Annotated in this window: 117 protein-coding genes, 2 tRNA genes and 1 other RNA gene (2 of these 120 running past the window's edge); 73 read left to right on the plus strand and 47 right to left on the minus strand. The window is 68.4% G+C overall.

Features of this window, described 5'->3' with window-relative positions:
- The 4 genes from AC2EWF_RS10265 to AC2EWF_RS10280 all read right to left on the minus strand — a co-directional run.
- Positions 1-103 carry the start of a cytochrome b gene (locus AC2EWF_RS10265; protein WP_483639278.1) on the minus strand. It extends 443 nt beyond the left edge of the window, so only the first 103 of its 546 coding nucleotides appear in the window; it begins with the start codon at positions 101-103; the stop codon falls past the left edge of the window.
- Entirely contained in the window at positions 100-1,197 is a 1,098-nt protein-coding gene (locus AC2EWF_RS10270) for a catalase family peroxidase (RefSeq protein WP_483639279.1), read from the minus strand. Before AC2EWF_RS10270 ends, AC2EWF_RS10265 begins: the two co-directional genes overlap by 4 nt.
- A gap of 79 nt (positions 1,198-1,276) precedes the next feature.
- Positions 1,277-2,479, minus strand: a complete 1,203-nt coding sequence (gene chrA, locus AC2EWF_RS10275; RefSeq protein WP_483639280.1) for a chromate efflux transporter — start codon at positions 2,477-2,479, stop codon at positions 1,277-1,279.
- Positions 2,476-3,960 carry a multicopper oxidase family protein gene (locus tag AC2EWF_RS10280; protein WP_483639281.1) on the minus strand — a complete coding sequence of 495 codons (1,485 nt, stop codon included), beginning with the start codon at positions 3,958-3,960 and terminating at the stop codon, positions 2,476-2,478. The genes chrA and AC2EWF_RS10280 overlap by 4 nt, the downstream gene beginning before the upstream one ends.
- 138 nt (positions 3,961-4,098) lie before the next feature.
- Here AC2EWF_RS10280 and hutU point away from each other — a divergent pair, with 138 nt between their 5' ends.
- From hutU to AC2EWF_RS10300, 4 genes are all read left to right on the plus strand, one after another.
- The gene (gene hutU, locus AC2EWF_RS10285) at positions 4,099-5,769 is read left to right on the plus strand and encodes a urocanate hydratase (RefSeq protein ID WP_483639282.1); all 1,671 of its coding nucleotides are present in this window, start codon (positions 4,099-4,101) and stop codon (positions 5,767-5,769) included.
- A 139-nt stretch (positions 5,770-5,908) separates the two neighbouring features.
- Positions 5,909-6,403, plus strand: coding sequence for a hypothetical protein (locus AC2EWF_RS10290; RefSeq protein ID WP_483639283.1), 495 nt, complete (start codon positions 5,909-5,911; stop codon positions 6,401-6,403).
- Position 6,404: 1 nt separating this feature from the next.
- Complete coding sequence (locus tag AC2EWF_RS10295; protein ID WP_483639284.1) at positions 6,405-7,115, plus strand: hypothetical protein; 711 nt, start codon at positions 6,405-6,407, stop codon at positions 7,113-7,115.
- 147 nt (positions 7,116-7,262) lie between these two features.
- A complete protein-coding gene (locus tag AC2EWF_RS10300) occupies positions 7,263-8,240 on the plus strand; it encodes a reverse transcriptase family protein (protein ID WP_483639285.1) in 978 nt (325 codons plus the stop codon).
- Between the two features lie 530 nt (positions 8,241-8,770).
- On the opposite strand, the gene AC2EWF_RS10305 is transcribed toward AC2EWF_RS10300, so the two are convergent.
- Positions 8,771-9,703, minus strand: a complete 933-nt coding sequence (locus AC2EWF_RS10305) for an AraC family transcriptional regulator (protein WP_483639286.1) — start codon at positions 9,701-9,703, stop codon at positions 8,771-8,773.
- A 133-nt stretch (positions 9,704-9,836) separates the two neighbouring features.
- Between AC2EWF_RS10305 and AC2EWF_RS10310 the strand changes: the two genes are divergently transcribed.
- On the plus strand, positions 9,837-10,373 hold the full coding sequence (locus AC2EWF_RS10310; RefSeq protein ID WP_483639287.1) for a carboxymuconolactone decarboxylase family protein: 537 nt from the start codon (positions 9,837-9,839) through the stop codon (positions 10,371-10,373).
- Between the two features lie 214 nt (positions 10,374-10,587).
- Here the strand turns inward: AC2EWF_RS10310 and AC2EWF_RS10315 are convergent, their stop codons facing one another.
- The 3 genes from AC2EWF_RS10315 to AC2EWF_RS10325 all read right to left on the minus strand — a co-directional run bounded on the left by AC2EWF_RS10315 (position 10,588) and on the right by AC2EWF_RS10325 (position 13,396).
- Positions 10,588-11,733, minus strand: coding sequence for a carbohydrate porin (locus AC2EWF_RS10315; protein WP_483639288.1), 1,146 nt, complete (start codon positions 11,731-11,733; stop codon positions 10,588-10,590).
- 8 nt (positions 11,734-11,741) lie between these two features.
- Positions 11,742-12,488 (minus strand): hypothetical protein, encoded by a 747-nt coding sequence (locus tag AC2EWF_RS10320; protein ID WP_483639289.1) that lies wholly within the window; start codon positions 12,486-12,488, stop codon positions 11,742-11,744.
- Positions 12,489-12,637: 149 nt separating this feature from the next.
- Positions 12,638-13,396: an SDR family oxidoreductase gene (locus tag AC2EWF_RS10325; protein WP_483639290.1), complete on the minus strand. Its 759-nt coding sequence runs from the start codon at positions 13,394-13,396 to the stop codon at positions 12,638-12,640.
- Positions 13,397-13,408: 12 nt separating this feature from the next.
- Between AC2EWF_RS10325 and AC2EWF_RS10330 the strand changes: the two genes are divergently transcribed.
- Positions 13,409-14,425: a LysR family transcriptional regulator gene (locus tag AC2EWF_RS10330; protein WP_483639291.1), complete on the plus strand. Its 1,017-nt coding sequence runs from the start codon at positions 13,409-13,411 to the stop codon at positions 14,423-14,425.
- A gap of 44 nt (positions 14,426-14,469) precedes the next feature.
- On the opposite strand, the gene AC2EWF_RS10335 is transcribed toward AC2EWF_RS10330, so the two are convergent.
- Positions 14,470-15,120 carry a transposase gene (locus AC2EWF_RS10335; protein WP_483639292.1) on the minus strand — a complete coding sequence of 217 codons (651 nt, stop codon included), beginning with the start codon at positions 15,118-15,120 and terminating at the stop codon, positions 14,470-14,472.
- 97 nt (positions 15,121-15,217) lie between these two features.
- Here AC2EWF_RS10335 and AC2EWF_RS10340 point away from each other — a divergent pair, with 97 nt between their 5' ends.
- On the plus strand, positions 15,218-15,751 hold the full coding sequence (locus tag AC2EWF_RS10340; RefSeq protein WP_483639293.1) for a hypothetical protein: 534 nt from the start codon (positions 15,218-15,220) through the stop codon (positions 15,749-15,751).
- A gap of 238 nt (positions 15,752-15,989) precedes the next feature.
- A complete protein-coding gene (locus tag AC2EWF_RS10345; RefSeq protein WP_483639294.1) occupies positions 15,990-16,775 on the plus strand; it encodes a lysozyme inhibitor LprI family protein in 786 nt (261 codons plus the stop codon).
- A 376-nt stretch (positions 16,776-17,151) separates the two neighbouring features.
- Here the strand turns inward: AC2EWF_RS10345 and AC2EWF_RS10350 are convergent, their stop codons facing one another.
- Entirely contained in the window at positions 17,152-17,547 is a 396-nt protein-coding gene (locus AC2EWF_RS10350; protein WP_483639295.1) for a Rid family detoxifying hydrolase, read from the minus strand.
- A gap of 100 nt (positions 17,548-17,647) precedes the next feature.
- Positions 17,648-18,148: a nuclear transport factor 2 family protein gene (locus AC2EWF_RS10355; protein WP_483639296.1), complete on the minus strand. Its 501-nt coding sequence runs from the start codon at positions 18,146-18,148 to the stop codon at positions 17,648-17,650.
- A 108-nt stretch (positions 18,149-18,256) separates the two neighbouring features.
- On the opposite strand from AC2EWF_RS10355, the gene AC2EWF_RS10360 reads away from it, so the two are divergent.
- Positions 18,257-19,174: a LysR family transcriptional regulator gene (locus AC2EWF_RS10360; protein WP_483639297.1), complete on the plus strand. Its 918-nt coding sequence runs from the start codon at positions 18,257-18,259 to the stop codon at positions 19,172-19,174.
- Between the two features lie 66 nt (positions 19,175-19,240).
- On the opposite strand, the gene AC2EWF_RS10365 is transcribed toward AC2EWF_RS10360, so the two are convergent.
- The 3 genes from AC2EWF_RS10365 to AC2EWF_RS10375 all read right to left on the minus strand — a co-directional run bounded on the left by AC2EWF_RS10365 (position 19,241) and on the right by AC2EWF_RS10375 (position 21,767).
- Positions 19,241-19,678: a putative toxin-antitoxin system toxin component, PIN family gene (locus tag AC2EWF_RS10365; RefSeq protein WP_483639298.1), complete on the minus strand. Its 438-nt coding sequence runs from the start codon at positions 19,676-19,678 to the stop codon at positions 19,241-19,243.
- The gene (locus AC2EWF_RS10370; protein ID WP_483639299.1) at positions 19,675-19,992 is read right to left on the minus strand and encodes a hypothetical protein; all 318 of its coding nucleotides are present in this window, start codon (positions 19,990-19,992) and stop codon (positions 19,675-19,677) included. The genes AC2EWF_RS10365 and AC2EWF_RS10370 overlap by 4 nt, the downstream gene beginning before the upstream one ends.
- A 134-nt stretch (positions 19,993-20,126) precedes the next feature.
- Complete coding sequence (locus tag AC2EWF_RS10375) at positions 20,127-21,767, minus strand: PAS domain-containing protein (protein WP_483639300.1); 1,641 nt, start codon at positions 21,765-21,767, stop codon at positions 20,127-20,129.
- A 199-nt stretch (positions 21,768-21,966) separates the two neighbouring features.
- Here AC2EWF_RS10375 and AC2EWF_RS10380 point away from each other — a divergent pair, with 199 nt between their 5' ends.
- The gene (locus AC2EWF_RS10380; RefSeq protein ID WP_483639301.1) at positions 21,967-23,127 is read left to right on the plus strand and encodes an AAA family ATPase; all 1,161 of its coding nucleotides are present in this window, start codon (positions 21,967-21,969) and stop codon (positions 23,125-23,127) included.
- A gap of 172 nt (positions 23,128-23,299) precedes the next feature.
- Here the strand turns inward: AC2EWF_RS10380 and AC2EWF_RS10385 are convergent, their stop codons facing one another.
- The 3 genes from AC2EWF_RS10385 to AC2EWF_RS10395 form a co-directional block, all read right to left on the minus strand.
- Positions 23,300-23,806, minus strand: a complete 507-nt coding sequence (locus tag AC2EWF_RS10385) for a hypothetical protein (protein ID WP_483639302.1) — start codon at positions 23,804-23,806, stop codon at positions 23,300-23,302.
- A 67-nt stretch (positions 23,807-23,873) separates the two neighbouring features.
- The gene (locus AC2EWF_RS10390; RefSeq protein ID WP_483639303.1) at positions 23,874-24,374 is read right to left on the minus strand and encodes a hypothetical protein; all 501 of its coding nucleotides are present in this window, start codon (positions 24,372-24,374) and stop codon (positions 23,874-23,876) included.
- A 302-nt stretch (positions 24,375-24,676) separates the two neighbouring features.
- Positions 24,677-25,381, minus strand: a complete 705-nt coding sequence (locus tag AC2EWF_RS10395) for a dienelactone hydrolase family protein (RefSeq protein ID WP_483639304.1) — start codon at positions 25,379-25,381, stop codon at positions 24,677-24,679.
- 428 nt (positions 25,382-25,809) lie between these two features.
- Between AC2EWF_RS10395 and AC2EWF_RS10400 the strand changes: the two genes are divergently transcribed.
- From AC2EWF_RS10400 to AC2EWF_RS10410, 3 genes are all read left to right on the plus strand, one after another.
- Positions 25,810-26,415 carry a YceI family protein gene (locus tag AC2EWF_RS10400; RefSeq protein ID WP_483639305.1) on the plus strand — a complete coding sequence of 202 codons (606 nt, stop codon included), beginning with the start codon at positions 25,810-25,812 and terminating at the stop codon, positions 26,413-26,415.
- Positions 26,412-26,894 carry a helix-turn-helix transcriptional regulator gene (locus AC2EWF_RS10405; protein WP_483639306.1) on the plus strand — a complete coding sequence of 161 codons (483 nt, stop codon included), beginning with the start codon at positions 26,412-26,414 and terminating at the stop codon, positions 26,892-26,894. The genes AC2EWF_RS10400 and AC2EWF_RS10405 overlap by 4 nt, the downstream gene beginning before the upstream one ends.
- 145 nt (positions 26,895-27,039) lie before the next feature.
- Complete coding sequence (locus AC2EWF_RS10410) at positions 27,040-27,585, plus strand: DUF4199 domain-containing protein (RefSeq protein ID WP_483639307.1); 546 nt, start codon at positions 27,040-27,042, stop codon at positions 27,583-27,585.
- A 124-nt stretch (positions 27,586-27,709) separates the two neighbouring features.
- On the opposite strand, the gene AC2EWF_RS10415 is transcribed toward AC2EWF_RS10410, so the two are convergent.
- The gene (locus AC2EWF_RS10415; RefSeq protein ID WP_483639308.1) at positions 27,710-28,114 is read right to left on the minus strand and encodes a GFA family protein; all 405 of its coding nucleotides are present in this window, start codon (positions 28,112-28,114) and stop codon (positions 27,710-27,712) included.
- Between the two features lie 225 nt (positions 28,115-28,339).
- On the opposite strand from AC2EWF_RS10415, the gene AC2EWF_RS10420 reads away from it, so the two are divergent.
- Positions 28,340-29,197 carry a PA4780 family RIO1-like protein kinase gene (locus AC2EWF_RS10420; protein ID WP_483639309.1) on the plus strand — a complete coding sequence of 286 codons (858 nt, stop codon included), beginning with the start codon at positions 28,340-28,342 and terminating at the stop codon, positions 29,195-29,197.
- Positions 29,198-29,210: 13 nt separating this feature from the next.
- On the opposite strand, the gene AC2EWF_RS10425 is transcribed toward AC2EWF_RS10420, so the two are convergent.
- The 3 genes from AC2EWF_RS10425 to AC2EWF_RS10435 form a co-directional block, all read right to left on the minus strand.
- Positions 29,211-29,438 carry a hypothetical protein gene (locus AC2EWF_RS10425; RefSeq protein ID WP_483639310.1) on the minus strand — a complete coding sequence of 76 codons (228 nt, stop codon included), beginning with the start codon at positions 29,436-29,438 and terminating at the stop codon, positions 29,211-29,213.
- Positions 29,439-29,481: 43 nt separating this feature from the next.
- The gene (locus tag AC2EWF_RS10430) at positions 29,482-30,036 is read right to left on the minus strand and encodes a YaeQ family protein (RefSeq protein ID WP_483639311.1); all 555 of its coding nucleotides are present in this window, start codon (positions 30,034-30,036) and stop codon (positions 29,482-29,484) included.
- 152 nt (positions 30,037-30,188) lie between these two features.
- Positions 30,189-31,109 (minus strand): LysR family transcriptional regulator, encoded by a 921-nt coding sequence (locus AC2EWF_RS10435; RefSeq protein WP_483639312.1) that lies wholly within the window; start codon positions 31,107-31,109, stop codon positions 30,189-30,191.
- Between the two features lie 111 nt (positions 31,110-31,220).
- On the opposite strand from AC2EWF_RS10435, the gene AC2EWF_RS10440 reads away from it, so the two are divergent.
- Entirely contained in the window at positions 31,221-32,093 is an 873-nt protein-coding gene (locus AC2EWF_RS10440) for an aldo/keto reductase family oxidoreductase (protein ID WP_483639313.1), read from the plus strand.
- 20 nt (positions 32,094-32,113) lie between these two features.
- Here the strand turns inward: AC2EWF_RS10440 and AC2EWF_RS10445 are convergent, their stop codons facing one another.
- Both AC2EWF_RS10445 and AC2EWF_RS10450 read right to left on the minus strand, forming a co-directional pair.
- On the minus strand, positions 32,114-32,833 hold the full coding sequence (locus AC2EWF_RS10445) for a hypothetical protein (protein ID WP_483639314.1): 720 nt from the start codon (positions 32,831-32,833) through the stop codon (positions 32,114-32,116).
- 211 nt (positions 32,834-33,044) lie between these two features.
- Positions 33,045-33,272, minus strand: a complete 228-nt coding sequence (locus AC2EWF_RS10450) for a hypothetical protein (protein ID WP_483639315.1) — start codon at positions 33,270-33,272, stop codon at positions 33,045-33,047.
- Positions 33,273-33,435: 163 nt separating this feature from the next.
- On the opposite strand from AC2EWF_RS10450, the gene AC2EWF_RS10455 reads away from it, so the two are divergent.
- Positions 33,436-34,572 carry an MBL fold metallo-hydrolase gene (locus AC2EWF_RS10455; protein WP_483639316.1) on the plus strand — a complete coding sequence of 379 codons (1,137 nt, stop codon included), beginning with the start codon at positions 33,436-33,438 and terminating at the stop codon, positions 34,570-34,572.
- Positions 34,573-34,611: 39 nt separating this feature from the next.
- Here the strand turns inward: AC2EWF_RS10455 and AC2EWF_RS10460 are convergent, their stop codons facing one another.
- From AC2EWF_RS10460 to AC2EWF_RS10475, 4 genes are all read right to left on the minus strand, one after another.
- On the minus strand, positions 34,612-35,265 hold the full coding sequence (locus tag AC2EWF_RS10460) for a glutathione S-transferase family protein (protein WP_483639317.1): 654 nt from the start codon (positions 35,263-35,265) through the stop codon (positions 34,612-34,614).
- A 138-nt stretch (positions 35,266-35,403) separates the two neighbouring features.
- Positions 35,404-35,760: a YciI family protein gene (locus AC2EWF_RS10465; protein WP_483639318.1), complete on the minus strand. Its 357-nt coding sequence runs from the start codon at positions 35,758-35,760 to the stop codon at positions 35,404-35,406.
- A gap of 186 nt (positions 35,761-35,946) precedes the next feature.
- Entirely contained in the window at positions 35,947-36,426 is a 480-nt protein-coding gene (locus AC2EWF_RS10470; protein WP_483639319.1) for a VOC family protein, read from the minus strand.
- A gap of 59 nt (positions 36,427-36,485) precedes the next feature.
- Positions 36,486-36,929, minus strand: coding sequence for an SRPBCC family protein (locus AC2EWF_RS10475; RefSeq protein WP_483639320.1), 444 nt, complete (start codon positions 36,927-36,929; stop codon positions 36,486-36,488).
- 727 nt (positions 36,930-37,656) lie between these two features.
- Between AC2EWF_RS10475 and AC2EWF_RS10480 the strand changes: the two genes are divergently transcribed.
- A complete protein-coding gene (locus AC2EWF_RS10480; RefSeq protein WP_483639321.1) occupies positions 37,657-38,043 on the plus strand; it encodes a carboxypeptidase-like regulatory domain-containing protein in 387 nt (128 codons plus the stop codon).
- A 75-nt stretch (positions 38,044-38,118) separates the two neighbouring features.
- Here AC2EWF_RS10480 and AC2EWF_RS10485 read toward each other — a convergent pair whose 3' ends face one another.
- Both AC2EWF_RS10485 and AC2EWF_RS10490 read right to left on the minus strand, forming a co-directional pair.
- Complete coding sequence (locus AC2EWF_RS10485) at positions 38,119-38,946, minus strand: NAD-dependent protein deacetylase (RefSeq protein WP_483639322.1); 828 nt, start codon at positions 38,944-38,946, stop codon at positions 38,119-38,121.
- Between the two features lie 107 nt (positions 38,947-39,053).
- Positions 39,054-40,103 carry an NAD(P)-dependent alcohol dehydrogenase gene (locus tag AC2EWF_RS10490; RefSeq protein WP_483639323.1) on the minus strand — a complete coding sequence of 350 codons (1,050 nt, stop codon included), beginning with the start codon at positions 40,101-40,103 and terminating at the stop codon, positions 39,054-39,056.
- A 141-nt stretch (positions 40,104-40,244) separates the two neighbouring features.
- On the opposite strand from AC2EWF_RS10490, the gene AC2EWF_RS10495 reads away from it, so the two are divergent.
- The 6 genes from AC2EWF_RS10495 (at position 40,245) to AC2EWF_RS10520 (ending at position 45,358) form a co-directional block, all read left to right on the plus strand.
- Positions 40,245-40,949, plus strand: a complete 705-nt coding sequence (locus tag AC2EWF_RS10495; protein WP_483639324.1) for a glutathione S-transferase N-terminal domain-containing protein — start codon at positions 40,245-40,247, stop codon at positions 40,947-40,949.
- Between the two features lie 39 nt (positions 40,950-40,988).
- Entirely contained in the window at positions 40,989-42,017 is a 1,029-nt protein-coding gene (locus tag AC2EWF_RS10500) for an SDR family oxidoreductase (protein ID WP_483639325.1), read from the plus strand.
- 52 nt (positions 42,018-42,069) lie between these two features.
- Positions 42,070-42,579 (plus strand): DUF1697 domain-containing protein, encoded by a 510-nt coding sequence (locus AC2EWF_RS10505; protein ID WP_483639326.1) that lies wholly within the window; start codon positions 42,070-42,072, stop codon positions 42,577-42,579.
- A 34-nt stretch (positions 42,580-42,613) separates the two neighbouring features.
- On the plus strand, positions 42,614-43,441 hold the full coding sequence (locus AC2EWF_RS10510; protein WP_483639327.1) for a hypothetical protein: 828 nt from the start codon (positions 42,614-42,616) through the stop codon (positions 43,439-43,441).
- A 107-nt stretch (positions 43,442-43,548) separates the two neighbouring features.
- On the plus strand, positions 43,549-44,421 hold the full coding sequence (bla, locus tag AC2EWF_RS10515) for a class A beta-lactamase (protein WP_483639328.1): 873 nt from the start codon (positions 43,549-43,551) through the stop codon (positions 44,419-44,421).
- A gap of 139 nt (positions 44,422-44,560) precedes the next feature.
- A complete protein-coding gene (locus AC2EWF_RS10520; protein WP_483639329.1) occupies positions 44,561-45,358 on the plus strand; it encodes a hypothetical protein in 798 nt (265 codons plus the stop codon).
- Positions 45,359-46,052: 694 nt separating this feature from the next.
- Here AC2EWF_RS10520 and AC2EWF_RS10525 read toward each other — a convergent pair.
- Together AC2EWF_RS10525 and AC2EWF_RS10530 are read right to left on the minus strand one after the other, a co-directional pair.
- Positions 46,053-48,254: a penicillin acylase family protein gene (locus tag AC2EWF_RS10525; RefSeq protein WP_483639330.1), complete on the minus strand. Its 2,202-nt coding sequence runs from the start codon at positions 48,252-48,254 to the stop codon at positions 46,053-46,055.
- A gap of 193 nt (positions 48,255-48,447) precedes the next feature.
- A complete protein-coding gene (locus AC2EWF_RS10530) occupies positions 48,448-49,611 on the minus strand; it encodes a YXWGXW repeat-containing protein (RefSeq protein ID WP_483639331.1) in 1,164 nt (387 codons plus the stop codon).
- Between the two features lie 421 nt (positions 49,612-50,032).
- Here AC2EWF_RS10530 and AC2EWF_RS10535 point away from each other — a divergent pair, with 421 nt between their 5' ends.
- The gene (locus AC2EWF_RS10535) at positions 50,033-50,809 is read left to right on the plus strand and encodes an iron-containing redox enzyme family protein (protein ID WP_483639332.1); all 777 of its coding nucleotides are present in this window, start codon (positions 50,033-50,035) and stop codon (positions 50,807-50,809) included.
- Positions 50,810-50,884: 75 nt separating this feature from the next.
- On the plus strand, positions 50,885-53,623 hold the full coding sequence (locus AC2EWF_RS10540) for a putative bifunctional diguanylate cyclase/phosphodiesterase (RefSeq protein ID WP_483639333.1): 2,739 nt from the start codon (positions 50,885-50,887) through the stop codon (positions 53,621-53,623).
- 12 nt (positions 53,624-53,635) lie between these two features.
- Here AC2EWF_RS10540 and msrA read toward each other — a convergent pair whose 3' ends face one another.
- The gene (msrA, locus tag AC2EWF_RS10545) at positions 53,636-54,316 is read right to left on the minus strand and encodes a peptide-methionine (S)-S-oxide reductase MsrA (protein ID WP_483639334.1); all 681 of its coding nucleotides are present in this window, start codon (positions 54,314-54,316) and stop codon (positions 53,636-53,638) included.
- Between the two features lie 106 nt (positions 54,317-54,422).
- Here msrA and AC2EWF_RS10550 point away from each other — a divergent pair, with 106 nt between their 5' ends.
- A complete protein-coding gene (locus AC2EWF_RS10550) occupies positions 54,423-55,238 on the plus strand; it encodes an arylamine N-acetyltransferase family protein (RefSeq protein ID WP_483639335.1) in 816 nt (271 codons plus the stop codon).
- A gap of 13 nt (positions 55,239-55,251) precedes the next feature.
- Here the strand turns inward: AC2EWF_RS10550 and AC2EWF_RS10555 are convergent, their stop codons facing one another.
- From AC2EWF_RS10555 to AC2EWF_RS10565, 3 genes are read right to left on the minus strand one after another with little or no spacing between them, the layout of a single operon-like run.
- Positions 55,252-55,476, minus strand: coding sequence for an RNA-binding S4 domain-containing protein (locus AC2EWF_RS10555; RefSeq protein ID WP_483639336.1), 225 nt, complete (start codon positions 55,474-55,476; stop codon positions 55,252-55,254).
- A 16-nt stretch (positions 55,477-55,492) separates the two neighbouring features.
- Positions 55,493-55,936: a barstar family protein gene (locus AC2EWF_RS10560; RefSeq protein ID WP_483639337.1), complete on the minus strand. Its 444-nt coding sequence runs from the start codon at positions 55,934-55,936 to the stop codon at positions 55,493-55,495.
- A complete protein-coding gene (locus AC2EWF_RS10565; protein ID WP_483639801.1) occupies positions 55,933-56,334 on the minus strand; it encodes a guanyl-specific ribonuclease in 402 nt (133 codons plus the stop codon). The genes AC2EWF_RS10560 and AC2EWF_RS10565 overlap by 4 nt, the downstream gene beginning before the upstream one ends.
- Before the next feature lie 107 nt (positions 56,335-56,441).
- Here AC2EWF_RS10565 and AC2EWF_RS10570 point away from each other — a divergent pair, with 107 nt between their 5' ends.
- A complete protein-coding gene (locus AC2EWF_RS10570) occupies positions 56,442-56,639 on the plus strand; it encodes a hypothetical protein (protein WP_483639338.1) in 198 nt (65 codons plus the stop codon).
- Here AC2EWF_RS10570 and AC2EWF_RS10575 read toward each other — a convergent pair.
- Positions 56,561-57,340, minus strand: a complete 780-nt coding sequence (locus AC2EWF_RS10575; RefSeq protein ID WP_483639339.1) for a phosphatase PAP2 family protein — start codon at positions 57,338-57,340, stop codon at positions 56,561-56,563. The genes AC2EWF_RS10570 and AC2EWF_RS10575 overlap by 79 nt on opposite strands.
- A 120-nt stretch (positions 57,341-57,460) precedes the next feature.
- Here AC2EWF_RS10575 and AC2EWF_RS10580 point away from each other — a divergent pair, with 120 nt between their 5' ends.
- The 4 genes from AC2EWF_RS10580 to AC2EWF_RS10595 all read left to right on the plus strand — a co-directional run bounded on the left by AC2EWF_RS10580 (position 57,461) and on the right by AC2EWF_RS10595 (position 62,102).
- Positions 57,461-59,116: a serine hydrolase gene (locus AC2EWF_RS10580; RefSeq protein ID WP_483639340.1), complete on the plus strand. Its 1,656-nt coding sequence runs from the start codon at positions 57,461-57,463 to the stop codon at positions 59,114-59,116.
- A 186-nt stretch (positions 59,117-59,302) separates the two neighbouring features.
- Complete coding sequence (locus AC2EWF_RS10585; RefSeq protein WP_483639341.1) at positions 59,303-60,967, plus strand: alpha/beta hydrolase; 1,665 nt, start codon at positions 59,303-59,305, stop codon at positions 60,965-60,967.
- 356 nt (positions 60,968-61,323) lie between these two features.
- Positions 61,324-61,803: a DUF3761 domain-containing protein gene (locus tag AC2EWF_RS10590; RefSeq protein ID WP_483639342.1), complete on the plus strand. Its 480-nt coding sequence runs from the start codon at positions 61,324-61,326 to the stop codon at positions 61,801-61,803.
- A 68-nt stretch (positions 61,804-61,871) separates the two neighbouring features.
- On the plus strand, positions 61,872-62,102 hold the full coding sequence (locus AC2EWF_RS10595; protein WP_483639343.1) for a hypothetical protein: 231 nt from the start codon (positions 61,872-61,874) through the stop codon (positions 62,100-62,102).
- Positions 62,103-62,133: 31 nt separating this feature from the next.
- Here the strand turns inward: AC2EWF_RS10595 and AC2EWF_RS10600 are convergent, their stop codons facing one another.
- On the minus strand, positions 62,134-64,581 hold the full coding sequence (locus tag AC2EWF_RS10600; protein ID WP_483639344.1) for a DUF3772 domain-containing protein: 2,448 nt from the start codon (positions 64,579-64,581) through the stop codon (positions 62,134-62,136).
- A gap of 137 nt (positions 64,582-64,718) precedes the next feature.
- Here AC2EWF_RS10600 and AC2EWF_RS10605 point away from each other — a divergent pair, with 137 nt between their 5' ends.
- From AC2EWF_RS10605 to AC2EWF_RS10615, 3 genes are all read left to right on the plus strand, one after another.
- Entirely contained in the window at positions 64,719-64,850 is a 132-nt protein-coding gene (locus AC2EWF_RS10605; protein ID WP_483639345.1) for a hypothetical protein, read from the plus strand.
- An 87-nt stretch (positions 64,851-64,937) separates the two neighbouring features.
- Positions 64,938-65,189: a transcriptional regulator gene (locus AC2EWF_RS10610; protein ID WP_483639346.1), complete on the plus strand. Its 252-nt coding sequence runs from the start codon at positions 64,938-64,940 to the stop codon at positions 65,187-65,189.
- A 195-nt stretch (positions 65,190-65,384) separates the two neighbouring features.
- A complete protein-coding gene (locus AC2EWF_RS10615) occupies positions 65,385-67,229 on the plus strand; it encodes an ABC transporter ATP-binding protein (protein ID WP_483639347.1) in 1,845 nt (614 codons plus the stop codon).
- Positions 67,230-67,317: 88 nt separating this feature from the next.
- Here AC2EWF_RS10615 and AC2EWF_RS10620 read toward each other — a convergent pair whose 3' ends face one another.
- Positions 67,318-68,373, minus strand: coding sequence for a twin-arginine translocation signal domain-containing protein (locus tag AC2EWF_RS10620; protein WP_483639348.1), 1,056 nt, complete (start codon positions 68,371-68,373; stop codon positions 67,318-67,320).
- Between the two features lie 71 nt (positions 68,374-68,444).
- On the opposite strand from AC2EWF_RS10620, the gene AC2EWF_RS10625 reads away from it, so the two are divergent.
- Positions 68,445-69,281: an AraC family transcriptional regulator gene (locus tag AC2EWF_RS10625; protein ID WP_483639349.1), complete on the plus strand. Its 837-nt coding sequence runs from the start codon at positions 68,445-68,447 to the stop codon at positions 69,279-69,281.
- 117 nt (positions 69,282-69,398) lie between these two features.
- Here AC2EWF_RS10625 and ald read toward each other — a convergent pair whose 3' ends face one another.
- On the minus strand, positions 69,399-70,517 hold the full coding sequence (gene ald, locus AC2EWF_RS10630; protein ID WP_483639350.1) for an alanine dehydrogenase: 1,119 nt from the start codon (positions 70,515-70,517) through the stop codon (positions 69,399-69,401).
- 166 nt (positions 70,518-70,683) lie between these two features.
- On the opposite strand from ald, the gene AC2EWF_RS10635 reads away from it, so the two are divergent.
- The 13 genes from AC2EWF_RS10635 (at position 70,684) to AC2EWF_RS10695 (ending at position 82,405) form a co-directional block, all read left to right on the plus strand.
- A complete protein-coding gene (locus tag AC2EWF_RS10635; RefSeq protein ID WP_483639351.1) occupies positions 70,684-71,157 on the plus strand; it encodes an Lrp/AsnC family transcriptional regulator in 474 nt (157 codons plus the stop codon).
- A 55-nt stretch (positions 71,158-71,212) separates the two neighbouring features.
- Positions 71,213-71,638 carry a MerR family DNA-binding protein gene (locus AC2EWF_RS10640; protein ID WP_483639352.1) on the plus strand — a complete coding sequence of 142 codons (426 nt, stop codon included), beginning with the start codon at positions 71,213-71,215 and terminating at the stop codon, positions 71,636-71,638.
- Entirely contained in the window at positions 71,635-74,247 is a 2,613-nt protein-coding gene (locus AC2EWF_RS10645) for a heavy metal translocating P-type ATPase (RefSeq protein ID WP_483639353.1), read from the plus strand. The genes AC2EWF_RS10640 and AC2EWF_RS10645 overlap by 4 nt, the downstream gene beginning before the upstream one ends.
- A gap of 99 nt (positions 74,248-74,346) precedes the next feature.
- On the plus strand, positions 74,347-74,481 hold the full coding sequence (locus tag AC2EWF_RS10650; protein ID WP_483639354.1) for a hypothetical protein: 135 nt from the start codon (positions 74,347-74,349) through the stop codon (positions 74,479-74,481).
- Between the two features lie 10 nt (positions 74,482-74,491).
- A complete protein-coding gene (locus AC2EWF_RS10655) occupies positions 74,492-74,656 on the plus strand; it encodes a hypothetical protein (RefSeq protein ID WP_483639355.1) in 165 nt (54 codons plus the stop codon).
- Positions 74,657-74,727: 71 nt separating this feature from the next.
- Complete coding sequence (gene folC / locus AC2EWF_RS10660; RefSeq protein ID WP_483639356.1) at positions 74,728-76,008, plus strand: bifunctional tetrahydrofolate synthase/dihydrofolate synthase; 1,281 nt, start codon at positions 74,728-74,730, stop codon at positions 76,006-76,008.
- 76 nt (positions 76,009-76,084) lie between these two features.
- Entirely contained in the window at positions 76,085-77,155 is a 1,071-nt protein-coding gene (locus AC2EWF_RS10665; protein WP_483639357.1) for an SPOR domain-containing protein, read from the plus strand.
- 25 nt (positions 77,156-77,180) lie between these two features.
- Positions 77,181-77,885 (plus strand): CvpA family protein, encoded by a 705-nt coding sequence (locus AC2EWF_RS10670; RefSeq protein WP_483639358.1) that lies wholly within the window; start codon positions 77,181-77,183, stop codon positions 77,883-77,885.
- A 13-nt stretch (positions 77,886-77,898) separates the two neighbouring features.
- A complete protein-coding gene (gene purF, locus AC2EWF_RS10675) occupies positions 77,899-79,374 on the plus strand; it encodes an amidophosphoribosyltransferase (RefSeq protein ID WP_483639359.1) in 1,476 nt (491 codons plus the stop codon).
- A gap of 96 nt (positions 79,375-79,470) precedes the next feature.
- Positions 79,471-80,280: a ferritin-like domain-containing protein gene (locus AC2EWF_RS10680; protein WP_483639360.1), complete on the plus strand. Its 810-nt coding sequence runs from the start codon at positions 79,471-79,473 to the stop codon at positions 80,278-80,280.
- 188 nt (positions 80,281-80,468) lie between these two features.
- A complete protein-coding gene (locus tag AC2EWF_RS10685) occupies positions 80,469-80,864 on the plus strand; it encodes a carboxypeptidase-like regulatory domain-containing protein (RefSeq protein ID WP_483639361.1) in 396 nt (131 codons plus the stop codon).
- A 119-nt stretch (positions 80,865-80,983) separates the two neighbouring features.
- Complete coding sequence (locus tag AC2EWF_RS10690; RefSeq protein ID WP_483639362.1) at positions 80,984-81,430, plus strand: peptidase associated/transthyretin-like domain-containing protein; 447 nt, start codon at positions 80,984-80,986, stop codon at positions 81,428-81,430.
- A 459-nt stretch (positions 81,431-81,889) separates the two neighbouring features.
- On the plus strand, positions 81,890-82,405 hold the full coding sequence (locus AC2EWF_RS10695) for a hypothetical protein (RefSeq protein WP_483639363.1): 516 nt from the start codon (positions 81,890-81,892) through the stop codon (positions 82,403-82,405).
- A gap of 111 nt (positions 82,406-82,516) precedes the next feature.
- Here the strand turns inward: AC2EWF_RS10695 and AC2EWF_RS10700 are convergent.
- Positions 82,517-82,593 (minus strand) — tRNA-Pro (locus tag AC2EWF_RS10700).
- A gap of 167 nt (positions 82,594-82,760) precedes the next feature.
- Here AC2EWF_RS10700 and hisS point away from each other — a divergent pair.
- From hisS to AC2EWF_RS10715, 3 genes are read left to right on the plus strand one after another with little or no spacing between them, the layout of a single operon-like run.
- Positions 82,761-84,134, plus strand: coding sequence for a histidine--tRNA ligase (hisS, locus tag AC2EWF_RS10705; protein WP_483639364.1), 1,374 nt, complete (start codon positions 82,761-82,763; stop codon positions 84,132-84,134).
- A gap of 34 nt (positions 84,135-84,168) precedes the next feature.
- Positions 84,169-86,121, plus strand: coding sequence for an HAL/PAL/TAL family ammonia-lyase (locus tag AC2EWF_RS10710; protein WP_483639365.1), 1,953 nt, complete (start codon positions 84,169-84,171; stop codon positions 86,119-86,121).
- Between the two features lie 15 nt (positions 86,122-86,136).
- Entirely contained in the window at positions 86,137-86,535 is a 399-nt protein-coding gene (locus AC2EWF_RS10715; protein ID WP_483639366.1) for a DUF6165 family protein, read from the plus strand.
- Positions 86,536-86,568: 33 nt separating this feature from the next.
- Here the strand turns inward: AC2EWF_RS10715 and AC2EWF_RS10720 are convergent, their stop codons facing one another.
- Positions 86,569-87,612 (minus strand): glycosyltransferase family 9 protein, encoded by a 1,044-nt coding sequence (locus AC2EWF_RS10720; RefSeq protein ID WP_483639367.1) that lies wholly within the window; start codon positions 87,610-87,612, stop codon positions 86,569-86,571.
- Between the two features lie 37 nt (positions 87,613-87,649).
- On the opposite strand from AC2EWF_RS10720, the gene AC2EWF_RS10725 reads away from it, so the two are divergent.
- From AC2EWF_RS10725 to AC2EWF_RS10765, 9 genes are all read left to right on the plus strand, one after another.
- A complete protein-coding gene (locus tag AC2EWF_RS10725) occupies positions 87,650-88,375 on the plus strand; it encodes a 3-deoxy-D-manno-octulosonic acid kinase (RefSeq protein WP_483639368.1) in 726 nt (241 codons plus the stop codon).
- A complete protein-coding gene (locus AC2EWF_RS10730) occupies positions 88,372-89,133 on the plus strand; it encodes an MBL fold metallo-hydrolase (RefSeq protein ID WP_483639369.1) in 762 nt (253 codons plus the stop codon). The genes AC2EWF_RS10725 and AC2EWF_RS10730 overlap by 4 nt, the downstream gene beginning before the upstream one ends.
- Positions 89,134-89,225: 92 nt before the next feature.
- Positions 89,226-89,318: transfer RNA gene (locus AC2EWF_RS10735), tRNA-Ser, on the plus strand.
- Positions 89,319-89,553: 235 nt separating this feature from the next.
- An RNA gene (gene ffs / locus AC2EWF_RS10740) (signal recognition particle sRNA small type) lies at positions 89,554-89,650 on the plus strand.
- An 82-nt stretch (positions 89,651-89,732) separates the two neighbouring features.
- Positions 89,733-91,391 (plus strand): DNA polymerase III subunit gamma/tau, encoded by a 1,659-nt coding sequence (gene dnaX / locus AC2EWF_RS10745; RefSeq protein ID WP_483639370.1) that lies wholly within the window; start codon positions 89,733-89,735, stop codon positions 91,389-91,391.
- A 16-nt stretch (positions 91,392-91,407) separates the two neighbouring features.
- Positions 91,408-91,731 carry a YbaB/EbfC family nucleoid-associated protein gene (locus AC2EWF_RS10750; protein ID WP_483639371.1) on the plus strand — a complete coding sequence of 108 codons (324 nt, stop codon included), beginning with the start codon at positions 91,408-91,410 and terminating at the stop codon, positions 91,729-91,731.
- A 97-nt stretch (positions 91,732-91,828) separates the two neighbouring features.
- Complete coding sequence (recR, locus tag AC2EWF_RS10755) at positions 91,829-92,425, plus strand: recombination mediator RecR (protein ID WP_483639372.1); 597 nt, start codon at positions 91,829-91,831, stop codon at positions 92,423-92,425.
- Positions 92,394-92,834 carry a GNAT family N-acetyltransferase gene (locus AC2EWF_RS10760; RefSeq protein ID WP_483639802.1) on the plus strand — a complete coding sequence of 147 codons (441 nt, stop codon included), beginning with the start codon at positions 92,394-92,396 and terminating at the stop codon, positions 92,832-92,834. Before recR ends, AC2EWF_RS10760 begins: the two co-directional genes overlap by 32 nt.
- 24 nt (positions 92,835-92,858) lie before the next feature.
- A complete protein-coding gene (locus AC2EWF_RS10765; protein ID WP_483639373.1) occupies positions 92,859-93,203 on the plus strand; it encodes a histidine triad nucleotide-binding protein in 345 nt (114 codons plus the stop codon).
- A gap of 64 nt (positions 93,204-93,267) precedes the next feature.
- Here AC2EWF_RS10765 and AC2EWF_RS10770 read toward each other — a convergent pair whose 3' ends face one another.
- From AC2EWF_RS10770 to AC2EWF_RS10795, 6 genes are all read right to left on the minus strand, one after another.
- Positions 93,268-93,855, minus strand: coding sequence for a Slp family lipoprotein (locus AC2EWF_RS10770; protein WP_483639374.1), 588 nt, complete (start codon positions 93,853-93,855; stop codon positions 93,268-93,270).
- A 47-nt stretch (positions 93,856-93,902) separates the two neighbouring features.
- Positions 93,903-95,852, minus strand: a complete 1,950-nt coding sequence (locus AC2EWF_RS10775; protein WP_483639375.1) for a transglutaminase TgpA family protein — start codon at positions 95,850-95,852, stop codon at positions 93,903-93,905.
- Positions 95,849-96,796, minus strand: coding sequence for a DUF58 domain-containing protein (locus tag AC2EWF_RS10780; protein ID WP_483639376.1), 948 nt, complete (start codon positions 96,794-96,796; stop codon positions 95,849-95,851). The genes AC2EWF_RS10775 and AC2EWF_RS10780 overlap by 4 nt, the downstream gene beginning before the upstream one ends.
- Positions 96,796-97,743 carry an AAA family ATPase gene (locus tag AC2EWF_RS10785; RefSeq protein WP_483639377.1) on the minus strand — a complete coding sequence of 316 codons (948 nt, stop codon included), beginning with the start codon at positions 97,741-97,743 and terminating at the stop codon, positions 96,796-96,798. Before AC2EWF_RS10785 ends, AC2EWF_RS10780 begins: the two co-directional genes overlap by 1 nt.
- 72 nt (positions 97,744-97,815) lie before the next feature.
- On the minus strand, positions 97,816-98,406 hold the full coding sequence (locus AC2EWF_RS10790) for a Maf family protein (protein ID WP_483639378.1): 591 nt from the start codon (positions 98,404-98,406) through the stop codon (positions 97,816-97,818).
- On the minus strand, positions 98,403-98,852 hold the full coding sequence (locus AC2EWF_RS10795; RefSeq protein WP_483639379.1) for a hypothetical protein: 450 nt from the start codon (positions 98,850-98,852) through the stop codon (positions 98,403-98,405). The genes AC2EWF_RS10790 and AC2EWF_RS10795 overlap by 4 nt, the downstream gene beginning before the upstream one ends.
- 135 nt (positions 98,853-98,987) lie before the next feature.
- On the opposite strand from AC2EWF_RS10795, the gene AC2EWF_RS10800 reads away from it, so the two are divergent.
- From AC2EWF_RS10800 to AC2EWF_RS10860, 13 genes are all read left to right on the plus strand, one after another.
- Positions 98,988-99,506, plus strand: a complete 519-nt coding sequence (locus tag AC2EWF_RS10800) for a YceD family protein (RefSeq protein ID WP_483639380.1) — start codon at positions 98,988-98,990, stop codon at positions 99,504-99,506.
- A gap of 66 nt (positions 99,507-99,572) precedes the next feature.
- Complete coding sequence (gene rpmF / locus AC2EWF_RS10805) at positions 99,573-99,767, plus strand: 50S ribosomal protein L32 (protein ID WP_077483694.1); 195 nt, start codon at positions 99,573-99,575, stop codon at positions 99,765-99,767.
- A 149-nt stretch (positions 99,768-99,916) separates the two neighbouring features.
- Complete coding sequence (locus tag AC2EWF_RS10810; protein WP_483639381.1) at positions 99,917-100,891, plus strand: beta-ketoacyl-ACP synthase III; 975 nt, start codon at positions 99,917-99,919, stop codon at positions 100,889-100,891.
- Between the two features lie 127 nt (positions 100,892-101,018).
- On the plus strand, positions 101,019-101,963 hold the full coding sequence (fabD, locus tag AC2EWF_RS10815; protein ID WP_483639382.1) for an ACP S-malonyltransferase: 945 nt from the start codon (positions 101,019-101,021) through the stop codon (positions 101,961-101,963).
- Between the two features lie 84 nt (positions 101,964-102,047).
- On the plus strand, positions 102,048-102,386 hold the full coding sequence (locus AC2EWF_RS10820; protein ID WP_483639383.1) for an ArsR/SmtB family transcription factor: 339 nt from the start codon (positions 102,048-102,050) through the stop codon (positions 102,384-102,386).
- On the plus strand, positions 102,370-102,804 hold the full coding sequence (locus tag AC2EWF_RS10825) for an SRPBCC family protein (protein ID WP_483639384.1): 435 nt from the start codon (positions 102,370-102,372) through the stop codon (positions 102,802-102,804). The genes AC2EWF_RS10820 and AC2EWF_RS10825 overlap by 17 nt, the downstream gene beginning before the upstream one ends.
- A 112-nt stretch (positions 102,805-102,916) precedes the next feature.
- Positions 102,917-103,492 (plus strand): dihydrofolate reductase family protein, encoded by a 576-nt coding sequence (locus AC2EWF_RS10830; RefSeq protein ID WP_483639385.1) that lies wholly within the window; start codon positions 102,917-102,919, stop codon positions 103,490-103,492.
- Positions 103,493-103,504: 12 nt separating this feature from the next.
- Positions 103,505-104,338, plus strand: a complete 834-nt coding sequence (locus AC2EWF_RS10835) for a DUF899 domain-containing protein (protein WP_483639386.1) — start codon at positions 103,505-103,507, stop codon at positions 104,336-104,338.
- Positions 104,335-105,159, plus strand: a complete 825-nt coding sequence (locus AC2EWF_RS10840; protein ID WP_483639387.1) for an alpha/beta fold hydrolase — start codon at positions 104,335-104,337, stop codon at positions 105,157-105,159. Before AC2EWF_RS10835 ends, AC2EWF_RS10840 begins: the two co-directional genes overlap by 4 nt.
- A 118-nt stretch (positions 105,160-105,277) precedes the next feature.
- Positions 105,278-106,021 (plus strand): 3-oxoacyl-ACP reductase FabG, encoded by a 744-nt coding sequence (gene fabG, locus AC2EWF_RS10845; RefSeq protein ID WP_483639388.1) that lies wholly within the window; start codon positions 105,278-105,280, stop codon positions 106,019-106,021.
- A gap of 240 nt (positions 106,022-106,261) precedes the next feature.
- Positions 106,262-106,501 carry an acyl carrier protein gene (acpP, locus tag AC2EWF_RS10850; protein WP_077483687.1) on the plus strand — a complete coding sequence of 80 codons (240 nt, stop codon included), beginning with the start codon at positions 106,262-106,264 and terminating at the stop codon, positions 106,499-106,501.
- A gap of 192 nt (positions 106,502-106,693) precedes the next feature.
- The gene (gene fabF, locus AC2EWF_RS10855; protein WP_483639389.1) at positions 106,694-107,932 is read left to right on the plus strand and encodes a beta-ketoacyl-ACP synthase II; all 1,239 of its coding nucleotides are present in this window, start codon (positions 106,694-106,696) and stop codon (positions 107,930-107,932) included.
- A gap of 19 nt (positions 107,933-107,951) precedes the next feature.
- Positions 107,952-108,397, plus strand: the start of a protein-coding gene (locus tag AC2EWF_RS10860; RefSeq protein ID WP_483639390.1) for an aminodeoxychorismate synthase component I. It continues 883 nt past the right edge of the window; the window shows 446 of its 1,329 coding nt (coding positions 1-446); the start codon lies at positions 107,952-107,954; its stop codon lies off the right edge, out of view.

A 108,397-nucleotide genomic window follows, 5' to 3' on the forward strand; every position in this document is an offset into this window, starting at 1 on the left:
CCACCATGCCGATGCCGATAAACAGCATTGCCAGGATCAGGATGGCCATCAGCCAGTGCAGCACGCGGGCGGGCAGGGAGAAAACGCCGGTGGTGTTCTTCATCGCCGTGCCTCCGCCGGGGCCGGCTCATGCGCGCGGGCGGTGCCGGGCAGGTGCGCTTCCTCGCTGGTGCGGCGCAGGTAGGAGTCGGCATACGCGGCCGAGCGCGCGGGCAGCAGCGGATCGTCAGAGATGGCGATGCCGTGCGGCAGCACCGTGGGGTCGTAGTTGATGTCGCGGCAGGGGCCGCTGTCCTGCGGCTGCTCGCTGTCGACCACCAGCGTGCCGGCGTCGACGGTGGTGCGGTCGGCCGGCCATGCCTTGGTGGCGTCGTCGGTGGGGTCGCCCGGATCGGCCAGGGTCACCTGCAACGTCCAGCGCAGCGGACCGTGCGAGAGGCGCTGGCGCAGGTCGGCATCCAGGTAGTTCGGATCGTCTGCCGGCGCGGCGGCGCCGTTGCCCGAGGACTGCGCCGCCATGCGCCAGCGCACCGCATGTTGCGCACCGCCTGCATCCACGAACTCGAACGCGTCCAGGCCCCAGTAACTCTCGGTGGCGAAGCTGGCCGAAGGCTTCGCGGTCTTCGCCCAGGCGCGGAACGCGGCGGTCTCCGGGTGTGCGGCGAAGAACGCCGCCAGTTTCGCCGGGTCGGGCTTGCCGGTGGCCGGGTCGGGCTGCCCCGCCTGCAACTGCGCGTAGAACGCCTGCGGCGTGGCCACCGGGAACACCGGCATGCTGTTCATGCCGGTGCGCCATTGCTGGCCGTTCGCCTGCGTGAAGCGCAGCGCCATGCTGCGGATCGGTATGCTGCTGTCCGGCGCATATGGGTTGCCGCCGGGGATCGCGAAGCGGCCTACCACCGGCGTGCGCTGCCCCGGCGCGAACACCTGCGCCACCGAGTAGCGTGCCGCCGCGCCGCTGCTCTGGAAATAGCCGGCCACGCACACGCCCTTGGCGTGGTTGCGGCGGTAGCCGGGATACACACCGGCGTTCCGCTGCAACTGGTCGATCAGGCGCGGCGGCGTCAGCCGCTGCGGCGACAGCCAGCCGCCCACATAGGCGAAGGCGAGTGCACACACCGCGGGAATGGCGATGATGAGGAACCAGGCACCCGTGCGGCGGTGCAGCGGCGTGGCGGATGCATGCGGATCGGGCATGGGGTTTCCAGGGTGGGGACGGGGGAGCGACGAGCCGGGACAGCCGCCACGACGTCCTTCGCCCCGCGCCGGCGTGCGGTTACATGCCTTGCGCGAAAAGCGCTTGCGCCAGCGTCGCCGCCACGCACCACGCCACCACTGCCAGCGCCGGCCAGCGGGCGAGCAGCATCAGCACGCCGACGGCGGCGACCAGTACGTCCAGCGGCGCGTGGATCGCGCTGGCCGCCACCGGGTTGATGAACGCCGCAGCCAGCAGGCCCACCACCACCGCGTTCACCCCGGCCAGCGCGCGCGCCGCGCCGGTGCGCTGCGCCAGCGCGCGCCAGAACGGCAGCGCGCCAGCCACCAGCAGCAGGCCCGGCGCGAAGATGGCCAGCACCGCCACTGTGGCGCCCGGCGCGCCGCCCATGCCGCCTGGCAGGCGCGCGCCGAGGAAGGACGCCAGCGTGAACATCGGCCCCGGCACCGCCTGCGCCGCCCCGTAGCCGGCGAGAAAGGTGTTGTTGTCCAGCCAGCCGGGATCGACCACCGAGGCCTTCAACAACGGCAACACCACGTGGCCGCCGCCGAACACCAGCGCGCCCGCGCGGTAGAACGCGGCCGCCGCCCTGCCCAGCGGCGGCAGGCCGGGCAGGAAGGCCGCGCCCAGCCCGAGCAGGAACAGTGCGATCAGCACCGCGCCGCTGCGCCGCCCCCACGCCAGCGCGAACCGCTCGCCCGTGCGCGCCGTCACGCCGCGGCACAGCCACCGCCCCGCCAGCGCGCCGCCGGCCACCAGCACCAGTTGCATCCACGGCGCGCCGCTGGCCAGCACCAGCAGCGCCGCCGCCAGCGCCATCGTGCGCCGCGTCCAGTCCGGCGCCAGCGTGCGCGCCATGCCCAGCACGCCGTGCAGCACCACCGCCACCGCCACCAGCTTCAGGCCGTGCACCAGCGCTATGCCCCACCCGCCGCCGTCCAGCGCGCGGCTGGCCAGCGCGAACGCGAACAGCAGCAGCGCCGAAGGCAGGGTGAAGCCCACGAACGCGGCCAGCCCGCCCAGCCAGCCCGCGCGCAGCAGGCCGATGGAAAAGCCCAGCTGGCTGCTCGCCGGCCCGGGCAGGAACTGGCACAACGCCAGCAACTGGCTGAAGTGTTCCTCGTCCAGCCAGCGCCGCCGCTGCACGAAGGCACGGCGGAAATAGCTGAGGTGCGCCACCGGCCCGCCGAACGAGGTGAGCCCCAGCCACAGGAAGGCGGCGGCCACCTCGCCCGCGCGGCCGCGCGTCGTCGATGTACTCATGCGCAATCGAACAAGGCCATGAAGCCGAAATCCATGTGCAGCTGCATGTGGCAGTGGAACAGCGACAGGCCCCGCTGGTCGGCGGTGAAATCCACTTCCATCGTCTGGTAGCCGCCCAGCATCGCCACGTCCTTGCGCACGCCCGCGGTGGGCTGGCCGGCGATGCTGGCAATCTCGAAGGTGTGGCGGTGCAGGTGCATGGGGTGGATGTCGTCGCTGGCGTTGTGCATGCGCAGGCGGTAACGCCGCCCGTGCACCAGGCGGAAGCGCGGCGTGCCCGCGCGCATGTCGAACGCCTGGCCGTTGATGGTCCAGCGGTTGAAGCCGCCGTCCGCCGCGTTCTGCTTGGCGAACGTCATCTCTATCGTCTCGTCCGGCGGCGCGGCCATGGCGCCGGGTTCGGCGAAGCGGCGGTAGTCCCAGCCGAACGGCGGCGGCGCCTCCCAGCGCGGCGCACCGCGTTGCCCGGCGTACTCCACCACGATGCCCATGCCGTGGCCGCGGTCGTCGTCGGCAAGGTCGCCCAGCACCCACACGCCGGGACGGCGCATCTCCACCACCGCGCTGATGCGCTCGGCCGTGCCCAGCCACAGCACCGGCACCTCGGCCGGGTGCGGCACCGGGTTGCCGTCCAGCGCCAGCACGGTGAACGTGTGGCCGGGCAGGGCGAGGCTGCGGATCTCCGTGGCGCTGCCGTTGAGCACGTGGAACAGCACGCGCTCGCCCGCCTTCACCCGGATCGGCTCGCCGTGGCCCAGCATGTGGCCGTTGATCGCGAACGCCTGGTAGCCCACCTCGTAGCCGCGCTGGTCGCCGCGCGCCAGCGAGGCCTGCATCGCCGCTTCGCCACGCGCCTTCAGCGCCGGGTCCGCCGCGTCCGGCCGCAGGAAATCCATCGCCATGTCGCCGCCCTGGCTGAAGAACGGGTCGAACTCCTTCAGCGTGAGGAACACCTCGCGGTCGTAGGCGCCGGGCTCGCGCTGCGGATCGATGTAGACCGGACCCACCTGGCCGCTGTACTGGCCGCGGGTGAGGTCGGAACCCGCCACCACGTGCGAGTGGTAGAAGCGGAAGCCAGCCGGCCCCGGCACGAAGCTCAGCCGGCGCATGCCATGCGCCGGTATGTACGGCGTGCCTTCCTCCGCCGCGCCGTCCACGTCCACCGGCAGGAACTGCCCGTGCCAGTGCAGCTGCTCGGGCACATCGGTGTCGTTGTGCACGTCCACCACCACGCGCCGGCCCTCGCGCAGGCGCAGCAGCGGGCCGGGCACGCTGCCGTTGTAGGCGGTGGTGGAGACGATGTGGTCCGGCGCCAGCTCCACCAGGCTGCGCGCGATGCGCAGCGTGTGGTCGGCGCGGCCGGCTGGCGGAATCGCCGCCGCAGACGACGCAGCCGCCTGCGGCGTGGGCTGCGCGGCGGCGCCGGCGGCCAGCGCACCCAGCCCGGCGAACTTGAGGAAGTCGCGTCGATCCAGCGTCATGGCGGTCTCCGGGGAGGGGCGTCGCCAAGCTTACGGCTTTGCCTGCCGCAGGTTTTTCCGTCGCCATGCGGCACCGCCACTTTCCACGGGGGGAGGCGCTCGCCACAATCGGGTTTTCTCCGGTTCCCCGAGATCGCCATGAACGCTCCCACCCGCATCGACACCACCCGCACCATCCGCGCGCCGCGCGGCACCGAGCTGAGCTGCAAGAGCTGGCTCACCGAGGCGCCGTTCCGCATGCTGCAGAACAACCTCGACCCCGAGGTGGCGGAGAACCCGGCCGAGCTGGTGGTGTACGGCGGCATCGGCCGCGCCGCGCGCAACTGGGAATGCTTCGACGCGATCCTGCGCAGCCTGCGCGAACTCAACGACGACGAAACCCTGCTGGTGCAGTCCGGCAAGCCGGTGGGCGTGTTCCCCACCCACAGGGACGCGCCGCGCGTGCTGATCGCCAACTCCAACCTGGTGCCGCACTGGGCCACCTGGGAGCACTTCAACGAGCTCGATAAGAAGGGCTTGATGATGTACGGCCAGATGACGGCCGGCTCGTGGATCTACATCGGCTCGCAGGGCATCGTGCAGGGCACCTACGAAACCTTCGTGGAGATGGGCCGGCAGAGCTACGGCGGAAGTTTGAAAGGGCGATGGATCCTCACTGCGGGCCTGGGCGGCATGGGCGGCGCGCAGCCGCTGGCCGCCAGCCTGGCCGGCGCGTGCAGCCTCAACATCGAGTGCCAGCAGAGCCGCATCGACTTCCGCCTCAAGACCCGCTACGTGGACGAGCAGGCCAGCGACCTCGACGACGCGCTGGCGCGCATCGCGAAGTACACGGAAGCCGGCGAGGCGAAATCCATCGCGCTGCTCGGCAACGCCGCCGACGTGCTGCCCGAACTCGTGCGCCGCGGCGTGAAGCCCGACGCCGTCACCGACCAGACCAGCGCGCACGACCCGGTCAACGGCTACCTGCCCAGCGGCTGGACGGTGGAGCAGTGGTTCGAGCGCCGCAAGGGCGATCCGGCCGGCACCGCCAAGGCCGCCAAGCAGTCCATGAAGAAGCACGTGGAAGCCATGCTCGCTTTCCACGCGCGGGGCATCCCCACCTTCGACTATGGCAACAACATCCGCCAGATGGCGAAGGACGAAGGCTGCGCCAACGCCTTCGCCTTCCCCGGCTTCGTGCCCGCCTACGTGCGTCCGCTGTTCTGCCGCGGCGTGGGCCCGTTCCGCTGGGTGGCGCTCAGCGGCGATCCGGAGGACATCTACAAGACCGACCAGAAGGTGAAGGAGCTGATCCCCGACGACGCCCACCTGCACAACTGGCTGGACATGGCCAAGAGCCGCATCAATTTCCAGGGCCTGCCCGCGCGCATCTGCTGGGTGGGGCTGGGGCAGCGCCACAAGCTGGGCCTCGCCTTCAACGAGATGGTGCGCAACGGCGAGCTGAAGGCGCCGGTGGTGATCGGGCGCGATCACCTGGATTCGGGGTCGGTGGCGTCGCCGAACCGGGAGACCGAGGCGATGAAGGATGGGTCGGATGCCGTGTCGGACTGGCCGCTGCTCAATGCGATGTTGAACGTGGCCGGTGGGGCGACCTGGGTGTCGCTGCATCATGGCGGTGGGGTGGGGATGGGGTATTCGCAGCACTCGGGGGTGGTGATTGTGTGCGATGGCTCGGCCGAGGCGGACAAGCGGATCGCGCGGGTGCTTTGGAATGATCCGGGGACCGGGGTGATGCGGCATGCGGATGCGGGGTATGACGTTGCAGTCGAATGTGCGCGGGAGCAGGGGTTGAAGTTGCCGATGGTTTGAGGGGCGACTTACAAGCCTTTAGAGGGCATCAATACCAGCTTCCCTACGAAATCTGATATCGATGTAAACAGGCTTTGAAAAGCTTATGCGTGGCGCACAGTCTCAATGCCTCTAGCTGGGATTTATCGAGATTCCGCAAATGCAAAGGGTCGGCCAAAAACTTCAAGAGACTGCAATTTCCAGTCCGACCGATGAAGACTTCGATCAGTTCGGCCGAAGCGCCTTCAATCGTTATTATTATGCAATGTATCTTAGGGTGAGGGATTTATTGAGAATTTTTGACCAGGGTTGGGACCGGATGCCCCACAAGAATATGCCTGATTGTGTGCACGACGCCGTGTATAAACTTATCAAGAAGAGAGCGGATCAACAGAAGAAAAGGCACGCACTTACTCATGCTGAGCACAGCAAGTTATGTAGCGAGAGTAAGCAGGCTACTTTAATTCTTTCGGGCCTACTCAAAACGGGAAACGCTATTCGCGTGCTGGCCGATTATCATCCGGATCTCGCGGTGTCGCGTGCGAGGAACTCGTATTCCTTAGGTGGTGAGCCTGTTAGTCAGGCATCTCGCTGGTATGCGCAGGCTGCGCAATATGCGCGCGTTATCGAAGCCGCATGGGATCAGGTTAAATGATATGAGCGCCTCAAAAATTATAGAGTATATAAACTCGAAAGTCGGTTCGCCGTTCCTATCGTTCGTGGAAGATCCTGTCAACAACAGGTACTTGGTCCTCTATTCTGACAAAGAGATAATTAAAGAAAATTCAATCTTCGCGACGCGTGCTAAGGTGGGCAATTTCGAAAAGAAAATTAAAGAGGAGCTTGCTGCTGAAGTGTCGATAGCATTCAACTCCGAAGCCCGCTCAGAAATCGAGGCATCTCTTGGTCTTTTTTTGGATGTTCATTTCGCTGGAATAAAGTGCCTCGTGCCATCTATATATCGAGCCAATACCGTAGTCGAAATTTGCCAAACTACGGGATCTGTGCCAGAAGGGTTGGAAAATGCTATTCGCTCGTTCCTGCAGCAATTTTCGTTGCACTTAGATCGATTAGTGTGGCCGGTTGGTCAAGGTCTCGTTACAACAAAAGATGTTCTGAATGTGCTCCGTGTGTCCTCTCCGTCATCGATCTCTGAGATTGCGAATGCGACAAGCGTAAAAAGTGATGAGCAGTATAAGGCTCTAGCTAATTTGCTTGATACGATGAGGAAAAATGGGGTTTTAATTAGGCGATCGGATGCGCTTTACGTACTAACGGAAGCGGGGATTGCTGCTAGTCCTGGAAGAACAACCAGAGAAAGTTTGGACATTAAAAGGGTTCTTGCTCTATGGCGAAGGAAGTGGTAAAAGATGCGTGGCGGCGGGATTCGCGAGAGCGTGTATCACGCTCACGAGCGAAGGTGGCGCATAGAAGGGGCACCGAATTAACGCCGGTTGCTCCTTCGAAGCAACCGTCCTTAATTCGGTGCGCTTTATGAAAGCTTTTGCTTTGCTATGCCAGTGAACCCGCCGCCACTTCTTTTCTCCTTCGAATCTGGAGAGCAGCTGAAGTCTGCTCTCTCCATAGGGGTTCGAACAAATTACGGTAAACAAATTGATCGGCTAATTGAGGCGAAATTGCCGCCAATAGCATCAATCGGTGTTTTGGCTGTGCTTCTTGGTCTAAGTCCCAAATTCATTGGGAGCATGCGGCTTAGAAAAGAGCGCTATTACCGTACTTTTGAAATTCGGAAGGGTGCGAAAGTTAGGCGTATCGACGCTCCCCGTGTCGCCCTCAAGCTTATTCAAGCTTGGTTTTCTCAACACGTTGCGCGGGCGATTCAGTTCGACGACTGCGTATATGGATTTATTAAGACTCGATCGCATGTGGAAGCTGCCGCAAGGCACTGTGGTGCCGAGTGGGTTTACTCGATTGATATTCAGGATTTTTTTGGATCAATCACTTTCGAGCGCGTCGTTACTAGCTTGATTGAAATTGGCTACGGAGAGCACGGCGCAAGGTTGCTTGCTGATCTTTGTACGAAGGGCGGGGTTCTACCGCAGGGATCACCTGCGAGCCCAGTCCTATCCAATCTTGTATTTTCTAAAATGGACCAATATTTCCGTGATTTGTCCTTTAGCCATGGCGTTATCTACACCCGATATGCTGATGACTTGGTGTTTTCTGGTAAGGGCAGTTTTCCCGTCGGCTTTGATGTTGCAGCTAAGGCAATAGTTGAGAATGATGGTTGGCGTTTGTCGTTGCGAAAAGAGACGTTTTCGCGAGCGCCGAGCAGACGCAAGGTTCATGGCCTTTTGGTGAATTCAGAAAGGCCTAGGTTGACCAAGGGCTACCGCAATAAGATTCGTGCTTATCGACATATTATTAGTATGGGTAAGGTGTTGGAACAAGATGGCGATAGGCTCAGAGGGCATGTGGCCTTTGCTGATTATGTTGACTCCGTTACAAGGAACGGGAAACAAACGGAATAAAGGGGCGTGGCAAATTAAATTCACTCGTCGTCTGGCAGGCGTGGTCACAATTAAAGGGGTCGCGGCTAATTAAATTCGGTCGTCGTCTGGCAGGTGTGGTCGCCGCCGGCTTAATCAGCCACGTCCCCTTTTCTAGCTACGGCTTGTCCGGCGACTCGGGCGGCACGGCATCGGCGTCATAGCCCGAGTCCATCACTTCTGGAATCGTCTTGAACGGGGATACCGGGCCTCCGGAATGGTGCGCCTGGAATAAAGGGGGACGTGGCTAATTAAATCGGCTCGCGAAGGCTGGCTTGCCCGGGCCGCCCGCGGGAGCGGCAGGCAGCAGGGCGTCCGAGCGTGGTTTCCACCATGTGCTGGAAGCGCTCATCGCCAAGGGCGCGTTCCTGGTTGGCGTACTTGCGCAGGCGCTGTAGGTCGTTGGGCGCGATGCCTGCGTCCAGCCATTGTCGGTAGGCATGGCGCGTTCACAAACGAGGTCGGATTCACCTGGTTGCCCGCGGCAATTGAAGCTGTCCCCGTTCTACCGGCTACGCCTTGGGCACGGTCGCCGCCTCGCCCGCCTGCCGGCGGAACGCCGCGGGGCTGGTGCCGTGCACGCGCTTGAATGCCTGCCCGAACGCCGCGCGCGCGGTGTAGCCGCAGGCCTCGCCGACAGCCTCGATCGAACGCGGCGTCTCGCGCAGCAGGCGCGCGGCCAGGTCCATGCGCAGGGCGGTGACCACGTCCATCGGCGTTGCCGGCGACAGCCCGGCAAAGTGCCGCGCGAAGCTGGCGCGCGACATGCGGCTGACCCCGGCCAGCCGCTCCAGCGTCCACGGCTCGGCCGGCGCGGCGATCACCGCGGCCAGCGCGGGCGCCACGCGCGCATCCGTCAGCAGGGCGAGCAGGCCCTGTTGCAGGCCGCCTTCGTCCATCAAGGTGCGCACCACCAGGGTGAACAGCGCGGCGGACAGGTGCGCGATCACCGCGTCGCCGCCGGGCGAGGCCTGCAGGCTCTCGTGGCGCATGCTGCGCATCAGCGCCTGCAGGCCGGCGTAGTCGTCGCGGCCCTGCGTGTGCAGGTGCACCACGTCGGGCAGCGCCTGCAGCAGCAGTGCGTGGTGCTGCCCCAGCTCGAAGGTGCCGCAGAGCACGTCGAAATCGCTGTGCGGCGCTTCGCTCGCCACTTCGATCACCCGGCCCAGCGGGCGCCGCGCCTCGGCAAACGTCAGGGTGGCGCCGTCGGCATGGCGCATGGTGTGCGCGCCGCCGCGGGGAAACAGCACCAGGTCGCCCGCCACGAACGGGCGCCGCGCGCGACCCACTTCCAGCAGGCCCGCGCCGGCGAGCACCACGTGATACGGCACGTGGCCCGGCGGCGCCTGCGGTTGCGGCACCGACCAGGTGCCCGCGAAGCGGCACAGCAGGTCCAGCCGCCCGCGCAGGCCCATCGAGGCCACCAGCGCACTCAGACTGTCCATGGGTCACCTCGAGACGAACGAAACCAAAGTCGAGACGCGCGGAACACGAGGGCAGGGGCGCGACGCGCAGCATTGTCACCACCGGCCGCTGCCCACGGCAACGCCGGCCCTTTCTTTCACAGGAGCCACCGTCATGACCCGCCTGCGCACCCTCGCCCACGACCAGGTCGACCAGGAGACCGCCGAGCTGTTCGACACCGTCAAGCGCAACATCGGCAAGCTGCCGAACCTCTACGCCACCATCGGCAGCAATGCGCCGTCCGTGCTCGCGCACGTGCTCGGCACTGGCGCCACGCTGGCGAAGAGTTCGCTGTCCAGGCGCGAGCAGGAAGCGATCAACCTCGCCGTGAGCGAAGCAACCGGCTGTGGCTATTGCGTGGCCGCGCATACCCTGACCGGCAAGCTCGCCGGCTACACGGCGGAGCAGACGCGCGCACTGCGCACCGGCGCGTACGTCGAGGATGCGCGCATCGACGCGCTGGTGAAGTTCGCACTGCACCTGGTGCAGCAGCGCGGCACGCTGGACGCCGCCGCGGTCGACGCGCTCAGGGCTGCCGGCTTCAGCGACCGCCAGCTGGTGGAGATCCCGCTGGTGGTCAGCGCGATCCTGTTCACCAACATGGTCAACCGCATCAACGACACCACGCTGGATTTCCCCAAGGTGGCGTGAGCCCTCCGCGTGATCGCGGCACGGGCGCCCCGCGGCGCCCGTACCCGTGTGTGGCGCGTGCGCGTAGCGCCAACGTTCCCCGAGGTTTCCGCGCCCGGGAAAGGTGCCGGCAGCATTCCCGCCGGCTTGCCAGCCAGTGGCGGGTGTTGGGCAGATGCCGGAAGTCGCCATGATTTCTGACTGCCTCCGTCCTCTCTGCGAGCGCCACGGCCCGTCAGTACGTCAGCTGCACTTCGAACTGGAAGGCCAGTGCATTGGCCACGTCAGGGCGGGTATCCGGATGCACCACGTACTGCAGGTCGGGCTGCAGGGTCAGGTGCGCGCCGACCGTACGCTGGTAGGTCAATTCGTAGATGCGTTCAGAGGCCGCGACCGGCAGGCCCTGGGCCTGCTGCGCGCGCAGGTAGGGGCGGCCGTTGCTGACGGTGGCGATGGCCAGGCCCAGCGCGTCGCTGGCACTGGCGTCGAACAGCGGCGACAGCGACATGCCCACGCCTATGTAGCGGCGGAAGCGGTCTGCGCCGGGGCTCGCGACGCTGAGCTGGGCGAAGCCCGCCAGCCGCCGGCCGGCACTGCCGATGCGCACCAGCGCCGGATCGTCGAGCAGCAGGTAGGCGCCGCTGGCGGCGCAGGCGTGCGCCGTCGCATCGGGCGCAAGGCAGGCCTCGCGGCGGGCGTAATGCCACAGGCCGAGCGCCAGCTTGCCGGTGTACGGCGGTTGCCGCGCCAGGCGCCCGATCATGCCGCCGTCCCAGTCCTCGTGGTCCGCGCCTGCGGCGGGCGCGCGACGCAGCAGCGCGAGTTCGCTGACCAGCAAGGCGTCGCCAGCACGGCTGTGCTGCTCGCCGGGCGGCAGGCCGGGATCGTCCGGCACGCCGCCTTGCAGGACCGCGGTGCGCCACACCACGTTCCGCGAAGGCTTCAGCGCGACGCGCAGGGCGAAACGGGGACGGGGGAAGATCGACGGCCCCTGGCCGCCGCTTTGCGAGAACGCCGGCTCCACGCCGAACGAGCTGTCCAGGAACAACGCGGCGGTCTGCAGGCGGTCGAATTCGCTGTTGAGATCGTAGCGGCCAAGTAGCACCGACCAGTGCGAGCGCCGGCCGTTGTACTGCATCCAGGCTTCGTAGAGACGGGTAAGGTGCGGCGCCGCGATGTTGCTGGCGCCCTGGGCGTCGCCGGTGTAGTCGCCGGGAAAGCCGCCGCCGCTGTTCAGCACCTGGGCAAATGCGCTGAAGCCCGGCCCCTGGCTGCCCGCCGCACCGTGATAGCGCAGCGAACCGTAGAGGTTCCACAGGCTGGTGGTACCCCGTCGCTGCCCACCGCGCAGGTTGTCGTACAGGCTGGCGAGCAGGCCCACGGCGGGTTTCAGGGTAGCGGTGTCGGTGTCCGCGGCGCTGGCATGCCAGGGTGCCAGCGCAAGCAGCGTGGCGAGCGCACAGGCGGCACGGCTTGGCTGGAGGCGGCTTCGGATCGGCATCGACGCGGCGGGTCGGAGGAGGCGGTGCGACTGTCCGGCGATTCCAGCGCGATGGGGACCGGCGGCATCGACGTCGCAGAGCATACAACGCGCATGTGACGACCCGTCCCGGAAAAAAACGGGGTCGGGTTCACTTCATGAGGCTTGTCGGAGCGCGGCGGCCGATGCGCTGGCCGGATGCCGGCGAACCGTTGGGTCTTGGCTTCGACCATGGCGCGGAAATCGTCGTGGCCGAGCGCGCGTTGTTGTTTGAGATGGATGCGGATCGCCGCCAGGTCGTCGTCGGATAGCGTTTCGCGCAGGAACTGCCGATAGGCTTCGGCACGGCTTTCGGGCGTGGGTGCGAGCGCGGTGTAGGCGGGGTGGGGCGTGAGCCAGGCAAGCTGACGCAGGCCGCCATGGTTGGGTGCGCTGGACCACGGATAGCGGGTTGCGTCATCCGTCATGCGCGCACGCACTGGGTTGAGATCGATGTAGCCGCAGCAGCGCATGACGTAGGCTTCGGTGTCGACCAGGCAGGCTTTGTAGCGCCCTTCCCACAACGTGCCGGCGCGCCGGTGCCTTGCGTTGAACTGGCCCACGTAGCCGCGCCCGAGTTTCTGCATCAGCTTCGACGAAAGCTGGGTCGGGTTCACTTGATCTACGCGGATGGCCAAAAGGTAGCCCAGTCATTGCCGGCTATCTCGCTAACGGGATCAGGTTCACTTATCTCATGCTCGGAAGTGAACCTGACCCCGTTTGGTTCGGTCGCCACGACCGCGGCGACCCGCAGCGCGCCGGACCGTTATACCTGCGCCTGGCCACCGTCGACGAAAAGCTCGGTGCCGTTGACGAAGCTGGCGTCGTCGGAGGCGAGGAACACGGCCGCGCGTGCGATCTCGACCGGCTCACCGACGCGGCCCAGCGGCACCTGCGCGGCGAGGAAGTCGAGCAGGCCCTGCTGTTGGGCCGCATCCGGTCCGGCGAGGTCTACCAGGCCCGGAGTGCGCGTGGGGCCGGGGCTGAGAGTGTTGAAGCGGATCCTGCGGCTCTTGTCGACGTCGAGAATCCAGTTGCGGACGAACGCCCGCACGGCGGCCTTCGAGGCGCCATAGACACTGAAAGCGGGCGTGCCGGTGGTTGCGGCGGTGGAACCGGTCAGGATGACGGAGGCCCCTTCGCCGAGGATGGGCAGCAGGGTCTGCACGGTGAACAGGGTGCCCTTGACGTTGCGGTTGAAGGTGTCGTCGAAGTGCTCCTCGGTGATGTCTCCCAGCGGCACCATGGAGCCGCCACCGGCGTTGACGAACAGCACGTCCAACCGTCCCTGTTCGCTCCTGATGCGCTCGGCGAGGTGCTGCAGGTCGCCCAGCTTGGCCGAATCCACCTGGACCCCGATGGCCTGCGGACCGATGGAGGCTGCCGCGGCTTCGAGTTCGGCCTTGCGGCGGCCAGTGATGTAGACGGTGGCGCCTTCCAGGGCGAACTGGCGGGCGGTTTCCAGGCCGATGCCGGTGCTGCCGCCGGTGACCAGCGCGATCTTGTTTTCGAGCTTGCGTGACATGGGTAGAACCTCATGGGCGAGTGGATGACGGCGAAAGGTTATCGACGGAGTATTGGCAAAGAAATAGAATCAAATGAAATCCATCGTTGCAAAAATGACATGTCAAAACTGCCGGACTTCGAAGGGCTTGCCCTGTTCGCCAAGGTCGCCGAATGCCGCTCCTTCCGGGCCGCGGCGCGCGAGCTGGATCTTTCGGTGCCGACGCTGTCGCGTGGCATCGCCCGGCTCGAAAAGCGCCTGGGCGCGCGCGTGTTCAATCGGACCTCCCGCCAGCTCGCGCTCACCGCCTTCGGTACCAGCCTGCTGGAGCGGGCGACGCAGCTCTACCGTGATGCCGAGGAGGCCGAGGCGTTGGCGCGGGACCAATCCGCAGCTCCGCGCGGGACGGTTCGTCTTGCCGTGCCGATGACGTTCGGCGTGCATTGGGTTGCGCCGCTGCTGCCGGGATTGCTTGAGCGCTATCCGGACTTGTCCATCGACCTACATTTGTCCGACGCCGTGGTCGACATCATCGGCGACGGCTTCGACGCGGCGCTGCGCATCGCGTCGCTGCCCGATTCGTCGCTGGCCGCGCGGCGCCTGTGCAAGGTGTCGCGGTTCACCGTTGCAACGCCGGCCTATGTGCAGCGGTACGGCGCGCCCAGGCACCCGCGCGACCTGAACCCCACCCATTGCCTCGCCTACGCGTTCCGTGCGGGAAGCGACGCGTGGCGCTTCCGCAACGCTCGCAGGCAGGAAGAAGTGGTGCATCCCAGGGGCCGCCTGCGGGTGACCAATTCGGAGGCGCTGCTGCCGGTGTTGCTGGCCGGTGAGGCCGTTGCCGCGTTGCCCGAGTTCATGGCCGCCGAGTACCTGCAGGATGGCCGCCTGCTGCCGTTGCTCCCCGACTGGGAGCAGTCCGGCGGTGGCCTGTACTTCGTTTCCCCAACCACGCGTCACCGGCCGGCGAAGGTGGAGGCGGTGGCGAGTTACTTTGCCGAAATGCTGAGCGATCCGGTGTGGCGCTGGCCGCGTCCGTCCGGCAAGTGATGCCCCCGGCCGGCAGGCGGCAGGGCGACCGAGCGTGGTTTCCACTAGGTGCTGGAAGCGTTCATCGCCAAGGGCGCGTTCCTGGTTGGCGTACTTGCACAGGCGCTGCAGGTCGTCGGGCGGGATGCCTGCGTCCAGCCGTTATCGGTAGGCATGGGCGCGTTCGCCTGGATCGCTTCCCGTTGCGAGGTAGAGCGGGTGGGGTGTGACGAGCGGGTCGCGTGCGCAGGCCAGGTGCGTGTGCACGCTGGACCATCGATAGTCCTGCGGTGCCTCGACATGGCGGCGCGCACCGGGTTGAGTTCGATATAGCGAATGACGGTCAGAACGTAGCGTTCACTCTGGACCAGGCAGGACTTGAAGCGCCCCTGCCACAACGCGCCGCAGCGCCTGTGCCGTAGATTGAACACCTGCACGTAGGACTGGCCGACCCAGCCCTTCGCACGTGACAGCGCACCGACCGCATCGGGCGTCACCAGCAGGTGGAAGTGGTTGTCCATCAGGACGAACGCATGCAAGGCAATGCCGTGATCGCGGAAGGCCGTGCGAAGCAGGCGCCTGAAGTGGTAGCGGTCGTCCGCATCGAGGAAGATCGCGCCTTTGTTGATGCCGCGTTGCGTGACGTGCAGCGGGACACCTGGCAATTCGAGACGCGGCCGTCGGGGCATGGCAATCGCCGGTGCGAAATCAGCCATGCGTTGCTATAAGGGAACGGCCCGATCTGTCGGCGGGCACGCCCGCTACCGGTAGGTGCGTTCTTAATTGGCCACGTCCCCTTCTTCGGGAGTAAATATGCGCCGCTGGCTATGGTTGATGGGCGTGTTTGTCTGGGCCGGTGTACTGCAGGCTCAGGATCGCACCGAGGTGAAACCTGATGGGACACGTGTAACCACGCATCAGGTGCCGCTGCTCGACAAACTTCCCCCAGCATGCGTCGCCCTGGAATCGAAAGGTGGGCTGGCCACCATCGTGATACCCGCAGACGAGTTGGACCGGCTCGCTACCCGGGACGAAAAAGCCTTGGAAGGCAAGATTTCCCGCATGGATTTTCTCGCATCGGGGAGGGCACGGGACTTGTTGAAGTTGCTTTCAACCGAGCGGGACAGCAGGGGGTGTCAAGAGGTACGCGGTCAACTTCCGTTGGATACGACTTATCTCATCGGCTGGTTGCTGGAGCAGGGGCATGCGGAGGTGTTCACGCATCATCTCAATCTGCCAGAACCCGTCATCATCGTCCGGCACATCGATACCCCGATTTTTGGCTCGGAGGAGTTCCTGTTGCAGGACGGCACGGAGATCTGGGGATATGGCACATGGGTGTCATAGCGTGAAAAGCACGAAAGAAAGCCAGGTTCGCTTGCACGGTTTATTGGAAGCGCGGTAGCCCATACGCCGGGCAGATGCCGGCGAAACGTCGGGTCGTGGCCTCGACCATGGCCCGGAAACCGTCAACGCCCGGCCTGCGTCGTTGTTTGAGAGGATGCGGATCGCCGCGACCTGCCGCAGGTGCAGGGTGCGGCGAGTTGCATGAAAGTGAACCTGACCCCGTTCGACCGGAGCCCGCATGCCCCGCCTCCCTCCCTTGTCGCCGCTGCGCTGGCTCCTCATGCCACTGGGCTGCGCCGTCGCCAGTACGGCGCTCGCCAGCTCGCCCTCCTCACTGCAAGGCCGCTGGGAAGTGATCCAGGTGGCGGTGGATCATCGCGACCAGCCGCACTGGCTGTATTTTCCGGACGATCCACGGCTGCTCGGGCGCCTGCTGGATATCGGCCGCGACGGCATCCGCCTCGACGACGGTTCCCGGCCCTGCCTGCAACCGGCGATGGCAGCGCTGCCGGGCGGCACGCTGCAGCGCTTCATCGGCGCGCGTTACCCGCGGCCCGCGGCGTTCGACACGCCAACCCGGCCCACCCTGGCGGATTTTGACTTGAAGCTTGCCGACGCGCCGGTTGCGCCGCTGCAGGTGGCCTGTACGCCGGGCGACTCGCCCTGGAACGGCGCCTGGTTCGTGGCCTTGTCCGCTGATCGCCTGCTGACCAACTACGACAACAACGGCGACGTGCTGATGCTGCGTCGGCACGGCCCGCACGATGCGGTGCGGGCGTCGTTTGCCTGCGCGAAGGCGCGTGGCGCCACGGAGCAGGCGATCTGCGCCTCGGCCACGCTGGCCGGCTACGATCGCAGCGTGGCCGCCGCCTACCGCTTCGCGCTGCAGCGGGCGGGCGACGGGGCCGGGACGATCCGGCAGGCGCAACGCGACTGGATCGCCGCCCGCGACGCCTGCGGCGCCGACGCGGACTGCCTCGGCAAGCGTATGCGCGAGCGCCTGGAACAGCTGATGCAGCCGTGACGGCCGCGGGCACGCTGTGCCGCCGGAAAAAGGGCGGCAGTCACCTTGCCGTCTTTGTGCAGCGTGATGACGGAGGCACCTCTTGGGGCGGTGGCGTCTGCCCGGTGTGAGCTATCGCACGCGCTTCCACACGATGTCTTCGTTGTTGCGCCGGTCGGCTTCCGCTGCTGATACGCGTAGCCGGCGAGGCAGTCAAACTGTTCGAAACGCGAGTGCCCAACGTGTGTTTCCTGGACGTGCATATGCCGGGTTGTCCGGCATCGAGGCGGCCAGCTTCATCGGCGGCCGGACGCAGCTGTTCTTCGTCACCGCCTACGATCAATACGCCGCCCAGGCCTTCGAACAGGGAGTGCCGGACCACCTGGTGAAGAGCCCATTATCTGGATGCGATGCACTCGACCTCGGCACGTGCACCCAATGCCAGTTCGTTCACGCCCAGGGCGCTTCGTGCCGGAAGCCTGCCTTCCGTGAGATAGCTCTTGTAGATCTCATTGAAGGTTGGCCATTCGGCCATGTCCGTGAGGAACACCGTGCATTTGATCAGGTTGTCCATCGCATAGCCGTGCGCTTCGAGGACAGCCTTGATGTTCTTCATGATCTGGTGCGATTCGGATCCGATGCCGCCGCTCGCGATCTGCTGCGTTTCCGGCACGATGCCGATCTGGCCCGACAGGTAGAGCACGTTGCCGACCTTGACGGCTTCCGAGAACGGGAAGTCTCCTTTCAGGACCTTGCCGGAGTTGAGGAACTGCGGTTCGACTGCGTTGGACATGAGTTTCCTTTGCTGGCGAGCAGGATGTGTTGTGCCGTCGCCGTTCTCCAAGGCATAGAGAAGAGCTGCGCCGGCGGTGCGCCTTCAGCACGGTCCCGGACTAGCTTTGGTGCAGCGGGTGCGGCGGCCTGAGCACGCCCGGCGTCTTGCCCCACATGACGTCCATGATCAGCCAGCGACCGTTCCATCGGGCCAGTTGCAGGTAGTCGACGCCGTACCACGTGGCGATCTTGGCGGTGGAGGCGTTGGCGTAGACGTCCAGTACGGTGACGTCGTGCCGCTGCATGGTGGCGGGTACTTCCCCGTGGCCTTGCCGGGTGAGTTCGACCAGCTCCTTCGCGTCCACATCCTGATCCAGGGTGCTGCGCCCGGTGGATGCGTCGGTGCCCACGTGGCGCATCGTGAAGCTCGGGTGCAGCACCGCGGCCATGCGTTGCGCATCGCCCGTGTACCAGGCTTCCTCGAACTCCAGCGCGCTGTGCTCGATGGCGCGGGTGGCAGCAGCGTCGTGCGCGGCGACGGCATCGTGCGCCGCTACGGTGCGGGACGTCTGCATGCACAGCCCGCAGAGGGCGGCGACGGCAATCATGCTTGGCTTCATGAATGAGTCCTTCATGGGGATGGCCGGGGCACTCTAGCGGCCGCATTCTCATCGAACAAATGGAATGTCGTGATACTTTTGATCCAATTTCCGAATACTGATGCCACGATGGAACTGAAGCACCTGCGGCTCGTCAGCGCGATCGCCCGCCACGGCGGACTGACTGCGGCGAAGGAGGAACTCCATCTGTCGCAGCCGGCGCTCAGCCAGCGGCTGACTTCGCTGGAAAAAGACCTGGGCGTAGCGCTGTTCTCGCGGGTGGGCCGCAGGATGGTGCCCACGGCCGCCGGCGAACTCGCGCTGGAGGCAGCGCGGGAGGTTCTCGACAAGACCCGCAGCCTGGAGGCGAAGCTGAAGGCGATGGCGCGCGACGAGCGTGTGCTGCGCCTTGGTGTGCAGTGCTACACCGCGCTGCACTGGCTGCCGGGGATCATGGCCGCGTTTGGCCGCAAGCATCCGCGTACCCGGCTGCGGTTCGTCGGCGAAGCGACCCACGACGTGGAGCTGGCCTTGATGCAGGGGCGCATCGACGTGGGGGTCACGCACTCCGTGTCTGAGGCCGGGCGCTTTCGGCTCACGCCGCTTTTCACCGACGAACTGGCGGCGATCGTGCCCAGCGGGCACCGCCTTGCCACCCGCGCCGCCGTCGAGCCGGAGGACTTGGCGGGCGAGGTTGTCTACCTGCACAAATCGCCCGGTCAGCGCCCCGGCCGTGCGGCAGATTTCCTGGCGCGCACCGGTCGCGTGGCCGCGTCGCTGGAACAGGTCCAATGGACCGACCCAATCCTGGAATTCGTGCGTGCCGGCCTGGGCGTCGGCATCGTTCCCACCTGGGCGGTGCCGGCCCGCATGCGCGGCCGTCTGCACGTGTCCCGGCTTACCGCCAAGGGCATACGGCGCGACTGGGCCGCTCTGGTCCTGTCGGAGCAAAAGACCAGGATCACGCCCGATACCCGTGACTTGCTCGAACTGCTGAAGAAGGGCCCCCACACGGGTTCCAGAGTCATTGCCACAAAGAGGCCATGACGCCAGCTCTACGCGCGTAGGGCTGGATTATCACGAAGTGAACCTGCCCCCCGCTTGACCGGACGCTTACGACGACAACCGCTCGACCGCCTGCGCCGGCGTGAGGATGGCGAGGCCGCGCATCGGTGCGAGCACGTGCAGGTCGGCGTCGCCGGTGACCAGCGCATCGGCTTTCGCGGCGAATGCCAGTTGCAGGAACGGCAGGTCGTGCGGGTCGCGGCACGACGGCGTGCGGGGCGGCGGGTCGGGGATGCGGCAGGTCTCCGCCCACGGCAGGTAGTCGGCGAGGAGGTCGTGCTGTTCGTCGGGAGTCAACTTGAACTCGGGATAGGCGAGCACACGGATCAGCTCGGCAACGGTGGTACGGCTGGCCAGCGGCACGCATAGCGCTCCCTGCCAGGCGAGGCGCAGGCGGCCGCTGACGCCGCCGGGGCGGATCAGCGCCGACAGCACGACGTTGGTGTCGAGTACCCAGCGCGGTGTCCCGCACGCAGGCGGACTCACGGCTTGCGCCGCGGCGCGGGTTTGCCCGTGCGCCTCGGCTTCGCGTCGTAGCGGCCAGGCGGTTCGGCGACATGGGCGGCGCGGCGCGCCGGGCGGGCCTGGCGCGCCCAGGCGACCGCTGCGGCGAGATCTTCCTCGCCCAGTTCCAGTGCGGCGAGCTTGGCGCGCACGGCGTCGGCGCGCTGGATGCGCACGGGCGTCAGCACCAGTTGCCCGGCGCGCGCTTCCACCTCGAAATACTCGGCGTTGCCGGCGGCCTCGACCGCGGCCTTGGGCAGCGTCAACTGGTTCTTGCTGGTGAGCTTGGCGAGCATGGGGCGGGGCCGCAGGTAAGGATGCCTTACTCTAGGCCGCGTCGCCACTGGCTGCAAGCTGGCCGCCGGATTCGCCCCATGCCGGAGCGGGCGCGGGTTCACACACGCCTCTGCAGGAAGCGAACCTGACTCCGTCAGGTCGTGTCCCCATGCCCCGAAAAAACACACACGCCCAACGCCTGGCTCTTGGCCTGGTACATCGCGGCATCCGCGGCGCGCAGGTAGTCGTCGGTGGTGGCGAAGCCGGCCTGGCTGTTGACCACGCCGATGCTGGCGCCGCAGGTCACCGTGTACGGGCCGATCCGGTAGGGGGCTGCGAGGGCGGTCGCCATCTGCCGGGCGCGGTCGGCGGCGCCCGCGGGATCGATGGACTCCAGCAGCACGTTGAACTCGTCGCCGCTCATGCGGGCGACCAGGTCGATGGGCCGCACGCAGGATTCAAGCCGGCGCGCCACCTGCTGCAACAGCTGGTCACCCGCATGGTGTCCAAGGCTGTCGTTGACGGCCTTGAACCGGTCGAGGTCCAGCAGCAGCACGGCGAACGTGGTGGTGTCCGCTTGCGATGGCGCGTCACCGCCTTTCGAAGTGCCGTCCTGGTGCAGCGCGATGGCGTGTTCGAGGCGGTCGCGGAACAGCGGCCGGCCGGGCAGGTTGGTCAAGGCGTCGTAGGAGCTGCCGCGTTCCGCCAGATCGCTAAGCGAGCCGGCCATGCGCACGGCGGTACCGTTTTCGAATTGGGCGATCCCGCGCCAATTGAGCCACACCAGCCGCCCCGAGCCATGGCGGGCGCGGAAATCCACCGAGAAGTTCGGGCGGTGGCCCGACAGGTGCCTGCGGTAGGCCGTCTCCACGCGTTCAAGGTCGTCGGGGTCGATGAGCTGCTGCAGGAACTGCCAGCCGTTTTCATGCAGGTGGCCGGTGTCGCCCAGCCCGACGATCTCGTTGAAGCGCTGCGACACATGCAGCACACCCGTCTGCAGGTTCCAGTCCCAGATGCCGTCATTGGAGCCGCGGGTGGCGAGCGCATAGCGGTTGTCGGACTGCACCAGTTCGAGTTCGGTGCCTTTCTGCTCGGTCACGTCGATCATCAGGCCGATCATACGATTCGGACGGCCCGGCTCGACGTCCACGCGGCACAGGTCGCGCACCCATACGACCTTGCCGGATTTGGCGATCAGGCGGTAACTCATCTCGTACGCATAACTGTGCGTGGCGTAGTAGGCGGCATCGTCGATGACCAGGGCTTCCGCCAAGTCGTCGGGGTGCACGTGCGCCCGCCAGAAACCGGGGTCGGCCCGCCACTCTTCCACCGAGTAGCCGAACAGGCGCTCCACCTGCGGGCTGAGGAAGGTATTGCCCACGCCGAGCTCCGCTTCCCACACCACGCCGTCGATGGTTTCCAGCAGCCGCAGGAAGCGCTGGCGGTCTTGCATCAAGACCTGCTCGGTGATTTCGGTGATTTCGATCAGGACACCCTGGCGACTGATCACGCGATCCGCGGTGTCGGTCTTCGGATGCAGCTGCAGGCGCATCCAGCGATGGTCCGAGTCGGCGAAGCGCAAGCGGAACACCGGCATGCCCGCGCGCAAGGCTCCGGTGTCGTCGGGGTGCACGAAGTCGAGCAGGGACTGGCCGAGCATCCCCTCCACCGGATGGCCCGTGAGCTTGTGCCAGGCGGGATTCAAATAGGTGATGATCCACCGCGCGTCCGTTTGCACTACCGCGTCGGGCAGCAGTTGCAGCAGTTCTTCGGGCGGCGTGAGAGGGGCGGGCATCGGTTCCTTATGCTCACCGAAGCGCGATCGTCCAGTCCAGCCCCGCCAAACCATGGCCCGGTTCGCTTCGTGGCCTGCTTGCACCTGGGATAGGGACGGGTTCGCGTGGATGTCCGCGATGGCGGTGCCCGATCCTGTCCTGGTCGCGGTCCCGGCGCCGTTCTAAAGTGGCCGCTGGCCAGAGCGAAGGAGTCGCCCCATGCTGACCACGCTTGCCGTGGCGAACTACCGCTCGCTGCGCGAGCTGATCGTGCCGTTGGGGCGTCTCAACCTGGTTGTCGGCGCGAACGGCAGCGGCAAGTCGAACCTGTATCGCGCGCTGCGCCTGCTGGCCGAATCGGCGCAGGCGGGTATCGTGCCGGCGCTCGCGCGCGAGGGTGGCCTGGGCTCGGCGCTGTGGGCGGGGCCGGAAACGATCAGCCGCGCGATGCGCCGGGGCGAGGTGCCAGTGCAGGGCGGGCCGCGGCAAGCGTCCGTGCGGCTTTGCCTCGGCTTCGCGAGCGAGGAATTCGGCTATGCGGTGGATCTCGGCTATCCGGAGCCTTCGTCCAGTGCGTTCGCGCTGGATCCGCAGATCAAGCGCGAGGCGATCTGGAGCGGCCCGTTCCTGCGTGGTGCCAATACCCTGGTGGATCGCAACGGCACCGTGGCGCGCGTGCGCGACGGGCGCGGTTGGCGGGTGGTGCATCAGTACCTCGACCCGTTCGAGAGCGTGTTCGGCCAGATCGCCGATCCGCAGGGCGCGCCCGAGGTGCTGAGCCTGCGCGAGACGATCCGCGGCTGGCGCTTCTACGACCATTTCCGTTCAGATGCGGATTCGCCCGCGCGCCTGCCGCAGCTCGCCACGCGCACGCCGGTGCTGAGCCATGACGGCCGCGACGTCGGCGCCGCATGGCAGACGATCCTTGAAATCGGCGACGCGCGCGCGCTCGACGCCGCCGTGGCAGACGCATTCCCGGGCGCGGAGGTCACGGTGCGCCACACGGACGGGCGCTTCGTGCTGCACTTTTCGCAGCACGGCCTGTTGCGCCCGCTGTCGGCCGCGGAGCTCTCCGACGGCACGCTGCGCTACCTGTTGTGGATCGCCGCCCTGCACACGCCGAGGCCGCCGCCGCTGATGGTGCTCAACGAGCCGGAGACCAGCCTGCATCCGGACCTGCTGCTGCCGCTGGCGCGGCTGATCGCCGACGCGGCCATGCGCACGCAGGTGTGGGTGGTGTCGCACGCGCCGCGTCTGATCGCGGCGCTGGAAGACCAGCCGCATTGCCACACCGTGCGCCTGGAGAAGGCCTTGAGCCAGACCGTGGTGGGCGGGCAGGGCATGCTCGATCAGCCTGCGTGGCATTGGCCGGAGCGGTAGGGTCGGCCGAAGGGAAAAGTGCCAGGAGACTTTTGGACAGCATGGCCATGCATGGGCTACTGCTTGAGAAAGGATGTCAGGGCAGATCCTGGCCGTTGAAGGAGAGAGGCCGGTTCGGTGTTCCAAGGCCCACCGGCTCCACGAGTGATGCACGCTTCGTCGGTTTCGGCCCTTACAGGATTAAGCATTCACAGCGGGCTTTCGCGCCTTTCTTTGCCTTGGAAGTGGTCCAGCCGAAGTTGTCATTCAGTGCGTTGCGCTGGTCGTTTATCGCTTCGGGATCCGAAAAGTACATTTGGAAGTTGGCGATATCGAGCGTGACCGGGCCCGGTTCGTCCTTACCGCCGTAGCGAAGCCGATCGATGCCGTAGCCGAGCCTGATGGCCGGCGACATGAAGAGCTTGATGTCCCCGGAGTGGCGAAAATTGGTCGCGACGAGAATATGGGCTTGTTGGCAACTGTCGAGGAACTTCCTCACCTTCTTGACGGTGGCTTCGTCGCTGCCGCCGCCCATGCTTTCGGGGTAGTACTGTTTCCCCGTCAGATGGGCAAAGAGGGTTGCGTCGTCATTCTGGGCAGCGATGGCGAGGCAGTCGCCGACGCCCCGTGTCCATATGTAACGCTCGCTGGTGCTCCTGGGCACGATCTGATATTCGCCCATCATCACTTCGATGCTCATGCGCGTTGGCCCTCTTGGTGACGCCCGCATCCGGCGGAGCCGGGGCGAACTTAGGCTGGCTCGGTGTTCACATCACCACGCAGCCGCAGCATGGCTTGGTCTTTTTGACCGTGTCAGCGATATGGCTGTCCTGGCTTACGTGGGATGAACGGCGTTGTTCCTGGTGGACCGCCGCCGTCTTGGCTTCCGCCATCCAGGCTTTGTTGAAATTGTGGCCGCCGGGGTCGAGCTCGGCCGGCGCGCCGTTGTGCAGCCGGCCGAGTTCGGCCAGCCATTCCGCGGCGGTGCCGATGAACACGCGCGGGTCGCCGCCGAACTGCGCGATGCTCGGATCGACGATGAGCCGGTTGTCGTCAGCGTCGCCGGTCCAGAGCGCGGCCATCGCGATGTGGTTCTGGGCATAGTCGCAGCGGATCAGTGCATGGACTGGGTAACAATCCCGCGGCGCGTTGCTCCAGAACAGCGCGGCGATGCACAGCTTCTTGCTGACATCGTCGCACGAGCCTCTTTCGGCGGATACGAATTTCAAGGCTTGGGCACGGATGTAGGCATGATCGGGCCTGGCCATGGGCGAACCTGCGTGGTGTGGGAACCGTCCCCGACACTTATCTAATGCGCAGGAAGGCGGTCCATCCGGTCAGGCCTGGTAAGGGAATAGGTGTCGTCGGACGAGGTGCCAGGGGTGTTTCCCGCTGCACGGCCATGCGTGCTTGCGGCGTGGACGCCGCGGCTTTGGGCACGTATCGCCGGCCCTGTCCGTAAAAAGATGCCGGCGACAGCCCGTAACCACTGCCACGTCGCTGGAGCTGTCGCCGGCACCGCCCTTGCCTTGCGCCATCCAACCGATCAGTGGATGGCCTCACCCCGGGCTCAGGACCAAAGCAGGCGACCAAGGAATGTGAGGGTGCGGTCCCATGCCTGCTCCGACCACACCGCGTCGTACTGGGTGCCCGGGATGCGCCCGGGGCCTGTGGCGGTCTCGTTGGCAAAGCCGTGGTGGGCGAGGTAGCGATGGAAGTCGGCATGCGCACCGGCCTCCTTGAGCTTGGCCTCCAGCGCATCCACGGTGGCGATTGGAAAGAATGCATCCTGGGTAGCCCAGTGCCCCTGCAGCGGTACCTTGATCGTGCTGGCGTCGATGTAGTCCAGCGGGGGCACGCCGTACCACACCACACCCGCGGCGAGGTCAGGGTTCTGGCCGAGGGCCAGCAAGGTGAGCGCGCCGCCCATGCAGAAGCCGGTGATGGCGACCCGAGCCGAGCGCTGCCTGAGATAGGCCACCGCGCCGGCGATGTCTTCTGAAACCGCGTCGCCGAAGTTCAGGCCTTCCATCAGGTGGTGCGCCTCCTCCTCTTCCACGGTGCTCTTGCCGCGGTAGAGGTCGGGCACCAGGGCGAGGTAGCCGCAGCGGGCGAGCCGGTCGGCCACGCCGCGGATCTGGTCGTTCAAGCCCCACCACTCCTGGATGACGACGATGGCGGGCGCGCCTTGCGGTTGGGAGGGGCTGGCCAGATAGCCCTGAAGCTCCTGGCCGTCCAGGCGTTTGAAGTCGACCATGGTTCCGCTGTGTCGCACGGCAATTCCTCGTTGTCTGCAAGGCGAAAAAGCAAGCGTGCCGACAACGCGGCTGTGGCCGTGTCGTCGGCAACATGTCCTGGCCAGGCGGCGCAGCCGGCGCGGGAGGGGGTGGGGGCTCTGCGCCGCCTGACCAGGACACCGTCTCTACGGCTGGGCCGGCATTTCGGATGCACGGCGTACTGCCAGCCGCGTGTGCTGGACGCGGGCTGCAGGTTGCACGGCAGCGGTGCGCTGTCTCGGCGCGGTCGCCATTCGCACCGGTGGTTTCCTGGACTCCGCGGGGCCGCGCCTGCCAGACCACCCGCCGTCGGCGCCGCGCACCGCCTTGGCGGGTGTCGATCCGCCTCGCCGCCGTTCGTCGCCCCTGCGAAAGCCGGCATCCGGCCAGCCACGATCCACTACGCCAGACCTACGGAGAATCCACCATGCGCCTTGTCCCCCTTCTGCTGCTGCTGCTGTCGGCCGTTCCGATGATGGCAACGGCCACGACGGTGCATTTCACCCTCGATCCGGACCACACCTACCCCAGCTTCGAGGCGGACCACATGGGCTTGTCGGTCTGGCGCGGCAAGTTCGACCACAGCACCGGCACCGCCACACTCGATACGACGGCCAAGACCGGCACGGTGGATGTCACCGTGGACATCGCCAGCATCGACTTCGGCAACCCGGCGTTGAACAAGGTGATGCTGGGCGCCAGGGCGCCGATGTGCCAGACCGAGTGCGGCACTTTTTTCGCGGCGAAGTATCCGATGGCGCGCTACCGGGGCAGGCTGGTGGATTTTGTCGACGGCGCGCCGACCAGGGCCGTTGGCACGTTGACGCTGCGCGGGGTGACCCGCCCGCTGGCGCTGACCATCGATCGCTTCAAATGCATCCCCGATTTTCTGCTCAAGCCGCGGCTGCGTTGCGGCGCTGACGCGCTGGGGACGTTCCAGCGCGATGCCTTCGGACTGGACGGTGGCAAGTCGTTCGGCATGGACATGAAAGTGACCCTGCGCATCCAGGTCGAAGCAGTCCAGGACAAGTGAAGCCGGTCGAAGCGGGCGCGGGCGACACTGCCGCCGGTTTTGTTTGCCGCTACCCTTCGCGCATGTGGAAGCACGTCCTTCTCTACGCCGCGTTGCTGGCCCTCGGCGCGTTCCTGCTGCAGTGGCTCGACCTGCAGCGCATGGCCCGCCTGTATCCCGAGTCGGTGTACGACGGGCTGCTGGCCACGGGCTTCCTGGCGCTGGGCCTGTGGGTCGGCGCCCGGGTGCTGCGGGGGCGCTCCGGCGCAGCGGCGTTCGACGGGAACCCGAAGGCGCGGGCGGAGCTTGGGATCAGCCCGCGCGAGGTGGCCGTGCTGGAGGAGCTGGCGGCCGGGCTGTCGAACAAGGAGATCGCGCGGCGCCTGGGCGTGTCGCCCAACACGGTCAAGACGCACCTGGCGCGGCTTTACGAAAAACTGGGGGCAACGCGGCGGACCGACGCCGTGCGGCGCGCCCGCGAGCTGGGGCTGGTGCGCTAGGCGGGCGGGGCGCCCCTGGCCGGCCCGGTGCTGGCGGCATGGTGCGGAAAACGGGCGATACGGGGGGAATCACCCGTTCGGGTGATGGCGTCCGCGCCGCGCATGGCCTGCAATGCGGGCGGGTTCGACGAGGCGGAGGTGGGGGATGGGGCGCGGGATTCTGAAGTACGGCGTGATCGCCGGGCTGGTGGTGGCGGCCGGCATGTGGGGAACCCTGCTGGCGTTCCGCGGCGGCATGCCGCACGGGATGCTTGGCATGGTGCTGGGCTACCTGACCATGCTGGTGGCGCTGAGCACGGTGTTCGTGGCGATCAAGCGCCATCGCGACGTCGATCGCGGCGGGGTGATCCGGTTCTGGCCTGCGTTCGGGATGGGCCTGGCGATCTCGGTGATCGCGGCGGTCTTCTACGTGCTGGCCTGGGAGTTGGCGCTGGCCACGATGGTCCCGGACTTTGCCGGGCACTACGCGCGCTCCGTCATCGCCGGGGCGAAGGCGCGAGGTGCCGACGCGGCGGCGCTGGCCACGCTCACCGCGCAGATGGAAGCGTTCAAGGTGCAATACGCCAATCCGCTATACCGGCTGCCGATGACGTTCGCCGAGATCTTTCCGGTGGGCGTGCTGGTGTCGCTGGTATCGGCAGCCCTGCTGCGCAACCCGCGGGTGCTGCCACGCGCCCGCGGACCCGGATAGCGCGGCAGCCCCGCGGGAATAGATGCCAGGGACGCGTCATTTCGCTAACGCGTGGAAACGCGTTGCCAGCGGCTTTCCCGGCATCCGCGGCGTCACCGTGACTCTGCCGCGGTAGGCGCCGGATTCAGTCCGGGTCCCTGTCGTAGCGTGCGATGCCTTCGGGCAGCTGCACCCACGGGTGCCGGCGGCACTCGTAGACCGAGTCCTGCGGCGGCGGAAAGCCGGGATCGGCGAAGGCGCCCACCGCCACCATTACGAGGGTGTCGTTGCCCTCCTCGGTGTGGAACACCTGGCTGCCGCACACCGGGCAGAAGCGGAAGCGGAAGCTGGCGCCCTGGTCGCCGGTGCGCACGAACTCGGTGGCCGTGCCTTCGACCGTCCACGGCGCCGCATAGCCGGCCAGCGCCGCGAATACGCTGCCGGTGCGTCGCTGGCAGGCCAGGCAGTGGCAGACGCCGGTGCCCAGGGTGGGGCCCTGCACCTCGATACGCAGTTGCCCGCAATAGCAGGAGGCGGTACGGCTTTCCATCGGACACCTCGGTGACGGCCTGGGAATGCCTCGCGCACGGCGGAAGGTGGCGGGGCCATCGTGTTGTAATCCTGGCGCCGCGCCGCCGACAGGGCCGAAAGACACCCCGGCCGGCACGCGGCTGCGGAAGAGCTTGCCCGGCGGCCACCGGAACCGCCCGGGGCTGCCTTCGGCCACTCAGTCATAATGGCGGGCCTTTTCCCCTGTCAGCGAGCTTTCCCGCGCATGAAACCCCCCGCCAGCCTGCAGGCGCTGATCGACGACGGCGTGATCGACGCGGTGCTGCGTCCGCTGAAAAGCGGCAAGGAAGCGTCGGTCTACGTCGTGCGCTCGGGTGACGAGGTGCGCTGTGCCAAGGTCTACAAGGACATGGCCCAGCGCAGCTTCCAGCAGCGCGTGCTGTACCAGGAGGGCCGCAAGGTGCGCGGCAGCCGGCAGGCGCGCGCGATGGGCAAGGCCAGCCAGTTCGGGCGCAAGGAAGCCGAGGCGGCGTGGAAGAGTGCCGAGGTGGATGCGCTGTACCGGCTGGCGGACGCGGGTGTGCGGGTGCCCCGGCCGCACGGCTATTTCAGCGGCGTGCTGGTGATGGAGCTGGTCACCGATGCCGACGGCGCTTCGGCGCCGCGGCTGGGCGAGGTGGAGCTGTCGGCGCAGACGGCGCGGGACTACCACCGCTTCCTGGTGCGCCAGGTGGCCCGCATGCTGTGCGAGGGGCTGATCCACGGCGACCTGTCCGAATACAACGTGCTGGTGGCGGCCGATGGGCCGGTCATCATCGACCTGCCGCAGGTGGTCAGCGCCGCCGGCAACAACGCCGCGCGCACCCTGCTGCGGCGGGACGTGGGCAACATCACGATCAGCCTGTCGCGGTTTGCGCCGGAACTGCTCGACACCCACTACGCCGAGGAGATGTGGGCGCTGTTCGAGCAGGGCGAACTGCGGCCGGACAGCGAACTGACCGGCCACTTCGCGTTTGACGAGGGCGCGGTGGACGTCGACAGCGTGATGCAGTCGATCATCGATGCGCGCGAAGAGGCCATCCTTCGCCAGCAGGGCCGCGAGGCGGCGCAGGCAGCCGGTTGAGGCTGGCGCCGGTTCAGCGTTTCGCGGCTTTCTTGGCTGCCTTTTCCGCTTTCTTTTCCTTGGCCGTCTTCAGCGGTTTTTTCTTGTCGCTCTTTTTCTGTTCCATGCCTTTCATGGGGTGCTCCGGCGGGCGGGGATTCGCCGCAGCGGCATGGTGACAGCTTTGGGCTGCACCGGGTCCGTTTTCTTTCAGCGGGGGCGTGACGCCCGCCGGCAGGCTGGCGCCGCCGTCGCGCGGCAAGCAGCCTGCATACCGGCCGGTTGCGCCGGCGGATCGGCCGGGGTCAGGCGACGGCGTAGTCGCCCATGCGGATGTCGGGACGGATCGCCACCGTGGTGTCGCCGGAGATCACCTGCAATTCGCCGTCCTGGATCAGGCATTGCAGGCGCATGCTGCGCTCGCACAGCGCGGCCAGTTGCTGCATGCCGGCGGGATCGACGGCGAGCACGCTGAGGTTGTCGTGGCGCGCGAGCGTGCTGGCGACCTTGCCCCACCAGACGTCGGCGGCGTGGCCGCCATAGGCCAGCGCCACCACCTGCCGCGACTGGTTGCAGGCTTTGCGCAGCCGCGTCTCGTCGGGCAGGCCGACGTCGATCCACAGCTCGATCTCGCCGGTATAGGCCTTGCGCCACAGGGCCGGTTCGTCGGTATCGCTGAGCCCTTTGCCGGACTCCAGCCGTTCGTCGGCATACAGCGCGAACGCGAGCAGGCGCGCCATCAGCCGCTCCTCGGTTTCGGACGGATGCCGTGCCAGGGTCAGCGCGTGGGTGGCGTAATAGTGCCGGTCCATGTCGCTGATCGACAGTTCGGCCTTGTGGATGGTTGCGGTGAGGGCCATGGGTACTTGAGCGGGCGCAAAGCGACCAGTTTACGCGGCATGGCCAGGGTGAGGGGAAAACACGGGGCAGCGGGCAGGGCATACGTTCCGGGTCGACGGGAACCTTGTCTGAGCGCGTTGCCCGTGCCTTTGCCGCTGGCCTGGCTGGCGGCCTACGTTGTCCCCTGTCTCGCCTTGCCGCCGTCCCTCACGAAATCCACGAACGCACGCAGCGGCCCGGGCAGGTGCTTGCGGCCGGGGTAGTAGAGGTACGGCCCGCTGAAGGGCTGCCACCACGGCTTGAGCAGCGGCACCAGGGCGCCGCTGTCCAGATACGGCTGCAGCCAGGCCTCGAACAGATGGATGATGCCGAGGCCATCCACCGCAGCGGCGATCTTGAGGTCCACCGCGGCGCCCAGGCGCACCAGCAGGGGGCCGCTGGGGTCGACGCGCACGATCTCGCCCTTGCGCTCGAATTCCCAGGTCGGTATCGCACCGCTGGCGAACTGTCCGCGCAGGCAGGCGTGTTGCAGCAGGTCGCGCGGGTGCCGCGGGCGTCCATGCGCCTCCAGGTAGGCGGGCGACGCGGCGGTGGCCATGCGCTGCACGCGCGGGCCGATCGGCACGGCGATCATGTCCTTTTCCAGCCGCTCGTCGTAGCGGATGCCGGCGTCGCAGCCGGCCGCCAGCACGTCCACGAAGCTGTCCTCCACGATCACTTCCAGCCGGATGTCCGGGTAGGCCTTGAGGAAGGGCGTGACGATGGCGGGCAGCACCAGCCGCGCCACCGTGGCCGGCACGTTCAGCCGCAGCGTGCCGGCGGGACGGTCGCGGTAGTGGTTCACCACGTCCAGCGCGCTGCGCACTTCGCCCAGCGCGGGCGACAGCCGCTCGGCCAGGCGCTGGCCCGCCTCGGTGGGGGCGACGTGGCGCGTGGTGCGGTGGAGCAGGCGCACGCCCAGCTGCGCCTCCAGCCGGCGCACGCTCTCGCTGAGGCGCGAGGCCGACATGCCGCTGCCGCGCGCGCCTTCGCGGAAGCCGCCGGCGCGCACCACGGCGAGGAAGGCGAAGAGATCCCGCAGGTCTGTGTCCATTGTCCTGATTCCCGCACGGCCCGTGCCGATTGCATGGGATTATCGACCAGGTGGCCGCGTCATACAGTGCGGACCCCGGCGCCGCCTGGCCGCCCTTGTCCGGAGATGATCATGAGCAAGCTGACGAACGCGGGCACCTTCGCCCTGGGGAGCCGCACGGTGAACCGCATGGGTTATGGCGCCATGCAACTGGCGGGACCGGGCGTGTTCGGGCCGCCGAAGGACCCCGCCGCCGCCGTGGCGGTGCTGCGCGAGGCGGTGGCGAGCGGGGTGGACCACATCGACACCAGCGACTTCTACGGCCCGCACGTGACCAACCGGCTGATCCGCGAGGCGCTGCATCCTTACCGGGACGGCCTCACCATCGTGACCAAGGTCGGCGCGGTGCGTGGCGCCGACGCCTCGTGGAAGCCGGCGCAGAGCCCGGCGGAGCTGGCCTCCGCCGTGCACGACAACCTGCGCAACCTCGGCGTGGACGCGCTGGACGTGGTGAACCTGCGCGTGATGGGCAACGTGCATGCGCCGTCCGAGGGCTCGATCGCGCCGCAGTTCAGCGCACTGGCGGAGCTGCAGCAGCGCGGCCATGTCCGTCATCTCGGCCTGAGCAACGTCACCGCGGCCCAGGTGGCCGAGGCGCGCGGCATCGCGGAGGTGGTCTGCGTGCAGAACCACTACAACCTTGCCCATCGCGAGGACGATGCGCTGATCGACGGGCTCGGCCGCGCGGGCATCGCCTACGTGCCGTTCTTCCCGCTGGGCGGTTTCACCCCGCTGCAGTCGGACACCTTGTCGAGCGTGGCCCGCCGGCTGGGCTTCGCGCCGATGCAGGTGGCGCTGGCGTGGCTGCTGGCGCGCGCGCCGAACATCCTGCTGATCCCGGGCACCTCCTCGCTCGCGCACTTCCGCGAGAACCTGGCGGCCGCGGCGATCCGGCTCGACGGGGATGCGCTGGACGCGCTGGCGACGATAGGCGCCGGCGCGTGAGGGCAGTGGCTCGCCGCGGGTCAGGGTTTGGGCAGCAGCTCGCCGGTCACCTTGCCGTTGGCATCCAGCATCTGAAGTGATGGCGAGCCGTCTTTGGCGACCTTCATCACGATGCGCGGGTGGCCCTGCAGGTCGTTCATGGCGAGCTGCACGCTGCCATCGGTGTTGCGGCCCAGCACCATGCGCCGGGTCGGGCCGCCGTGTTCGGCGAAGAAGGCCTTCATCCGCGCCTGCTGCTGGTCCGCCGGCAGGTGCTTGATGGCGTCCATGAGCCGGATTTCCTCCAGGATCGAATAATCCGGGTAGTCGTTGAACTGCAGCTTGGTGTAGCGGCCGTCCTTTTCCTGGTGGGAGTCGAGCGCCATGGTCTGGTCCTGCTCGTAGGCGTCGAAGGAAAGGTGGCCGTGCGATTCCTTGGTGCCGTCCTTGTCCTTTTCGCCGCCGAAGATCAGCCCGCCGTTCTCGGTGCCTTCGTCGTTGTAGAAGATCATGCCGGCGGCCTTGCGGTCGGGGTGCGGGTATTCCTTGCCCTTGATGATGATGCCCGGCGCAGCGGCGGCATCGGAGATCACCAGCCGCAGCGTGCCGTCGGGCTCGCGCACGTTGATGCGCTGCACGTCCAGCTCGTCGAGCGAAAGTTTCCTGGGCGTTCGCGCGAAGCCGCCCAGCACCGTCGCGGCGAAGGCCACGGTGAGCACGCCGGCATAGATCGTCAGGAAACGCGGGCCGATGGGTTGCATGGGTTTGCCTCGTCGGTGGTTGGCAGGGATGCACGGCATGGTCACATGGATCGCCCGGATGCGGCGAGACGGGTCCCCGGGTTGGCCTGTTCGCGGGTGAAGCTTGCGCCTGCTCCGGCATGGTGGCGCCGTGGCCGCCGCATGTCCGCGGGTCCGACCAATGCAAAGGCCCGCATCGCTGCGGGCCTTTGCGACGGTGCTTGCGGGTGCCTCAAACGCTGGGCCGGTGCCTCTCCTTCACCTCGCGCAGCAGTTCAAGCAAGTGCTCCCGTTGCGCGCGCTGCTTCAATTCCTTCGCTTCGAGCAGCTGCTGCCGCCTTGTCATCGGCCGCACGACCCGGTCCGGTGCAGCCAACGACGACGGATGCATGATGTGCGTGAAATAGTTGACCCATGTCCGGAAGCGCAGCGGCGATGGGGGATGCGATTCGATTTTCATGGTCGGGGCCTTCCTCGCGTTCCGCAGCCAGAGCGACGAATCTGCGCCAGCGATCGTTAGCCGGCGGTGATGTTGTCGATACGCATCTCTCCGCCACCTTGGGCCTGGCGTATCCAGCCCCCATGGTTTCGCGGACGTGGCTGGCAATGACGGAGTGCAGGGCATGAGATCTTTCGGCAAGGCGCCGCAGGGCGAGCGGCTGGAGCGACTGCGTGACTTGCCGCTGTGGGACGGCGAGCGCTTGCGCAATATCCACCCGGTGCTGGCCGGCCTGCGCGATCCGAACGCCCAGCGGCCGACGCTGCGGGAGTTCCTGCGCGGCGACGGGAATCGCACGCCGCCGGAGTCGCTGCCTGCGGACGATCCGCGCGAGGCGTGGTTGCGGAAGCCGGCGAGCGGACTGCGTGCCACCTGGCTGGGCCACTCCACGGTGCTGCTGGAGATCGACGGCTGGCGAGTCCTCACCGACCCGGTATGGGGCCAGCGTGCGTCGCCGTTCACGCTGCTCGGGCCAAAGCGCTTCCAGCCGGTGCCGGTCGGGTTGTGCGACCTGCCCGCGGTCGACGCCGTGGTGATCTCGCACGACCACTACGATCACCTGGACTATCCGACGATCCGTGCGCTCGCGAAGTCGAAGGTGCCGTTCGTCACGTCGCTCGGTGTCGGCGCCCACCTGGAAAGCTGGGGCATCGCGCCTTCCCGCATCACCGAACTGGTGTGGTGGCAGAGCCATCGGATACCCGGCACCGGCCTCACCGTCACCGCCGCGCCGTCGCAGCATTTCTCCGGCCGCGGCCTGAAGGACCGCAACCAGACGCTGTGGTCGTCGATGGTGATGACCGGCGAGCGCCACCGCGTGTTCTTCAGCGGCGACACCGGGCTCACCACCGAATACGAAGCGATCCGCGACCGGCTGGGGCCGTTCGACCTGGTGATGCTGGAAGTCGGTGCGTTCCATCCCTCCTGGGGCGACATCCACCTGGGCCCCGCCAACGCGCTGGCGGCGCATCGCCTGCTTGGCGGCGGCGTGCTGATGCCGGTGCACTGGGGCACGTTCGCGCTGTCCACGCATGCGTGGGACGAACCGGTCGAAGACCTGCTCGCGCTGGCCGATCCCGGCGAGACCGCGCTGCTGCTGCCGCGTCTCGGCGAGCCGGCCGAGCCGGTCGAGCGCCGCGAAGTGCAGCCGTGGTGGCGGCGCGGCCAGGGTGCCGACGAGCGGTCCCCGGTCAAGCCCGAGCCGCCCGGGCCGGCCATCGGCGGCCCGTTGAGCGAGCAATTGCCCTGGCCGCTGGATTGAAGGCTACGCGGCGCACGCGAGCCTGATGCCAGCCGATGGTCAGCTTGGCACCTGGCCGGTGAATACCGCCAGCTGCGCGGCGAAGGCACGCTTGTACGCAGGCCGCGCTTCGCCGCGTGCGACGTAGGCGGCGAGGTTCGGGTACTCACCCAGCAGGCCCGAGGGCCTCAGCCGCTGCAGCGCGTGCACCATCATGAGGTCGCCCGCGCTGAACGCGCCGTCGAGCCAGTCGGCATCGCCGAGGTAGGCGGAAAGCTCGCCAAGCCGGGTCCGGATGCGATCCTTGACGAGCTGCAGGCGTTCCGCGGTCCATGGCTTGTCGCCTTCCGCGAACTTTGCGGTCTGCAGGTCGAGGATGGGCGGCTCCACCGTGTTGAGCGCGGCGAACATCCACATGACCGCGCGCGCCCGGGCGTCCGGCTCGTCCGGCAGCAGGCCCGCATGGCGCTGCGCGACGTGGTACACGATGGCGCCCGACTCGAACAGGGTGACGCCGCCGGGCTCCTCGTAGGTGGGTATCTGCCCGAACGGGTGCAGCGCGCGATGCTTGGGTTCCTTCATCGCCTTGAAGGAAACGAGGCGGACGTCGTAGGGCTGGCCCGCTTCTTCGAGCGCCCAGCGCACGCGCATGTCGCGCGCGAGTCCCTGGCCGCGGTCGGGCGAGCTTTCAAAGGCGGTGATGGTTGGGATCATGGCGGGTTCCAGACGACCGGGTTGGCGATGAACTTCGACTGCGTGGCCCCCTTCCCGCGCCGGGAAGGGGGGGCAGAGGGGCACGGAGGCCACTAAAAAACTGCCTGGGCCTGCGGACTGCCCCGAGGTCGCTCTCTTTCATTCCTCCAGCGGACGGACCTCGGACTCGCCCTCGAACTCGGGCCAGTGGGTGCGGTGCAGCTCCATGAAGCGGGTGGCCAGCTCGATGGCGGCCGCGTGCGTGGGTGCCTCGATCAGGGAATACCCGCCCACGACCTCCTTCGCTTCTGCGAATGGACCATCGGACACGATCACCTTGCCGCCGGTGAGGCGGACGCGGGTTCCCTTGGCCAGCGGCTTCAGCCCCGCGCCGTCGATGAACATGCCCTTCTGCGCGTATTCCGCGATGAATCCACCCATCGCCTCGAACAGGGCGGGCGGGACATCCTTGTGGTCATAGTCCGTGGGGTGCTTGATGAACATCATGTACCGCATGGGGTGTCGCTCCTTGGGGGATGAAAGCGGATGTGAAACCGGCGGACCTTGCCGGTCGGGTCGGCAGGCACGTCGAGGCGGGCCACGCGCACTGCGGATGGCACCTGTCGAAATCGACATCGCAAGACAGGCGCGCTCCCGAGCTGCAGGTATTGCTCCAGGCCGGGCGGTTGGCCACGGCCGTCGTCACCCGCGCCGCGCCGCCTCGATCGCCGCGATGTCGATCTTCGTCATCGTCATCATGGCGTCGAACGCGCGCTTGGCCGCGGCGGGGTCGGCGTCGGTGATCGCGGCCATCAGCGTGCGCGGGGTGATCTGCCAGGACACGCCCCACCGGTCCTTGCACCAGCCGCAGGCGCTGGGCTGGCCGCCGTGGTCGATGATCGCGTTCCACAGGCGGTCGGTCTCGGCCTGGTCGTCGGTGGCCACCTGGAACGAGAACGCATCGGTATGGGGCACGCCCGGGCCGCCGTTGAGGCCCAGGCAGGGGATGCCCATGACCGTGAACTCCACCGTCAGCACGTCGCCGTGCTTGCCCGCGGGATAGTCGCCCGGCGCGCGGTAGACGGCGCCCACGCGGCTGTCCGGGAAGGTTGCCGCGTAGAACGTGGCGGCGTCCAGTGCGGTGCCGTCGTACCAGAGGCAGATCGTGTTCTTGTGCATCATCGGGATTCTCCGGGTGCAGGATGGTCGGCGCGCTGTCGCGGGGGCGGCGGCGAGGAGGCTCAGCCGGGGATCGTTGGTTCGACCAGCCGTTCCAGCAGCGTCAGCGATTCCTGCCAGCCGAGGTGGCATTGCTCGGTGGGGATCATGTCGGGAATGCCGGCCTGCTCGATCTGCAGCTCGGTGCCGCAGCTCACCGCGCGCAAGGCGATGGTGGTGACCATCGTGCCAGGCAGGTTGGGGTCGTCGAAGCGGTCGTCGTGGACGATGCGCTGGTTCGGCACCAGTTCCAGGTAGGTGCCGCCGAAGCTGTGACCGTTGCCGCTGCCGAAGTTGGTGAAGCTCATGCGGTAGCGGCCGCCGACGCGCGCGTCGAGTTCGTGCACGGCGCAGGTGAAGCCGTCCGGCGGCAGCCACTTGGCCAGCGCGGCGGGGTCGAGGAAGGCGCGGTAGACGCGTTCGGGTGGGGCGGTGAACACGCGCAACAGGCGAACGGTGCCGGGCATGCTGGATCTCCAGGTGGTGGTGAGGGACTCATGGTGGCGACGAACGGGCGAGCCGCATATCGACACGGAGGGTGCCCCGGTTTTCCGGCCGGCGTGTCGCCGCGTCCGCAGGCCTGTCCGCGCGGCGTCCGATGTCCGCGCGGAGTGTCCGCGGACGGATGTCCGTTCGTGGATGCATGACACGGGAATGGCTTGGGGATGCGGTTTTCCGCGCCCTGCCCGGGTTGGCACGGTGCTTGCCATACCTATCTCGAAAGCTTCATTTCCCGCGCCAAAGGAGAGCCGCCATGAAATTCGAGACCTTGATGCTGCAGAGCCTGTTCACCGCATGCCTGCTGATCTGCGTGATGACCGTCGGTGGCATGCTGCTGGCGTGAGTGGGCCGGGCGGCAACGCGGGAGCCGCGGTGGCATTTCGCGGTGACGGTGTCCCAGCCATCCGGCTCCCGCTCTGGAACATGCACTTTCTTTTTTCGATGCCGCGTTCGTCCATGTGCCATTCTGCATGCATGACCTCCTGCCCATGGGAGCCGACGTTTCCTGGCAGTAGTCTGCGCGCCGCCAACCGATGGAATGGATCCCCCGGATGGCGGCGGACGACGCGTGTCGAAACCCTCCGGCAGCAAGCCGGCTTTGGGCGGCGTTGTCCGCCCTGCTTCACGGGCAGAGTGCCAAACCCCTGGCGTGCCCGTGCTTTCCCCCACTGATATCCAAATGGAAGCCACAACATGAACCGCATTTTCTCGAAGAATCCTGTTGCGCACCGCCTGGGCCAGAAGCTGCTGCTGGCCGGTGTCGCCGGTGCGATCGCCCTGGCGGGCGTCTCCACCGCCAGCGCGCAGTCCACCACGGGCTCGGTGTTCGGCAAGGCGCCGGCGGGTTATGCCGTTTCGGTCCGCAGCGCGACGACCGGCGCCGGGCGCACGGTCCATGTGGATGCCAAAGGCCGCTATTCCGCCCCGGCACTCCCCAATGGCGTCTACACGGTCACCTTGAAGGACCAGGACCGGGCCGTCGCCAAGCGCCCGAACGTGTCGGTGATCGTGGGGCGCGGCGTCGAAGTCGATTTCGACTGCAGCAAGATCAAGTGCGGTGAAGTTGCCGATGCCAAGTGAGCCTTCGGGCATGTGATGCCCGCAGCGCCATGGCTGGAACGGAAAGGCCTGGCGGGAAACCGCCGGGCCTTTCCTTCAGGCGACGGCCACGGCAGGCCGGTCCGCGAGGAGGAACGCCAGCGCTTCTTCGCAGGGCGCGTCCACCTTCAGCGCCAGCAGCGCGTCGGCGCGGGTGCGGCCCAGGGTGACGGCAGCGACGGGCTTGCCGGCTTGCGCCGCGGCGTGCGCGAAGCGGTAGCCGGAATACACCATCAGCGAGGAGCCGACCACCAGCATCGCGTCGGCGTTGCGGCAGGCCTCCATCGCGGCGGCCACGCGTTCGCGCGGCACGTTCTCGCCGAAGAAGACCACGTCGGGTTTCACGATGCCGCCGCACCACGGGCAGGGCGGCACGTCGAAGCCGGCGAAGTCGTGATGCTCCAGGTCCGCGTCACCGTCCGGCGCGTCGGCGCCGTCAAGCTCGGCCCAGCGTGGATTGCGTGCGACCAGCGCGCACTGGAAGTCGTGGCGCGCCCCGCGCCAGTCGCAGGCCATGCAGCGCACCGTGTCGAGCCGCCCATGCAGGTCGACCACGTTCGCGTTGCCGGCGCGCTGGTGCAGACCGTCCACGTTCTGCGTCACCAGCAGTCCGATCTTGCCCAGTCGCTCCAGCGCGGCCAGCGCGTGGTGCGTGGCGTTCGGCCGGGCGTGGCCGAAGCGGCGCCAGCCCACCAGGCTGCGTGCCCAGTAGCGGCGGCGGGTGGACAACTCCTGCATGAAGGCCGCGTACGTGACCGGCGGCGTGCGCTTCCATTGGCCGTCGCGGTCGCGGTAGTCGGGGATGCCCGACGCCGTGCTGCAGCCCGCGCCGGTGAGCACGAACAGGCGCGGGTGGGAGGTGATGAAGTGTTGCAATGGGGTCATGTCAAACCAGGACGGCTGTAGGAGCGCACCTGTGCGCGAAGCCTTTCGCGTTGATCAAAGACGACAGCTTTCGCGTACAGGCTGCGCCCCTACAAGCATGGTGGTGGTCAGTCCAGCGTGGCCATGTCGATCACGAAGCGGTACTTCACGTCGCCCTTGAGCATGCGTTCGTAGGCGATGTTGATGTCCTTCATCGCGATCATCTCGATATCGGAAACGATGCCGTGCTTGGCGCAGAAGTCCAGCATCTCCTGCGTCTCGCGGATGCCGCCGATCAGCGAGCCGGCGAGCTGGCGGCGCTTGAGGATCAGATTGAACACGTTGGGCGAGGGATGCGGCGTGGCCGGCGCGCCGACCAGACACAGCGTGCCGTCGCGCTTGAGCAGGGCGAGGAAGGCATCGAGGTCGTGCGGCGCAGCCACGGTATTGAGGATGAAGTCGAAGCCGCCGGCGTGTTGCGCCATCTGCGCCGGGTCTTTCGAGATCACCACCTCGTCGGCGCCAAGGCGCTTGGCGTCGGCCTGCTTGCCGGGCGAGGTGGTGAACAGCACCACGTGCGCCCCCATGGCGTGGGCTAGCTTCACGCCCATGTGGCCGAGGCCGCCGAGGCCGACGATGCCCACCTTCTTGCCCGGGCCGGCGTTCCAGTGACGCAGCGGCGAATACGTGGTGATGCCGGCGCACAGCAGCGGCGCCACGGCGGCGAGCTGCTCCGCCTGGTGGTCGATGCGCAGCACGAACTTCTCGTCCACCACGACGTTCTCGGAATAGCCGCCCCAGGTGTTCTCGCCGCCGAACATGGGCCCGTTGTAGGTGCCGGTGAAGCCGTTTTCGCAGTACTGCTCCTCGCCCTCGGCGCAGGAGGCACAGTGCTGGCAGCTGTCCACCATGCAGCCCACGCCCACGGTGTCGCCGGGCTTGAACTTCGTCACCCGGTCGCCCACCGCGGCCACGGTGCCCACAATCTCGTGGCCAGGCACGGACGGGTAGAGCGTGTTCTGCCATTCGTTGCGCGCGGTGTGCAGGTCGGAGTGGCACACGCCGCAATACAGGATGTCGATCTTGACGTCGTGCGGGCCCGGCTGGCGGCGCTCGATGACGAGCGGTGCCAGCGGCTGGGTGGCGGCGTGGGTGCCATAGGCGTGGGTCTTGGACATGCGGGTACTCCGGTGCGTGGAAGCGGAACAATCCGCCAAGCTTACGCTGCGTGACGTAAGTCCTGGGTCAATTCGCGTACGCCATTGAAGCGGGCCGGCGCGATGCCCATCATGGCGGGAATGTCCCCGCGAGAGTCCGCCATGTCCGAGCTGTCCGCTTTTCCGATCACCCTCCGCTGGCCCGTGCGGCATGCGGACCGCATCCAGCTTTATTCGCTCAACACGCCGAACGGGGTGAAGGTGTCGATCATGCTGGAGGAAACCGGGCTGCCCTACGAGGCGCACCTGGTCGACATCGGCAGCGACGAGAGCCACCTGCCGGAATTCCTGGCGCTGAACCCGAACGGCAAGATCCCCGCGGTCATCGATCCGCAGGGGCCGGGCGGAAAGCCGCTGGGCCTGTTCGAATCGGGCGCGATCCTGCAGTACCTCGCAGAGAAGAGCGGCAAGTTCCTGCCGGACGATCCCGCGCGGCGCTGGGAGACGATCCAGTGGGTGCATTTCCAGATGGCCTCGATCGGCCCGATGTTCGGCCAGGTGGGTTTCTTCCACAAATACGCCGGCCGCGAATACGAGGACAAGCGGCCGCTGGCGCGCTACGTCAACGAGTCGAAGCGCCTGCTTGGCGTGCTGGACGGGCGCCTCGCCGGGCGCGACTGGATCATGGGCGACGAGTACACCATCGCCGACATCGCCACGCTGGGCTGGGTGAATAACCTGATCACTTGGTACGAGGCGCGCGACCTGGTGGAGTACGACCGCTACAGGCACGTCGACGCCTGGCTGCAGCGCGGGCTGGCGCGGCCGGCAGTGCAGCGCGGGCTGAAGATTCCATCCAGGGGCTGAGCGCGATCAGCGACGCGGCCGGCAAACGGGGGATAGACGATGGGCAAGGTACTGGTGACGGGCGGCAGCGGCTTCATCGGCAGCCACTGCATCCTGCAGTTGCTGGCGGCGGGGTACGAGGTGCGCACCACGGTGCGCAGCCGGCAGCGCGAGGGCGCGGTGCGCGCCATGCTGCGGCAGGGCGGCGCCGAGCCGGGCGGGCGGCTGTCGTTCGCCGAGGCCGACCTGGAGCGTGACGCCGGCTGGGCGGAGGCGGTCGCCGGCTGCGACCACGTGCTGCACGTCGCCTCGCCGTTCCCGCCGACCCTGCCCAAGCACGAGGACGAGCTGATCGTGCCGGCGCGCGAGGGCGCCCTGCGTGTGCTGCGCGCGGCGCGCGACGCCGGCGTCAGGCGGGTGGTGCTCACGTCATCGTTCGCCGCGGTCGGCTACGGCCATCCGCAGCAGGCCGCGGCGTTCGACGAAACCAGCTGGACCGACGTCGACGGCGAGGACGTGCAGCCCTACGCGAAGTCCAAGACGCTGGCCGAGCGCGCGGCCTGGGATTTCGTCGCGCGCGAGGGCGGTGCGCTGGAATTGTCCGTGGTCAATCCGGTCGGCGTGTTCGGACCTGTGCTAGGCCCGGACTATTCAACCTCGATCCTGCTGGTGCAGCGCCTGATGGACGGCGCCATGCCCGGCTGTCCGCAGCTGCAGTTCGGCGTGGTGGACGTGCGCGACGTGGCCGACCTGCATCTGCGCGCGATGAGCGATCCCGCCGCGAAGGGCGAGCGCTTCCTTGCGGTCGCCGGCGATTTCATGTCGATCCGCGACATCGCCGTAACGCTGAAGGCTCGCATGGGCGACGCGGCGCGCAAGGTGCCCACGCTGCAGTTGCCGAACTGGCTGGTGCGGCTCGCCGCGCTGCGCGATCCGGCGGTGAAGCAGATCCTGCCGGAACTCGGCAAGCGCAAGAACGCCACCGCGGCCAAGGCGCAACGCATGCTTGGCTGGTCGCCGCGTCCAAACCGGGACGCCGTGGTCGCCACGGCCGAGAGCCTGGTGCAACTGCGCCTGCTGAAGGCATGAACGGCGGCGCGCGCCATGCGACGATTCCAGCCATCCACCACGGAGATTTTCCATGCAAACCCATATCGCCCTGTTGCGTGCGGTGAACGTGGGCGGCACCGGCAAGCTGCCCATGGCCGAGTTGCGTGCGATGTGCGAGCAAGCGGGCTTTGCGGAGGTGCGCACTTACATCGCCAGCGGCAACGTGGTGTTCCGCAGTGCATTGCCGGAACACAAGGTGGCGGCGGCGCTGGAGTCGCGGCTGGCGGCTTTTGCCGGCAAGCCGGTGGGCGTGCTGGTGCGCACCGCGGCCGAGATGGCCGCGGTGCTGGCGGCCAATCCGTTTCCCGACGCGCCGGGCAATCGCGTGGTGGCCATCTTCCTGGACAGCCCGCCGCCTGCCGACGCGCTGGAGCACGCCAGCGGCCGCAGGCGCGAGGCGATGGCGCTGGGCCGGCGCGAGATCTACGTGCACTACGGCGACGGCATGGCCGATTCGCGCCTGCGCATTCCAGCGGCCAGGGCGGGCACGGCGCGCAACATCAATACCATCGCCAGGCTGGCAGAAATGGCGACGGCGTGAGGCGGCCGGATAGCCGTCGGCGATCGCGTAGCTGATGGGCGACGCCCTGCTTGCCCTGGTCGATGCGCTGGAACGCGAGCGACTCGACGTGCCCGATGACCTGCGCAGGCGCATCGAGGCGCTCGACCGCCTGGATGCGCTGATGCCCGCCGAAGCGGGGGGCCGCCTTGCGCGGCGTGTGCGGGCGATCCGGCAGCGGCTGGAGGCGGCCAACGCGATGCAGTTCGAGGCGATGCGTGCGGCGATCCGGCGGGGCGAGGGGCGCGAGGCGCTCGAGGGCGCCGACGATGGCGAGGCATGCCGCGCCGGCGACGCCTACGACTGGCGTGACGAACTGGTCGCCGGCGCGTTGCCGTTCGGCGAACCGGGTGAGGTGGCGGCGCTGGCGCCGGAGATGGTGTTCTACCAGCCCACGCCGGCGCGGCACGTGTTCGACCTGCTCCGTCGCCTGGCGCTGGGCGCGGATGACGTGCTGGTCGACCTGGGGTCCGGTCTCGGCCACGTGCCGCTGCTCACCGCGATCTGTTCGCCGGCGCGCGGCCTCGGCATCGAGATCGAGCCGGCCTACGTGGCGGGCGCGCGCGCCTGCGCACGGGCGCTGCGACTGGCGAATGCGCAATTCGTGCAGGGCGATGCGCGCGAGGCGGACTTCGGCATCGGCAGCGTGTTCTACCTGTACACGCCATTCACTGGCACGGTGTTGCGAAGCGTGCTGGACGCATTGCGGCGCGAGGCGGCAGGCCGTGCTTTCTGCGTATGCAGTTTCGGGCCCTGCACGGCCGTGCTCGCCGCCGAAGCGTGGCTGGTCGCCGAGGATGCGCCAACGCCCGGTCGCGTGGCGATCTTTCGTACCCGCTGCTGAGGCGTTGGCCTGCCTCGACCTTGCCACATGCACCGCCCGGAAAAGTCCGTGCATGCGTCCAGAGTGGCGGCTCGATGTGTCTCCCGTGCACCCGCCAAGGAAATCTCATGGATCGACGTACCCTGCTGAAAACCACCTTGCTCGGCGCCTCGGCGCTCGCCGTTGGTGCCGTGTTCGCGCGCCCCGCGCCCGAGCCGGATGTCGAGGCCCGCCTGGCCGCGCTGGAGCGGCGCCATGGCGGGCGGCTGGGGGTGGCCATCCTCGACACCGGCAACGGTCGCCGCCACGGCCATCGCGCCGACGAACGCTTCCTGATGTGCAGCACGCACAAGCTGTTGACGGTGGGCGCGGTGCTGGCGCGGGTGGACCGTGGCGCCGAGCGGCTGGACCGGCGCGTGGTATTCGGTCGCGACGTGGTGCTGTCCTGGGCGCCGGTGACCAGCAAGCGCGTGGGCGCGCCGGGCATGAGCGTGGCTGAATTGTGCGAGGCGGCGATCACGGTGAGCGACAACACGGCGGACAACCTGCTGCTGCACAGCCTGGGTGGGCCAGCCGCAGTGACGGCGTTCGCGCGGCGACTGGGCGACCCCCTCACCCGGCTGGACCGCTACGAACCCGAGCTCAATGTCGGTGCACCGGGCGACCTGCGCGACACCACCACGCCGGATGCCATGCTCGGCGACCTGCACGCCCTGTTGCTCGGCGACGCGCTGTCCCCCGCTTCACGGCAGCTGTTGGCGGCATGGATGCGCGCCACCCGCACCGGGCTCGACAAGTTGCGTGCCGGCATGCCGCCTGGCTGGCAGGCTGGCGACAAGACCGGCAGCGGCGCCCACGACGAAACCAACGACATCGCGATCTTCTGGCCGCCGCAACGCAGGCCGCTGCTGGTGACGGCCTATCTGGCGGGCTCGACGGCGGACGCCGCCGGGCGCAGCGACGTGCTGGCCGAGGTAGGACGGATCGCCGCCTCGGCTTGAGCCCGCAGCGGGCGCCCGCGTGGTGGACGTCCCTCGCTTCAGCCGCCGGAATCACCCCCGGTGCCTTGTCGATTTTCGACGCCGTCGTCCGTCGTTTCCGCAAAGGCCGGATGGGCCGGTCCTGACCAGGGGAACAGACATGCGTGTGAGGGTGCGTTCAAAGGCCAAATCCGCGGAGGGGATTTTGCGCGGGACCAGGATCGGCGCCGTCGCGATCCGCTGCCTTGCGTTGCTGATCGGGCTCGGCACGGCGCAACTGATTCTCGCGCAGGGGGCTGCGGCCCGTTATCCGAGGATGGCCCAGGCCGGCCAATACCTCATGGCGGACCGGGGCGCGGAGATCGCCTTGGCGCGCAGTGCGGCGCCGGCGTCCATTTCCCGCGATGCGACGGTCCTGGTTCTCGGACGCAAGGGCTACGAGGCGGCGGTCCAAGGCAAGAACGGCTTCGTCTGCTTTGTGGGTCGGAGCTGGCTGGGGCCGTTTGACTGGCCTGAATTCTGGAACCCGAAAGTGCGGGCCGCCGATTGTCTGAACCCCCAGGCTGCGCGTTCGATCGTACCCATCGTTTATCTGCGTGCCAGGATGGTGATGGCCGGGCGCTCGAAGGCAGAGACCGTGTCGGCACTCGCGGCGGCATTCGCGAACAGGCAACTGCCGGATATCGAAGGCGGCGCCATGGATTACATGATGTCGAAGTCGTCCTATCTGACGGACGAAGGCAGCCACGACATGCCCCATCTGATGTTCTACACGCACGTCGGGGACGGCAGGGACTGGGGTGCCGGCGCGGAGGGGTCGCCGGTGATGTCCAGCCCCTACTGGTTCATCTCTCCCGCGCAACAACCGCCCGTGAAGGGCTTGCCGCCGATACGCGTATTCCTCGTCGCGGCCGCGAACTGGTCGGACGGGACGCCTGCAGGCATGCACGGCGACTGACGCGCGGCCGGCCTGGTGGCGCGAGCGGTACGGCGCGCCGGCGACCTCGCGAGATGCCGGAATGCCGCCCGGCGATGGCGGGGATCCGCCGCTTTCCCCGTCGCAACGATGTTAAACGCCTCTTCATGGAATGACACCGGAATATCGACAAATGACCGGGTAGGGTCGGTACGCGAGCGCGGCATCACGGTTTCGCCGTGGAAGTGAACGTGAAGCTGAGGCAGCGCCGCGCTCGCACCCAATCCCGCATCGGAGACCTCGCATGAAAGGTACAGTCACGGCAGCGCTGTTGGTTGCGGCTACGCTGGCATTGTCGGCGTGCGGCAAGAGCGGCGAAATGACACCCTCGTCCGCGGCTCCCGATCACGCGGCGAGCACGCAGGCCCCCGCCGCCATGCCGCCGGCCACGCCGTCGCCAGCGACGCCGGCGAGCACGCCCACCCCCGCAGCCACCAGCGCCGCCCCGCCATCGGCTTCGACTGCCGGAAGCGGGACGAACCCGCAGCAGTAGCGACACCCCGGGAATCCCGCGGCCGTCGCACGGCCGATGGAAGGCCCGCCACGGCGCGTGCCCATGATCGTCGAAGACGGCCCGGATCCGGGCCGTCTTCGCGACGGCGCGGGCAACCTGGTCGGAAGCAAGGTCCGCCAGACGCCGGCAACGGCGACCAGGTGGAACAGCAGGCTCGCCCGTTCATTGCCCGGGGTGGTACACGCGCTCGGTGTGTCCCTTGAGCTGGTCGGGCCAGAAGTACACCGTGCGCAAGTCGCCGCTGGCGTAGCGTTCCGCCTCGTCGGCAAAGTGCGGAGAGTCGGGGTGGCCGCTTTCGCCGCCGGCGGTGACGGCGCGCGCGCTCACCCGCGGGCCGAACTCCACCACGGCGAGGAAACTGTTGCCGCTCGAGCCGTAGTAGCGTTTCGTGCCCGGCCACCGGTGTGCGCCGAACGAGGCCAGTGAACCCCAGCGTGACGAAACGAAGGGCACCGGGATGCTGGGCTTGCCATCGTCGAAGTGCGGCCGGATCGCGTCGTCGAGGCGCTGGAAGCGGTTGATCTGGCCCCAGGCCACGCCCCAGCTGCCGAAGTCCTGGGTGAGGCGGTCCACCGCCTCGTCGAGCGTGTGCAGGCGCTCCTGCGCCTCGCTGTCGCGCGCTATGGCGTCGTAGGGCGAGATGCCGGCGGCCTTCGCCCTAGGCACGCTTTCATCCCACAGGATGTCGCCCCAGAACACCGCCAGCGAAGTGGGCATGGAGGCGATGCCCCAGCGGTAGTCCCAGTGGCGCAGCAGTTCGACCGGGCCGGCCAGCTTCGCCTTCAGCGGATTGCTGGCGGGCAGGGCGTCGTAGTCCTTCATGAGGATGGGAATGAGCTTGGCGAACTCGGGCAGGTAGGCGTCGAAGGCGTCGGTGATCAGCTTCGGTTTGCTGAAGCCGCGGGCGCCGGTGAGCAGGCGCGTGGCGTGGAGGCCGCGCGGGTTTTCGCCGAAGCTGTCCATGTAACGGGGGAAGTCCGCCTGCCTAGGGCTGTACTTGCCGGCGGCGGAGTACGGCCAGTCGTTGGTGTTCATCACCCAGCCGTTCGGCGGGTTCACTGCCTGCGGCAGTTCGTTCAAGGGCGTGAGGCCGTGCCAGTCGGTGGCCGGGTCGCTGCCGTCCACCGGCTTGGTGTAGTCGAAGCGGTTGTCGCGCTTCGGCACGAACTGCGGCATCAGGAAGGCGATCTCGCCCTTGTCGTCGGCAAACAACGTGTTGTTGGAGGAGTTGGCCTTGAGCTCGGCCACCTTCATGTAGCTCGCGTAGTCGTGCGCCTTGGTGCGCAGCCAGCTCTGCTCCAGTGCGGCGACAGGCTTGTCCATCAGCGCCTCGGCGATCCATTTGCCGTCTTCGCTCTTCACGATGGGGCCATGATGGGTGAAGTACGCGCTGAAGCGGCGTGTCTTCAGCGAGCCGTCGGCGGTGCGGTAGCGCACGGCGATCGCGCGCTCGGTCACCGGGCGCAGCTCCTTGCCGTAGCGGTAATACGGCTTGCCGTCCTGCTGCACGATGGTTTCGGCGAACTCGTCCACCGCGTCGAGACCGGTGGAAGTATGCATCCAGCCGATGTGCCGGTTGAAGCCCTGGTAGACGAAGAACTGGCCCCAGGTCACCGCGCCGTAGGCATCCAGCCCTTCGTCGCTGGCCATCTGCAGTTCGGAGCGGAAATAGAACGAGGTGTGCGGGTTGATCCACAGCAGCGCATGGCCGTCGGTGGTGAGCCTGGGCGCGATCGCGATGCCGTTGGAGCCGGTAGGCTCGGCCCAGCTCGGCGGTCGGGCCTGCGCGAGTTGGGGATGGGCGTTGCCGTAGAACGCGGCGAGGTCCTTCAGCGAGACGCGCTCGATATCCCCGCCGATGCTGCCTTCGGTGAAGGACAGCGCCATCCACGGCTCGAAATGCGCGATCACCTTCGGATGCACCTCCGGGTGGGTGGCGAGGTACCAGTTGAGGCCGTCGGCCCAGGCGCCCATCAGCTTCCGCAGCCAGGCGGGGCTCTGCGCGTAGAGCCGCTTCAGCGCCGCCGGGTCGGTCCAGAGCTGCTGACGCAGGTCCTGCCAGATCGCGGACTCGCCTTCGGCTTGTGCCGTCCAGCCCAGCGCGGTGAGGTAGTTCGCCTCCACGCGGTTGAAGTCGTCCTCGGCCTGGGCGTAGGCCATGCCGAACACCGCGTCGGCGTCGGTCCTGCCGTGCACGTGGGCAATGCCCCAATCGTCGCGGGTGATCGTGACCGCCTGCGCTTCGCGTTGCAGGCGCGCGTGGTCCGCGGATTGCGCCGGCACCGAGACGGCGCAACCCAGCGCAAGCAGGAGCAGCCACGGCCGGACGCGGCGCAGGACGGCGATCGGACGGCGTGCGGGCATGCGGGTTCCCCGTGGCATGGGCCCGGCCGGCGCGCGGTGGCAAGGCCTCCGTCGGGGCGGACAGGCGGACGGGGCATCTTGCGTCGGGCGAACTGATCCGGCAAGCGATCCAGGGGCGCGGCAGCGCACGGCCCATGCAAACGGACAGGCCCGCGACGGCGGGCCTGTCCTTCGTGCGCATCCCTGCTGCGGATCAATGGCGCCTGTCGTCGCGCCGATCCTGGTGGGCGGCCGGCGCGGCGCGACCCTGCGGGGCCTCGGGTCGCGCCTGCTGTGCGGGCCGCGCCTGCGCCGGTCGATACGCGGGCTGCGCAAAGTGCGGCGCCGGACGGTAGGTCTGCGTCGGCGAGCCCTGCGGCCGGTACGGCATGCCGCGGTCGCCCCTGTCTGCCGGGTGGTAGCGGATCGATGCGCGGTTGGGCTGCGCCTCGTAGGCGTTCGGCCTCGCCTGCCCGCGGTCCGGGGACGCCGGGTTGTAGCGGTTCCCGCCGGCCGGTCGCATCGCCGCATTGCCATGCGGCGCGAAGCTGGCCGAACGCAGCGCGTTGCCGCGTTGCGGGCTGCCGGCGGCCTGCGGCGCGGGGCGGGTCTCGTGCCTCGCCATCGATGCCGGCGCGACACCGTGCCCGTTGAACATGCCCGCGCGCGGCGTGGCCGCGATTGGGGGCCTGCCGTGGTTCTGCGAGGCACGCAGCGAAGGCATGCGGCTGGCCATGGCGCGCTGCTGCAGCTGCGCCGACACCGGCGCGGTGTGCGGCTCGCGGGCCCATGCCAGCTGCTGCGGCGTGGCGCGGATGGCGATGCCGTGCGGGCCGCCGTTGTAGCTGGTGCGGTTGACGATCGTGGTGCGGTTGATCACCGTCCTGTTGTAGACGTTGGTGATGTTGTTGGTGACGTGGTTCACCGTGCGGTTGTAGTAAAAGCCGTTGCCGCGCCAGTAGCCGCCCTCGTAGCCGCGGCCGTCGTAGCCGTAGCCGTAGTCGATGCCGCCGTAGAAACCCACGTGGCGACCCCAGTAGCCGGCATGGAAGATGTAGACGCCGCCGCTCCAGCCCCAGTAGCCCGGGGTCCACAGCGCACCGACAAACGGCGCCAGCACCCAGGTGCCCGGCACCCAGTAGTAGTCGTAGCCGTCCCAGGCCCAGTAACCCGGTGTCCAGATGTAACCCGGGCCGGGTATGGCCGGCTGCACGTAGACCGGCAGCGCCGGCGGCGCGATGTTCACCGAGACGAACACGCCGGCGTGCGCACGGCCCGGTATGGCGGCGAGCGCGGCCGCAGCGAGCAGGATCGCCGCACCGCGCACCAGCCATTGCTGGCGCAGCGAAAAGCGGTTCGTGGTGATGCGGTTGCGCATGGCGACCTCCCGGTGGCGGTGTGTGCATCAATAACGCAGGAGCGCTCGTGCTGGCGACGGACCTTCCAGGGCGGATTGCGCATCGGTTCAGCAGCGCCTGCCGGCAGGCGGTCCGCTGTTGCCGCGGTAAACCTTGTGCGCCAAGGGCTGGCGGCTTTTCGTACCGCAGCTTAACCGGTGCGGATCCGCGGCCGCTGCGGCCGTCGGCCGCCGCCCCGGGATTCGGCACCGGTACGCACAGCATTGGCGGCATGAGGTCGGCAGCATCCATCGAGCCGCGTGACAATCGGACTTCAGCACACGAGGACATCCATCGCCGGCCTGGCGATGGAGCGCGGCCGGCTTGCGGGCGCCCGGCCCCCGAGTCGGCCGTCGGACGGCAGTACCGAGCCGGGCATCACAACCGACCAAGGAGAATCACATGCATACCCGTTTTGAACGTACCGGTGCACTCACCGAACTGGGCAGCTACCCGCAGTGGGCGCAGGACATGGTGGCCGATTGCGAGCAGGCCAAGCAGGGCGTACTCAACCACGAGATGTGGGCGCAGATGGGCGAAGCGCGCCTCGACCCGGCATCCACGCGCAACTTCATGGTGGGCGTGTGGCCGGTGATCGAGCGCTTTCCGGCCTACATGGCCCACAACCTGCTGAAGACCCGCTACGGCCGGAGCCCGGGCGACAACCTCGCCAGGCGCTGGTTGGTGCGCAACATCCGCGTCGAACAGAACCATGCCGAGTATTGGCTGAACTGGGCCGAGGGGGCCGGGGTGCCGGAGGAGGAGGTCACGACGGGGCGGCCGCCGTCGGGCAGCCAGGCGCTCGCGGCATGGTGCGAGGAGGCGAGCCGCAGCGGCGACCTGGCGGCTGGCATCGTGGCCACCAATTACGCCGTGGAAGGAGCCACCGGCGAATGGTCGCAGCGGATCTTCGAAAGCACGGCCTACGCGGAGAGCCTGCCGAAGGAGGGACGTGCCAGGAGCCTGCGTTGGCTTCAACTTCACGCGGCCTATGACGATACTCATCCCTGGGAGGCGCTGGAGATCGTCTGCACCCTGGTCGGCACGACACCCGGGACGGACCAGGTCCAGCACTTGGGGGAATGCGTGCGCCGCAGTTACACGAGCATGTACATCACTCTGGACCATTGCATCGAGAAGCAGGGCAGGCCGGGCCTGCGGGCAGGTGCTGCAGCCTGATTCCACGGGCCTTTGACAGGGGGCGCGCCCGCAACATGGCGCGCTTGTTGCTTTAGAATCGGCACGATGCAGAGCATGACTTCCAACCAGCGAAGGTCATTGTCGCAGCACCTGTTACCGCTGGCGGTTGCGCTGTCGTTGGTGGTCGGCCTGGTCTTGGCGTTGACCTGGGGAGCTCTGCAGGTCCAGGTCACTCTCGCCGGTTTCCTCAACGGCGAGAGTGTCTGGTCCAAGGCGCAGAAGCAGGCGGTGATCGACCTCGAGATCTACGCCCAGGACGGTCGTGCCGACGTGCTGGCCGACTACCGCAAGAACATGGCGCTGCTCGCCTCGGACCGCTGGGCCCGCGACGCCATCGCCAGCGGTCGTTTCGACCACGCCAGGGTCCGGCAGGCGTTCCGCGACGCGCACGTGATACCGGAAGCGATCGACGGCATGATTTTCATGCTGCGTTACTTCTCGTCGGCGCCGTACATGAACCGCGCCATCGCGGCGTGGTATTCCACCGATGCCACCATCGACGGGCTGGACCGCATCGCCGACGAATTGCAGTACGCCCACGCAGACGGCAGCATCACGCCGGCCATGGTGGCGGCGGCGCGCGCACGCATCACGGAGTCCAACCGGTTCATCGAACCGCGCAGCAACCTGTTCTCGTCGCAGATCGCCGACGGCGCCGCCTGGATCGGCACCGTGCTGTTCCTGACCGTGCTGGCGGCAGCCGTGGTTGCCTCGCTGCTGTGGCTGCGCATGGCGCGCCGCATCCTGCAAGGCATACGCGGCAGCGAGGAACGCTATCGCCTGCTGTTCGACAGTGCGAACGACGCGATCCTGATGATCGACGAAAGCCGTGGCCGTATCCTCGAGGCGAACCACACGGCCAAGGCCTGGATCGGTGGGACCGGCGGCCCGCTGGAAGGACGTCCGTTCGACGCCATCTTCGCCGGCGGGCTGCAGGCGCAGACCAGGCGGGGCGCGATCGGCATGCTGCTGGCCGACGACGGCAAGCAGCGCCCGGTGGAGATCGAGAGCAGCCTGGTCACCTGGGGCGGCCGCCAGGTGCGGCAGGCGATCATCCGCGACATTTCCGAGCGCGTGACGATGGAGCGCGAGCGCCGGGTGGCCGCCGAGGCACTGGCCGGCATCGCCGAGGGCGTGATCATCGCCGATGCCGAGCGCCGGGTGGTCTCGGTCAATGCCGCCCATGCCGAAATCACCGGCTTCGACGCCCAGGCCCTGCTGGGGCGGCGCTTCGACGAGACCCGCCGCATGCCCGACGGCGAGCCGCTGCCGGAATCGGTCTGGAGCGGACTGGCGGGCGGCCGCCACTGGAACGGGGAGGTGCAGAGCCGGCGCCAGGACGGCAGCGTCTACCCCGAGCAGCTGAGCATCAGCGCGATCCGCGACGCACAGCACCACGTGCTGCATTACGTGGCGGTGTTCAGCAATATCCACGTGGCCAAGGCGCAACGGCAGCGGCTGGAGTACATGGCCACGCACGATCCGCTGACCGGGCTGGCCAACCGCGTCGCCTTCGAGCGGCAGGTCAGCGCCGCGATCGCCATGGCGTCGCGCTCGCGCACCGCGATCGCGCTGCTGTTCATCGACCTGGACGCGTTCAAGATTGTCAACGACAGCTACAGCCATGCGCTGGGCGACCGCGTGCTGCAGAAGGTCGCCGAACGGATCGGGCGGCAACTCTCCGAGCGGGACGTGGCCGGCCGCATCGGCGGCGACGAGTTCACCGTGCTGCTGGACCGGCTCGAATTGCGCGAGGATGCCGGCGTGGTGGCCGAGCGCCTGCTCGACTGCCTGGCCGAGCCGATCGTGGTGGACGATTGCGAGATCGTGCTCAGCGCCAGCATCGGCATCGCCGGCTATCCGCTGGACGGCGGCGACGCGACCACGCTGATCGCCAATGCCGATGCGGCGATGTACGTGGCCAAGAGCACCGAGCGCAACACGCTGCGGTTTTACACGCCGATCATGCAGGCCGATGCGCGCCAGCGCCTGCAGCTGGTATCCGAGTTGCGCCGCGCGCTGGCCAGCGAGGAATTCAGCCTGCGCTACCAGCCCAGCATGGACCTGCGCAGCGGCCGCATCGTGGCGGTGGAGGCGCTGCTGCGCTGGGAACACCCCGAGCGCGGCGAGCTCTCCCCGGGCGAATTCGTCGCAGTGGCCGAGAGCCTCGGTTTGATCCGCCGCATCGACGAATGGGTGCTGCGCACCGTCTGTCGGCAGATTCGCGACTGGGACCGCGCCGGCATGCCGCAGATCCGGGTGGCGGTGAACGTGTCCGCGCGCTGGCTGACGCATCCCGCCTTCGTCGACGGATTGGGCCGGGCGCTGCGTGAGCACCATGTCGCTCCGCAGCGCATGGTGCTGGAGATCACCGAGGGCGCCATGCTGGGGCTCGGCGACGACACTGAGCGCACCATGCGCGCGCTGCACGACCTGGGCATCGAGGTGGCCATCGACGACTTCGGCACGGGCTATTCCTCGATGGCTTACCTCAAGCTGCCCGCGGTGACCTGGCTGAAGATCGACCGTTCCTTCGTCACCGGGCTGCCGAAGGGCGTCAACGACGTGGCGATCGTCGAGGCGATGCTGGCGATGGCGCGCAGCCTGGGGCTGGGCACCATCGCCGAGGGCATCGAGCACGAGGCCCAGCACCAGTTCCTGCTGAAGGCCGGTTGCGACGAGGGGCAGGGCTACCTGTATTCCTACCCGCTGCCGGCCGCGGCGCTAGAGCGCCTGATGAACCCGCGCCCGACGCCGACCCGCCTCAGCCTGGTGCCGCCCAAGCAGCCATAGCGCCGCCCGCGCCTATGGCATATACAGCGCGGGGAACCACTGCCGCAGGTTGGCGACCTTGGGCGCGTCGTTGATCACGATGTAGAGGTCGTTCGGGTGCTGGCTGGCGTAGTCCTGGTGCCAGCTTTCCGCCGGATAGAAGGCCTTGAGCGGCACCAGCTGGGTGACGATGGGCGCGGCATAGACGTGCGCCTTGCCGAGTTGGGCGAGGTAGGCAGCGGCGATGCGCTGCTGCTCGGGGCTGGCGTAGAAGACCACCGAGCGGTACTGCGTGCCGCTGTCCGGCCCCTGCCGGTTGAGCTCGGTGGGATCCGCGACGACCGAGAAGAACACCTGCAGCAGCTGGCCGTAGCTGACCTGGGCCGGGTCGAACAGCAGCTTCACCGATTCGGCGTGGCCGGTGTCCCCCTCGCTGACCTGGTCGTAGTGCGCGGTCGCGGCGTCGCCGCCGCTGTAGCCGGCCCAGGTCTTGCGCACGCCCTTGATGTGCTCGAACACCTCCTGCACGCCCCAGAAGCAGCCACCGGCGAACACCGCGACTTCTTCCCGATGCGCGGCGGCAGGGGGCGCATCCAGCGCCGGCACCGGCAGTTTCGTGGCGGCCGTGGCCGCGGGCGGCAGCGCGCAGGCGCCGAGCAGGCCCAGGGCGAGCGCGGCGCCCAGGGTGCGCAGGGATGGAGGGCAAGCGGACATGGCGGACCTCGCGAGGATGCTTCGATCGCTATTCGCCGGCAGCGTCGGGTCGGTTACCTGCGCCCGCCCGATGTTACCGTGGGCGCCCCTACCGGGAGCCCCATGCATGTCCGAAGCAATCGACCTGGCCGCCTACCTGCAACGCATCGGCTATCGCGATGCGCCCAGGCCCGACGCGCCGACGCTGCGCGCGCTGGCGGTGGCGCACGCGGCGGCGATCCCGTTCGAAAACCTCGATCCGCTGTGCGGGGTGCGGGTGCGGCTGGAGCCGGATGCGCTCGAACGCAAGCTGCTGCACGAAGGCCGTGGCGGCTACTGCTTCGAGCAGAACCTGCTGTTCGCTGCCGCGCTGCGTGCCATCGGCTTCAAGGTGCACGGACTGATCGCGCGCGTGCTGTGGAACCAGCCGGAGGACGCGGTCACTGCGCAGACCCACATGCTGCTCAGGGTGGAGGCGGACGGTGAAAGCTGGCTCACCGACGTGGGTTTTGGCAGCATGAATCTGGCCGGCGCCCTGCGTCTGGAAGCCGACCTGGAGCAGGCCACAGGACTGGAGCCGTTCCGACTGGTGGAACGGGATGGCGAGTGGCGCATGCAGGCCTGCGTGCGTGGCGACTGGCTGACGCTCTACCGCTTCGACCTGCAGCCGCGCGAGTTCATCGACTACGTGGTGGCGAACCACTACGTGTCCACCTATCCGCAGTCGAATTTCGTGCAGCACCTGATCGCGGCACGCACCATGGGCGACCGCCGGCTGACCCTGCGCGGCCGCGAGTTCACCGTGCGTCGGCCCGGTGCGGAGCCGGAGCGGCGCACGCTGGGCGACAGCACGGAGGTGTGCCGGGTGCTGGAGCAGGAGTTCGGGCTGCGCCTGCCGGATCGCGCCGCGCTGGAGCGGCGGCTGGACGTTCTATCCGGTTAGCCAGGCAAGTCGGTCAGTTCGGGTCGGACAGCACGTGGATCTCCTCGTCGCCGATGCTCACCACCTGGCCAGCGTGAATCTTGCAGGTCTTGCGCAGTTCGACGGCGCCATCCACTCGCACCGTGCCGCTCGCCACCAGGTGCTTGCCGGCGCCGCCGCTGTCGCAGAGGCCGACCAGTTTCAGCAGCAGGTTCAGTTCGACGTAGTCGCCGTACAGTTCGAATTCGTGATGGGCCATGGCGTTCCGATTTGTGTCACTGCGTGGCGGGGATGGCGGCGGTCATGTCCGCCGGCAGCGCGAGGAAGGCGAAGAACGGGCGGTCCGCGTCCTGCGCGAACGTGGCGGCGTCGTCGAGGATGCCGAGCAGCACGTCGTAGTCGCGATCGGCGCCGCGCTGCAGTTCTTCGCTGTGTTCGAACAGCAGCACATGGCCCCAGCCCGGGAGCCAGCCCGGATCGCGCAGGCAGTCCGCCAGCGCGTCCCAGTTCTGGCCGAAATCGGCGGGCAGTCCCAGCGACGTGGCGAGGCGCTGCAGCAGTGCCGCCTTGTCGCGGCAGCCGGCGAGGTCGACGCGGCACACGGCCAGCTCGTCACGCGTGGCGTTCGCGGCCAGCCGGTGGAGATCGGCATCGCCCACGAAGTACACGCCGTTCTGGCTGGGGCACGTGAGGTCGGGGTCGAGCGGCGATGTGTTCATCGGGGCGGCGCGAACCGGCGGAAGCTGCGGTAATGGTCGTCGGTGTAGTAGTACACCTCGGGCGGTGTCCCGCCGGTGATGATGCGACGTGCGCCGCGGTTGTGCGCTCCGGGCGTGTCCACCGTGTATTCGTGGTAGTAGCCGCGCGGCTGCTTCGGCAGGAGACCCTCGTAGTTGCCGAACACCACGCCGTCCTGCAGGTGCGGGAAGGGACCGCCGCGCGCGATCAGCGCCAGCGTGTCATGCGCCTCGGGTGGCAGGAACGCCGGCCATGCGGCGTCGCCGCTTCCCTGCGTCGCTGTCGTCGGGGAGGCAGGTCCCGGCGTCTGCGCCTGCCGGGTCCACGCGAATGCGACGGCGAGCACCGCGAGTGCGAGCAAGGGCTTCCAGTAGCGCATGCGGGTGGTCGGTGGGGAGCGGGCGGCGAGTATAGGGATGATCTGATCCATTCTGCACAAACGGCACCGGCTTCGACGGCCTGATTTTCCCGTTCGCAGGAATTTGCGTGCGCGGCCATCTGTGCCTGGCGTTGTTCGAGCACCACCGCAGCGGCTTCTGTGTGGGCCTGGGCCTGGTCGCGCTGGCCTTCGGCCTGTACGCGCGGCGCCATCGCGAGCAGGACAATTACCGCGCCGGAGCACCGCGCCGCAGCAGCTCGGCCAGCGCGGTGCCGACCACCAGCCAGCACCCGCCCAGCGCATAACCGGCCAGCACGTCGCTGAGGTAGTGCGCCCGCAGCAGCACGCGGCTGAAGCCGATGACGGTGATCATCGCCACCGCGGCGGCGACCGTGTCCCGATGGCGAGGCGGCGGCCACTGGCGCAACAGCAGGTAGGCGAGCAGACCGAAGAACACCATCGATCCCGCGGCGTGGCCGCTGGGGAAGCTGAAGCCGGTCTCGACGGTGAATCCGTGGCCGCCGAACGGACGCGGTCGCTGCATGAGCTGCTTGACGAGATGGTCGCTGCCCGCAGTACCGCCGAGTGCGATGCACCAGGGCAGGAACAGCCGCCAGCGGCGGCGCAGCGCCAGCACCAGGGCGACCACGCCGGCGGCCAAGGCGATCAGCACGGGATCGCCCAGTTGGGTGACGGCGCCGAAGGGCCGCAGCACTCCCGGCGAGAGCCGGTCGCGCAGGTGTTGCGCCAGCGCCGTGTCGAAGCGCGCCAGCGCGGTTTGCGTCCACACCACCCAGGCCAGCAGGCCGAACACGGCCACCAGCAGCAGCAGCAGGATCGCGGCGGTGCCCGGACGCAGCGCGAGGTAGCCGTTCCGGCCGGTCGCCGCCAGCCGGCGGCGGCGCGCGCGGCGCCAGAGGAGATCGCCGGCGAGCAAGGCCAGGATCAGCACGGCGGCCAACAGCGCCAGGGCGTGCTGGCTGGTCCAGAGGGAGAGGGCGTCCATGGGGCTCCGGCAGCTTCCGGGTGACGGCGAAGCTTGCCGGATGGCGGTCGTGACTTCCAGCGCTGGCCCTGCCGCGACTTTGCCGCGATAGTGGCGCGGTTCGTGCCACCGGAGTCCGCGATGTTCCAGCGTCAGCTTTCCCTGCGCCTTGCCGTGTGCAGCGCGCTGCTCACCCTTGCCTCCACGGCGTCGGCCCAGGTTGCAGTGGCGCCGGCGCCGCCGCCAACCGCCGCGGCTGTCACGCAGCCGGCGCTGCCGGCCCAGCTGCAGGATTTCGACGCCTACATGGCCAACACGCTGAAGACCTTCAAGGTGCCCGGCATCGCCGTGGCCATCGTGAAGGACGGCAAGGTGGTGCTGGCCAGGGGCTACGGCGTGCGCGAGCTGGGCAAGCCGGACAAGGTCGACGCGGACACGCTGTTCGCCATCGCCTCCAACACCAAGGCGTTCACCGCCGCCGCGCTGCAGATGCTGGCCGACCAGGGCAAGCTGGACATGGACGGCCGGGTGATCGACTACCTGCCGGGGTTCCGCATGAGCGACCCCTACGTGACACACGAGATGCGCATCCGCGACCTGCTGGCGCATCGCAGCGGCCTCAGCCTGGGCGCGGGCGATCTCCTCTACTGGCCGCCCACCAGCTACACCACCGAGGATGTGGTGAAGCGCCTCGCCGACGTGCCGATCAAGAGCAGCTTCCGCGGCCACTACGCCTACGACAACATCCTGTTCGCGGTGGCGACCCTGGTGATCGAGAAGGTCTCCGGCCAGAGTTATGCCGACTTCATCCGCCAGCACATCTTCCAGCCGGTAGGCATGGGCGAGTCGCTGGTGGACATGACCTACCTGAGGCCCGGCATGGACGCGGCCAGCGGCCATGCGCCCTACGACTTCAAGGACGTGAAGCCGGTGCCGCCCATGGCCTGGCTCAACGACCCCGGCGCGGGCGGCATCTACGCCAGCGTCAACGACCTCGCCAAGTGGATGAACGTGCAGCTGGCCGGCGGCGAGTTGCCGGACGGCAAGCGCCTGTTCTCCGAGAAGAGCCATCAGGCGATGTGGTCGACGCTGACCCCGATCCCGGTCGGCAAGCCGCCGATTCCCGAACTGGCGCCGCTGGTGCCGCAGTTCTCCGGCTACGGCGAGGGCTGGTTCCTCAGCGACTACATGGGCCAGAAACTCGTCTGGCACACCGGTGGCTGGCCGGGCTTCGTGTCGCGCCTCACCCTGGTGCCGGGCCGGCACCTTGGCGTGGTGGTGCTGACCAACCAGCAGTCCGGCGCTGCGTTCAACGCGGTTACCTATCGCGTGCTCGATGCCTACCTCAACCCCGCGCACAAGACCGACTGGGTGGCGGTGTACGGCAAGGCGGTGAAGCAGGGCGAGGCCAAGGCCGACGACAGCTGGGCGAAGCACGAGGCCGCGCGCGACAAGAACGCCAAGCCTTCGCTGCCGCTGTCCGGCTACGTGGGCACCTACCGCGACCCGTGGTACGGCGACATCCTGGTCAGCAACGAGGGCGGCACGTTGCGCCTGCGCTTCACCAAGACGAAGCAGCTGGTCGGCACGATGACGCCGTGGCAGCACGACACCTTCATCGTGCGCTGGGACGATCGTTCGCTCAACGCCGACGCCTTCGTCAATTTCGCACTGGACGACGACGGCCACGTGCGCGAGATGCGCATGCAGCCGATCTCGCCCATGACCGACTTCAGCTTCGACTTCCAGGACCTGCGGCCGGTGCCGGTGAAGGTTGCCGCGAAGCAGGATCGATAGCTTGAGTCCCTCTCCCGCTGGGGGGCCATGGATGGTCCTGCTCTGAAGAGCGGGGAAGGGGGGGGTGAGGGTCCGGTCGAAGCGGAATGTGCGTCGGCTCCGGGGCCTCATCCGCCCCTCGGGCACTTTTTCCCGGAGGGAGAAAGGGAGTCGTACCACCACGTTGCCACACCAAAGGGGATCATCATGCGTCCAAGTCGTCCCGCCGCCGCCGCCGCCTCCGCGTTGCTGAGCTGCGGCCTGCTGTTCTCCGTCGCCACATTCGCGCGCGACACGGCGCCCGCCGTACCCGCACATCGTCTCTTCCACGTGCAACTGGGCAGCACCCAGACGCAACCGGTGTCCGGCCGCCTGCTGCTGTTCGCGATCGACGCGAAGGATGCCGAGGCCGCGGCGAAGGAGCATGGCGGCGACGGCAAGGTGGGGGAGGTGGACACCAGCCCGTTCTTCCCCACCCAGACTGCAGTGGCCGCGCGCGAGTTGAGCCGGCTGGCGCCGGGGCAGGTCGTCGACATCGACGCCGACGAGATCGCGTTCCCCCGGGGCTGGTCGCAGCTACCGGCGGGCGACTACTACGTGCAGGCCGTGCTCGACGTGCACCATGACTACAACTACCACGGCCGCGACGGCGGGGACCTGGTGAGCAAGGTGGTGAAGCTGCACCTGCCCATGGCCGCCACGCCCGGCCTGACGCTCACGGACACGCTGCCGGAACGAAAGGCGTGGGACATCCCGAAGCGCTACATGAGCGGGACGACGCTCAGGCACTTCGATGAGGCGCGCCAGCACACGCAGGCCATCGACTTCGTCAGCCCGGCGTTGAGCGCGTTCTGGGGCCGGCCCATCCACATGCGCGGCTGGGTGATGCTGCCGCCGGGCTACGATCCCAAGGCGGCCACGACGTATCCCACGGTGTACTTCACGCACGGCTACGGCGGCGATGCGGACACGCTGGCGGGCAGCGCCGCCATGGTCTACGGCGCCACGGCGGAAAAGCAGATGCCGCCGATGATCTGGGTGTTCCTCGACCAGTCCAGCCCCACCGGGACCACGGAATTCGCCGATTCGGTGAACAACGGTCCGTGGGGCGTGGCGCTCACCACCGAGCTGATCCCGCAGCTGGAGAAGACCTACCGCATGGACGCGAAGCCCAGCGGCCGCTTCCTGCAAGGCCATTCGTCGGGCGGCTGGGCCACGCTGTGGCTGCAGACGCGTTATCCGAAGATCTTCGGCGGCACCTGGTCCACCTCGCCCGATCCCAGCGACTTCCACGACTTCACCGGGGTCGACCTGTACGCACCGCACGCCAACGTCTACCACAAGAGCGACGGCACGGCCTATCCGCTGGTGCGCGACAAGGGCAAGGTGCTGGCCACCTTCCAGCAGTTCGCGCAGCTGGAACGCGTGCTCGGCCCCTACGGTGGCCAGATGGCCTCGTTCGACTGGGTGTTCTCGCCCAAGGGCAAGGACGGCCGCCCCGAGCCGATGTTCAACCGCGACACCGGGGACGTCGATCCCGCCGTGGTGGCGTACTGGCGCGACCACTACGACATCGCATACCGCCTGCAGCAGCGCTGGCCCGAGCTGAAGGGCGACCTGGACGGCAAGATCCACCTCTATGTAGGCACCGCCGACACCTTTTATCTCGACGGCGCAGCGCACAAGTTGAAAACGGTGCTCGATGGCCTGCATGCGAAATCCGACATCCGCTTCATCCCGGACCGCACGCATTTCGACCTGTACGCCGTCGGCAAGGATCGCCAGGGGCTGCTGAAGGAAATCAGCTGGCAGATGTACGCGGTGGCGCGGCCGCATTCGACGCTGAAACCAGTGGCCGCCACGGCGCCCTGAGCGGCGGCGGCGGGGTGCGGGTCCCTGGCCTGCACCGTGCCGCCACGACGACGCGGTGCGGAAACCGCGCCGCGGCACCATCCGATGCGAGGCGGTGGCCTGACCTACCCCGGCGAGCGGGGCGAGGCAGACTCCGGGATGAACAGCGTGCGCGTCGTCGCGTTGCGATCACGTGGTTTTGCAGCATAGTCGCGCGGCAAGCGCGGGGATCACTGGCGCTTGGGCTGCCATGGCGCACGGTCCGGTCCTGCCGAGATGGACGGGCCGGGCGCGCATGGGCGGTGGCACGGCGCCCGCTGCGAGGGGGGGCGTCGGTCGCCGTAAGAACCAAACATCGCGTGGGAGGGAGTCTGAAGATGAAAGCGTCCATCGTGTTTTCCCTGGCCTTTGGCTGCCTGCTGGCCATGCCGGCTGTTCAGGCGCAGCAGTCTGCCGCGCCCGCCGGTTCCACCGGCCAGTGCAAGGACGGCAGCTACACCAGCAATGCCACCAAGCGAGGCTCCTGCAAAGGCCACAAGGGCGTGAAGGAGTGGTATGCCGCCGACGCCGCCCCGGCCAAGGCATCGAAGAAGGCGGCCGGCGCGGAAGCGGCAGCCCCGGCTGCCGCCGCCGCTCCGGCTGCCGCGCCGAAGAAGTCCATGGCCTGGACCAAGCCGGCTGCCACCGCGGCCCCGGGAGGCGGCCCGGGTATGGTCTGGGTCAACGACAGCAGCAAGGTCTACCACTGCCCCGGCGACAAGTGGTACGGCAAGACCAAGCACGGCGAGTACATGAGCGAGGCCGACGCCAAGGCCAAGGGCAACCATCCCGAGCGCGGCAAGGCCTGCAAGCCGTAAGCCGAGGCTGCAGGAAACGGACGAAGGCCGGCGCAAGCCGGCCTTCGTCGTTTCACGATGCCGGCAGCGTGCCGGCGATCGATGGGCGGATCGACGCGACCGGCACGTCGGCGCCTGTCGCGAAGGCAACGCCGGAAAAGACTCACCGGAAACGGACCTGGGCGGCCGCAGGCGGTTCGCGGCAGGCCATGCAGCAGGCGATCACCACGCAGCTGGACCGGGTCCGGCGACCACTGACCTCTCCGTGCATGGGAGAGGCGGCCGAACGCGTCGCCGCTCACGCTGCCCGGCGTCAGTGAGCCCTGGCCGCACGCGGTCCGGGCGTCGCCGTCACGAGGCCTGGGACGGCGCGGCGGGGCTGTCCTCGCCCAGCGGCCCCAGCGTGCGCACCACCATGCTCTGCGGCGTGGACAGCGGCAACTGCGCCTCGCGCAGGCGGCCGAGGATGTCGAACAGGATGTCGCTCTTCACCGCTCCCACGTCGCGCGGGCTGTGCACGTAGGAGGTGATGCTGAAGGTCATCGAGCTGGCATTGATGTTGTCCAGCCGCACCACCGGCGGCGGGGTGTTCAGCGTGGCGGGGTGCGCCTTCAGCGCGTCCTGCATCAGCTGGCGCGCGCGCGCCGCGTCGGTGTCCAGCGGCATGGGCAGCAGGATGCGCACGCGGCCCTGCGCGCTGGCGTGGGTCACGTTGCGCACGTTCTGGGTGATCAGCTGCGAATTCGGCACGATCACGGTGGAGCGGTCCCACAGCTGGATCTCGGTGGCGCGCACGTTGATGCGACGGATGTCGCCTTCGACCTCGCTGGATAGGCTCACCCAGTCGCCCACCTTCACCGGCCGCTCCACCAGCAGGATCAGCCCGGAGATGAAGTTCTGCACCACCGCCTGCAGGCCGAAGCCGATGCCCACGGACAGTGCGCTGGCGATCCAGGCGATGCTCTGCAGGCTCACGTTGAGCGCCGCCAGCGCCAGCGCGAACACCAGTACGCCGCCCAGGTAGCCGAGCAGGGTGACGATGGAGTCGCGCATGCCCGCATCCATCGCGGTGGTGGGCAGCAACTGGTCCCGCAGCCAGCGCTTGAGCATGCGCAGCGCCACCAGCCCCAGTACGAACACCGCGATCGCGCCCAGCACCGTGCCGGGCTCGATGTTGAGCTGGCCCAGCTTGAGTCCGCTGAACAGCTGCAGCGTGCGCTGCGCCAGCTCCGTCGGGCCGGCGTCGAAGGGTGCCAGCACCAGCGCCAGGGCGGCCAGCGCCAGCAGCACCCGGGTGATGCCGGTAAGCACGGTGGCAGCCTGTTCCAGCGTGCCGCCGGCCAGGTCGAAACCGGCCTGCAGATGCTTGCCGCTGCGGCCATGCGGCGACAGCAGTGTCTCGAACAGGTCACGCACCAGCTGCATCAGCAGGTACAGGCAGGCGGCCACCAGGCCTGTCCACAGCATCTGCCAGGCCACGAAGAAGGCCAGCGCGATGAAGCCGGTGCAGACCGCCAGCCAGCACAACACCACGCCCAGTGCCGCGGCGAAGCTGAGCAGGCCGACCCACAGCGGCCGGCGTGGCTGGGGGTCGCCCGTCGCGTCGACCTCGCGCCGCGCACGACGCAGGTGCAGCAGCATCATGCCGACCAGCGCGCTGACCAGCAGGGCCAGCAGCGCGTGCAGCAACACCGTGGCCGGCAGGCTGGAGCCGATGCTGCGGATGATTCGTTCCGTCAGCCACACCAGCAGCGAGGCGCCGCCCAGCAGCCACGGAAAACGCCGCAACCGCGTCGCCGCGGGATCCGACAGAGGCAGCAGCCGCCACGACGCGCGCGTGGCCGACAACAAGGCGCTGCCCAGTCCGGCCATCAGGGCGGAGAAGCAGACCGCGCGCACCATCGACGCGGCCATCGCGTCCAGGTCGCTGTCCAGGGTATCGTTCCAGTCAATGCCCGCGTGCACGAGCGCGGCGGCCAGCCCGATCACCAGCGTGGTGGACAGCGCCATCACCGTGGCCATCGCACTGCGGCGCAGGTGGCCGTCCGGCAGCCAGCGTGCGGCGACGAGTTGCCACAGCCGTTGCAGCGTCCAGCGGCCGCCGGCGAGCAGCAGCGCGGCCGCCGCCAGGCACAGCAGCAGCGGCTGCCGGTTCGGCGGCTGCCACGCGTCGCCCCAGGCCTCGGACCAGCGCGCGGAAAGGCGTTGGAAGCGGGCCAGGTCATTCGGCAGCGAGCGCGACTGTTCGGACCAGAACGCGTGGCCGAGCGGCGTATCCGTGCGGGCGGCCAGCCGGGCCTGGAACTGGTCGTTGCGCAGGCCGGTGATCTGCGCCACCAGTTGCAAGGCGTCGAGGCCCAGCGACTTCGCCTGCACGATCTGCGCGTTGAGGCCGGCCTGCGCCTTGTCCAGCTGGCGTCGTTGCGCGGCCACCTCCGGTGCCTCCGGCGGCGCGCCCTTGGCCGGCGGCGGTCCCAGCACGGTGAGCTGGGCCTGCAGGGCAGCCATCTGCGGCGCGAGGCTGTCGGCCAGCTGGCGCGCCTGGTCCTGCACCTGCATCGCGCTGGTGCGCAGGTCGGCCAGCGGGGTGCTGCCGGCCTTGCCGTCCTGCGCATCCTTCAGCCCGACCTTGACTTTATCGAGCTGATCGCCGAGTTGCTGCAGGGTCTGCGCTGGCGTGGCGGCAGGTGCGGTGGTGTCCGTGTCGGCGTGCGCCCGGGCAGGGGCGGTGCCGCAAACCAGCACCAGGGCCAGCAGGAGGGCAGGAAAGACCGGAAGGCAACGGGGCAGGGTGGGCATCCCGGCATGATCCGAGCCGCGGCGCAGGCGGTCAATCCGCGGCCGCGACCGGGCATGGCAGTCGTTCAGCGGCGGTGTCCTGCGCGGGTGTTGCGTACCCGGTGATAGGCACCGTCGCGGCAGGCGCGAATCCGCCGATGGCACTGCTGGCCCTGTTGTTCCCGTTGGCGGCGCTGCTGCTGATTGCGCGTGGCGTGGCCGACCATCGCCGTTTCCGGCCACTGTGCGAACGGTTGCTGCAGCTCCGCGGCAAGGCAGGCGAGGCATGAACGCGCCGTCGCGCATCGGCGCGGTGATGGCGCTGGATCGGCTGGTGCACGAGCCGGCGCGGCTGTTGATCCTCGCCGTGCTGGTCAATGCGAAGGAAAGTGGAGTTCGGCTTCCTCGAACAGGTCAGCGGTCTCAGCAAGGGCAACCTTTCCAGCCACTTTGGCAAGCTGGAGGCGGGTGGCCTGGTCGAGGTGAAGAAGAGTTTCCGCGGCAAGCGCCCGCTCACCGAGTTGCGCATAACCGCTGCCGGCCGCAAGGCGCTGGCCGATTACCGGCAGAGCCTTGCGATGGTGGTGCAGGAGCTGCCTGCACTCAACGCCCCGGCGAAGCGGAAGTAGGGCGGCTGTCGCCCGTTTTTCGATCCATCGATCAAGGGAAGCCAGTCCATGTCGGGTGCCATCGCCGCCATATTCATCATTATTTTCGTCGTCGCGTATGCCAGCTACCGGAAGCGGACGAAGAAATAAGGCCGACCCTTGCGAAGCGGTGGGCGCGCACCCACGCTAGGGACTTCCCGGCATGGCGTGCGCCCCATGGTCTTCCGCTGGTTCGAATCCCTGATCGACGCGTTCAAGGAACCCGTCGACGGCATGCCGCCGGCCTCGGTGGGGCGCTTCTACGCGTTCTACCTGCGCCAGGTGTGGCCGGTGTTCCTTGCGGTGGTCGTGGTGGGCTTGTTGGTGGCGGGCATCGAGGTGTCGCTGTTCGGCTTCATCGGCCGCGTGGTGGACCTGGCGAAGGAAGCGCCGTCCGCGGATTTCTTCCAGCGTCACGGGCGCGAGCTGCTGTGGATGGCGGTGGTGATCGTGGTGGCGCGGCCGATCTTCAACGCGCTGCACGACCTGCTGGTGAACCAGGCCATCGTGCCCAGCCTCACCACCCGCATCCGCTGGCAGAACCATCGCTATGTGATCCGCCAGAGCCTGGGCTTCTTCCAGAACGACTACGCCGGGCGCATCGCCAACCGCATCATGCAGACCGGCAGTTCCCTGCGGCAGTCGGCGGTGCAGATCGTGGACGCGATCTGGTACGTGGTGGTCTACACCGGCAGCGCGGCGGCGCTGTTCGCGCACGCCAATGCGTGGCTCGCGTTGCCGCTGCTGGGCTGGGTGGTGCTGTACGTGGGCGCGCTGGCGTTGTTCATCCCGCGCGTCAAGCAGCGTTCGTGGCTGGCCTCGGCGGCGCGTTCCAAGCTGATGGGCCGCATCGTGGACGGCTATGGCAACGTGCTCACGCTGAAACTGTTCGCGCACGGCCGCCGCGAAGAAGCCTACGTGGCCGAGGCGATGGCCGAGCAGACCGAAAAGACCCAGCGCATGACCCGCGTCACCACCGTGATGGATGCCAGCATCACCACGCTGAACGGGCTGCTGATCGCCGGCACCTCGGCACTGGCGCTGTGGCTGTGGAGCGAGGGCAAGGTGACGGTGGGCGCGATCGCGCTGTCCACCGGCCTGGTGATCCGCATCAGCAACATGTCCGGCTGGATCATGTGGGTGGTCAACGGCATCTTCGAGGACGTGGGCACGGTGCAGGACGGCATCACCACCATCGCGCAGCCGCGCGCCGTGCAGGACCGCGAGGGTGCAATGCCGCTGGAAGTGACCCGCGGCGCCGTGCACTTCCGCGACATCCATTTCCACTACGGCAAGAAAGGCGGCGTGATCGCGGGACTGGACCTGACCGTGCGCGCGGGCGAGAAGATCGGCCTCGTGGGGCCGAGCGGCGCGGGCAAGTCCACCCTGGTCAACGTGCTGCTGCGCCTTTACGACCTCGAAGGCGGGCAGATCACCATCGACGGCCAGGACGTGGCCCAGGTGACCCAGGAAAGCCTGCGCTCGCAGATCGGCGTGGTGACCCAGGACACCTCGCTGCTGCACCGTTCGATCCGCGACAACATCCTCTATGGCCGGCCTGACGCCAGCGAAGCGCAGCTTGCCGATGCCGTGCGTAAAGCGCGTGCCGACGAGTTCATCCCGACGCTGCTCGACGGCGAGGGCCACGCAGGCTACGAGGCGCTGGTGGGCGAGCGCGGCGTGAAGCTCAGCGGCGGCCAGCGCCAGCGCATCGCCATCGCCCGCGTGCTGCTAAAGGACGCGCCTATCCTCGTGCTGGACGAGGCCACCAGTGCGCTCGATTCCGAGGCGGAGGCGGCGATCCAGGACAGCCTGGACCTGCTGATGCAGGGCAAGACGGTGATCGCCATCGCCCACCGCCTTTCCACCATCGCGCGCATGGATCGCCTCGTGGTGCTGGACAAGGGCCGCATCCTGGAAACCGGAACGCACGCCGAACTGGTTGCCAGCAACGGGCTCTACGCGCGCTTGTGGAAGCGCCAGACCGGAGGCTTCGTGGCGGTGGAGGACGAATCGGCGTGATCGGGATGCTTGTGCCTCCTGCCTGCCGCGGCAGGGCGCGGGCATCGTGCCCTGCAGCCGTCGGGCCACGCTCCAGCGCGGGCCCGGTTCAGGCGATCAGCTCGCGGTGCGGGTTGCGGCCAAACGGGTTCGCGCTGTCCAGGCGCAGGGCTGCTGCGAGGTAGGCCCAGAGACCTTCGGGCGGCGCAGTATGCTCGGGCGGCGCGCCGGCGCGGCCTTGCCGTCCCGCGGTGCCGGTCTTGACGTACTTGCCGATGACCGTGGCCGTGCCACCCGGCGCATGGTCCGAACCCGGCAGTGTCCGGCTGAACTCACCGGTCAGCAGCGTCACCACGTTGCGCCGCGGCAGGGCCATCACGCGATCGAGGAAGGTGATCAGCGAGGGCGTGATGGGCGCCATGATGTCGCGCGCCAGCGTCCCGGTGTCGTCGTGGTGCGTGTCGAATTGCCGGTCGGGGCGTCCGGTGTAGGCCGGCTGCGCGAAGATCACGCCGGCGCCGGCGTGGATCATCGATTCGACGCCGGCGAAGGTCGCGCGCTGGTTGTCGATGGCGGTGCTTGCGGCAGGTACGCCGTACGCGCTGCGGATGGCGTCGAGTTGCCCAGCGGGCAAATGCCCGTGTGCCTCGTCGAGCCTCAACACGCGCTCCAGTCCTGCGCGACTCTCCGCAGGGGGCGCCGCAGCGACGCCGACCGGCAGGCCGAGGCTGTTCACGACCACGCAGCGGTTCGCTGCATCCGGCATCGCTGCGGCCATGCGTAGCAACCGGCTGCGCCCCCCGCTTTCCAGTACCGCAGCACGGGCATCCGTGTGCGGGTACAGGCCATGCCGGAAATCGATCGAAGCCATGTGCGCCAGGGCAATGCCGGGCAGCGCGCCCAGCGATCCGGCGTCGACGCAGAGGCCGTTGCCGAGATGGCGAACGTTGTCGGCAGTCACCCTGAACCCGCCGCTGGAAAGAAACGAGTCCGCGCTGTTGAACAGACCCGCCGGGCCACCGTTGAGCCAGAGTACGACGAGGGTCGGCCGTTCGGGCGCGTCGCGGGTTTCCGCCAGCAGGGGTCGGCTGCCCAGCGCGAGCGCCCCCGCGATGGCTGCGCCCGCCTTGAGTACCGTACGTCGCGAGATGGGGTGGTCGCTCATCGGATGTCTCCGGTCGTGCCTGTGTCGTGGGTGGTGTGGCGCTGCGCCGGCGAGGCCCGGGCGTCGTTGCCGTGGAGCCGCCGCTCGGCCAGAATCAGCCTAGTGGTGTCTGCATATCGACAGGAGGCCATGTTGTGTCGCATTCCAGACAACGCCCCGCTTTGACCCCGGCGTGGCCGGCGACCGCGCTGACCAGGGACTATCCGAAGGGCTGCCTGATACCGCGGCATCGGCACAAACGTGGCCAGCTCATCTACGCCGCGTCGGGCGTAATGCAGGTGACGACCCCCGAGGGCATCTGGATCGTGCCGCCGCAGCGTTCGTTGTGGGTGCCTGCGGCGATGCCGCACGAGATCCGCATGGAAGGCCATGTCGCGATACGCACGTTGTATCTGGACCGGGTCGCGGGGGCGCCGCTGGGCGGCCATTGCAGGATCCTGGCGATTACGGATCTGCTCCGCGAACTCATCCTGGCGATGGTCGGCGCATACGGGGCCAGGGATGCACAACGCATGCACATGATGTTGCCGCTGCTGCTGCACGAACTGCATGGCGCCGACGAGTCGGCGATCCACATTCCCACGCCGTCCGATCCCCGGTTGAGGAAAGTGTGCGGCCGCCTGCTGGCCGACCCATCACGGGCCGAGACGCTCGACCAGCTGGCGCAACAGGTTGGCGCGAGCAGCCGAACCCTGGCGCGGCTCTTCGAGAGCGAATTGAAGATGAGCTTCGCGCGTTGGCGACAGCACGTGCGGCTGGCCCGCGCGCTCAGCCGGTTGAATTCCGGCGCTTCGATCAAGAGCGTGGCGCGTGACGCCGGCTACGCCAGTTGCAGCGCCTTCTGCGTCATGTTCCATCGGGTCATGGGCATCACGCCCACCGGCTACGGCAGGCGGATGGCCGGCTGAGCCGCGGGATCGCCGCCTGGTCCAGCTGCGCCGATCCGCGCAGGACGAGGCGTGACCGCGCGCGACGCCGGCGGCGATCATTCCGCAACGGCCGCGGAATGATCGTGCCGCCGTGGCCTACAAGCCGATCGCGGCTTCCGCCTTCACGTACGGCAGGCCATGCGCTTCGGCCACCGGCGCGCAGGTCACCTTGCCTTCGCAGACGTTGAGGCCGTTGCGCAGGTGCATGTCCTGCGCCAGCGCCTGCTTCCAGCCGTGGTTGGCCAGCGCCAGCGCGAACGGCAGGGTGACGTTGTTGAGCGCGAAGGTGGAGGTGCGTGCCACCGCGCCCGGCATGTTGGCGACACAGTAGTGCACCACGCCTTCCACCACGTAGGTCGGGTCGGCGTGGGTGGTGGCGTGCGAAGTTTCCACGCAGCCGCCCTGGTCGATGGCGACGTCGACGATCACCGAGCCCGGTTTCATGGTCTTCAGCATGTCGCGGGTGACCAGCTTCGGCGCGGCGGCGCCTGGGATCAGCACGGTGCCGATCAGGAGGTCGGCGCGGCGCACCAGCTCCTCGATGGCGGCGCGGGTGGAGAACACGGTGGAGATCGCGGTGCCGAACTGTGCGGCGAGGCGCTTCAGCGCGTCGGCCGAGCGGTCCACCACGGTGACCTTGGCGCCCATGCCCACGGCAATGGTCGCCGCGTGGGTGCCGGACACGCCGCCGCCGAGGATCACCACTTCCGCTGCCGACACGCCAGGCACGCCGCCCAGCAGCACGCCGCGGCCGCCCTGCGCCTTCTCCAGCGAATGCGCACCCACCTGCGGGGCGAGGCGCCCGGCCACTTCGGACATCGGCGTCAGCAGTGGCAGCGTGCCGTTCGGGGCGGTCACGGTCTCGTAGGCGACGCAGATGGCGCCGGAGTCGATCAGGTCCCTGGTCTGTTCCAGGTCGGGAGCGAGGTGCAGGTAGGTGAACAGGATCTGGCCCCTGCGGAGCTTCTTGCGCTCCACCGCCAGCGGCTCCTTCACCTTCACGATCATGTCGGCTTCGGCAAAAATCGGGTCGGGGCCGCGCGCGATGCTGGCGCCCGCCGCGACATAGTCGGCGTCGCTGATGCCCGCACCCAGGCCGGCGCCGGTTTCCACCACCACCGGGTGGCCGTGGTGCACCAGTTCCTGCACGGACGAGGGGATGAGGCCCACGCGGTATTCGTGGTTCTTGATTTCCTTCGGCACACCGATGCGCATGGCTACGGATCTCTTGCTGGGAAGACGGAGTGGCAGGCCGGCCGGAATACGCGCCGATGGTGCGGCAGTATGATCGTCACGCCGCGCAATTTCTCGCCGATTTCATTCGCTATCCAGCGCATCTGTAGAATGTCTGGCGATGAAATGATGGCCTGATTGAAATTCCATGCCTAAACCTGACCCAACCCTCGACGAGCGCGATCGCGCGATCCTCCGGCTGTTGCAGCAGGACGGCCGCCTGACCAACCTGGAGCTTGCCCAGCAGATCAACCTCTCGCCCTCGGCCTGCCTGCGCCGGGTAAAGCTGTTGGAGGAGCGCGGGCTGATCGCGCGCTACGTGATGCTGCTGGACGAGAGGGCGGTGGGCCTGCCGGGCACCGCTTTTGTGCTGGTGACCCTGGACCAGCAGGGCCGAGCCGCGCTCGACGCGTTCGAGGCGGCGATCCAGCGCCACCCGGAAGTCACCGAATGTTGCCTGCTCGCCGGAGCGGCCGACTACATGGTGCGCGTGGCCTACGCCGACGCCGCCGACTTCGAGCGCATCCACACCGACATCCTCACCCAGCTGCCCGGCGTGGTGCGCGTCCAATCCACGCTGGCGTTGCGCACGGTGAAGCGGACCACGGCGTTGCCGGTGTAGGCGGTTTCAAATGGTACTTGACTCTGGACCTTGATCAAAGGTCTAGACTTGTCCCATGAACACGCAAACCGCACCCCTGACCATCGGTGCCGTCGCCAAGCGCGTCGGCGTGGCCATCGACACCATCCGCTATTACGAGCGCGAAGGCTTGCTGCCCGAGCCACTGCGGCGCGCCTCCGGCTACCGCAGCTACGGCGACAGCACCGTCATGCAGCTGCGCTTCATCCGCCGCGCCAAGGACCTGGGCTTCACGCTGGAGGAAATCCGCGAGCTGCTGGCGCTGTCGGCGGATCGCCAGCGCGGGGTGAAGGCGGTGAAGCGGCGCGCGCAGCAGCGGCTGGCGGCGATCGAACAGCGCATCGCCGAGCTGCAGCGGGTGCGCGACGGTCTGGCGCAGCTGGTGGCGTCCTGCCCGGGCCATGGCAAGCCCGAGGAGTGCCCGATCCTGCGCGCCTTGAGCGGCGAGGAGGCATCGGCATGAATGCGCACGCCTTCTGCCACGGCGATACCCGGGATGTGACGGCCGTCGATCCGGTCTGCGGCATGAAGGTGGATCCTGCGGCCACCGCGCACCGCTCCATGCATGCAGGCCGGACCTTCCACTTCTGCTGCGCTGGCTGCAAGGCGAAGTTCGATGCGGAGCCGGCGGCGTATCTTGGCGAAGGGCAGGGCGGCGCTGGCGCCTGTTGTTCGTCGAACGCCGCTGCGCCGCCGCCGCAGGCAACACATGGCCGCCTCGACCCTGCGGGCCGCGGTGACGCCCAGCACGACCACGCACAGCACGACCACGCACAGCATGACCGCATGGCGAAGGATCCGGTCTGCGGCATGGCTGTGGATACGCATATCGCGAAGCATCGCGCCGAACATGCCGGCCACGCCTACCACTTCTGTTCGACGCGTTGCCGCGAAAAGTTCGTGGCCGATCCTGCTTCCTACCTCGGCGAGCGCCAGCCCGCGCCGCCGGCGCCGGCCGGCACGATCTACACCTGCCCGATGCATCCCGAGGTGCAGCAGGTCGGCCCCGGTGATTGCCCGAAGTGCGGCATGGCGCTGGAGCCGATGATGCCCGCGCTGGAGGAGGACGGCGGCGAGCTGCGCGCGATGACGCAGCGCTTCTGGCTCCTGGTGGTGCTGACGCTACCGGTGTTTGCGCTGGCCATGGCGCCACACCTGTTCGGCTGGCATCTGCCGGCGCCCTGGGATGCCATCGCCGGATGGATCGAGGCACTGCTGTCCACCCTCGTCGTGCTGTGGGGTGGTGCGCCGTTCTTCGCGCGCGGCTGGCGCTCGCTCAGGCCCTGGTCGCCGAACATGTATACCTTGATCGCGCTGGGCACCGGCGTGGCGTGGGCGTACAGCGCGGTGGCCTTCCTCGTGCCCGGCCTGTTCCCCGTGGGCTTCCGCGACATGCACGGCCGCGTGGGCGTGTATTTCGAATCGGCGGCGGTGATCGTGACCCTGGTGACGCTGGGCGATTTCCTGGAGCTGCGCGCGCGCCGGCGCACCGGCTCGGCGCTGAAGGCGCTGCTGGGGCTGGCGCCGAAAACCGCGCGGCGCATCGCCGCCGACGGCGGCGAAGCCGACGTGCCGCTGGACCAGGTGCTGGTCGGCGACACGCTGCGCGTGCGTCCCGGCGAGAAGGTGCCGGTGGACGGCGTGGTGCTGGAAGGCGCGAGCCACGTGGACGAATCCATGCTGACCGGCGAGCCGATGCCGGTGGCCAAGGGCAAGGGCGACACGCTGGCCGGCGGCACCTTGAACCAGGACGGCGCGCTGTTGATGCGCGCCGAGAAGGTGGGCGGCGAAACCCTGCTCGCGCAGATCGTGGCCCTGGTGGCGCAGGCGCAGCGCAGCAAGGCACCGTTGCAGCGCATGGCCGACAAGGTGGCCACATGGTTCGTACCCGCGGTGGTGGCCGTGGCCGTGCTGGCCTTCGCGGCCTGGGCCGTGTTCGGGCCGCCGCCGCAACTGGCGCATGCGCTGATCGCGGCGGTGTCGGTGCTGATCATCGCCTGCCCCTGCGCGCTGGGCCTGGCCACGCCGATCTCGATCATGGTGGCCAGCGGGCGCGGCGCGCAGCACGGCGTGCTGTTCCGCGACGCCGCCGCGATCGAGGCGCTGCAGGACATCGACACGCTGGTGGTGGACAAGACCGGCACGCTCACCGAAGGTCGTCCCGCGCTCACCGAGCTGGTGTCGCTGGACGGGCAGCCGCGCGAACGCCTGCTGGCGCTGGCGGCGGCGCTGGAGCGCTCGAGCGAGCACCCGCTGGCGCATGCCATTGTCGGCGCCGCCGATGCCGAAGGTGTCGCTGCGCTCGACGCCGCGGGATTCCGCGCGCTTGCCGGTCGCGGCGTGATGGCCACGGTAGAAGGCGCCGCGGTGGCGCTGGGCAACGCCAAGCTGCTGCAGGAGCTGGATATCGCGTCGGGCGACGAGGCAAACACACGCGCCGAGGCGCTGCGCGGGCAGGGTGCCACCGTGATGTACTTGGCCGTCGACCGCGTGCCCGTCGCCTTGCTGGCGGTGGCCGACCGAGTCAAGCCGGAGGCGCCGACGATCGTGGCGGCGCTGAAGCAGGCCGGCCTGCGCGTGGTGATGCTCACCGGCGACAACGCCACCACGGCGCAGGCGGTGGCCGGCAGGCTGGGCATAGCCGAGGTGCATGCGGAAGTTTCGCCCACTGACAAGGCGACGACGGTGAGCGCGCTGCGCGCCGAGGGCCGCAAGGTGGCGATGGCCGGCGACGGCGTCAACGACGCGCCCGCGCTGGCCGCCGCCGACGTCGGCATCGCAATGGGCAACGGCAGCGACGTGGCGATGGAAAGCGCGCAGGTCACCCTGGTGAAGGGCGAACTGGGCGCGATCCTGCGCGCCCGCACGCTGTCGCGGGCCACGGTGCGCAATATCCGTCAGAACCTGTTCTTCGCCTTCGTCTACAACGGCATCGGCGTGCCGCTGGCCGCGGGCGTGCTGTATCCCGCGTTCGGCATCGTGCTCTCGCCGATGATCGCGGCGTTGGCGATGAGCCTCAGCTCAGTATCGGTGGTATCGAACGCGCTGCGCTTGCGTACGGCGCGCCTGTGATGTTTGTCACCAGCGATCGCTGACGTTCGGGTCTGCCGCGAAGGGCGCCCTCGGAGGAGCATCTCCCTGCACCCAATCGCGGGTCGAAGGAGATGCCCCATGAACACGATTGCCCTGTTCCGCAATGCCCTTGATCGCTACGCGCTTCCGCTGATGCTGGCGCTGTTTTCCAGCGCCTCCATCGGCTTCGGCCTGGTCTGGTCGCTGCACGCAGTCGTCCATCCGCTGGCTTGAGGAGGCGACCATGCACACCGTCGATGATCTGCGTGGCACGCTGGAGCGGCATGCGCCGCTGCTGGCGGGACTGCTGGTGCTGCTGCTGTCCGCCCGCGCACTGAAGAAGATGTTCTGGACCTTGTTCGGCATGTATATGGCGTTGCACTACAGCGGCATCCATCCGTTCGGTTGAGGGGCGCCGTCGGTGCGCCGGTAGCCGGGAGGCTCTAAGCTGCGCCTCCCCGCAGCGCACGAAATCCGAGCATGTCCCGCACCCTCGCCGAATGGCTGGCCTACCAGGAGCACGTCCACCCGCGCAGCATCGCGCTGGGCCTGGAGCGCGTGCGGGGCGTGTGGCAGCGGATGGGCGCGGTGGCGCCGGCGCGACGGGTCATCACCGTGGGCGGCACCAACGGCAAGGGTTCCACCGTGGCGCTGCTGGAAGCGATGGCGCAGGGCGCGGGCTTGCGCGTGGGCGCGTTCACCTCGCCGCACCTGCTCGCCTACAACGAGCGCGTGCGCATCCAGGGCCGAGACGCGGACGATGCGGCACTGGTGGCCAGCTTCGAGCGCATCGAGGCCGCGCGCAGCGGCACGCCGCTGACCTATTTCGAGTACGGCACGCTGGCCGCGCTGGACCTGTTCGCGCGGGCGCAGCTCGACGTGGCGATCCTCGAAGTGGGCCTGGGCGGCCGCCTGGACGCGGTGAACATCGTCGATGCCGACGTGGCCGTGATCACCACGGTGGACCTCGACCACATGGACTGGCTGGGCCCGGACCGCGACAGCATCGGCCGCGAGAAGGCCGGCATCGCCCGCGCCGGGCGGCCGGCGATCGTGGGCGAGCCCGATCCGCCGCAGGGACTGCTCGACGCGCTGGCCGCCAGTGGCGCGCGGGTCGAACGCGCCGGCATCGATTTCTCCGCCGAGCGGCATCCGGACGGCTGGCGCTGGCGGCATCGCGACGGTACCGCGATGGACTTGCCGGCACCCGCGCTGGTGGCGCCGGTGCAATACGCCAACGCCGCGGCGGCGATCGCCGCGCTGCACGCGCTCTGGATCGAGGGTGGCCCGCCGGCGCCGCAGGACGCCTATGCCGCGGTCTGCCGGGGCCTGCGCCATGCGCACGTGGCGGCGCGCCTGCAATCGCTGGGCGGCGACCCGCTGCTGATCGTGGACGTGGGCCACAACCCGCAGGCCGCGCGCGCGCTGGCTGCATGGCTGGACGCGCAATCCCCGGCCCGCACCCACGCGGTGTACGGCGCGCTGGCGGACAAGGATGTGGCTGGCGTGATCGCCGCGCTTGGGCATCGCATCGACCACTGGCACCTCGCCGGCCTGGACGGCGTCAGCCCGCGCGGCCTCGCGGCGGATGCGCTGGCCGGGGTGTTGAAGCAGGCCTTGCCGCAGGCGCGCAGCGACTGGCACGCCGACGTGGCCGCGGCACTGGCGGCGGCGCGCGCGGTGGCGCGGCCGGGCGAGCGCATCCTTGCGTTCGGTTCGTTCTTCGTGGCCGCGGCGGTGATCGCTGAACGCGGCCATTGAGCGGCGGGCGGCGCGCGGAGCGGGGCAGGTATAATCGCCGGATTGCGGGCCGTGCCGGCCGCCTCGGAGCGAACTCTTGAAAACACGTCTGCTGGGGGCTGCCGTCCTGATAGCCCTGCTCGTCATCTTCGTGCCGATGTTCTTCTCCAGCAGTCCGCCGCCGGCCAGCGTCGGCGACCAGTCCGTGAGCCTGGTGATACCGCCGGCGCAGGACAGCAACCTGCAGACGCGCACCATGAGCCTGAGCCCGGGCGCGCCGGCCACGGCCGGCAGCGCCGCCGTGCCGGCGCCGGCCGCCACGGCAGCAATCCCCGCGCAGGGCGGCCAGCTCGCCACGGTGAACATCGCCTCGCGCCGCCCCACCGACGTGGGCACCGACGCGGCGGCGCCCAAGGCACAGCCGCCCGCCGGGCCGGTGATGGGTTCCGGCGCGTCGCCATCGCAGCCGGTGATTCCGCTGCAGGGGCAGGGCAGCACCATCACCACGGCGCCGACCACCAAGGCGTCGTCGCCGACGGCTGTGGTTCCGGCCGCGGCGCCCAGCCCGGCCCCGGTGGCCGGGCCGCCGGCGGCATCCGCGTCCGCCGGCCACGCGCTCTACGTGCTCAACCTCAGCGCCTACGCCAACGCGAATAGCGTGGATCACCTGGTGCGCCGCGTGCGCTCACTGGGTTACCCGGTGCTCACTCGCGTCATCACCCAGGCCGGCAAGCAGCTCACCCTGGTGACTGCCGGCCCGTTCGATTCGCGCACCGGCGCCGAAGCGGCGCGACTGAAGATCACCCAGACCATCCCTGGCGTGCCGGCGAAGCTCGTGGAGGGACTGGGGCACGCCGACTCCAACATCGCGACTACGCCGGTCAAGGCGACCACCACGACGAGCGCTGCGCCTGCCGCCGCGACGCCGCGCGCCGGCGGTTATGCCGTGCAGCTTGCCGCGCTGGGCAACGAGGCCGACGCGAATGCGCTGCGCGACAAGCTGCGCGCAGGCGGCTTCGACGGCTTCGTGGACACGGTGAGCGTGGGCGGCAAGCGGCTGTGGCGCGTGCGCGCCGGCCCGCAGACCCAGCGCGCTGACGCCGAGCGCGTGCGCGATCAGATCAAGGCGAAGTTCGGCATCGGCGGCAACGTCGTTAACGTCCCCTGATCGGCACACTGGCGCGGACCCGAGCATGAACTGGATCGACTACACCATACTCGGCGTGCTGGGCCTGTCGGTGCTGGTCGGCTTGTGGCGCGGCCTGGTGTCCGAAGTGCTGGCGCTGGTGATCTGGATCGCCGCGTTCTGGGCGGCGTGGCTGCTCGGGCCGGCGGTGTCCGCGCGACTGGAGGTGATCAGCCACCCCGCGCTGCGCGTGGCCGCGGGTTACGCGCTGTGCTTCGTGCTGGTGCTGGTGCTGGGCGCCCTGCTGCGTTTCCTGATCCACCGGCTGCTGGTAAGTACCGGCCTGTCGGGCACGGATCGCCTGCTCGGCATGGTGTTCGGACTGGCGCGCGGCGTGCTGCTGGTCTGTCTGCTGGTGTTCCTGTGCCAGTTCACCACGTTTACCCGCGAGCCGTCCTGGCGGGCATCGATGCTGCTGCCGCCGTTCCAGAGCGCCACGATCTGGCTTGGCCAGCAGGTGCCCCCAAGCGTGCGCGAGCATTTCCATCCCGCCGCCATGTCGGAATCGCTGCGCGGGAAACTCGATCCGGCGGCGATGTCGAACGCCGTGCGCGAGCGCCTGGACCCGGCGGCGATATCCGATGCGCTGCACGGCGGGCTGGGCTCCGCGGACTCGCCCGGGGCATTGCGCAAGCGGCCGCCAGCCACCATCTCTACGCCAGGCGCGGCCCCCGCGCCGGCCGCCTCTGTCTCTCCTTCGAATCACCCGTAGCAGGCCATCCATCATGTGCGGAATCATCGGCATCGTCGGTACCACCGAAGTGGCATCGGCGCTTTACGACGGCCTCACGGTGCTGCAGCACCGCGGCCAGGACGCGGCCGGCATCGCCACGGTGGACGGCGCGCGGCTGCGCCTGCACAAGGGCAACGGCCTGGTACGCGACGTATTCAACCAGCATGCGATGAACCGGCTGCGCGGCCGCATCGGCATCGGCCACTGCCGCTATCCGACGGCCGGATCGGAAGGCGCCGAGGAAGCGCAGCCGTTCTACGTCAACTCGCCCTACGGCATCGCCATCGCGCACAACGGCAACCTGGTGAACACCGAGGTGCTGCGCAAGGAGATGTTCGAGGACGACCGCCGTCACATCAACACCGATTCGGATTCCGAGGTGCTGCTGAACGTGCTGGCGCACGAACTGCAGATCCAGGAGCGGATGGCGCTGACGCCGGACCACATCTTCAAGGCCGTGGCCGCGGTGCACGCGCGCGCGCGCGGCGGCTACGCATGCATCGCTCTGGTGCTCGGCTATGGCCTGCTGGCCTTCCGCGATCCGCACGGCATCCGGCCGCTGGTGCTGGGCGAGCGCGTCACGCCGGAAGGGCGCGAGTACGCCGTGGCGTCCGAGTCGGTGGCGTTCGACGTGCTCGGCTTCAAGCGCCTGCGCGACTTGGCGCCCGGCGAAGCGGTGTTCATCACCGACGACGGCCAGCTGCACACGCGCCACTGCGCGGACGGCGCGATGCATGCGCCGTGCATCTTCGAATACGTGTACCTGGCGCGGCCCGACTCGATGATCGAGAACGTGTCGGTGTACAAGGCGCGCCTGCGCATGGGCCAGAAGCTGGCCGAGAAGATCCTGCGCGAGCGCCCCGACCACGGCATCGATGCGGTGATCCCGATTCCCGACACCGCGCGCACCGCCGCCAGCGCGCTGGCCGAGGCGCTGGGCGTGCCGTTCCGCGAGGGCTTCGTCAAAAACCGCTACGTGGGCCGCACCTTCATCATGCCGGGGCAGGGCGACCGCGTGAAATCGGTGCGCCGCAAGCTCAACGCGATCGACCTGGAGTTCCGCAAGAAGAACGTGCTGCTGGTGGACGACTCCATCGTGCGCGGCACCACTTCGCGACAGATCATCCAGATGGCGCGCGACGCCGGCGCGAAGAACGTGTACTTCGCCTCTGCCGCGCCGCCGGTGCGCTACCCCAACGTGTACGGCATCGACATGCCTTCGGCCACCGAACTGGTGGCCGCTGGCAAGACCGAGGCCGAGGTGCAGCAGATGCTGGGCGCCGACTGGCTGATCTACCAGGAGCTGAAGGACCTGGTGTGGGCGGTGCAGGACGGCAACGAAGCGCTGAAGCACTTCGACGCGTCCTGCTTCAACGGCGAATACGTCACCGGTCTCGACCGCCACTACCTCGAACAGATCGAGATGCTGCGTTCGGACGACGCCAAGGCCGCGCGCCGCGTCGGATGAACCACGCATAGGAGCGCACCCTGTGCGCGAATGCTTTTGGCTTCGATCAAACGTCGAAGCCATCGCGCACAGGGTGCGCTCCTACCTCGCCACACCATGACCAGCCTCCACGCCGCCGCCAAGGCCTGCCTCGACGCCACCGATCCGGCCGAGAAGCTGCGCCTCACCCATGCCGCCTGGGCCGCGCTGCAGTCGGGCGAGCTGCGTCCCGACCCTGCCGCTGCGCCACCCGAGCCCATCGGCGCCCCGGGCCGTCCCGCGAAACCGCAACTGGTCAGCGCCCGCCAGGTACCGCAACGCGGCCTTGGCACCGCCGAAGGACGTGCGGCGCTGGTGCACGCTGTCGCGCACATCGAGTTCAACGCGATCAATCTCGCCTGGGACGCGGTGTACCGCTTCCGCGGCATGCCCGAGGACTACTACCGCGACTGGGCCAGCTGCGCCCATGACGAAGCCCGTCACTTTGCGCTGCTGTCCGCTCGCTTGGCCGAACTCGGCCATGCCTACGGCGACTTGGACGCCCACAACGGCCTGTGGGAGATGGCCGGGAAGACCGCGCACTCCGACACCGCGCGCATGGCGCTGGTGCCGCGCGTACTGGAGGCGCGCGGGCTGGACGTGACGCCGGGCATGATCGCGCGCCTGCGCCATGCCGGCGACGAATGCACCATCGCCGTGCTGGAGGTGATCCTGCGCGAGGAAGTGGCCCATGTGGCCGCCGGCACGCGCTGGTATCGCTGGTGCTGCGAACGCGATGGCGTCGATCCCTTCGACACCTTCTTCGACCTGCTGCGCGACTACCTGGGCGTCAGCCTGCGCGGTCCGTTCAACCGCCCCGCGCGCCTGGAAGCGGGTTTCATCGAGGCCGAGCTGGATCGGTTGGCGGCGCTGGGTGTGGCGGGTTGAGCGCGGCGGTCAGGCATCGCGCGACTGGCTGACCTGCTCCACTTGCGAAAAGCAGAGGCTTGTCGCTAGGTTGCGGAACCGCCCGAGGGTGAGCAGGAACCGGCATGGCCGGTGGGGCGGAGACCGGGATGTCCTGCCCATCGTTGCAGGCGGGGCTCCCATTCACTGGATGTCTAGGGAGGGGGAACATGAGGAACATCGAGCACGCCAGGCGCGGCCTGCGCGCCATCCGGACTGCGCGCGTAATGTCCCGGCTGGCAATGGTCGCCGGCATGGTGGCGATGGGCGGCATGCTGCCGCTGTCCGCCAGCGCGCAGAGCACGACGGCACACATCTTCGGGCAGGCGCCGGCCGGCGAAACCGTGCTCGCGCAAAGCAGCACCGGTCTGCATCGCCATGTCACCGTCGATGCCAAGGGGCGCTACAACTTGCGCAACCTGCCGATGTCGACCTACACGGTGTCGCTGCAGAAGGACGGCAAGATCGTTGATACCCGCGCCAACATTCCGGTGACGGTGGGACGTGGGGCGGAGGTGGATTTCGCCTGCCCGGAAGATCACTGTGCCGTGACAACAGGCGGTTGATGATGCGGACTGCCCGGTCGCGGCCTCTCAGTGCGGACCGGGCGGTGGCTGCACAAGACCGTTGATGCTGCCGGTGTTTGTCTGTGGCCCCATCACGCAAAATATTCAAGGAGGGAGGTATGGAAATCATCAAGCATGCCGCCGATGGTTGGGTTCATGCAGCAAAGGGAGGGGTTGCCGTGTTCCGGTGTGTCTTGATCGCCGGTGTAGGAATGACGGTTGGCTTGCTGTCCCTGTCCGTCAGTGCACAAGACACATCGGCACGCATCTTCGGCCACGCACCGGCCGGCACGACCGTCTTTGCGGAAAGCAGTACAGGGGTTCGCCGTCACGTTGCCGTTGACGCTGGCGGAGACTACAGCCTGCGCAACTTGCCGTTGTCGGTTTATACGGTGTCGTTGCAGAAAGGCAGCAAGACCATCGATACCCGTGCCAATGTTTCGTTGTGGAGCCAGAACCGCGTCATCGACGGGCGTCCCAGAGCTCCGTCCACGACGGCCGAGCACGGCGTCGAAGTGGACTTTCCCTGTCCGAATGGTCGCTGTGCTGCAGCGTCGGGCGGCTGATCCTGATGCCTGTCCGGTGACGTGAGCCATCGCGCAAATCGGCTAGTTTCAATCGGCGGCAACGCCAGCGGTAGCCACGGGGTGGCCGCTGGCGTTGGAACGTGCGTCGGCCAACAGCAAAGCCTCTCCCGGCTAAACCCATGGTGCGGGGCGGAGCGCAATGAGCACGTAAGGCGCCAACCGTTCTTGGTGCCGCCGAATCGCTTTGCCGACTTGGTTGCCATGGCTCGTAACCCGCGTCCTGTTGGACATCGGATGCTCATCTTGCTGAATGATTGCCGGCGCATGGTTTGACAGGGACACCCCAGCTCATGAGGATGGAAGTGCGTCACCCAGACGCCGCTCCCTCCGCGACGGCCTCGGCCGTTCCATCTCCGGCACCTTGTGGCGCGTCGGTCCGATGCAAGCCTGACTGACACGCTCGCCGTCGCGCTCCCATCCCCACGAGGAGAAGACGACATGAAACAGGCCCCTTCCTTCATCCTGCCGGCCATGTTGATGGCTTTCGGCAGCGCTCAGGCACAGACGGCTCCCGCGCAGCCGCCTGCGCAACAGCAATCGCAACAGGCGCCGCAATCTTCGCAACAGACACCGCAGCAGGCGCCGGCGCCGACACCGGCTTCGGCCGAGCAGACGGCGAGTTGCGGGGGCACCGTGAACAGGACGCTCACGGCCATGGACAAGGGCGATTTCAACGGGGCGACGCAGTCGTTCGACCCCAAGGGGAAGCCGAGCAGCGACAAGCTGCAGCAGGCCTGGGGCGCGCTGACGCAGCAATACGGCAACGCCAAGTCGATCGGCGGCGCGGGCAAGGACCAGATCAAGGGCCAGATGGTGCAGGGCTACACCGTCGTGCTGGTCCCGATGCAGTTCGACAAGGGGCAGGTCGGTGCGCAAGCCGCCTGTGGCGTGAACGGGCAGCTGGTGATGCTGCGGTTCGGGCTCATGCCGAACGCGGCGGGTTCGAAGTCTTGAGTGCCTCTTCGTTTTCGGGCCGTTTCGCGAGGCGCTTCGCGGAAACAAGAAAGCCGCCCTCCCGGGCGGCTTTTCCGTACCTGGCATCGGCAGACCCAGGCGCTTGAATCTTGGTCGGGGAGACAGGATTTGAACCTGCGACTTCTACGTCCCGAACGTAGCGCTCTACCAGGCTGAGCTACACCCCGCGGGAGCCGCACATCTTAATGACGGCCGGGGAGCTTGGCAACTGTTTCCCTGCCCGCCCGGAAGCCATGTCAGCGACCGCGGCCGGCGGATGGCCATCTGTTAATCTTGACGGCTGTCGCGTGGTGATTCGACCGGCGGCACGTCCTCCCCGTATACAGAGGTTTCCATGGCGCTTACCCCGGCCCGCACCATGCCCGGCGTGCTCGAACTGCTGCCGCTGGACCAGATCGCGTTCCAGCGCATGCTCGACACGATCCGCCGCAACTACGAGCGCTTCGGTTTCCTGCCGGTGGAGACGCCGGCGATCGAGTATGCCGACGTGCTGCTGACCAAGACCGGCGGCGAGACCGAGCGGCAGGTGTATTTCGTGCAGTCGACCGGCGCGATGGAGCAGGGCGAGAAGCCGGACCTGGCGCTGCGCTTCGACCTCACCGTGCCGCTGGCGCGCTACGTGGCCGAGCACGAGCGCGAGCTGAGCTTCCCGTTCCGCCGCTACCAGATGCAGAAGGTGTACCGCGGCGAGCGCGCCCAGCGCGGCCGTTTCCGCGAGTTCTACCAGTGCGACATCGACGTGATCGGCAAGGACAGCCTGTCGATCCGCTACGACGCCGAGCTGCCGGCGGTGATCTACAGCGTGTTCCGCGAGCTGGCGATCGGGCCGTTCACCATCCAGCTCAACAACCGCAGGCTGCTGCGCGGCTATTTCGAGAGCCTGGGTGTGGCCGACGCCGAGCAGCAGATGCTGGTGCTGCGCGAGGTGGACAAGCTGGACAAGCGCGGCGCCGACCACGTGCGCCACACGCTCACCGGCGAAGGGTTCGGCCTGGCGCCGGCGGTGGTGGAGAAGATCCTCGTCTTCGTGCAGGTGCGCTCCACGTCGCTGCAGGATGCCTTCGACAAGCTCGACGCGCTGGGCCCCGGCCCCGAGGCAATGGAGCAGGGGCGGGCCGAGCTGAAGGAAGTGCTGGGCCTGATCCGCGACTTCGGCGTGCCGGAATCGCACTTCGCGCTCAACCTCTCGATCGCGCGCGGGCTGGACTACTACACCGGTACGGTCTACGAGACCACGCTCAACGAGCACCCGCAGATCGGCTCGATCTGCTCGGGCGGCCGCTACGAGAACCTCGCCGGGCAGTACACCAAGTCGCATCTGCCCGGCGTGGGCATCTCGATCGGCCTCAGCCGCCTGTACTGGCAATTGCGGGAAGCCGGCCTGGTGCATGGCGCGCAGAGCACGGTGGATGTGCTGGTGACCCAGATGGACGAGGCGCGGCTGCCGGTCTACCTCGCGCTGGCCGGGGAGCTGCGCGCTGCCGGCATTGCCACCGAGGTGGTGCTGGAAGGCGGCAAGCTGGGCAAGCAGCTCAAGTACGCCGACCGCGCCGGCATCCGCTTCGCCGTGGTGCTGGGCGAGGATGAGCTGGCCAAGGGCGTTGTCGCGGTGAAGGACCTGCGCCGCGGCGACCAGTACGAGGTGGAGCGCACAGAGCTCGTCAAGACGCTGCGGGTGGAACTGGAGCAGGCGGCGGCAATGGGCTGAGGCGGTTGCTGGCGCGTCATCCGCCTTCGCCGGGATGACGGAAAAACCGGGGTTTTCCTGGTCGTACGGACATGTTGGAGCACTTGTGAGCGAAACCATTCTTCTCGACGGCAGCAGCCTGACCCGGGCGCAGCTGGTGGCGGTGGCCCGCGACGGCGCCAAGGTGGCGCTGGACGCAAAGCAACTGCAGCGTGTCCGACGAGCAGCCGATTTCCTCGCCGACAAGGTCAACTGCGGCGAACCCACCTATGGCGTCACCACCGGCTTCGGCAGCAACGCCGACAAGCTCCTGGGCGCCCATCGCGTGCGCGACGAGCTGCCGGGCAGCCGCATCGGGACGCCGGAAGGCACGCTGCTGGAAGAGCTGCAGCACAACCTGATCACCACCCACGCCGTGTGCGTCGGCAAGCCGTTCGGCGCAGACGTGGTGCGCGCGATGCTGCTGATCCGCATCAATACTCTCATGCGCGGCCACTCCGGCATCCGCGTGCAGACGCTGGAAGCCCTGGCCGCGATGCTCAACGCCGGCGTGGTGCCGGTGGTGCCGGAGAAGGGGTCGGTTGGCGCCAGTGGCGACCTTGCGCCGCTTTCGCACCTGGCGATCGTGCTGCTGGGCGGCGGCGAGGCGTTTTTCGCCGGCGAGCGCCTGCCGGGCGCCGAGGCGCTGGAACGCGCCGGCCTCGCGCCGGTGCGGCTGTCGTTCAAGGAGGGCCTGGCGCTCAACAACGGCACGGCGCAGATGCTGGCTACCGGCGCGCTGGCCCTGCACGACCTCGAACGCCTGCTGGACGCTGCCGATCTCGCCGCGGCGATGACGCTGGATGCCTTCGCGGGCCGCAGCGGCGCGCTGCGCCCGGAAGTCCACGCCCTGCGTCCGCATCCGGGCCAGGCGGCGGTGGCCGTGCACGTGCGCGAACTGCTGCAGGGTTCGACGCTGATCGACATTCCCTATCACCTGGTGCCGCACTTCCGGGCGTGGAGCGCCGAGGCATGGAGCGAAGCCGACGACCAGGCGCTCAGCTTCGACATCGGCTGGAACTGGGTGCCGGCCAACCAGCGCCATGGCCGCGAGGCGTTCTACGCGCGCTTCCTGCCATTCAAGGGCGGCAAGAAGCACCAGCCGCAGGACGCCTACTGCTTGCGCTGCATGCCGCAGGTGCACGGGGCGGTGCGCGACGCCTGGGCGCAGGCCTGCCGCGTGTTCGACATCGAATTGAACGCGGTCACCGACAACCCGCTGATCTTCCCGGACAACGCCGACGCGCAGTTCATCGAGGAGCAGGTGATCTCGGCCGGCCACTTCCACGGCATGCCGCTGGCGCTGGCGATGAGCTACGTGAAGGCGGCGATCCCCGTGCTGGCTTCGATCTCCGAGCGCCGCCTCAACAAGCTGGTCGACCCGGCCACCAACGACGGCCTGCCGGCCTTCCTCACCGGCAACGAGGACGGCACCGACTCCGGCTTCATGATTGTGCAGTACACCGCAGCGGCACTGGTCAACGACCTCGCCACGCGTGCGCATCCGGCCAGCGTCTATTCGGTGCCGACCAGTGCGAACGCCGAGGACCACGTCTCCATGGGCGCCAACGAGGCGCGCCACGTGATGGAGATGATGGAGGACCTCGGCCACGTGATCGCGCTGGAGCTTTACACCGCAGCGCAGGCGCTGGATTACCGCCAGGAGATGCTGAATGCCGCACGCCGCCTGGCGCAGCGCGGCGGCTGGCAGGCGCTGGCGGCGAAGGTAGCCAATGCGCCGCGCGAAGGCCAGCCGCATTACCAGCAGTTCGTCGCCGAGGTGCGGCGGTTGGCCGAGGCGCTGGCGGGGACCAGCGATTTCCATGCTGGCACCGACGTGCGCCGCGCCCACGCCACGCTGCGCAAGCACATCGACTTCCTGCACCGCGACCGCGCGCTGGACGGCGACGTGCGCACCGTCTGCGAGCTCGTGCGCCAGGGTGCCTTCCATCCCGCCCATGCGGCCTGACCTTCGGAGTTACTCATGAGCCTGATCCAGACCCCGGTGTCCTACGGCGAGCTGATCGACAAGATCACCATCCTCGAAATCAAGTCGCAGCGCATCGGCGATCCCGCCAAGCTTGCCAACGTGCGCACCGAGCTCGACCTGCTCAACGCCACCTGGGCGGCGCACCCCGCCTCGAAGGCCGACATCGCCGACGAACGCGCGCGCCTGCTCGCGGTGAACGAGTCGTTGTGGGAGATCGAGGACGAGATCCGCCTCAAGGAAAAGGCGCAGGCCTTCGACGCCGAATTCATCGAGCTGGCGCGCTCGGTGTACTTCCGCAACGACGAGCGCGCGGCGGTGAAGCGCGAGATCAACGTCAAGCTGGGTTCGCAGCTGGTGGAGGAAAAGTCCTACCAGGACTACCGCGCCGTCTGATGCCGCAACCCCTCTCCGCGCGGAGAGGGGTTTTCAGGTCAGGCCGAGCTCGCGCGCGGCCGCCTCGAAGCGTTCGACCACGTCGTCGACGCCGATCAGATCCATCACGCCCGGCTTCTCGATCTTGCTGCCCCAGGCCAGTTCGCTGGCCGGCTTGCCGAGGAAGCGGCGCGCGGCCTCGTCGTATTTGTCCACGCACCAGCGGAGGTCGGAGTAGGGGCCGGAGCGGTGCGGATTGCTGGCGGCATGCAGGCCGAGCACCTTGCTGCCCACCGCGTTCGCCATGTGCATGGGGCCGGAGTCCGGCGTCAGCAGCAGTTGTGCGCGGCCCAGCAATGCCAGCAATTTCTTCAGTGTGTCCTTGCCAGTGAGGTCCAGCGGCGCCCGCCTGCAGGCGGCGACCACTGCGTCGGCCATCGCGCGTTCACCCGGCGTGGGGCCGCCGACCAGCGCGACACGCCAGCTACGCGCGGCGGCATGATCCATCACTGCTGCGTAGCGCTCCGGCCGCCAGTTGCGCAGCGCATGACTGGAAGTGGGGCTCACCAGCAGGGTGGGCGCATCGCCGGGCAGCTGTTCCGCCGCCCAGGCCTGTGCCTCGTCGGGAACCGGGATATCCCAGCGCACTTCGGTCTGCTTCAGGCCCAGCGGTTCGCAGAAGCTGCCGATGGCATCCAGCACGTGTTCGCCCGTGCGCGCTGGAATGCGTTCGTTGACGACGAGGCCGTGCAGATCCTTGGCGCGCGCCGCGTCGTAGCCGATCCGCCGGTCCGCCCTGATGCCCAGGCTCAGCAGGTTGGAGCGCAGCGCCACCTGCATCTGCAGCAGCGCATCGAAGCGCTGGCTGTGCAACGCCTTCCAGACGTCGCGCATGCCGAACCAGCCCGCCGGCTTGTCGAAGGTGACGAAGTCCACGCCGGGCAGGTCGCCCACCAGCTTGCGCTCCAGCTTGCCCACGACCCAGGTGAGCCGGGTTTGCGGCCATGCCGCCTGCAGCGTGCGCACCAGCGGCACCACGTGGGTGACGTCGCCGATGGCCGAGGTGCGCAGCAGGCAAAGCGAAGCGGGAGGGGACATGTAAAATCGCCGGTAGCTGAAGGAGCGCACGGCACCGATGCAAGAGCAACTGCGCGAAGACGCCAATGGCGCGATTCTGTTCGACGCCACGGCATCGCCACAAGTCGACGCCGACTGGTTCGCGCCGGATCACTGGCGCGGACATGGCGCGCTGCGCCCGCAGGCGGGTGGCCGCGGCGGCGTGCAGTTGATAGCCACGCCGGCCGGCGAGTGCGTGCTGCGGCATTACCGGCGCGGCGGCATGGTGGCGAAGCTGATGGGCGACCGCTACCTGTGGCGCGGCGCGGACGCCACGCGCTGCTTCGCCGAATTCCGCCTGCTGGCCGAGATCGCGCGACTGGGCCTGCCCGGCCCGGCGCCGGTGGCCGCGCGTTACCAGCGGCACGGCCTGTTCTACCGCGCCGACCTGATCACCCGGTGCATCGCGGACGCGCAAACGCTGGCCGAATGCCTCGCCGCTGGCCGGCTGAACGCCGAGCTGGCGCGCGAGACCGGCGCGCTGGTGGCGCGCTTCCATCGAGCCGGCGTCTGGCATGCCGATCTCAATGCGCACAACGTGCTGGTGACCCCTTCGGCGTTGTATCTGATCGATTTCGACCGCGGATGCCTGCGCACGCCGGCCCGAGGCTGGCGGCTGGCCAACCTGCAGCGGCTGCATCGCTCGCTGGTCAAACTCGGTGCCGTCGCCCAGGGCGAAGCAGCGTTCCGCGCGTCCATCTGGACACCTCTCATCGACGCCTACGAGGCTAGCTTCAGCGCATGAACTGGCATCTGCATTTCCTCGGCACGGGCGCGGCGCACGCGACCAGTACACTGGGCTCCTCGGCCGTGGTGCTGGAAGGCGACGGCGTGCCGATGCTGCTGGTCGATTGCGGCTCGGACACGCTGGACCGCTACCTCGACGCCTACGGCGCGCTGCCGCCGGCGCTCTACCTCACCCACACCCACATGGACCACGTGGCGGGGCTGGAAGGCCTGTTCTTCAAGCTGTGGTTCGATGAACACCTGCGCGGCACCACGCGGCTGTTCGCGCATGCGGCGCTGGTGCCATGGCTGCAGACGCGGGTGGCCGACTACCCGGGCGTACTCGCCGAGGGCGGGGCGAATTTCTGGGAGGCGTTCCGGCTGGTGCCGTGCACCCGCGGGTTCTGGCTCGACGGCCTGTGGTTCGACGTGTTCGCCACCCGTCACCATCGGCCCAACACCTCGTTCGGTCTCGCCTTGCCTGGCAGCTTCGTTTACACCGGCGACACCCGGCCGATCCCGGAGGTGCTGGCTCAGCACGCGGGCGGCGGCGAACTGGTGGTGCACGACTGTGGACTGGTCGGCAACCCCTCGCACACCGGCATCGACGACATCGAGCGCGAATACGATGCGGCCTTGCGCAAGCGCCTGCTGCTGTACCACTACGGCAGCGTGGCCGACGGCGCGGCGCTGGCTGCGCATGGCTACCGGGTCGCCGCGACGGGGCAGCGCATCGCGCTGGGAACGCCGCTGCCGCCGCATGCAGATGCCGGTTGAGCGCCTCCATCCCTTGTCAGTCGCGGTGGTGACCGCTATCCTTCCGCCTCTTCACTGGCCGCGGTTTGGGCTGGTGGGAAGGTTTTGCGTGCGGAGAGGTGTCCGAGTGGTTGAAGGAGCACGCCTGGAAAGTGTGTATACGGCTTATCCCCGTATCGCGGGTTCGAATCCCGCCCTCTCCGCCAGTTGATTGAAAGGTGCGACGGCTTGGAAGCTGGCGCAGCAACACGGAATCACGGAAAAGAGAGGGTGGGTGAGAACCCGTGTGGTTCGACAAATCCGTAAGGAACGAATTTGGACAGCCGCAGGCTGGCCCTTCGCGCAGCGAAGGGTGAGGCCCAGGAGGGGCCGAGCCATCCCGCCCTCTCCGTCAGTTTCGAGTGAGTCACGATCGAGCGTCGTGCACGTCCATGGTGGCCCCGTCGGTCCCCCCGCGACGATAGTCCGCAAACCCCGCCAGGTCCGGAAGGAAGCAACGGTAGTGGATGATTCGGGTGCCGGGGTGTGGCTGGCGGGGCCGCCGCCATTCCGGGGACGTCGTTTGCTGACTTGCCTCACCTGACTTGGCACAATCGGGCTTCGCCCCAAGGTAGTCAGGCATGTCCTATCAGGTTCTCGCCCGCAAATGGCGCCCGCGCAAGTTCGCCGAACTGGTGGGGCAGGAGCACGTGGTGCGCGCGCTCACCAACGCGCTCGACACCGGGCGCATGCACCACGCCTACCTGTTCACCGGCACGCGCGGCGTGGGCAAGACCACCATCGCGCGCATCTTCGCCAAGTCGCTGAACTGCGAGCGCGGCGAGTCGGCCGACCCCTGCGGCGAGTGCGCGGTCTGCACCGCGGTGGACGAGGGCCGCTTCGTGGATCTGCTGGAGATCGACGCGGCCAGCAACACCGGCGTGGACGACGTGCGCGAGGTGATCGAGAACGCGCAGTACGCGCCGTCGCGCGGCCGCTTCAAGGTGTACCTGGTGGACGAGGTGCACATGCTCTCCAAGCCGGCGTTCAACGCCTTGCTCAAGACGCTGGAGGAGCCGCCGCCGCACGTGAAGTTCCTGCTCGCCACCACCGATCCGCAGAAGCTGCCGGTGACGGTGTTGTCGCGCTGCCTGAAGTTCAACCTCAAGCGCCATTTGCCCGGGCAGATCGCCGGACATATGCGGCACATCCTGGACGCCGAGAACATCGCCTACGAGGATGCCGCGGTCGAGGAGCTGGCGCGCGGCGCCGACGGCTCGATGCGCGACGGCCTGTCGCTGCTGGACCAGGCCATCGCCTACGGCGGCGGCGCGCTGCACGCCGACGACGTGCGCACCATGCTGGGCAGCGTCGCCCGGGGCCAGGTGCTGGGCGTGCTCGATGCGCTGGCCGACGGCGACGGCGCGCGCCTGCTCGCCGAGTGTGCCCAGATCGCCTCGTACTCGCCGGATTTCGGCGGCGTGCTGGACGACCTCGCCGGCGTGCTGCACCGCCTGCAGCTGCTCCAGCTGATCCCGGGCTACCGGCTCGACGAGGAAGGCCCCGACGGCGAGGTCCTGCACGCGCTGGCCGCGCGCATCGCGCCGGAGGACGTGCAGCTCTACTACCAGATCGCCATCGGCGGCCGCCGCGACCTCGCGCTGGCGCCCGACGCGCGTACCGGCTTCGAGATGGCGCTGCTGCGCATGCTGGCGTTCCGCCCCGGCGACGAGGCGGAGCGCCCGGCGGCGGAGCGTGCGGTGCCAGCCCCGCGACCTGTGGCACCGCCCGTGCGCAGTGCAACGCCAGCCGCGTCGCCGGCCCCGGCGCATCGGGCGGCGCCGCCGGCCCCTGCGGCCGCGGCCGCCGTGCGCGAATCCGCGCCGGTTGCGCCGGCGCGCGAGACGGGCGGCCTGCCGCACTGGGAAAGCCTGATCGAACAGGCCGGCCTGCGCGGCCCGTTCAGCGTGCTGGCGCAGAACGCAGTGCTGCGCGAACGCGACGGCAACACCCTGGTGCTGGCCCTGCAGCCGGCGCACATGGGCATGGCGGTGGAGCCGATGGTCAGCCAGATGGAGGAGCGCATCAGCCAGGCGCTGGGCGAGCGCATCAGGCTGCGCTTCGTCGACATCGACAAGACGGCCGCCGCCGCCACGCCGGCCGCGCGCGCCACGCAGGCGCGCAACGCGGCGCAGGCGGCGGCCGAGCAGTCGATCGAGGACGATCCTTTCGTGCAATCCATGAAACGCGACTTCGGTGCCCGCGTGGTGCCGCAGTCGGTGAAACCCCTGGGCAGTTGATGACGGAGTTAGCGGTATGAGAGGTCAGATCGGCCAGCTGATGCAGCAGGCCCAGCGCATGCAGGAAGACATGAAGCGTGCGCAGGAGGAGATCGCGAAGCTGGAAGTCACCGGGAGCGCCGGCGGCGGCCTGGTGAGCGTGACCATGAGCGGCGCGCACGAGGTGCGCAAGGTGGCCATCGACCGGCAGACCTTCGCCGACGATCCGGAGATGGCCGAGGATCTGGTCGCCGCCGCGATCAACGACGCGGTGAACAAGGTCGCCGAGGCCAGCCGCGAAAGGATGGGCAGCGTCACCGCCGGCATGAGCCTGCCGCCGGGCTTCAAGATGCCGTTCTGAACGGCCGGGATCCGGGAGTGGGCACCGGGGTACGGAACAGCGGCCCCGGCAAGGCCCAGGCTTCTCCCGAATCCCGCCATCCCGAATCCTGTCGCAGATGACCTCCCCACTCCTTGCCACCCTCGTCGAAGCGTTGCGCTGCCTGCCCGGCGTGGGCGGCAAGAGCGCGCAGCGGATGGCGTTCCATCTGCTGGAGCGCGATCGCGCGCGGGGCCTGAAGCTGGCCGACGCGCTGCGCGAGGCGATGCAGCGCATCGGGCATTGCGCGCGTTGCCGCAATTTCAGCGAGGAGCCGCTGTGCGCCATCTGCGCCGGAAGCAGCCGCGACCGCCAGCTGTTGTGCGTGGTGGAGTCGCCGGTGGATCTGGCGGCGATCGAGCAGGCCACCGGCTACCGCGGCCAGTACTTCGTGCTGCATGGCCGGCTGTCGCCGCTGGACGGGCTGGGGCCGGAGGAGCTGGGCCTGCCGCAGCTCGCGCAACGGCTGGGCGAGGGCGAGGTGGAAGAGCTCATCATCGCCACCAACCCCACCGTGGAAGGCGAGGCCACCGCGCACTACCTGGCGCAACTGGCCCGCGCCGGCGGCATCAAGCCGACCCGGCTGGCGCATGGCGTGCCGCTGGGCGGCGAGCTGGAGTTCGTGGACCGTGGCACGCTGGCGCATGCATTCGGTGGCCGCCAGGTACTGGACTGAAGCGGTGGAACCCACGCTCGCACTGGAGGTCCCCGGCAACGAGGAATACCGTGCGTTGCGCACGGCGGCCGGCCTGAGCCCGATGACCGCGGAGGGCGCGGCGACCGGCCTCCCGGCGAGCTGGAGTTCGGCGTGCATGCGCCACGGCGGCGAACTGGTCGGCATGGGCCGCGTGGTGGGCGACGGCGGCCTGTTCCTGTTCGTGGTCGATATCGCGGTGGCGCCCGCCTGGCAGGGCAAGGGCCTGGGCCGGCGCATCATGCAGGCGCTGATGGAAGACATACGCGCCCGTGCGCCGTCACGCGCCATGGTCGGGCTCATCGCCGACGGCACGGCGCACGAGCTCTATGCGAAATTCGGTTTCAGGCGCGTGGCGCCAGGGGCGCACGGTATGCTGTTGCGCCTGTGACGAGAGCATCGGAGGAAGTCAGGCATGGGCGACACCATCTTCGGCAAGATCATCCGGCGCGAAATCGCGGCCGACATCGTCTACGAGGACGACGAGCTGCTGGCCTTCCGCGACGTGAACCCGCAGGCGCCGGTGCATGTGCTGTTCATTCCGAAGAAGCCGATCGCCACGCTGGACGATGCCACGGCGGAGGATGCGGCGCTGCTGGGGCGCCTGCTGCTGGCCGCCGCCGATTACGCCAGGCGCGAAGGCTTTGCCGCGCAAGGCTACCGCACGGTGGTCAATTGCAACGAGTACGGCGGGCAGACTGTGTTCCACCTGCACGTGCACCTGCTGGCCGGCCGGCGCATGCACTGGCCACCGGGCTGAGTCGCGGCTGTCGGCGAGCACGAAAAAGCCGGCCCATGGGCCGGCTTTTTCGTGCGTGCGCCGCTTACTTCTTGGGCGGCGGGGGCGGCGGCGGACGCACCACGATCACACGCGGGCCGCTCCAGTACGGGCCGTAACCCCACGGACCCCATGGACCCCACGGCCCCCAGAACGGGTCGTAGAAACCGGGCGGGTAGGGTGTGCTCACGTACACCGGGCGCTTCGGCCACAGATACACCACATTGGCTTCCACCCGCGGGTAGGGGTAGTCGTAGTCGCCCACCTTCTGCGTCACCGTGCCGTGGATGGTGCCGGTCACGGTCAGCTCGCGGCCGCGGGCAAACACCTCGGGGTCGTAGAAGCCGCTGTGGCAGGCCACGAAGCGGCCCTGGTCGCCACCCGAGCGGCCCAGTTCCGGCCGCGCCTGGCTGTCCAGCGGACGGGCCAGGATGTAGAAGCAGGTCTGCTGTGGGCCCGGCTCGGTCTTGATGATCTCGCCGCCCCAGCGCACCTGGGCACCGCCGGCGCCACCCTGCTGGGCGGCGGCACTGGAGATGGCGGTGTAGTTGCCTTGCAGCGGTTGCGGAATGGTCGCGCAACCGCCCAGCAGGGCGGCGGCCGCGACTAGTGCGAGGGGGCGGTAGAGGGACATGGCGGTTTCTCCATCATGGATGATTGTGTGCACGAGCCTGTCAGCGTTCATTTGACCATGCGGACGACAGGAAAATCCCGCACCGCGCGTCGAAATGCGCGCACGGATTCAGTGGACGGCTCCGGATGGGCATAACGCAGTTCGAGGTAGCGGTGCATCAGTTCGGTCAGCCTGTCGTGTTGCGCCGGTATCAGGCGGGCGGCGCGCTGCAGGTAGTCGCGCGGTCCCTCGCCGGCCTGCCGCGTCACGCCCTGCCGCGCCAGCTTGCGTTCCAGCCGGCGCAGCGCGGCGCGTGCGGTGTCTTCCGGTTCGCGCGGCCGCCACACCCATGCCAGTCCGGCGGCCATGCACAGCACGCAGCCGGCGGCCAGCATCAGCAGCAGCGTGGAGGTGTCCGTATCGCGGATACCGAACGGTTTCAGCAGGCCGCGCTGACGCAGCGCATCGAAGCCGTTAACGCTCAGATTCCACCAGCGGTTGACGATGTCCCAGTGGTTGCGCAGCGATTGCAGCCAGCCGCTCTGGTACCACGGCAACTGGCCGGGTACCGCGGCACCGGCCCCCAGGCTGATGCGCTGGGGACGCACCGCGGCGGTGGGATCGACCCGTACCCAGCCGCGGCCGGCCAGCCAGACCTCGCTCCAGGCATGTGCGTCGGAGTTGCGCACCAGCAGGTAACCGCCCATGGCATTCCAGTAGCCGCCCTGGTAGCCGGTGACCACGCGGGCGGGGATGCCGGCGGCGCGCATCAGCACGGTGAAGGCGGACGAGTAGTGCTCGCAGAAGCCTTCGCGGGTATTGAACAGGAAGTCGTCCATCGCGTTGCGGCCCAGCGGCGCGGGCGTGAGCGTGTATCGGAAGCCACCGTGGAACAGCGCGAGCGCGGCCTGCACGATGGCGGCATCGTCGCCGCCGTACTGCGCGCGCCACGCGCGGCCCAGTGCCAGCGTGCGCGGGTTGAAGCCGGCGGGCAGCTGCAGCCAGTGGGCAGGGTGCGGGCCGAGCCGCGGCTCCAGCCGGTAGCGGACGGCAGATTCCAGCGTGTAGTCGCGCAAGCTGTCCACCGGCTTGTCGGCGATCACCACGCGGTCGCGGCGCAGGCTGGCATCGGGCGGTGCGGCCAACGGCACGTCCAGCGTGGGCAGTACGCGCTGCCGGGTGGGTTCCAGGCTGACCTGGTAGCGGATGGTCTGCCCGGCCTCGACCGCCACCGGCGACTGGTCGGGCGCATCGCGATAAGTCCAGCTGCTGCCGTCGTAGTGGCCCATCACGAAGGCACGGAAATAGCGCTGCCCGGGTGGTGGTGGCGGGCCGTCGAAGCCCACCCGCATGGCGGGGCTGTCGTCGACCAGCAATCGGTTGAAGCCCGCCGGCGTCATGCGGTCGCTGAGCCCGGTGCGCTGTTCGCCGGCGTTCGGCGCACCCCACAGCGGCGAGTTCAGCCGCGGCAGCAGCAGGAAGGCCAGCAAGGCCAGCGGCAACGCGGCGGCCAGCAGGCCCAGGCCGGGCAGCAGTTCGCGCCACAACGCCGGAGGCTTGCGCTGCCCCGGCTCCAGCGATCGCAGCGCGGCCAGCGGCGGCAGCAGTCCCAGCGCCACCGTGGTGGTGGCGGTGAGGCTCTGGTCGAACAGCAACGCAGCCATCAGGGTGAAGCAGGCGAAGCTCATGCCCACGCGGGCGTCGCGCACGCTCTCGGTTTCCAGCAACTTCAGCACCAGCAGGCCCACTGCCAGCGCAGCGCCGGGCGCCTGGCCGAACAGGTTGCCGTACCAGCTCACGATGGACAGCAGCAGCGCGGCCAGCAGCGGCAGCTTCAGCCAGCCCGGCGTGGTTGCGCGACGGCGGCGCAGCCACCAGCGCAGGCCGAGGATGGCCGCCAGCGCGGCAACCAGCCACCACGGCAGATGTGGCGCGTGCAACGCCAGCACGGCAGCGAGGCCGAAGGCGACCAGGTCGAAGCTACGACCGTCCAGCGGCGCGGCGACGGATTTCCTCACGGCAGCACCGCCAGCGCGCTCATGCAGCGCGCGTAGTGGGCGGGGCCGCTGCCGATGTCGATGCGCTCGTTCGGCAGCTGCAGGCTGTAGCGGCGGCCCTGCGCCTCCGCCTCGCCCAGCCAGCGCGCCAGCCGGGCGATGCGCGCCTCGCGATCCAGCGTGCGCAGGGCGTCCCACTCCAGGCGCCAGCTCTCGCGCGGCTCGGGGCGGTCGAAGTCCTTCACCAGCAGGTCGTGGTGACGGGCGCTGGCCTTCCAGGCGATGTGCCGGGGCGCGTCGCCGCGGCGGTAGTCGCGCAATGCGGCCAGTTCCTCGCCCGCCTGCGGGCGCAGGCGTTCGCGCGCATCGCCCGGCAGCACGGGCGGCGGGCCGGCGGCTTCCGGTTGCGGCCAGACCAGCACGGACTGCTGCGGATGCAGCCAGCTCCAGGCGCGGAACAGACCCAGCGGCCAGGTGCTCCAGAGCCTGAACCGCGGCAGGGCAAGCCATCCGCGCCGGGTGGTGGCCAGGCGCAGCCGCAGTTCCGTGGTGTCCTGCAGGGCGAAGGCCAGCGACTCGCCCGCGCAGTCGAGGCGCACCGACTCGCGCGGACGGAGCGCCGCGAAATCCAGCACCAGCTCGAGCGGCTCGCCGGCCACGGCATGACCGGCGCGGATGCCGCGCAGCGACAACCCATCCAGCGTGCGGAATGCGAGCAGCATGCTCGCCGCGGCGGCGGCGCCCAGCATGCAGGTCAGCAGCAGCGCCGCGTTGTTGGCGTAGTTCAGTGCGCCCACCAGCATCACCAGCAGCAACAGGCCGAAGCCGAGCCCGAACGCGGTGGGCACGATGTAGATGCGGCGCCGGCCCAGTTCGATCGGCAGCGGTTCGGGTTTGCGCAGGCGGGTGAGCGCGGGCAGGCGGCGTTCGGCGAGTTGCGCCAGCCGGCGCAGGTTGGCGCGCATCAGTCCACCGCCACCTCGGCGAGCAGCTGGCGTGCCAGTGCTGCGCCGCCGACGCCGCGGGCGGCCACCAGCCGGTGCGCGGCCAGTGGCACGAACAGCGCCTGCAGGTCCTCCGGCAGCACGTAGCCGCGGCCATCCAGCAGCGCCCAGGCGCGTGCCGCAGCGAGCAGCGATAGGCCCGCACGCGGCGACAGCCCGGTGCGGATCTCGGCGTGGCGACGGCTGGCGCCCAGCAGCGCCTGCAGGTAGTCGAGCAGGGCGGGACTGGCGGTGACCGCCTGCGCTTGCCGGCGCAGCGCGAGCAGGGCGGCGCCGTCCAACTGGGGCGCCAGCCGGGTCAGCAGGTCGTGGCGATCGATGCCGGTCAGCAGTTCGCGCTCGGCGGCGGGATCGGGATAGTCCAGCGACAGCCGCAGCATGAAGCGGTCGAGCTGGGAGTCGGGCAACGGGAAGGTGCCGGCCAGATCCAGCGGGTTCTGCGTGGCGACCACGAAGAATGGCTGCGGCAGTGCGTGGGTCTGGCCGTCCACGGTGACCTGGCCTTCAGCCATCGCCTCCAGCAGCGCGCTCTGCGTTTTCGGCGTGGCGCGGTTGATCTCGTCGGCCAGCAGCAGGCCACCGAAGATCGGGCCGGGATGGAAGCGGAACTGGCCGGTCTCGCGTTCGTAGATGCTGACGCCGAGGATGTCCGAGGGCAGCAGGTCGCTGGTGAACTGCACGCGCTGGAACTCCAGCGCGAAGCTGGCCGCCAGAGCGTGCGCCAGCGTGGTCTTGCCCACGCCCGGCACGTCTTCCAGCAGCAGGTGGCCGCCGGCGACCAGGCAGGCCAGCGCCAGTTTCACCTGCAGCGCCTTGCCCAGCACCACGCGGTTGAGCTGCGCCTCGGCGGCGGCCAGGCGCTGGCGCAGTTCGTCGGCGGGCGGGGTGGCAGGCAGGGGCTGGCTCATCGGTCGGACTCGCGGCAGTGCGTGGATGGGGGGCGGTTGGGCGACGTTGCGGCCAGCGTACCCCGGTTTGTTTCAGGGCACGGCGACGCCCGTCGCGCGCAGCAGCCTGGCCAGCGCGATCAGCGGCAACCCGATCAGCGCGCTCGGGTCTTCGCTATCGATGCGCTCGAACAGGCTGATGCCCAGTCCCTCGCACTTGAAGCTGCCGGCGCAGTCCAGCGGCTGTTCGCGTACCACGTAGCGTTCGATTTCCGCGGCGCTCAGCGCGCGGAAGTGGGCGCGGGTGTGGTCGACATGCAACTGGTGCCGGCCGCTGCGGGTGTCGAGCAGGCACAGCGCGGTGTGGAAATGCACCACGCGGCCGGAACTGGCGGCGAGCTGGGCGCGGGCATTCGCCACGGTGCCGGGCTTGTCCAGCACGCCGCCATCCAGTTCGGCGACCTGGTCGGAGCCGATCACGAGTGCGTCGCGCAGGCCGTCGGCAACCGCCATGGCCTTGGCGAGGGCTAGCCGCGCCGCACGGCCGCCCGCCAGCTCGCCGGGCAGGGCAGTCTCGTCGGTGCCGGGCGCGCGCTGCCCGAACTCCGGCAGCAGCCGGTGCAGCAGTTCGGCGCGGTAGCGCGAGGTGGAGGCCAGCACGATGCGGGGCGCGGCGGGACTCATTCGGCGTCGCGGTGGATGTGTTCGCGCATCGCGCTGTCCAGGTCGCGCTGGGCGGCGTCCAGCGCCTGCAGCAGCGGCTGCAGGCGACCGCGGCTGGCGCGCATCGCGGCGGCGGTCTCGTCCAGCTCCTGCTGGCTGGCGCGGGCGGCGTGGTCGCGGATCCAGATGCGCTGGCGCAGCAGCGCCTGCAGCCCGGCGTCGACCGCCTGGCGGGCATCCTGCTCGCTGGCGCCGGGCAGGTCCGGGTTGATCGCCATCACGGCATGCGCCTGCGCCAGGCCGGCGCGGCAGCTTTTCAGGTCGGTTTCCAGACGGTCCGCCAGGTCGAGCAACTGCTGCAGGTCCGCGGCACGCCGGTTCTGCCAGCGGCGCGACGACAGCGCCCAGGCCGCCGCGACAACCAGCACCAGCAGGGCAAACACGCCCAGCGTCAGGGAAAGGTTCACGCGGCAAGGCCCGGATGGAGTGGGCAAGCAGTCTGCCGCAAGCGGGGCGCATCAGGCAAAATGCGCGTGACGGATGACGCAAGCGCTTGATTGTCGGTTGACTTCGGCCGTTCACGAACTTACCATTCGCCGATTATGTCCGTGACACTGCCAGAGTCCGTGGACGCTTGGCGCATGGTCGCGGCCCGGCGTTCGTTCGAGGGATCGATGCCCGTGGCCCAGCTTTCGCGCCTGTGCGGCGCGCTGGCCGGCGACGCAGGCGAGGTGAGCTTCCGGCTGGATTTCGGTCGCGACGAGCTGGGCACGGACTATGTGGATGTCCATGTGCAGGCGCCGCTGACGATGGTCTGCCAGCGCACGCTCGAGCCGTTCGTGCTGCCGGTGGCGGTGGACAGCCGGCTCGGGCTGATCCGACGGGAGCGCGACGAGGCGGGCTTGCCGCCCGGTTGCGAACCGCTGCTGGTGGCCGAGGACGGTCGCCTGCATCCGGCGGACGTGATCGAGGACGAGCTGCTGCTGGCCTTGCCGCTGGTGCCGGTCAACCCGGACAGCAGCCTGCCCGACGCAGCCGTCGATCACGGCGCGACCGGGCAGGACGAAGCCGCGGCACAAGAGAACAACCCGTTCGCGGTGTTGCGCGAACTGAAGAAGTAAGCCGGCCGGGGCTTCGCGGCCCCGGTCATCCAGATATCGAACATCAGGTTCAGTTGGAGAACTACCATGGCCGTTGCCAAGAGCCGCCGTACCCCGTCCACCCGCGGCATGCGTCGCGCGCACGACAAGCTTAAGACCGTGCAGCTGTCCACCGACCCGACCAGCGGCGAGGTGCACCTGCGCCACCACGTCACCGCCGACGGCTACTACCGCGGCAAGAAGGTCATCGAGACCAAGGGCGCGGTGTCGGTCGAGGACTGACCGACGCGGCGGATCCCCCAAGGGATCCGCGTCAGCGAATCATCCGAAACGGCGCGGCGACGCGCCGTTTCGCGTTCTGGACATCCGGACGGTTGCGCATGCGCCGTCCAGGGCGTTCAATTCACGGTTTACGTTTGACGGAAAACGGAATGGCCCCGATCTACTCCCGCATCATCGCCACCGGCAGTGCCTTGCCCGAACGCGCCGTCAGCAATGTCGACCTGGAGAAGATCGTCGACACCAGCGACGAATGGATCCGCACCCGCACCGGCATCCGCCAGCGTCACATCGCCGCCGATGGCGAGACCACCGGCGACCTGGCCTTCCTCGCCGCGCAGCGTGCGCTGGAGGCGGCCGGCGTCAAGGCGTCCGAGCTGGACCTGATTGTGCTTGGCACCACCACGCCCGACATCATCTTTCCGTCCACCGCCTGCCTCGTGCAGCAGCGGCTGGGCGCGAACGGCTGCGCGGCCTTCGACGTCAACGCCGCCTGCTCGGGCTTCATGTATGCGCTCGGCATCGCCGACAAGTTCATCAAGAGCGGCCAGTCGAAGAAGGTGCTGGTGATTGGCGCCGAGACGCTGACCCGCATGATCGACTGGAACGAACGCGAGACCTGCGTGCTGTTCGGCGACGGCGCCGGCGCGGTGGTGCTGGAGGCCTCCGGCGAGCCCGGCGTCTACGCCACCTGCATGCATGCCGACGGCGGCTACAAGGAACTGCTGTGGAATCCGGTTGGCGTGTCGGTCGGCTTCAAGGACGAACCCAACCATGGTGTCCGCATCAAGATGGCCGGGCGCGAGGTGTTCAAGGTCGCGGTGAAGACGCTGGATTCGCTGGTCGACGAGACGCTGCAGGCCGCCGGCATGCACGAGTCGGACATCGACTGGCTGATCCCGCACCAGGCCAACCTGCGCATCATCGAAGCCACCGCGAAGCGGCTGCAGATGCCGATGGATCGCGTGATCGTCACCGTCGACCAGCACGCCAACACCTCGTCCGGCTCGGTGCCGCTGGCGCTGGACTACGCGGTGCGCTCGGGCAAGGTGCAGCGCGGCCAGAACCTGCTGCTGGAAGCCTTCGGCGGCGGCTTTACCTGGGCCTCGGCGCTGCTGCGTTACTGATCCGGCGTTCTGCGGATGCCGCCGATGCCGCCCGCGGGGCGGCATCGGCTTTTCTGCAGTCGATACCGCTGCGCATGCCAGGCGATGCTGGCACCATGACGGTTTCATTTTGAGGGACAACCTGCCCATGAATGCTGCAACGCTTGCTTTCGTGTTTCCCGGCCAGGGCTCGCAATCGGTCGGCATGCTGGCCGAACTGGCTGCCGCGCATGCGGAGGTGAAGGCGAGCTTCGACGAGGCCTCGCAGGGTGCCGGCGTGGACCTGTGGACATTGAGCCAGCAGGGGCCGGAAGAGCAGCTCAACCGCACCGAGCACACCCAGCCCGCCTTGCTGGCGGCCAGCGTGGCGGTGTGGCGCGTATGGGGCAAGCTCGGCGGCGCGCAACCGGCGCAACTGGCCGGCCACAGCCTGGGCGAGTACAGCGCGCTGGTCTGCGCGGGAGCCCTATCCCTGCACGATGCCGCCGCGCTGGTGGCCGAGCGTGGCCGCCTGATGCAGGTGGCAGTGCCCGCGGGCACCGGCGCGATGGCGGCGATCCTGGGCGGCGACGACGCGCAGATCGCCCAGGTGTGCGCAGAGGTCGCGCAGGGCCAGGTGGTGGCGCCGGCGAACTACAACTCGCCAGGCCAGCTGGTGATCGCGGGCAACACCGAGGCGGTGGACCGTGCGCTGGCCATGCTCGCCGGGCTGGGTGTGAAGAAGGCCGTCAAGCTGGCCGTGTCGGTGCCCTCGCATTGCATGCTGATGCGCGGGGCGGCGGACAAGCTGGGCGAGCGCATGGCCCCGATCGCCTGGCAGCTGCCGGCCATCCCGGTGATCCAGAATGCCGAGGCGAAGAGCTACACCTCACTGGACGAGATCCGCGGCGCGCTGCAGCGCCAGCTCTACCTGCCGGTGCGCTGGACCGAATGTGTGCAGGCGCTGGCAGTTGGCGGCGCCACCCGTGTTGCCGAATGCGGACCGGGCAAGGTGCTGGCCGGTCTCGTCAAGCGCATCGACAAGGGGCTTGAGGCGCGTGCGATCGGCGCGCCGGCCGAGCTCGAGGCCGCGCTGGCCGACTGGCACGGCTGAGCGGCGAGGCCGCTCGCGCGAAGGGCGCTTGACGTGCCCTTTCGTTGGCGTATTATTCAACCAAAAGGTTGAATGAATGCCGCCATGTCGAAACTTGATCTTGCCTTTGCCGCGCTCGCCGACCCCACCCGCCGCCGCATCGTGGCGCGGTTGACCCGCGGCGAATTGCGCGTGACCGACCTCGCGCAGCCGTTCGCGATGTCGCTGAACGCGGTGTCCAAGCACGTCAAGGTGCTGGAGGGTGCAGGCCTGGTCGGCCGTCGCCGCGAGGGCCGCGAGCATTATCTGCGCCTGCGCGCCGCCCCTTTGCGCGAGGTGGCGCGCTGGACCTCGCAGTACGAACGCTTCTGGAGCCAGCGCCTCGATGCGCTCGGCGCTTTCCTCGATCAGCAGCAGGAGAATGGTGATGAAGGGTCGCAATGAGTCGGCGATGGGTGCGTTCCGCCTGGAGATGCCCCGCAGCTACGATGCCTCGCCCGAGCGGGTGTTTCGCGCCTGGACCGATCCGGCCAGCATGAAGGCCTGGCTGGCGGAAGGGGGCGACGTGGTGGCCGATCCGCGTCCCGACGGCTTGTTCTATCTCGGCATGCTGTACTCGGGCCAGGTCCGCCCGCACTACGGCCGCTACCTGCGCGTGGAGAGCCCGCACCTGCTCGAGTTCACCTGGGTGAGCGAGCATACCCAGGGCAAGGAGTCGGTGGTCACGCTGGAGTTCACTCCGCGCGACGGCCGGACCGAACTGCGACTGACCCACGAAGGCCTGCCCGACGAGCGCATGGCGATGGCGCATACCGAGGGCTGGACGTACTTCCTCGATTCCTTGCCCGGTCAGCTGGCCTAGCCGCAGGCGGCGGCATCGCGAATCGCCGCCCCGGGCCTGTGCGCAGGCGGTACACGAACCGGGCGACGCCACTTTCAACGAATTGAGCCACTGAATCAGGCAGGAGGGTGCCATGCGCAAGCTGATCGCCGGCATGAAGATTTCCGCTGACGGCAAGGTTGAGGGACCGGAAGGTTTCGCGGACTGGGTGGAAAGCTGGTCAGAGGACTACGGCCTGACTGGACAGATCGACGCCTGCGTGCTCGGCGGCGGCATGTATCCCGGCTACGAGCGCTACTGGACCGCCATACGGGACGCGCCGCACGAGCCGCTGCCGATGACCGGAAAGTTGCCCACGCCGGCGGAAACGGCGTGGGGGCGCTTCACCGCGCGGACGCCGCACTACGTGCTCTCGCGCAGCCTGGATGCGGCTGGCTGGCCGCGGACGCGGTTCCTGCGCAGCCTGGACGAACTGGCAGCGCTCAAGCAGCAGCCCGGCAAGGACATCTACCTCATGGGCGGTGCGCGGATCACCGCCAGCCTGATCGAGGCCGGTCTGGTGGACGAGATCCGCCTGATCGTTTACCCGCTGATCGCCGGCGAGGGAAAGGCCTTGTTCGCGACCACGCAAAAACGTCGCGGACTCGAACTGCGCAAGGCCGAGCCACTGAATGGCGGCCGGGTCGGCCTGACCTATGCCGTCGCCTGAGGAGGAATGGCCATGACCCTGCACACCATCGGAACCCGCGAGGAATGGCTTGCGGCGCGGCTGGAGTTGCTGAGTGCAGAAAAGGAACTGACCCGGCGCAGCGACGAACTGGCGCGCCGGCGGCAGGCGCTGCCGTGGGTGCGCGTCGACAAGGACTATCGCTTCGACACGGAACAGGGCGTTGCGACCCTGGCGGAGATGTTCCGCGGGCGCTCGCAGCTGCTCGTCTACCACTTCATGTTCGGCCCCGACTACACGGCGGGATGCCCGTCCTGTTCGTCGATCGCGGACGGCTTCAACGGCATCGTGGCGCATCTGGAAAACCATGACGTGGCGTTCGCCGCGGTGTCGCGTGCACCGCTGGCGAAGCTGCAGGCCTACAAGCGGCGCATGGGCTGGACGTTTTCCTGGGCGTCGGCAGGCGACGGCGCTTTCAACTACGACTTCAACGTCGCCATCACCGAGGCGCAGCAGCGGGCCGGTGGCGTCGAGTACAACTACCGCCGTGGCGGTCACCCGATCACCGGCGGCCAGTACCCGCCGATCGTCCATCAGTTTGCGGCCACCTGCGGCACGGAGGCCGCCGCCTACGTGCGCGACCGCCCCGGCATGAGCGCGTTCGTGCGGGAGGACGGCGTCGTCTACCACAGCTATTCCACCTACGCGCGCGGACTGGACGGTCTGTGGGGCATGTACCAGTGGCTGGATCGCGCGCCGCTGGGGCGCAACGAGGGCGAGGGCGCCTGGTGGCGGCGCCACGACGAGTACCAAGAGGCGCGCGCTTGCTGCTGCCGCGACCAGGGAGCAGGCGGCACCGGGGGCTTGGAAGGGGCGGGCAAGCCATGACGATCCGGGCCAGCGACACGGAGCGCATCGCCGGGTACGCCCCCGTCAACGGCTTGGCGATGTATTACGAAATCGAAGGCAAGGGCGATCCGCTCGTCTATGTTCCTCCGGCATTCGGCTGCGCCGGAACGAGGTCGTTTCCTGCGCTGACCGAAAGCTATTCGGTCATTGCAATGGACTTGCAGGGGCACGGCCGCACGGCGGATATCCCCGAGCGTCCGATCACCCTGCAGCAGAATGCCAGCGACGTGGTCGGCCTTTTGCGGCACCTCGGGATCCGTAAGGCCGATTTCCTTGGGGAAAGTTACGGCGGCGCCACGGCGCTGATGATCGCGCTCCAGTATCCCGATCTCGTGCGCCGCGTGGCCACCTATGGGGCCACTTTCGGACCTCCGCAGCGCGCCCTTGACATGGAGATGCTCCATACCAGCGTTGCACCTACCCCCGATTCCAGGGCTTTCCAATTCCAGAAGAAATGCTACGAAGAAGTGGCGCCGGATGCCCGTGGCTGGCCTACGCTGTGGGACAAGGTCTGCCACATCCGGTGGGAGGGCTTTTCCGAGGCGGAGCTTGCCTCGATCCGTGTGCCCGTCCTCATCGCTCTGGGCGATCGTGATTTCGTCCGTCTTGAACACGCCGTCGAAGCCTTCAGGCTGATCCCCGCCGCCGAGCTTGCGGTGATTCCGGATGCCGGCCATTTCGCCCTGTTTTCGGAACCCGGGAGGGTGGTCCCGATCATCAAGGGTTTTCTGGGGAAGGCCGGAACGCGCATTCCGGTGGCGAATGCCGAGGTGGGCTACCAGCCCGGCGAAACCCGGTAGGGCGAAGGGCGGGGCGAACGGGGCGAGATGGCGGCATCCGCGGCGGCAAATCCCGGGATGCGGCGCGTCCCCATTTCCGTGTAAGGTTCGCGGCTTTGAATCCTGACGGAACACGGCGATGGAAAAGACACTGACGGGCGAGATCGCGCTGGTCACCGGCGCCAGCCGCGGCATCGGCGCCGCGATCGCGGACGAACTGGCCGCCATGGGCGCCACCGTGGTCGGCACGGCCACCAGCGAGGCTGGCGCCCGGGCGATCGAGGAGCGGCTGGCCGCACACGGCGGCCACGGCCGCGTGCTGAACGTGACCGACTCCGCCGCGGTGGAAGCGCTGATCGACGGCATCACCAAGGAATTCGGCGCGGTGAGCATCCTGGTCAACAACGCGGGCATCACCCGCGACCAGTTGCTGATGCGCATGCCCGAAGCGGATTGGCAGGCCATCCTCGACACCAACCTCAGCTCGGTCTACCGCACCTCGAAGGCGGTGATGCGCGGCATGATGAAGGCGCGCAAGGGCCGCATCATCTCGATCGCCTCGGTGATCGGCCTGACCGGCAACCCCGGCCAGTCCAACTACGCGGCAGCCAAGGCCGGCATCATCGCGTTCTCCAAGTCGCTGGCGCGAGAGATCGGGTCGCGCGGCATCACCGTGAACGTGGTGGCGCCGGGCTTCATCGACACCGACATGACCCGCGCGTTGCCCGAGTCGGCGAAAGAGGCTCTGCTGGGCCAGATCGCGCTGGGCCGGCTGGGCGAAGCCAGCGACATCGCCAAGGCGGTGGGCTTCCTGGCGTCGCCGGCCGCGGCCTACATCAGCGGCGAGACGCTGCACGTCAACGGCGGCATGTACATGCCCTGAGCCGGCATGCAGGCCCGGCGCCGGGTTTCAAACGCCGCGCCGCCCATACGGCAACGCATGCCGAAAGAGTCGCGCATCGCCGCGTTTTCGGCGACAATCGCGTTTTCGCGTCGGTCGGAAGCCGGCATCGCAACATGGCGGCGGATGCGTGGCGGCCCGGCGGCTTAGCCACTACAATCCGCCGGTCTTGCCGGCCGCGGGCCGGCGTACAACACAATTCCCCGTGGGAGGTTTGGCAACATGAGCACCATCGAAGAGCGCGTCAAGAAGATCGTCGTCGAGCAGTTGGGCGTGAAAGAGGATGAAGTCACGGCGAATGCCTCGTTCGTGGACGACCTGGGCGCCGACTCGCTCGACACCGTCGAGCTGGTGATGGCCCTCGAGGAAGAGTTCGAGACCGAGATCCCGGACGAGGACGCCGAGAAGATCACCACCGTGCAGCAGGCCGTTGACTACATCAAGGCCCACACCAAGGAGTGATCGCGCGTCGGCAGGACGGCGCGTTGCGCTGCTGCCAACGTAGCGGTACCGGAAGCTGCGCCGACAAGGCGCAGTTTTCGTTTCTGCCATCCGCAACGTCCGATCCCGTATGGTGCGCGGCAATGGCGGGCATCCCCGAATGACGAGCAGCGCCACGCATCGGCGCTCCCCGGAACACGAAGGAACAAGAGCATGAGCAAGCGACGCGTGGTAGTGACCGGCATGGGCATCATCTCGCCGGTGGGCAACGACCTGGCCACTGCCTGGGACAACATCCTCAAGGGCGTCAGCGGCATCGGCCCAGTGACCCATTTCGACGCCAGTGCCTATGCCACCCGCATCGCCGGCCAGGTGAAGGGCTTCGATCCCACGCAATGGGTATCGCCCAAGGATGTCAAGAAGATGGATCCCTTCATCCAGTACGGGATCGCCGCGGGCACCCAGGCGCTCAAGGATTCCGGGCTGGAGGTCACGGAGGCCAGCGCGCCGCGCATCGGCGTGGCGGTGGGCGCCGGCATCGGCGGCCTCAACACCATCGAGGATACCTCGATCGAACTGCACGAGAAGGGCCCGCGTCGCGTGTCGCCGTTCTTCGTACCCAGTTCGATCATCAACATGGTCTCGGGTTACCTGTCGATCATCTTCGGCCTCAAGGGCCCGAACGTGGCTTGCGTCACCGCCTGCACCACGGCCACGCACAACATCGGCCTGGCCGCCCGCATGATCCAGTACGGCGACGCCGACGCGATGATCGCCGGCGGCGCCGAATTCGCCACCACCGGCACCGCGATGGCGGGCTTCTGCTCGGCCAAGGCGATGTCCACCCGCAACGACGAGCCGACCAGGGCCAGCCGCCCGTGGGACAAGGACCGCGACGGCTTCGTGCTCTCCGACGGCGCCGGCGTGCTGGTGCTGGAGGAATACGAGCATGCAAAGGCGCGCGGCGCGCGCATCTACGCCGAGGTGGTGGGCTTCGGCATGAGCGGCGACGCCTACCACATCACCGCACCCAGCGAGGGCGGCGAAGGTGCGGCGCGCTGCATGGAGAACGCGCTGAAGGACGGCGGCATCAACCCGTCCGAGGTGCAGTACGTCAACGCGCACGGCACCTCGACGCCGCTGGGCGACCTCGGCGAGGTGCTGGCCGCCAAGCGCGTGTTCGGCGACCACGCGTACAAGCTGGCGATGAGCTCGACCAAGTCGGTCACCGGCCACCTGCTCGGCGCGGCCGGCGGCGTGGAGGCGATCTTCAGCATCCTCGCGATGCGCGACCAGGTGCTGCCGCCCACGATCAACCTCGACGAGCCGGGCGAAGGTTGCGACCTCGACTTCGTGCCGAACACCGCGCGCGAGGCCAGGCTGGACGTGGTGATCTCCAATTCCTTCGGCTTCGGCGGCACCAACGGCACGCTGGCGTTCCGTCGCGTTTGACGTGGTACCCCATCGAACCTTGGACGGCCGGCGCGACCTGCTCGCGCCGGCCGCTGCATTTCCGGAGCGCTACCCCTGCCTGCTCGAGAGCGTGCTGCACGGTACGGCGCAGGCACGCTTCGACATCCTGTTCGCGTTTCCAGGAGACAGCCTGACCCTGGCTGCGGACGGCTGCGTGCGCAACGCCGACGGCACCGTCGTCGGCACGCGCTTCCTCGATGCGCTGGACGCCGCCTGGCAAGCCGAACACCGGCCGCGCGAGGATGACGGCCTGCCGTTCCACGGCGGCTGGGCGCTGCTGCTGGGCTACGAGCTGGCCGGTGAGATCGAGCCGAAGCTGCAGCTGCGCACTGATGCCACGCTGCCGGTGGCGCTGGCCCTGCGCTGTCCGGTGGCAGCGATCGTCGACCATGCGCGCGACTGCACGGTACTGGTGGCCGAGGCGGGCAGCGAACACCTGCTCGA

This window comes from Rhodanobacter sp. sgz306013, from assembly GCF_057031145.1.

Coding starts and splice junctions, on each gene's coding strand:
- acpP (WP_077483687.1), top strand. CDS start 106,262: ATGAGCACCATCGAAGAGCGCGTCAAGAAGATCGTCGTCGAGCAGTTG.
- AC2EWF_RS10640 (WP_483639352.1), top strand. CDS start 71,213: ATGAACACGCAAACCGCACCCCTGACCATCGGTGCCGTCGCCAAGCGC.
- AC2EWF_RS10610 (WP_483639346.1), top strand. CDS start 64,938: ATGCGAAGGAAAGTGGAGTTCGGCTTCCTCGAACAGGTCAGCGGTCTC.
- AC2EWF_RS10585 (WP_483639341.1), top strand. CDS start 59,303: ATGCGTCCAAGTCGTCCCGCCGCCGCCGCCGCCTCCGCGTTGCTGAGC.
- hisS (WP_483639364.1), top strand. CDS start 82,761: ATGGCGCTTACCCCGGCCCGCACCATGCCCGGCGTGCTCGAACTGCTG.
- AC2EWF_RS10680 (WP_483639360.1), top strand. CDS start 79,471: ATGACCAGCCTCCACGCCGCCGCCAAGGCCTGCCTCGACGCCACCGAT.
- fabG (WP_483639388.1), top strand. CDS start 105,278: ATGGAAAAGACACTGACGGGCGAGATCGCGCTGGTCACCGGCGCCAGC.
- chrA (WP_483639280.1), bottom strand. CDS start 2,479: ATGAGTACATCGACGACGCGCGGCCGCGCGGGCGAGGTGGCCGCCGCC.
- AC2EWF_RS10385 (WP_483639302.1), bottom strand. CDS start 23,806: ATGAGCATCGAAGTGATGATGGGCGAATATCAGATCGTGCCCAGGAGC.
- AC2EWF_RS10325 (WP_483639290.1), bottom strand. CDS start 13,396: ATGTCACGCAAGCTCGAAAACAAGATCGCGCTGGTCACCGGCGGCAGC.
- folC (WP_483639356.1), top strand. CDS start 74,728: ATGTCCCGCACCCTCGCCGAATGGCTGGCCTACCAGGAGCACGTCCAC.
- AC2EWF_RS10785 (WP_483639377.1), bottom strand. CDS start 97,743: ATGAGCCAGCCCCTGCCTGCCACCCCGCCCGCCGACGAACTGCGCCAG.
- AC2EWF_RS10305 (WP_483639286.1), bottom strand. CDS start 9,703: ATGGACAGTCTGAGTGCGCTGGTGGCCTCGATGGGCCTGCGCGGGCGG.
- AC2EWF_RS10600 (WP_483639344.1), bottom strand. CDS start 64,581: ATGCCCACCCTGCCCCGTTGCCTTCCGGTCTTTCCTGCCCTCCTGCTG.
- AC2EWF_RS10765 (WP_483639373.1), top strand. CDS start 92,859: ATGGGCGACACCATCTTCGGCAAGATCATCCGGCGCGAAATCGCGGCC.
- AC2EWF_RS10770 (WP_483639374.1), bottom strand. CDS start 93,855: ATGTCCCTCTACCGCCCCCTCGCACTAGTCGCGGCCGCCGCCCTGCTG.
- AC2EWF_RS10615 (WP_483639347.1), top strand. CDS start 65,385: ATGGTCTTCCGCTGGTTCGAATCCCTGATCGACGCGTTCAAGGAACCC.
- AC2EWF_RS10525 (WP_483639330.1), bottom strand. CDS start 48,254: ATGCCCGCACGCCGTCCGATCGCCGTCCTGCGCCGCGTCCGGCCGTGG.
- AC2EWF_RS10300 (WP_483639285.1), top strand. CDS start 7,263: ATGCCAGTGAACCCGCCGCCACTTCTTTTCTCCTTCGAATCTGGAGAG.
- AC2EWF_RS10590 (WP_483639342.1), top strand. CDS start 61,324: ATGAAAGCGTCCATCGTGTTTTCCCTGGCCTTTGGCTGCCTGCTGGCC.
- AC2EWF_RS10480 (WP_483639321.1), top strand. CDS start 37,657: ATGAACCGCATTTTCTCGAAGAATCCTGTTGCGCACCGCCTGGGCCAG.
- AC2EWF_RS10645 (WP_483639353.1), top strand. CDS start 71,635: ATGAATGCGCACGCCTTCTGCCACGGCGATACCCGGGATGTGACGGCC.
- fabD (WP_483639382.1), top strand. CDS start 101,019: ATGAATGCTGCAACGCTTGCTTTCGTGTTTCCCGGCCAGGGCTCGCAA.
- AC2EWF_RS10350 (WP_483639295.1), bottom strand. CDS start 17,547: ATGTCCAACGCAGTCGAACCGCAGTTCCTCAACTCCGGCAAGGTCCTG.
- AC2EWF_RS10550 (WP_483639335.1), top strand. CDS start 54,423: ATGTCCGAAGCAATCGACCTGGCCGCCTACCTGCAACGCATCGGCTAT.
- AC2EWF_RS10465 (WP_483639318.1), bottom strand. CDS start 35,760: ATGCGGTACATGATGTTCATCAAGCACCCCACGGACTATGACCACAAG.
- AC2EWF_RS10840 (WP_483639387.1), top strand. CDS start 104,335: ATGACGATCCGGGCCAGCGACACGGAGCGCATCGCCGGGTACGCCCCC.
- AC2EWF_RS10835 (WP_483639386.1), top strand. CDS start 103,505: ATGACCCTGCACACCATCGGAACCCGCGAGGAATGGCTTGCGGCGCGG.
- AC2EWF_RS10435 (WP_483639312.1), bottom strand. CDS start 31,109: ATGGACACAGACCTGCGGGATCTCTTCGCCTTCCTCGCCGTGGTGCGC.
- AC2EWF_RS10400 (WP_483639305.1), top strand. CDS start 25,810: ATGCGCCTTGTCCCCCTTCTGCTGCTGCTGCTGTCGGCCGTTCCGATG.
- AC2EWF_RS10440 (WP_483639313.1), top strand. CDS start 31,221: ATGAGCAAGCTGACGAACGCGGGCACCTTCGCCCTGGGGAGCCGCACG.
- AC2EWF_RS10670 (WP_483639358.1), top strand. CDS start 77,181: ATGAACTGGATCGACTACACCATACTCGGCGTGCTGGGCCTGTCGGTG.
- bla (WP_483639328.1), top strand. CDS start 43,549: ATGGATCGACGTACCCTGCTGAAAACCACCTTGCTCGGCGCCTCGGCG.
- AC2EWF_RS10460 (WP_483639317.1), bottom strand. CDS start 35,265: ATGATCCCAACCATCACCGCCTTTGAAAGCTCGCCCGACCGCGGCCAG.
- AC2EWF_RS10530 (WP_483639331.1), bottom strand. CDS start 49,611: ATGCGCAACCGCATCACCACGAACCGCTTTTCGCTGCGCCAGCAATGG.
- AC2EWF_RS10715 (WP_483639366.1), top strand. CDS start 86,137: ATGAGCCTGATCCAGACCCCGGTGTCCTACGGCGAGCTGATCGACAAG.
- AC2EWF_RS10565 (WP_483639801.1), bottom strand. CDS start 56,334: ATGCGCTACTGGAAGCCCTTGCTCGCACTCGCGGTGCTCGCCGTCGCA.
- AC2EWF_RS10390 (WP_483639303.1), bottom strand. CDS start 24,374: ATGGCCAGGCCCGATCATGCCTACATCCGTGCCCAAGCCTTGAAATTC.
- dnaX (WP_483639370.1), top strand. CDS start 89,733: ATGTCCTATCAGGTTCTCGCCCGCAAATGGCGCCCGCGCAAGTTCGCC.
- AC2EWF_RS10710 (WP_483639365.1), top strand. CDS start 84,169: ATGACGGAAAAACCGGGGTTTTCCTGGTCGTACGGACATGTTGGAGCA.
- AC2EWF_RS10620 (WP_483639348.1), bottom strand. CDS start 68,373: ATGAGCGACCACCCCATCTCGCGACGTACGGTACTCAAGGCGGGCGCA.
- AC2EWF_RS10800 (WP_483639380.1), top strand. CDS start 98,988: ATGTCCGTGACACTGCCAGAGTCCGTGGACGCTTGGCGCATGGTCGCG.
- AC2EWF_RS10445 (WP_483639314.1), bottom strand. CDS start 32,833: ATGCAACCCATCGGCCCGCGTTTCCTGACGATCTATGCCGGCGTGCTC.
- AC2EWF_RS10725 (WP_483639368.1), top strand. CDS start 87,650: ATGCAAGAGCAACTGCGCGAAGACGCCAATGGCGCGATTCTGTTCGAC.
- rpmF (WP_077483694.1), top strand. CDS start 99,573: ATGGCCGTTGCCAAGAGCCGCCGTACCCCGTCCACCCGCGGCATGCGT.
- purF (WP_483639359.1), top strand. CDS start 77,899: ATGTGCGGAATCATCGGCATCGTCGGTACCACCGAAGTGGCATCGGCG.
- AC2EWF_RS10605 (WP_483639345.1), top strand. CDS start 64,719: ATGGCACTGCTGGCCCTGTTGTTCCCGTTGGCGGCGCTGCTGCTGATT.
- AC2EWF_RS10540 (WP_483639333.1), top strand. CDS start 50,885: ATGACTTCCAACCAGCGAAGGTCATTGTCGCAGCACCTGTTACCGCTG.
- AC2EWF_RS10560 (WP_483639337.1), bottom strand. CDS start 55,936: ATGAACACATCGCCGCTCGACCCCGACCTCACGTGCCCCAGCCAGAAC.
- hutU (WP_483639282.1), top strand. CDS start 4,099: ATGAACGCTCCCACCCGCATCGACACCACCCGCACCATCCGCGCGCCG.
- AC2EWF_RS10295 (WP_483639284.1), top strand. CDS start 6,405: ATGAGCGCCTCAAAAATTATAGAGTATATAAACTCGAAAGTCGGTTCG.
- AC2EWF_RS10650 (WP_483639354.1), top strand. CDS start 74,347: ATGAACACGATTGCCCTGTTCCGCAATGCCCTTGATCGCTACGCGCTT.
- AC2EWF_RS10825 (WP_483639384.1), top strand. CDS start 102,370: ATGAAGGGTCGCAATGAGTCGGCGATGGGTGCGTTCCGCCTGGAGATG.
- AC2EWF_RS10455 (WP_483639316.1), top strand. CDS start 33,436: ATGAGATCTTTCGGCAAGGCGCCGCAGGGCGAGCGGCTGGAGCGACTG.
- AC2EWF_RS10375 (WP_483639300.1), bottom strand. CDS start 21,767: ATGCCCGCCCCTCTCACGCCGCCCGAAGAACTGCTGCAACTGCTGCCC.
- ald (WP_483639350.1), bottom strand. CDS start 70,517: ATGCGCATCGGTGTGCCGAAGGAAATCAAGAACCACGAATACCGCGTG.
- AC2EWF_RS10695 (WP_483639363.1), top strand. CDS start 81,890: ATGAAACAGGCCCCTTCCTTCATCCTGCCGGCCATGTTGATGGCTTTC.
- AC2EWF_RS10475 (WP_483639320.1), bottom strand. CDS start 36,929: ATGCCCGGCACCGTTCGCCTGTTGCGCGTGTTCACCGCCCCACCCGAA.
- AC2EWF_RS10330 (WP_483639291.1), top strand. CDS start 13,409: ATGGGCGAGTGGATGACGGCGAAAGGTTATCGACGGAGTATTGGCAAA.
- msrA (WP_483639334.1), bottom strand. CDS start 54,316: ATGTCCGCTTGCCCTCCATCCCTGCGCACCCTGGGCGCCGCGCTCGCC.
- AC2EWF_RS10690 (WP_483639362.1), top strand. CDS start 80,984: ATGGAAATCATCAAGCATGCCGCCGATGGTTGGGTTCATGCAGCAAAG.
- AC2EWF_RS10415 (WP_483639308.1), bottom strand. CDS start 28,114: ATGGAAAGCCGTACCGCCTCCTGCTATTGCGGGCAACTGCGTATCGAG.
- AC2EWF_RS10490 (WP_483639323.1), bottom strand. CDS start 40,103: ATGTCCAAGACCCACGCCTATGGCACCCACGCCGCCACCCAGCCGCTG.
- AC2EWF_RS10420 (WP_483639309.1), top strand. CDS start 28,340: ATGAAACCCCCCGCCAGCCTGCAGGCGCTGATCGACGACGGCGTGATC.
- AC2EWF_RS10485 (WP_483639322.1), bottom strand. CDS start 38,946: ATGACCCCATTGCAACACTTCATCACCTCCCACCCGCGCCTGTTCGTG.
- AC2EWF_RS10345 (WP_483639294.1), top strand. CDS start 15,990: ATGCCCCGCCTCCCTCCCTTGTCGCCGCTGCGCTGGCTCCTCATGCCA.
- AC2EWF_RS10555 (WP_483639336.1), bottom strand. CDS start 55,476: ATGGCCCATCACGAATTCGAACTGTACGGCGACTACGTCGAACTGAAC.
- fabF (WP_483639389.1), top strand. CDS start 106,694: ATGAGCAAGCGACGCGTGGTAGTGACCGGCATGGGCATCATCTCGCCG.
- AC2EWF_RS10310 (WP_483639287.1), top strand. CDS start 9,837: ATGACCCGCCTGCGCACCCTCGCCCACGACCAGGTCGACCAGGAGACC.
- AC2EWF_RS10720 (WP_483639367.1), bottom strand. CDS start 87,612: ATGTCCCCTCCCGCTTCGCTTTGCCTGCTGCGCACCTCGGCCATCGGC.
- AC2EWF_RS10790 (WP_483639378.1), bottom strand. CDS start 98,406: ATGAGTCCCGCCGCGCCCCGCATCGTGCTGGCCTCCACCTCGCGCTAC.
- AC2EWF_RS10290 (WP_483639283.1), top strand. CDS start 5,909: ATGCAAAGGGTCGGCCAAAAACTTCAAGAGACTGCAATTTCCAGTCCG.
- AC2EWF_RS10510 (WP_483639327.1), top strand. CDS start 42,614: ATGGGCGACGCCCTGCTTGCCCTGGTCGATGCGCTGGAACGCGAGCGA.
- AC2EWF_RS10340 (WP_483639293.1), top strand. CDS start 15,218: ATGCGCCGCTGGCTATGGTTGATGGGCGTGTTTGTCTGGGCCGGTGTA.
- AC2EWF_RS10750 (WP_483639371.1), top strand. CDS start 91,408: ATGAGAGGTCAGATCGGCCAGCTGATGCAGCAGGCCCAGCGCATGCAG.
- AC2EWF_RS10820 (WP_483639383.1), top strand. CDS start 102,048: ATGTCGAAACTTGATCTTGCCTTTGCCGCGCTCGCCGACCCCACCCGC.
- AC2EWF_RS10495 (WP_483639324.1), top strand. CDS start 40,245: ATGTCCGAGCTGTCCGCTTTTCCGATCACCCTCCGCTGGCCCGTGCGG.
- AC2EWF_RS10505 (WP_483639326.1), top strand. CDS start 42,070: ATGCAAACCCATATCGCCCTGTTGCGTGCGGTGAACGTGGGCGGCACC.
- AC2EWF_RS10430 (WP_483639311.1), bottom strand. CDS start 30,036: ATGGCCCTCACCGCAACCATCCACAAGGCCGAACTGTCGATCAGCGAC.
- AC2EWF_RS10370 (WP_483639299.1), bottom strand. CDS start 19,992: ATGCTCGCCAAGCTCACCAGCAAGAACCAGTTGACGCTGCCCAAGGCC.
- recR (WP_483639372.1), top strand. CDS start 91,829: ATGACCTCCCCACTCCTTGCCACCCTCGTCGAAGCGTTGCGCTGCCTG.
- AC2EWF_RS10780 (WP_483639376.1), bottom strand. CDS start 96,796: ATGCGCGCCAACCTGCGCCGGCTGGCGCAACTCGCCGAACGCCGCCTG.
- AC2EWF_RS10635 (WP_483639351.1), top strand. CDS start 70,684: ATGCCTAAACCTGACCCAACCCTCGACGAGCGCGATCGCGCGATCCTC.
- AC2EWF_RS10355 (WP_483639296.1), bottom strand. CDS start 18,148: ATGAAGCCAAGCATGATTGCCGTCGCCGCCCTCTGCGGGCTGTGCATG.
- AC2EWF_RS10380 (WP_483639301.1), top strand. CDS start 21,967: ATGCTGACCACGCTTGCCGTGGCGAACTACCGCTCGCTGCGCGAGCTG.
- AC2EWF_RS10535 (WP_483639332.1), top strand. CDS start 50,033: ATGCATACCCGTTTTGAACGTACCGGTGCACTCACCGAACTGGGCAGC.
- AC2EWF_RS10520 (WP_483639329.1), top strand. CDS start 44,561: ATGCGTGTGAGGGTGCGTTCAAAGGCCAAATCCGCGGAGGGGATTTTG.
- AC2EWF_RS10270 (WP_483639279.1), bottom strand. CDS start 1,197: ATGCCCGATCCGCATGCATCCGCCACGCCGCTGCACCGCCGCACGGGT.
- AC2EWF_RS10280 (WP_483639281.1), bottom strand. CDS start 3,960: ATGACGCTGGATCGACGCGACTTCCTCAAGTTCGCCGGGCTGGGTGCG.
- AC2EWF_RS10685 (WP_483639361.1), top strand. CDS start 80,469: ATGAGGAACATCGAGCACGCCAGGCGCGGCCTGCGCGCCATCCGGACT.
- AC2EWF_RS10760 (WP_483639802.1), top strand. CDS start 92,394: ATGCATTCGGTGGCCGCCAGGTACTGGACTGAAGCGGTGGAACCCACG.
- AC2EWF_RS10335 (WP_483639292.1), bottom strand. CDS start 15,120: ATGGCTGATTTCGCACCGGCGATTGCCATGCCCCGACGGCCGCGTCTC.
- AC2EWF_RS10360 (WP_483639297.1), top strand. CDS start 18,257: ATGGAACTGAAGCACCTGCGGCTCGTCAGCGCGATCGCCCGCCACGGC.
- AC2EWF_RS10575 (WP_483639339.1), bottom strand. CDS start 57,340: ATGGACGCCCTCTCCCTCTGGACCAGCCAGCACGCCCTGGCGCTGTTG.
- AC2EWF_RS10500 (WP_483639325.1), top strand. CDS start 40,989: ATGGGCAAGGTACTGGTGACGGGCGGCAGCGGCTTCATCGGCAGCCAC.
- AC2EWF_RS10655 (WP_483639355.1), top strand. CDS start 74,492: ATGCACACCGTCGATGATCTGCGTGGCACGCTGGAGCGGCATGCGCCG.
- AC2EWF_RS10830 (WP_483639385.1), top strand. CDS start 102,917: ATGCGCAAGCTGATCGCCGGCATGAAGATTTCCGCTGACGGCAAGGTT.
- AC2EWF_RS10410 (WP_483639307.1), top strand. CDS start 27,040: ATGGGGCGCGGGATTCTGAAGTACGGCGTGATCGCCGGGCTGGTGGTG.
- AC2EWF_RS10810 (WP_483639381.1), top strand. CDS start 99,917: ATGGCCCCGATCTACTCCCGCATCATCGCCACCGGCAGTGCCTTGCCC.
- AC2EWF_RS10580 (WP_483639340.1), top strand. CDS start 57,461: ATGTTCCAGCGTCAGCTTTCCCTGCGCCTTGCCGTGTGCAGCGCGCTG.
- AC2EWF_RS10470 (WP_483639319.1), bottom strand. CDS start 36,426: ATGATGCACAAGAACACGATCTGCCTCTGGTACGACGGCACCGCACTG.
- AC2EWF_RS10730 (WP_483639369.1), top strand. CDS start 88,372: ATGAACTGGCATCTGCATTTCCTCGGCACGGGCGCGGCGCACGCGACC.
- AC2EWF_RS10450 (WP_483639315.1), bottom strand. CDS start 33,272: ATGAAAATCGAATCGCATCCCCCATCGCCGCTGCGCTTCCGGACATGG.